Origin of the sequence: Mycetocola lacteus, assembly GCF_003667575.1 — a bacterium.
Taxonomy (GTDB): Bacteria; Actinomycetota; Actinomycetes; order Actinomycetales; family Microbacteriaceae; genus Mycetocola; species Mycetocola lacteus.
Window position 1 is genome coordinate 400,357 of sequence record NZ_RCUY01000009.1, and the last position, 114,002, is coordinate 514,358.

Sequence of the window (114,002 nt, forward strand, 5' to 3'; positions counted from 1 at the left end):
GCGATGCGGGTACCGGCCTGCTGCTGGTCAGCCACGATCTGGACGCGGTGCGCGGGATCGCCGACACGGTGGCGGTGATGTCGGAGGGGCGAATCATCGAGCGCGGTCCGGCCGCCCGGATCCTGGAACAGCCCGCCGAGGAATACACCCGGATCCTACTTGCGGCCTCTCCCGCGGGCGTGCCCCGGGGTGTGCCGCTGCTGGCAGCACCGGCTCCTGGATCAGCCCAGGCCCCGAACGACCTCACCCGACAGGCCGTCACCGCCACCGCCACCGCCACCGCCACCGCCACGCCGATCCTCGAGGCCCACGGCCTGTCCAAGACCTTCGGTACCCGAGGATTCCGGGTTCCCGCCGTAAGGGATGCCACGCTCACCTTGCTGCCGGGTGCCACGCTCGGCCTGATCGGCGAATCCGGCTCGGGCAAGAGCACCCTCGCGCGCCTGATCCTGGGACTGGAGACCCCGGATGCGGGCTCCGTCACCCTGGCGGGCGAGCCCTGGGTGCCCGCCCCCGAATCGACCCGGCGGGCGCGACGTCACCAGATCGGCGCGATCTTCCAGGATCCACTGGCCACCTTCGACCCCCGGCTCAGCGTCGATCAGATCCTCGCCGACGCACACTCGAACGGGCAGACCCTGCGTGCAGCCTCGTGGCAGCGCGCCATCACCGACTCGCTGGATGCGGTCGGCCTGCCCCGGACACTGGCCCGGCGCGGACCGCGGGAACTCTCCGGCGGTCAGCGACAACGGCTCTCGATCGCCCGCGCCCTGGCTCAAAACCCCGACATCCTGGTATGTGATGAACCGGTTTCGGCACTGGATCTCACCGTGCAGGCACGTGTACTCGATCTGCTGGATTCGCTTCAGCGCGAGCGCGGGCTCTCACTGCTCTTCATCTCCCACGACCTCGACGTGGTGCGCCATGTCTCCGACACGGTTGCGGTCATGAAGGACGGGGTGATCCGCGAGTCGGGTCCCGCCGAGCGGGTGTTCGGTGATCCACGGGATGAGTACACCCGGGCACTCCTGGCAGATACGGCGGCGCACCGCTAGCCGCGACGGCCGGCACGCCGCGGGCAGCATGCACTAGCGACGACGCGCGCCGATCAGGAGCGCAAGCCCCAACACCAGACACAGCGGACGATAAATCCTCGCATCCAGGCGACGAAACGTCTCGGCGGGCTCGGGGAGCCCGAGGAGCCTGCAGGCAAGGACTCCACCCGCGCCACCCCGGGCGAGGAGGCCGGCGGCGGCGAGGATGCGACCGGGTCGCACAATTCCGCGATCCCCCAGGGTGCCCGACACCACGGCCCCCGCGGCGAGCGCGCCCACCGCCACGATTCCCGAGGGAATCACACCGGGCATCTCCTCGGATCCCACCACGGCCCGGGCAAGCTCGGGCCGGGTTTTTGCGGGCCAGGAAGACCCTGTCGCCCACACCACGTGAACGGCACCAATCAGGCCGAGGCCCAGGCCGCCGGTGATCCGACCGATCCGGGTCATCGGGCGAGGGGATGCGGGAGTGTTCATACCGGTCACGCTAGCAGCCCGACACCGATCACACTCCGACCCGTCATATTCGGTACGCCCCTAGTCGCTCACGGTCCCATCCAGCGCCTCGCGGATGATGTCGGCGTGACCGTTGTGCTGCGCGGTCTCCTCGATCAGGTGCGCGATGATCCCGCGCAGGTTCCAGTAGGCACCAAACTGATCGGGCAACGCGGCGTGCGCATCGAAGTCCCCCTCGGAGAGTATGGTGCGGGAGCGTTCGATCGCCGCCAGATAGTCCGCGCGCAGCGTCTCCGCGGACAGTCCCGCGGCGGAGGTGAGTTCCCAGTCGGGGTCATCGGACCAGGGGGCACTCGCCCAGGGTTCGGGCATGTCCTCACCCTGGAATCGACGCACCATCCAGACGTCCTCCACGAAGGTGAGGTGACGCAGCAGGCCACCGAGGGTCAGCGTGGAGACGGTCGTGCGTTCGGCTAGCTGAGTGTCGTCAAGTCCCGCGGTTTTGTCGAGCAGGGTCGCGCGATGGTAGTCCAGCAGGCTCACCAGGATGGCGCGCTCGTCACCGGAGGGAAGCGGGTCGATTCGTTTCATCCACTCAGTTTGGCAGACCGGATTGACATCAAAAACTAATAGCGTTAGTTTTAAGTCATCGAAAGGATTTGAGATGACAAACAGCATCCAGTACCTCACCCGCCCCGAGGGGCGCATCGCCTTCGAGCGCACCGGAGAGGGCCCGCTCATTGTCTGCATTCCCGGGATGGGCGATCTGCGCACCTCCTACCGACACACCACCCCGGCCCTCGTGGCCGCCGGCTTCTCGGTGATCACGATGGACCTGCGTGGTCACGGCGACAGCGACAAGACCTTTACCAACTACGGCGATGCCGCAACCTCCACCGACATCATTGCCCTGCTCGACTTCCTGAACGAGGATGCGATTGTTGTGGGCAACTCGATGGCCGCCGGTGCCGCCGTGATGGCCGCCCGCGCGTCCACCCACGTTCGCGGCAACGTCCTGGTGGGACCCTTTGTCCGCAACCCCAGGGGCAACCTCGGCTGGATCCTCAACATCCTGCTGCAGCCACTCTGGGGCCGCGCGGTCTGGATGGGCTACCTCCCCAACCTCTATGCCGGCACCAAGCCCGCCGACCAGACCGAGTATCTGGCCAGCGTCCGCCAGGCGCTGCGCCCGGGCGATGCCTTCCACGCCTTCCGCCTCACCACCCGCGCAGACCACGCCCCGGCCGAGGCCGCCCTCACCACCAAGACCCCGACCCTCGTGGTCATGGGCGAGAAGGATCCCGATTTCACGGACGCTCGCGCCGAGGCACAGTGGATCGCTACTCAGACCGGTGGCCGCACACTCATGGTCCCCGAGGCAGGGCACTATCCGCAGTCCCAGCGTCCGGAGATCGTCGCTCCGGCGATCATCGAGTTTGCCCGGGCACAGCGTGGCTAGGGCGGGACTCACCCCCGACCGGGTGCGCGAGGCGGCCATCAAGCTGGTACGCGCCGAGGGGTTTGACGCGCTCTCCCTCGGCGCCCTTGCCCGCGAACTCGGCGTGCGGGTACCGAGTCTCTACAATCACGTCGATAATCTCGACACCCTGCGCGCCGCGGTGTCCGCCTCGGCGATCCTCTCGCTGGATGAGGCGCTGAGGGATGCACCCTCGCTGGAAACCATCGCCCATGCCTACCTCGCCTTCGCCCGCACCGAGCCCGGCCTCTACCGCGCCTCGCTGCGGGCCCCCAATCCCGAAAACACCCACCATGAGGCGGCGGCGCTACGGGTTCTCGAACGGATCGAGGAGGCGCTGGCGGAGTTCTCACTGGGACCAGACGAACGAATCGACGCGATTCGGGGTCTACGGGCACTGCTGCACGGTTTTGTGGAGCTCACCCTCGCCGGTGCGTTCGAGATGCCACGGAGCATCGAAACCTCCCTCGACTCGGTCCTGGCGACGTTTCGACGTGGACTGGAAGCCCCCACTCCCGGGTCTCGAACATAACCGGTAATCCGCTCTCCCGAGCGACTGTGCAAAATCGGTCCCCGAGCCCCGGAGGGATCACGCCCGGTGTTAGCGTGGTTGGGTTATCTGTTGGCCCGATCGAGGAGTGCCATGAGCTGGGATGCAACGCTGATTCGCCCCAATATGAACCGCTCAACCGAGCATGTGCTCGCGCTGGATCCGCTAGGTGACCCGGACGACCTCCAGGCACGCATTGCCGCCGTCTTTGCCGGAGCCGAATGGCTGAGCAGGACCGAGGGGCTCTGGGAGTCGGCAACCGGGCTCACCGAGATCTCCCTGACCTCGGCAGCGCCGGTGCTCGACACCCTGCGGGAGGGCGTGGCCGGTACGCTGCGGGCTCCCGACGGCCGTGATCTGCCCGCCACAACCCCCACGGACGGGCCCGTGGCCGTGCACTTTTGTGTCCGTGGCAACAACCTCGATATCGTGACCAGCATTCGCACCCTGGCCCGGAAGAATGGGTGGGTAGCCATCGACGATCAGACCGGGCAGGCACTCCCCGAGGGTGCCGATGTGCTGGACTCCTTCGCGGCCTGGGCCGAGGCCCGGGACCTGGCCTTCGCCCGCATCGAACGAGATTTTCACCGCGCCGAACACTAGCAGGTTGGTGTCCGCGCTCCGTGCCGTGACGCCTCACCGCGCAACCCGACGCAACACTCGGTCATCCATCATCATCGGGCGCAATGCGGAGTTGACCGGGTCGACCGGGCACGATTGGATAGCCCTACCGCCGATCATCCGCGCCCACCGTCCAGGTGCTGCCGCGACTCCGGGTGAGAGGCGAGCGTCCCGCCGCGTTACCCCGCCGCGGGTTCGTGTCCGATCGGTGTCTGGTTGGGGATCCCGACACCGATCGGACACGATGACACCACGGCGTGCGTCGCACCGCACATCGTTATCCGCCACCCTGGCTCAGGCGCCTCCGCCGCGTGACAGCATGTGTATCGGCTCGGATTCGGGCCGATACATCCAGGGGGCACCGTCATGATCATTTTTGGTTCACGCACCACCCAGCGCATCATTGCTGCGCTGTTTTTTGTCTGCACATTCTGCAACGCCGAGGCCGCCCAGCGTCTGGTCCGGGTTCGCTCGATGTTCACCCTCTTTTTCATCCCGGTGTTCCCGTTTGGGCACGGCCAATACATGATCTCCTGCGCCTACTGCGGCAACCAGACCGCACTCTCCCGTGCGTCCGCCGAGGAGTTCCAGCGCGACGCTGTCGAGCTTGAGGCGGCCCGAATGAACGCGGAGACTGCCGTCCCCGAGATCCCATCGGCCTAGCCTGGGCTCACCACGACGATCTAGGGCACCGGGGAACGCTCCACCACGCGCGTGTCCTCAATCACGAAGATCCGCTGGGCCAGGAGTTCCACATCTCGCGGATCATGGCTGGTAAATACAATCGTGACGCCGTCCGCCGCCAGACCTCTTAACCGTTCTCGAAGGTTCTGTGCCGAGATCTCATCAAGCGCGTTGAAGGGCTCGTCCAGGATAAGTACCCGGGGATCCTCCATAAATGCCTGGCAGAGTGCGAGCTTTTGTTTCATCCCCAACGAGTAGTGTCGAACGCGTCGTGAGTTCTCCGGGTCCAGACCAAATGAGCGCATGAGTGCCGCGAGTTCGGCGTTGCCGATGCGATGGCGGATCCGGGCCAGCGCCGTGAGATTGGCGATACCGCTGAGATGGGGCAGTGCGCCGGGACGATCAATGAGAACACCAAAACGATCCGGGAACACCCTGCGCCGGTCAAGGAACTGCGGGTCAATGACCACCTCCCCACTATCAGGCTTCAGCAGGCCGCAGAGCAGCCGAAGCAGGACCGATTTTCCCGAGCCGTTTGGCCCCACCAACGCATGGATGATGCCCGGTCTAATCTCCAGGTTTACTCGCTCGTACAGGGCCTGACCGCGAAAACGCTTGGCCAGCTCGGTGACGGTGATAATCATGAGGGTGCTCCTTCCAGAGCCGTGTGGAGCGGATACGGGATGTGCGTGCGTGCAAGAATCCCCAGGGCGAGTGCAAGACCTAACGCAGGGATGAGCGGACCGGCGAGATCGGGCCACAGGTGTGCGGAATGGCCCGGATCGATCCCCAGCGACATGAACGGGGCGATCGGTCCCAGCGAAACGATGGCCGGGTAACCGAGGACCACATATGTTCCCAGCGCCACCGGCCACGCGTATTCGATTGCCCGGACCCACCACAGCAGGAGTACCAGCAGAAGCAGCATGAGTGTGTGCGCACACAGGCCCAGGGCGACAATCGCGAGCACACCGAGGCCGCGGCTGCCCGCCTGAACAGGTTCGGCAGTGATCACACTCGGGGCTCGGATCAGGACAAGAATGAGGCCGACGCAGGCCGTGATCACGGCCAGGACGAGGAACCGCACCAGGGTGACACTCAGCCATCGGGTGTGGCTGCCTCGGCGAAGCACCTGCTGCAGGTGCCAGGCGGCCCCCGAGACCGACAGATAGTGCGCCACGAGTGTGGCCGCGACCAGGGGCAAAAGCAGTGTGCGAACATACCCGATCGGATCTCCAAACCTGCCGGGAAAGAGTGTTGCCACAATCTCATTCGGGGTGCCCGCCACGTCACCTGCACCCCACACGGTGATGATGCCTGCCGCAACCAGTACGCCCACGCTCAGCCACGGTCCGCTCTGGAGACGGCCTCCGTCACGATGCCACAGGACAAGCAACGAGGCGAGGGTGAGCAAGCCAAGGAGCGTCCATGCGCCCGGCCACGTTCCGGTATTCAGGGCATGACCGGGATCTACCAGGCTCGCCGGGTCAATGCTCCAGACGGGCGATACTGTCCCCATTGGGGCGGGCGGATCCGGCCAGGGCAGGGCACCAAATGCGGCCAGCGTGATCAGTGTTCCGGCGATCGGAACGATCACCCGTGCGGCCCTCGTGAGTCCGGCGGCGGCGAGCGCGAGAGCGATTGCCGTCAGCAGGGAGAGGGCGAGCATGACCCAAAGCAGGTGAAGCAACACCGCAGCGATTGGCAGATCAAGGTATTGGGCAAAACTGCTCGCGCCATCCTCCGCAGGCTCCGCCGAGGCGTGGCCGAGTACCTGACTGCTCCAGCCCACTCCCAGGCCGCGCGGTGCGGCGATCACCAGGGCGGCGGCACAGACCATCACCACGTGGACAAACGCCCTCCCCGTGAGTTCTCCCGTCACCTCCCCGACAGCGCGGGCTCGGGATCCGGAACGCATCAGGGTGTCCGGGTGGGCTACTCGGCTGAGCGCCCGCGCCACGGGAACTGCCCAAAGCAGAATCAGAAGCCCGCCAAATTGGGGATTCCCCACCACCACAAAATAGAGGTCCCATGCGTTTGTATCCGGGCTCGGAGGGCGTACCGTCGACGCCGCCAGGGCCAGCGCAACCATGAGCGCGATCATGACCGGTCCCGCGGGTAAGTGTAGCCCCTGGCCAAAGCCATGAAAAAGGGAGCGTCGCATGCCGGGAACCTATGCCAGTCTCGGCTGCGATCGGGAACGTGCCAGCACGATCACCAAGGCGAGAGCCACCAGAACCGCAAGGATCAGCCCCGGAGCGAGTGCGTCACCCAGCGTGAAGCGTTGCAGCCCACCCGGATAGACGGCACCAATGATAAAGGAGAGTTCCGGCCTGCTCCCAACCTGCGCGATCACGCTCTGAATCATGTACACAGCCAGCGGAAACAGCAGCGCCAGCACACGGCTCCGAATCAACAGGGCCGCAACAAAGCCCAGCGCGGCGAACACGGCCGCATGTAGGCCCAGCCACAGTGCAACACCGGCACCAAAGATCACTCCGCCACCGCGCAGCAGCACCACCAGCGGGCCGCCCAATTCGGCTGCCGTCTGCACGGCTTCGGCCGAGGGCCCAAACTCCTCGGGCACAATGGCGCGAGGAAACAGGGTGGGAACGATCGTGGCGGCGGTGATCCACCAGATCAGCCCGATTAGCGCAAACCCCACCCCCGAAACCGCGACCCCACGCCCCAGCAGTGTCACCAGATATCGACGAATATCGATTCGTGCCCGTACAAAGGGAATCCACCCCGCACGCAGCTCACGGGCGAGTCGACCGCCGCCCAGATATGCGGCCGCAAGCGGCAGCAACAGGCGAATGCCGCTGCCGGCGAAGGAGGCGTACACACCCTCGGGACCGCTTACGAGGCTGTGTGAGGAATCCCGCAAGCCGGTATACAGCCCGAGTATCAGCACGGCAAGAAGCACGGCGGAGGGAAACCCCCATGCCGGGACACTCCCCCGCCGGACTCTGCACATTCTGAACTTCCGATCTCATGCATGGCGACACCGAGTCGCCCGAATGGCCAGTCACACACTCGAGCTTGGGTAGCCGCTGGACGCTCAGAAGGGATTCGGCTTTTTTCGTCACATAGCGGCGATTCTCCCGGCGAACGAGCCGTGCGTGGCCGACGCGCGACTTCGACACGGCAGTTCGCCGCGCGGCCGGACGCCTCTCCGCTAAACTGGACGCTAGTCACCCATTAGGCACGTACACACCGTGCCGCCCATAACGAAACCGGAGCATGCGATGAGCACCCCCGTCCCCGACAAGCCCGCCCTCGAAGGCCTCGAAGCCAAGTGGGGCTCGGTCTGGGAAAACGCCGGAACCTACCGCTTCAACCGTGCCGCCGCCCTCGAGGCCGGTCACGACTGCGTGTACTCGATCGACACCCCGCCGCCCACCGCCTCCGGTTCGCTGCACATCGGTCACGTCTTCAGCTACACCCACACCGACGTGGTCGCCCGCTTCCAGCGGATGAACGGCAAGCAGGTCTTCTACCCGATGGGTTGGGATGACAACGGTCTGCCCACCGAGCGTCGCGTCCAGAACTACTATGGCGTGCGCTGCGACCCGACCCTGCCCTACGTGGCCGACTTCGTGCCGCCGCACGAGGGTGGCGACGGCAAGTCGAGCAAGGCCGCCGATCAGCTGCCCATCTCGCGTCGCAACTTCATCGAGCTGTGCGAGAAGCTGACCGTCGAGGACGAGAAGCAGTTCGAGTCCCTGTGGCGCGACCTCGGCCTCTCGGTCGACTGGGATCAGAGCTACCGCACCATCTCCCCCGAGGCGATCCGCACCAGCCAGCTGGCATTCCTGCGCAACCTCGAGCGTGGCGAGGCTTACCAGGCCCTCGCCCCGACGCTGTGGGACGTGACCTTCCGCACCGCCGTGGCCCAGGCCGAGCTGGAGGACAAGGACCAGCCCGGTGCCTACCACCGCCTGTCCTTCGCCAAGGCCGATGGCGGCACCATCGAGATCGAGACCACCCGTCCCGAGCTGCTCGCCGCCTGTGTTGCCCTGGTGGCGCACCCCGATGACGAGCGCTTTAAGGACCTCTTCGGCACCACCGTGACCACCCCGGTGTTCGGTGTTGAGGTGCCCGTGCTCGCGCACCACCTGGCCCAGCCCGACAAGGGCGCCGGTATCGCGATGATCTGTACCTTCGGTGACCTCACCGACGTCATCTGGTGGCGCGAGCTCGACCTCCCGAACCGCACGATCATCGGCAAGGACGGCCGCGTGATCGCCGAGGCTCCCGAGGCCATCACCTCCGAGGCCGGCAAGGCCGCCTTCGAGTCGCTCGTGGGCAAGACCGTGTTCAGCGCCAAGACCCGCGTGGTCGAGCTGCTGACCGAGGCCGGCGCGCTGATCGGCGAGCCCAAGAAGATCACCCACCCGGTGAAGTTCTTCGAAAAGGGTGACAAGCCGCTGGAGATCGTCTCGACCCGCCAGTGGTACATCCGCAACGGTGCCCGCGACGAGAAGCTGCGCGCCCGCCTGCTGGAGCTCGGCACCGAGCTGAACTGGCACCCCGACTTCATGCGCGTGCGCTACGAGAACTGGGTCAACGGACTCTCCGGTGACTGGCTGATCTCGCGTCAGCGCTTCTTCGGCGTGGCCCTGCCGCTGTGGTACCCGCTGGACGAAAACGGCGAGCCCAACTACGACGCCCCGATCGCCGCGACCGCCGAGTCGCTGCCGGTTGACCCCACCGCGGACCCCGCACCCGGCTACACCGAGGACCAGCGCGGCGTTGCCGGCGGCTTCATCGGTGAGGTTGACGTGATGGACACCTGGGCCACCTCCTCGCTGACCCCGCAGCTCGCGGGTGGCTGGGAGCGCGACCCCGAGCTGTGGAACCTCGTTGCCCCGTTCAGCCTGCGTCCGCAGGGTCAGGACATCATCCGCACCTGGCTGTTCTCGACCATGCTGCGCTCGACCCTTGAGGACGATCGCAAGCCGTGGAGCGACGCCGCGCTGTCCGGCTGGATCCTCGACCCCGACCGCAAGAAGATGTCGAAGTCGAAGGGTAACGTCGTCACCCCGGCGGACATCCTGGAAAAGCACGGTTCGGACGCCGTCCGCTACTGGGCCGCGACCAGCCGCCTGGGCACCGATGCCGGATTCGACCCGCAGAACCCGACGCAGATCAAGATCGGTCGCCGCCTGGCGATCAAGGTCCTGAACGCCACCAAGTTCATCCTCGGCTTCGAGGCCCCCGCGGGTGCCGCGGTCACCGAGCCGCTGGACCAGAGCCTGCTGACCACGCTGAACAAGGTGGTGGCCGACGCCACCGCCGCGTTTGCGAACTACGACCACGCCAAGGCACTGGAAATCGCCGAGTCCTTCTTCTGGGAGTTCTGCGACGACTACCTGGAGCTGGTCAAGGAGCGCGCCTACGGTGAGCCGGGCGACGCCCAGGCCAGCGCGGTTGCCGCGCTGCACCTCGCGCTCGACGTGCTGCTGCGTCTGTTCGCACCGTTCATTCCGTTCGCCACGGACGAGGCGTGGTCCTGGTTCCGCGAGGGCAGCATCCACTCGGCCACCTGGCCGAGCGCGGATGAGGTTCCCGCGACCGGTGACCCCGCACTCTTCTCGCTCGCGAGCGCCGCACTGATCGGTATTCGCCGCGCGAAGACCGACGCCAAGGCCTCGCAGAAGACCCCGGTGGACACCGCCACCATTGCCGGTTCGGCCGAGCAGATCGCCCTCCTGCAGGGTGCCCTGACCGACCTGCAGGGTGTGGGACGCATCGCCGAGCTGAAGACCGCGATCGGCGATGAGCTCGCCGTGACCGAGATCGTCTTCGCCGAGGTTCCCGAGGCCTAGCATGAGTGTCCGCCCCATCCGTGCCGACGAGTTCACCGACTGGCACCGCCTCTTCTCCGCCTACGCGGGGCTCTTCCGAGACGGTGTGAGCGAGGATCACGCGGCGCTGGTGTGGGGCTGGATCACCCGGGGCGAGCACCAGCTGCACGCCCTGGTGGTCACCGATGATTCGGATCGGCCGGTCGGTCTGGCGCATGTGCGCTGGATCGCCCGGCCGCTGGCCGGCGAGATGGGCCTCTATCTCGAAGACCTGGTGGTCGACCCCGCAGTGCGCGCACAGGGCCTCGGCCGTGAGCTGCTGGACGGGGTGGCCGAGTTTGCCCGCGCGGGTGGCGCATCCACGGTGCGCTGGATCACCGCACCGGACAACACCCGGGCACGTGCGCTCTACGCGCAGGTGGCCGAGGAGGCTCCGTACATTATCTACGATCGGTTTGTGGAGGTGGGCAACTAGCATGCAGCTGGGTACTCGATGGGCTTTCGGCGCGGCGCTGCCCGCCGCTCTGCCCACGCCGGCCGAGGTGCCGGTGCGCGAGGTTGAGGCTGTCCGCCAGCTGGCGGTCGCGGCAACGGAACTCGCAGGCTGGCGCTGGACCCTCACCTATCTGGAGGGCCGCCCGCACCTGGAACTGGAGGACGGCACCCTGCTGGTCCTGAACCCGGACGGCAGCGCCGCGAGCGTCACCGAGCCGGGCACCCCCGATCCCGACGACGACTGGTAAATCGGACGATCCTCGACCGATGCCGGGTCTCCCCGTGGCTCCGGAGCTGGTCTAGTGCCCGCATTCCCGCGAACCTCTGCCTGGCTACTCCCATCCCCGACCCGGACCAACACCCGATCCACCCCGCCCCTCCGCCTCCGCACCACCCCAAGGAGCCCCGTGATTCCGCAGCCGCTGCCCCACCGAGAGGATCCGGTTCCGGACACCCCGTTTGGTCTGGGCCTCCAGCACGTCCTGCTGGCGATGCCGCGCGGCGGCGAGGATGACGCCCGTGCGTTTTTTGGCGGCCTGCTCGGCCTCACCGAAATTCGCAAGCCCACGGTGCTGATCGCCCGCCGCGGCGTGTGGTTCCGCGGCGACGCCCTGGAAATCCACCTCGGTGTGGAAGACCCCTTCCGCCCGGCCCGCCGCGCCCGCCCCGGCATCATGACCCGGGACCTCGACCTGCTGTCGATCCGCCTGCGCGAGTACGGCCTCCCGGTGGAAATGGACGAGTTCTTCCCGCCGTACCGCCGCCTGATCTCCGAGGATCCGTTCGGAAACCTGCTGGAGTTCGTGACACCGCGGGTCTAGCGTGCAAGACAAACAGAACGCCCGTGGGATCCACCGATCCCCCGGGCGTTCTGCACCGGTTGCCTAGACGATCAACGTGCCGCCGTCCACAACCGAGACCGTCCCGGTGACGAAGTCCTGATCCATCAGGGCGAGGAAGGCCTTGGCCACGTCCTCGGGCTCGCCCACCCGGCCCATCGGCAGGCCCACGGCGGTGCCCGCATACATGGCCTCGCGATCCTGCTCACTCATACCGTTCCAGAGCGGCGAGCGGACCACGCCCGGCGCGACCGCGTTGACCCGCAGCGGGGCGAGTTCCACCGCGAGCGAGCGCACCGCGGAGATCGTGGCACCCGAGGCGGCGGATCCCAGCAACCAGCCAGGTCCGCCCCGGTAGGCAGCGGTTCCGCTGGTCAGCGTGATCGACCCTCCGGCCCGCAGGTGCGGGACCGCGAGGCGAACGGCGTCGAGGGCGTGGAACAGTCGCAGTCCGAAGAACGCGGCCGCCTTGTCCGGGGTGAAGTCACTGAGCGGAACCGCGGCGAGGTTTTCGGCGGCGGTGTACGCCAGGTGGTCAAATTCCCCCACCAGGTCGAAGAACGCGGAAACGCTCGCGGAGTCCGCCGCGTCCACCGCAGAGCCGGTCACCGATTCGGGAAGTTCGGCGAGGGCCCGGCGCACCGATTCGGGGTTGCGGGATCCGATGAAAACCTGCGCTCCGGCGAGCGCCGCGGCGCGAGCGGTGGCCAGGCCGAGGCCCGAGGTTCCGCCGAGGATAACAATCTTTGAGGTGTTGTTTACTGTCATGTTTCTATGCTCAATCCTGTGGGGTGTGGGCGTCCAAGACCCTTTATGCGTGTGTTGATACCTGGGCGGTATCGCTCGAGGTGGGGGCGGTCCGGGGCCGGTCGAACAGGCGCACGATGCCCGCGATTACGACGATCGCGATGCCCACGACCGCCACGCCCGCCCAGCCGTCGACGCCCCAGGCGAGGGTGGCCAGCGCGGTCCCGATGACTCCACCACCGAAGTATCCGGCCATGTACACACCGTTGGCGCGACCGCGCTCGCTCGGGGCGATCACCGCATAGATCACGTGTTGATTGGTGACGTGGATCCCCTGCACCGCCACATCCACCAGCAGGATGCCCACGATCAGCGCCGCCAGGTTGGTAGCTCCGGCGCTCAGGGCGACCGCCCCGATCAGCGCGACCAGGATCAGCAGCGCGGTCCGGGTTCCGGCCGAGAGTCCGCGGATGCGCCCCAGCAGGGTCGCGCACAGGGCACCGGCCACACCGAGCAGTCCAAACAGCCCGATCACCGCCTCGGAGTAACCATAGGGTGAGCGCTCCAGCAGCAGCGCGAGGGTGGACCAGAGCAGGCTGAACAGCGCAAACATCAGCGCACCGTAGAGCGAGCGGATGCGCAGCTCGGGATGGGCGCGGAAGATCCGCACGGTCCCGGCGAGGATCGCCGAGTAGCGGGTGCCGGGCGCGGCCGGCCGGGCGGCCCCGCCGAGGACGCGGAGCAGCACCGGGATCAGCGCCACCATCAGGATCGCCGCGCCGATAAAGACCGGCCGCCATCCCCACGGAGTCGCGATCAGCCCGGCCACGGTGCGGGCCAGCAGGATGCCGGTGAGCAGGCCACCGATCACCGTGCTGACCACCCGCGGGGCCGAACCGGGGGCCGCCAGGTTCGCGGCGGCGGGCACGATCACCTGGGCGCTGAGATTCGTGATGCCCACCACGGTGACGACGATCCCCAGCACCACCGCGTTAGTGGACAGGGCCAGGGTCACCAGCGCGAGCGCCTCGATGCTCAGCAGCACCGTAATCAGGGTGCGCGGGCGGATCAGGTCGCCAAGCGGCAGGATCAGCAGGATCCCCAGCGCAAACCCCAGTTGGCTCGCGGTGAGCAGCACCTGCACGGTGGATACCGCGATCCCCAGGTCGGCGGCAATGGTGGGAATCAGCGGCTGAATGTAGTAGAGGTTCGCGGCTATCAGGCCGGTGGATACCGCCAGCAGCGCGGTGCCGCGGGCGGTGAGAAAGGAGTGGGACACGGGGTGCCTTTCGGATGATCAGATTCGTTCATCCCCAAGATGCGCCCGGGCGCACCCGTCCGTCCAACACCCTTCTCCCTCGCTTCAATACCCTGCGGGTATGAGCGGCTAGGCGTCCATGACGGATACCCGCTCGGCGGTCAGTGTGCCCACCTCTCGCTCGGCGATCTCGCTCAGCGCGGTGAGCACCGGAGTCTGCCGATCTGCGGGGATCGCCAGCCCGACCCGGCCGGCCGGCAGGTCGCTCACCCCCCGACTCGCCACGTCTCCGCGGGTATAAAACGCCGCGGTGGACGCGGGCAAAATCACGATGCCTCGCCCGGCGGCCACGTACTCCAGTTTCTCCTCGACCGTGTTCACCACCGGCAGGCCGATCCGATCCAGCGAGAGCGCATTCGGACGCACGGTGAGTACCGCGTCGCGCCATTCGGGTACCGCGTCGGGATCCTGCAGGAGGTTCTCGGCGGTGAGCACGGCGAGGGTGATCTCCTCGAGCTCCAGCAGTGGATGTCCGGTCGGGAGGACCACCACGCGGGGTTCCTGCAACAGCTCGGTCACCTGTAGGCCACGACGCGGCACCGGCAGACGCACAAAGCTCGCGTCGATACCGCCGTCCAGCAGGGTCTCGACCTGGGTATCCCAGCCGGTGCGCTGCACGTCCACGGTGAGCCCGGGAAACCGCTCAACCAGGTCGCGCACCACCGAGGTGATAATCAGGCCCGGCATGAATCCGATGGTCAGGTGCGGTCCCTGCCGTCCCGCGGTGCGGGCCCGGCGCTGCAGCGCGGCCGCTCCGGCCAGCAGCGCGCGGGCGTCGTCCACCAGCGCGGTCCCGGTTTCGGTGAGCCGGGTGCCACGGCTCGACCGTTCAAACAGGGTGGCCCCCAGCTCCCCCTCAAGCGCGGTAATCTGCCGACTCAGCACGGGCTGCGCGATGTGTAGCTTTTCGGCCGCGCGCCCGTAGTTCAGCTCCTCGGCCACCACCAGAAAGTAGCGCAGCTTGCGCAGGTCCAGGTCACTCATGCTCGGAGTCTACTCCGGAGGAGAGCACACACCGGCGTGCGAGGTGCCCGGTTGAAAGACAGGGGTGATCGTGGAATTACCGGCCGCGACAGCACGGGTGAGGTCCGCCTTGTCCGCGCGGCGCGTGTTTGGTCGTCCGGCTGCGCCCTAATCAGAGTCGATCGGAAGACCGACTGGCGCTGTATTCCAGGGCGTTCGGCACGGTCTTGTGCCAGGTGGACTCGGAGCATCAGAAAAATAACACCCATCCGGCTAGAACTCCGCGGCGGCCCGCCGGTAACGTGCCCGACACGGGAGACACACGGTCCCCGAACCCAACGATTGGAGCAGGTCATGGAACTCAGTATTGAAGAGCCCCAGGAAGAACGGATCGATTTCGCCGTCCTCTACGGCGGCAAGACGTTCTAGCCCTACCCGAGGGGTATCGGATTCCTTCCGGTACCCCTCGCCCATCTCGAAAAAGGATTCTGAATGTTGACCGTAGCCCCCGTTCCGCACTCACCCATTTCATTTGGAGTGGTGAAAACAATCATCGAATATCTGGGTGTCTCTCCGGAGCATCACAACGACGTACTCACGCAGAGCCTTCGGATCCTCTACCCTTTGGATTCTGATCTTGAACGGGCCGCCCGTGCGCAGACGCAAAGCCTCACCGAATCGGCAACCACGGATGAGCAGATTCGGTTCTTTCAGCACCAGCGCGCCAGGCGCAGCTTCATCAGGGTGGCACACTCAATTGATGAAGAAGTGGGGCCCATTTCGATCCACGTTTCGAATGCGAATCTCCTCGATATCGCCAGCCGCGAGTTCCTGACGGTTGCCGTTCGAGTCTGCAACTGGTCGGTCACGATGGAGGATAGTACCTCACCACAGGCCTGCAGTTATACGCCCGGGGAATCGGAGCAGCATCTCCTAGACCTGTTAGAAACGCTCCCAAATGGCAAAGCTCAGGATGAGATCCTTTCGCTGGCATTCGAATACATCCATGTGGGAGATGCTTGGACGGCCATCGAACTGGGCCGATGGGTTCAGCGGTTCACGCACTCACCGAGGCTCTGGAACCTCCTTGCGCTGGCCCACGCGATGCTCGGCGAAACCATCGAGGCCGAGTTTTACTACGATAGATGGTCGGCAATGGGAGTCCCCATCGATGCGGCACGCGCGCTCTATGGGAAGGCCATGCTCGCTGTCCGCCATCATCCCGATGGACTGAGGGACATCGATCTTGGCGCGCATCTTTTGAACACGGCCCTCGAACTCATTCAGACTCTCCCCGCTGTCGATCGAAAGATGGACCTGGTCGTCTTCGATGAGGTGTTCAACCGCAATGGGTTTGCCCTCGTTATGTTTCGCCGCGGAGATGTGACGGGTGCAATCAGCCTCCTTCGATGGGGCATCGATGCGCTGACGTCCACATCTGAAAAGGTAGCTATTCACCGAAGCGTACTCCTCTACAACCTCGCCCAGTGCTATCAAAAGATGGGGGACCTGAACTCGGCAATTGACACGTTCCGCGATCTCATCTCGGTGGATCCGCACATGCCCGAGTACCACCTGGAAGCCGCCAAATGTTATGCCCTGAACGGGAACCTGGGTACCGCGTTAAAGGAGTGTAGACAGGCCATTCTCCTCGATGATGCGCTGGCGCAATCGTGGCATCTCGCGGGTGTTTACGAGGGCCTAAGCGGCAATCACGATGCCGCCACCGCCGCACATCGACAAGCGTTCCGCCTTGATCCCGATACCCCCGGATACCTGACCGATCTAGTTTATGGTCTGGTCTTAACGGGAGGATTCGACGAGGCGGCACGCTACTCAGACGGCTGGGTGGACTCGGGGGTATCGACACGGGAAATTGAGCGCAGGGCTTCGCTTTCGGCCGAGATAGCGTTGCGTTTGGGCCAGCCCGACCGGGCGCTGAATGCGCTAGATCACGCACTTGAGTTGCGCCCTCAGTCAACGCATCTGCGTGGTAACCGCGACCAGGTGCGCCGGCTGAACCGATGAAACTGGGCATCCGCGGGCAGCTTGGTATCTTCAGCGCATTGTTTGCGGCCGGCATGTGGATGTCCAAGATCGCTCAGCCCCTCTACTTTGAACAGCGCGGTGCCCTGGTCGCGTTTGGTATCGGCTATGCCGTGATGGCCGTGGCGGGCGGGTTTTCTTTCATCTGGGGTGTCACAGCCGATCGTATTGGCGGCCTCTGGTCGGTGCGCATCGGTACCGCACTTTACGGCATTGGAATCGCCGGCCGTATCTTCACCGATACCGTACCCGTGATTGTGTTCTCGGCAATTTCGGGCGTAGGTGCCTCAATGGCGATGGTCGCGATTCGCCCGTGGGTGCGGTCCACTGTGACCCAGCAGGAGATTCCGCGGGTCGTTGGCGCCAGAAACCTCGGTAATCAAACCGGGGTGCTTATCGGGACGGTCGGAGCCTCCGCCATTTTTGCCCTTTCCCTACGCGGGAGCGTCGAGCCTGCCGCCGCACTGATCATTGCCCCCGTCCTCATCGTGGCGGCCTTCATCTGGGTCTTGGTGTGCCCGGTGGTAACCTTACCGGGAGAACCCGTTGGCGCCTCGACCGGCCCTCACCAGGCACCTCCAGATCGTCGGGGCAGATATCTAGCGCTGCGACTCACAATGATTGGTCTGCTCTCGGGCTTCTACATCAGTTTGACGGTTCCGTATCTTCCGCTCGTATTCACCGATAGTGGGGCTTCGGCCTCCCAATCGGCGCTGGTGATCGGAATGATGAGCGTTGTACAGATGGGGATTTCCTGGATACTGGCACGTAGAAAAGCCGGTTTTCGCCCGCTTGCGCTCTTTATCGTGTCGGAAATCAGCACCGGATTGCTCACGCTTGCCGCCGTGCTTGCACTGGGTCTCGGACCGGGCCTCCTTGCCGTTATCTTTATCGCGCGCGCCGCCTTTGTGTCGTTGGCGGTGGTGGCCGAAGAGACAATCCAATACGCGGTCATGCCACGCGAATCCGCAGGTTTTATGTTTGGTATCTCCCAGACCGCTTTTCTCGTAGGGGACGCGCTCGGCGGAGCGGTCGGCGCTCCGCTCTGGATTGCTGGGGGAGCGGCCGGGCTCCTCACTACAGCCGGCATCATCACACTGGTAAACGCACTGGTGCTGCCTCTGCTGCTCAAACGCATGATTCCGAAACGTTAGCGGGGTGGCCGGCATGGCAATCACGTCAATCTTCGAGGAAGACTCGCTTGTCCCCATCGCGCTCACGTCCGATGCGCTCTACCTGTTTAGTCGTTTGCGGGGAGAGCTCTTCCGTACCACCAGCACAGGCGAACCAGCCGATGGACCTTATGAACACGTTTCCCTCGCACCACTCACCTCGCCGTTTAGCCTGCCTGGGCACGGGGCAACCTACGACATCGCACAGTCTCGGGGTGTCACGGCGGTCAGCGAGTATGTGTATTCCGATCGGGGATTGATTTTCACCCGAAAACGCTGGCATCGATCACCGTCTATCGAACACCATCGGTTTCTCGCACCGATACCTTCGCCGACTAAATCGGGGATGTACCTGCTGTATTCGCCCATTTCCGTTCCTGGACAATACCTACTCCTTGACGTGAGTAACGGTAATACGTTGGAGACTCCGTCCGCGATCGGTATACCCCGATTCGTATTTTCCGACGGATCCATTCTCACCGAGTCCGCTCGCGAGCGATGGTCTATTTACGACGCCGGGCTGGTAGTCCTGAGTGGAAAAGGGGCCCCTGTCTGCGCCGCAAGCGACTTCGCGATAGTGAGGCAGGCGAGCAAAGAGGGTGATGGGTTCGTCCTCGTGCGGCACTCGGGTCAAGTGCCGCTTCACATGGGCGGCGGGTGGGTTATTGTCTCGGCCGTGGCATCGAACTCGGTCGTCCTAGCCTATGCGGTTCATCCCATTCTGGGTCAGCGGGTTTTTCGTGCGAATCCCGACACCATGACATTTACGCCGTGGTTAAGCGGCGGTGGGACGTCCGAGCTGTTCTCGCTGGGCGCGCACTCCACTCCGATAATTCGATGCACGGGGGTTGCCAGTGGGTCGCGCTGGCGAACCCCGGATGTCGAATACACCGGTATTTTCGCGCCGCGTGAGGATCTTGAAATCCGCAACGTCATGGTTGAGGGAATGCCCTGCGTGACTCTGAGACACCGTACGGAGACCGCGACGAGGCTGGTTGTATCGCTTCACGGCGGACCCGACAGTCACGAGCTCGATGATCTTCGCTACGGAGGGATGTACCGCGATCTCCTGGACGTCGGATGCGAAATTCTGATCGTGAACTATCCGGGTTCAAAGTCCCTGGGAAGGGGGCTTCAGCGTGTCGCATGGAACAATTGGGAATCTTCCGCTCGGCGGGTCGCTCGTGCCGTGGCACGGCTCACCTCCGATCGCCACCATGTTCAGGTGTGGCTGTTTGGGACCAGCTTCGGTGCATGGATGGCGCTCCAAATTGCGTGCCACGTGGCGATTGACCAGATTATCGCTCTCTCCCCGGTTCTGAACGTCGTGGAGCACCTTGATCGGCACCGAGACACGGATCAGGATTTTCGAATCTGGGCGGAGCGGCGTTTTGGGGATCATTATCGAGATCGGGGTGAGGGACAAAACCAAGTTTTGGCTTGCCCCTCGCCCGTATGCGTCCTAGTCCCGGATTCCGATGAGATCGTTTCCCCGGACTCCACGATCGCTTCGGTTCGTTTAGCCCAGGACGCGGGAAGACGCTGGGATCTCTGGATGTTGCCCGGCACACATTACCCACGCCGCGCGGGGGACGCTACAATCCGTTGGGCTGCCCTGCGTCGCGCCTTTGACGTTCGGACTCGGGGAGCACAGGGTGATCAGGGACACCCGCGAGGGTGATTCCGTCGCCGGAGTCCGAACGGCTACGCGACCGCCAGGATCTCTCCGTGCGGCATCGCGTACCAGCCGGCCGGGTCGGCGACCCAGGCGGTCCAGGCGTCGGCGATCTGCTGGATCTGGGTTTCGGTCGCGATGCCCTGGCTGATTGCGTCCGGCCCCCAGTTGGAGGAGGACGCGCGCTCGGCCCAGGCACCGCCCCACCACTCGCGCTCATCGGATTCGGAAAAGCCCCACACCGATGCGGTCGCGCGCACCTCGGTGAAGCCTGCCTCCAACGCCCAGGCCTTGAGGAAGCGGCCACCGTTGGGCTCTCCCCCGCCGGAACGAGCGAGTTCCTGATAGACGCGCATCCACTCATCCAGGCCGGGCAGGAGTGGATACCAGGAGGCGGATCCGTAGACCACATCGCGCGCGGCGACGATGCCGCCGGGCTTGGTTACCCGGCGCATTTCCCGCAGCGCGGCAACCGGGTCACCGAGGTGCTGGAGTACCTGATGGGCGTGCACGATGTCGAAGGAGTTGTCCTCGAAGGGCAACTCGTACGCGCTTCCCGCGAGGAAGTGGGCGTTGTCGATGCCGAGTCCGGCCGCACGCTGGGTAGCCTGCTGGGTAACCGATTCGGAGGCGTCTAAACCAAAAACATCGCCCGGAAATACTCTCTGGGCGATGTCTGTGGTGATGGTTCCGGGGCCACTTCCTACATCGAGGACGCGACAGCCAGCAAGCAGATACGGGGAAAGATAGGCGGCCGAATTCTCGACCGTCCGCCACGAGTGAGTGCGAAGAACACTGGGGTGATGCCCCAGCGTGTACCGTTCCATACTTGCCATAGGGCCAGCCTAGGAGTCGAGGCTGAGGGCCCCTGACCGTGTGACGGAATCACGCCCGTTCTGCCGCGTGGCGCAATTACGACCATGATTCCAGACCCCTTTTATGACGTTTTGGATGTCATATTCATGGTTTCCCACGGCAAAACGAAACCTGGCGATACCCGGCGTCACACTTCGGTTTCTTTATCTGACTCCCAGGTTTCGGCGCGTACCGTGGCCGCCACCTCGCCCCACTCGGTGCGGGGTGATCACCACGAAGAAAGGAATTGCCATGAAAAAACTCCTCAGAAACGGCATCATTACGGGTTCCCTCGTGACCGGGCTGCTCCTCACGGGAGGCGCGCTCGCACCCGGAGCCTTCGCTGCCGGCACCAGCACGCCCGACGGCGGAGGGAATTCCACGCAGAGTAACGACAAACCGCTAAAGATCGAACACCCCGGCGGCGGAACGTGGAATTGGGGTGTCCTGTTGGGCGACAACTGGTCGTACTATCTACACGGGTCCAAGGTGCATTCCGCCGCAGTAGAGGGTGACAACGGTATCGAGCGATCGGGCTGGCAAGCATCAGGTAAGTGGGCGAAAGCGAACGCACCAGATAGCGACATTTTTCGTACTGACGGGGCTTGGTGGGACGTTCGGTGAGGTTTGACCTGCCGCAACGGGGGCTCCGACTGGGCTATTCACTCGCTCTGGTCGGAGCTCTTGCGGGAGTGTTCGCAACACTCGTCGTCATGGAGGATCGCACGGGATCTTTGGGCTGGGATTACGCCTTCAAAGTATCGTCAACTGACATCGGAGAGACTCCCACTCAATCCACCTACGACGAGCTGCGCAGGGCAACAGAGACGTACGGCGTGAACATTGGGAGGTTTCGGGTAGATACCGAACATCCCGCTAATGCTCGGGTGTTGGAGTTACTCATCGGAGACACGAACAGCGCGCAGGCGGAATGGATACGCGCTGGCTATCCTCAATTCGGCTTCGGAACGACGATCGCGATACGTGATTTTGATCCCGCGGCCATCCAGAACCTGGCGGGAGATTACATCCTCAGTGGTAATGAGGCTGGTCTCAAGGAGGTGCTCAATGTTTTCGAGGAAGCCGGATTTGTGACGCAGAGTTCCGATCTGTCTAACCCCGTTTCATTTGTGCTCTGGCTTTTGACCCAGGCGATGGCGCCCGGCCTCATCTCATTGGCCCTCCTGAGTGTTCTCCTTACTGTGCTTGGTGCGCTCTCCTCAGTCCGTCGTTACTCCATCAGCCGTTTACACGGCACCGCGATAGTTCGTCTCCTCGGACGAGATCTAACGGGTATATTTCTCGTTTTCTGGCCTGCATGGATAGTGGTAATTCTTTCCCTCACCGGAATGGTGATCTGGAGTAACCGCGGCAACCAGCTTGCGCTCTACATCGAGATATCCGCGAAATCGGTTCTTACCTCATGGGCAGTGCTCGTGTTTTGTCATGCTGTTGCTATTTTCATCGCCGCCCGAGTTCCGATTCATCGCGCAATCACCGGACGTTCCCTCGCCCGAGGTTCGTTACCAGTCCTCTCGGTAGTCCGAGTAGGTGCCCTGATCTTTGCTCTCCTTTTTACGTTCCCGCTCGTTGAGAATCAAGAAACTCAACGCGAACAGGACAGCGCTATCGATCAGTGGAAGCAATACCCCGATGCCAGCTTCATCAACATCAGCGCGACCCAATCGCCCAGAGAGTACGCCGCGTCAACTCTTGCGCTCGGAAAAACTCTGCGGGACATCGTCGACGACGGCGGAATGATACTCGCGACCCCCATAGAGCTAAGCCCGAATGCTCAGCCCACACGTGTTCTTCGTGTGAATCCGACTTTTCTCACTACTCAACGCATACTAGATGAATCAGATTCTACGGTGATCCCGGATCTCCAGCGGGCAACACTTCTCATCCCCGCAGACAGGTGGGCAGAACGTGAGAGCCTGCTTGTCGAGGCTCGGGCTGAAACCTCCGCAGACCACAATCCGCAAGCACCAGGCTCGGTGCCGCTCGCTAATTCCATAGATACCATCGCGGTGAAAACACAGCCAGGACAGTCTGTATTTACGTTCGCTTCGCGACCGAGCAACACATCTCCAGCAACTCTGGTCGATCCCATAATTCTGGTCACTCCGGTAGCGGCCGGTGCGCTCTCGTCCGACGACTATGCAGCCGTGGCCTCGCGCGGCGAAGTGTTGGCGCTCAATCGAGATGCGCTTCGCACAGTGCTCAATACGACGGAGGCCCGCGGCCTCATTCGCTCCTACGAACCGGCCGGCGAAACCGCGCGGGTGGAGCGTGAGCGTACCGCGCGTGACCTCACCGGGGCGGTGTTCGGGACGATCGCCGCGCTCCTGGTCCTGATCGGCGGGGCGCTGGGTACCGCCGAGTTCACCACGCGCAACCGCTCGACCGAACTTTTTGTCCAGTTTGCCTCGGGATGGCGGTTCACCAGACGGTTCCGGCGACTCCTCATCGGTGAGGTCATTCTTGCCGTGGCCGGGCTCGGGATCCTCGTGGCAGAGATCGCCCGGCGCTCACAGTATCGCAGCAGTGACCCAGTCGAACCCTCCATGCTCCCGATCTTCCTGGCCGGCGTCGCCGTGGTTATTCTCTCCTCCGGCGTCCTGATCGCCGGACTCCACCTGTTCCCCACCCGCAGTCGACGCACCGGAGGTTCCGATGACTAGCCCCGCATCACTCACCCTGCACGATCTGAGCAAGCGCTACGGCGAACGCGTGCTCTGGCATCAGCTCTCCGCCGAGGTTGTGCCCGGGGAGCTGGTCGCGGTGACCGGTCCCAGCGGCTCGGGCAAATCCACGCTCCTCAACGCGATCGGCCTGCTCGAACCCGCAAGCTCGGGACGGATCACCGTCGGCGAAGACGACCTCACCCGGTTCGGCCCCGGCCGCGCCCGCCGGTTTCGCCGAGACGTACTCGGCTACCTCTTTCAGAACTTCGCCCTGGTCGGCTCGGCCAGCGCCGCCGCCAACATCCGGCTCGGACTGGTGCGCTCCCCCGGCCGCAAAGTTCTCGCCGCGCGCACCGCCGCGGCGCTGGACCGGGTGGGGCTGGGCGGACGCGAGCGCACTCCCGTGTACCAGCTCAGTGGCGGGGAACAGCAACGGGTCGCACTCGCCCGGCTGATCGTCAAGGATCCGCGAATCATCCTCGCCGACGAACCCACCGCGTCCCTCGATGCGGGCAACGAGCGGATCGTCCTCGACGTTTTGCGCGAGCGGGCGGCGGCCGGCGGCATCGTGTTGATCGCCACCCACTCGACCGCGCTGGCGGCCGCCTGCGATCGCACCCTCGTTCTTACGCCGCCATAATCTGCGGGAAAACGCGCGGCGGGCGACCTACCGAAACCGGCAGGTCGCCCGCTCGCTCGGCCAACGGCCAGACGCCAGCAGCTAGACGCTAAAGGCTAGGGGCCGTAAGCCATTAGCCAACGCCAATAATCTCGCGTCTAGAGCCCCGCGCCCGAGGGCGAAACCAGGATCTTCACCGCGGTCTCGTTGCGGTTGATCAGGGTATCAAAGCCCTCATCGATCAGCTGATCCAGCCCAATCTTGCCGGTGATGAACGGCTTGAGGTCGATCTTGCCCGACTCCACCAGCGCGATCGTGTCCGGGTGGTTGCCCATGTAGCCGATCGTGCCACGCAGGTCGATCTCCTTGACCACGAGCTTCTGCAGGTCCACGGTCGCCAGCTTGCCCCAGATCGAGACCACCACGATCGTGCCGCCGGCCTTGATCGCATCCACCAGCGTGTCCAGGACCACGTTCACCGAGGTGCACTCGAACGCAACATCGGCACCGCGGCCGTCGGTAAGCGCCTTGACCTCCTCCACCACGTTGACCTTCGAAGGGTCAAACGCGTGGTCGGCAACCCCGGATTCCAGAGCCTTCTGACGGCGCAGCTCGCTCAGCTCGGAGATCACCACGGTCACCCCCTTGGCCTTGAGGACCGCGGCGGTGAGCAGACCAATCGGGCCGGCCCCGCCGATCAGCGCCACGTCGCCCTCCTGCGCACCGCTACGCACATAGGCGTGATATCCCACCGACAGCGGCTCGATCAGCGCGGCCTCATCCAGGGGCACGTTGTCGGCGATGGGGTGCACCCAACGACGCTCCACGGTGATCTTCTCTCCCAGCCCGCCGCCACGGCCGCCCAGGCCGATGAAGTTCATGTTCGGGGTCAGGTGGTAGTTGGTGCCCGGCTCGGTCGAGTACTGCGGGTCGATAATGTAGGGCTCCACCACAACCTTCTGGCCCACCTCGATATCGGTGACGCCCTCGCCCACCGCATACACCACACCGGACATTTCGTGACCGAGCGTGATCGGAGCCTCCTCGCCGGAGATCGGGTGCGGGTGACCCGCCGGCGGCACAAAGATCGGCCCATCCAGATATTCGTGCAGGTCGGAGCCGCAGATTCCACACCAGGCCACATCGATTCCGACGGTCCCGGCGGTCACCTCCGGTACTGCAATTTCGTCGATTCGAATGTCACCGCGGTCGTAGAAACGTGCTGCCTTCATGGGATGCTCCTCACTCGTAATCCGGATGGGAGGGATCGCCTCCCACCAATAACTTTACGCTCGTTATGTATTGAGTTCCAGGGCTCCCCCGGCGTGCCGAACAACCATTTTGAGCGCGCCGTAAACTTCCGGTGAACACGTCAAAAAGGCCCGTCACGCGCATGTCGTGACGGGCCTTTTCGGCGATGGCTCAAGCTGAACTATGCGGACTTCTCGCGCACGCGACGCTCGCGCACCACCAGGGTCGGGGCGGCATTTTCCACCACGGTGGCCTGGGTGATGATGACCTTGCCCACCTCGGTGGTGGAGGGTACCTCGAACATGATCGGCCCCAGCACCTCCTCCATGATGGCGCGCAATCCGCGTGCACCGGTCTTGCGCAGCACCGCGAGATCGGCGATGGCTTCCACCGCTTCGGGCTCAAATTCCAGCGCGACACCGTCGAGCGCAAACATGCGCTGATACTGCTTGACCAGGGCGTTCTTGGGGACCGTCAGAATCTCCACCAGCGCATGCTGGTCCAGTGGCGTGACCGCGGTGACCACGGGCAGACGACCGATGAACTCGGGAATCAAACCAAACTTGTGCAGGTCTTCGGGGAGCACCTCGGAGAACCAGTCGGTGCCATCGGAATCGGCGTGCAGCGGGGCACCAAAACCGATGCCCTTCTTGCCCGCGCGGGCCGAGATGATCTCCTCCAGCCCGGCAAACGCGCCGGCCACGATGAAGAGCACGTTGGTGGTGTCGATCTGAATGAATTCCTGGTTGGGGTGCTTACGTCCACCCTGCGGCGGCACCGAGGCGACGGTGCCCTCCAGGATCTTCAGCAGCGCCTGCTGTACACCCTCACCTGAAACATCGCGGGTGATCGAGGGGTTCTCGGCCTTGCGGGCGATCTTGTCGACCTCGTCCACGTAGATGATGCCGGTCTCGGCGCGCTTCACATCGAAGTCGGCGGCCTGAAGCAGCTTGAGCAGGATGTTCTCAACATCCTCACCCACATAACCCGCCTCGGTCAGCGCGGTGGCATCGGCCACGGCGAAGGGCACGTTGAGCTGCTTGGCCAGGGTCTGGGCCAGATAGGTTTTACCGCAACCAGTGGGGCCGATCATCAGGATGTTGCTCTTGGCGATCTCCACCTCATCGGCGCGATCCTCGGCGCTGGCCAGCGTGCCGCCGGCCTGAATGCGCTTGTAGTGGTTGTAGACGGCCACGGCGAGCGCCTTCTTGGCACCCTCCTGGCCGATGACGTACTCCTCAAGGAAGTCAAAGATTTCACGCGGCTTGGGCAGGTCAAACTCGGGAGTCTCCTCGGTGCCGGCCTCGGCCAAACGCTCCTCGATGATCTCGTTACACAGCTCGACGCACTCATCACAGATGTACACGCCGGGACCGGCGATCAGCTGCTGCACCTGCTTCTGGCTTTTGCCACAGAAGGAGCACTTGAGTAGATCAGCGCTTTCACCGATGCGTGCCATGATTCCTCCAGATCCGGGTTACCCCCAAGGTTACCGTCACCTTGAGCCTAGTCGAGGCCACCGACGTCGTGTGTCCGGCCCCGCCGCATTCCTTCACGACCGTTATGGTCGCGGAATGCACGCGAGGCGCGTGTTGAGAATCTCAGCACGCGCCTCGCGGGTAAAGCAGTTGCTACGCGGTAATCGCGAGCGGGTTCTTGCGGCTCTCCAGAATCTGGTCGATCAGACCATATTCCAGCGCCTCCTGAGCCGAGAGGATCTTGTCACGGTCGATGTCCTTGTGGACCTCTTCCACGGTGCGCTTGGTGTGACGGGCAAGGGTTTCCTCAAGCCACACCCGCATGCGGGCGATCTCGGCGGCCTGGATCTCGATGTCCGAAGCCTGTCCGCCACCCTGGCCCACGGCCGGCTGGTGGATGAGGATACGGGCGTTCGGGAGTGCCAGACGCTTGCCCGGGGTACCACCGGCGGTCAGCACGGCGGCGGCCGACGCGGCCTGGCCAAGCACCACGGTCTGCACGTGCGGACGGATGTACTGCATGGTGTCGTAGATCGCGGTCATCGCGGTGAAGGATCCACCGGGCGAGTTGATGTACATCATGATGTCGCGGTCGGGGTCCATCGACTCCAGCACCAGCAGCTGCGCCATGATGTCATCGGCCGAGGCGTCATCCACCTGCACGCCGAGGAAGATGATGCGGTCCTCGAAGAGCTTTGCGTACGGGTCCTGACGCTTATAACCGTAGGCGGTGCGCTCCTCGAAGCTCGGCAGAATGTAGCGCGAGCTCGGGCTCTGCAGCATCGAGCCGCCGGCCTGGAAAGTAGGGGTCTGCATATTCTCTATCCTGTCGTTTCGCGCCGGTTACTTGGATTCGGTTCCGCCGCCGCCGGTGACGTCGGTAGCCGAGGAACGAATGTGGTCCACAAAGCCGTACTCCAGAGCCTCTTCGGCGGTGAACCAGCGGTCGCGGTCACCATCCTCGTTGACCTGCTCGACGGTCTTACCGGTCTGGTCGGCGGTGATCTTCGCCAGGCGCTGCTTCATGTCGTTGATCAGGGCAGCCTGAGTCTGGATGTCGCTCGAGGTACCACCGAAGCCACCGTGGGGCTGGTGCAGCAGCACGCGTGCGTTCGGGGTGATGTAGCGCTTGCCCTTGGTGCCCGCGGTCAGCAGCAGCTGGCCCATCGAGGCGGCCATACCGATACCCACGGTCACGATGTCGTTGGGCACAAACTGCATGGTGTCGTAGATCGCCATGCCGGCGGTGATCGAACCACCCGGGGAGTTGATGTAGAGGAAAATGTCTGCTTCGGGGTCCTCGGCAGCAAGCAGCAGCAGCTTGGCTGCAATCTCGTTTGCATTGTCATCGCGGACCTCGGAGCCGAGCCAGATGATTCGGTCCTTCAGAAGACGGTCAAATACACCGGGCTGGGGTGTGATGTCGGCCATGTCGCGCTCCATTCGTTTTGTGCGTCGAATTGAATCTATCGCGCCCGAAGGCATCGCGCTGGCGTGTTCGCCCACGGCGTGCACCGTGGCGCGCATCTTGCTAAAACGTTCGCTCGGGGCAAACAATATGGCCGTCATTTCTGGGCACGCGGGCGAGGATTCACGCCAGGATAGAGGGGAGACGATCCCACCACCAACCGAAGGGTGCCCCGTGTCCGTTCTGTCGCACCGCTTTCAGCTGGTCGCCCGGCCCACCGGGCTGCCCGGGGCCGAGCACTTCGAGGTGGTGAGCGAAAAGCTCGACCTCGCCGCGCTCCCCCGGCTTGCCCCGCCGACGCTGCTGGTCCAAAACGTCCTGTTCTCGGTGGACCCCTACCATCGCGAAATGATGGACGGCGACTGGGCGCTGCACGCCCCGCTCGAAGGGCGCTCGGCCGGGCGAGTCCTGGCATCCACCTCGCCGGCGTTTCGTCCCGGCGACATTGTGCTGCACCGTCGCGGATACGCCACCCATGCCCTGGTTCCCGCCGCCGAGGCGCGAAAGATCACACCATTCAAGGGCGTCCCGCTCGAGGCCTACCTCAGTATCCTCGGTGGTGCCGGGCTGACCGCCTATGTGGGCCTCACCCGCATCGCCGAGCTGCACGGCGGACAGGCGATGCTGGTCACCGCGGCCGGCGGCGGAGTGGGCACAGCGGCGGCGAGGATCGCCCGACTGCTGGGCGCGAGTCCCATCGTGGGCATCACCAGCACCCCGGAGAAGGCCACACGGCTGCTCGCCAGCGGCGCCTTTGACCGGGTTATCGCCTCCCGGGATGCCGTGGCGCTGGCCCGAATGCGCGCCGAGGGTGCCGGTCGATTCGATGCCGTGCTGGAGGGTGGGGGCGGCGACCACCTGGCCCTGGCGATCGACCTGGTCAAACCGCGCGGACGCATCGCCTGGGTGGGGGCCATCGGCCATTACACCGCGACCGAGCCTCCCGTTGCCCCGCGCAACCTCTTCACCCTGGTCGACAAGCAGGTGCGCCTGGAGGGATACCTGGTGGCCTCCTATCGTGACCTGCAACAGGAGTTCGAGGACTTCCTGATCCCGCACATCCTCTCCGGTGACGTGCCCCTGGAGGTAACCGTGACACACGGATTCAACCAGACCATCGACGCCCTTCAGGGCCTGTTCACCGGAGCGAACCTCGGAAAGGCCCTGGTGCGTCTGATCCCCTCGGTCTAGCCGCTCCTAACCGCCGAAGGGCTGGATACTCGCCATCTGCATGATGGTGTGCTGAATGCGAGCGAGGGCGGCCGGATCGGTGACCGAGGATCCGGTCACCGCCTGCCACGACTCCACAATCAGGTCGCCATAGTTGTGGCCGTGACGCGCGGGCACCGACTCCCCCATCAGCATGTCGATGAGAACCTGGGCGGCCGTGACCACCGGGATCCAGCGCATATCCGGGCTGATCTGGTCGGAGCGCTGCCCCGGCGTTAGCCAGTCGGGTTCCTGCCAGAGCAGGTCCGGCCCCAGCCAGGTAACCGGGTCGCTGGCGTGCTGCAGGTAGGCCACCCGCGGATAGTCCCAGGCACCGGGCAGCAGGTCGAGGTCACCGGACTTGGCCATCCAGCGCACCTCCCGGCCCTCGCCCAGCACCGGCTGCCACTCGGGCGAGCCGGGGTCCCGCATGGCCTGAAGCTTCTGCCAGAGCGGCGTCCCGTTGGGCGATCCCACAAACAGCGCACCATCGGTTCGGGCGCGCACATCGGCGAGGGAGGTAAAGACGGCCTGGGCTCCCTGCGCCCCCAGGCTCAGACCGTAGCTGATGAGCTTGGGACGATGGGCTCCCTCGGGCATCGCGTGGATCGCCGCGCTGACCGCATCAAACAGGTCGCGGGCCGCGGCCACCGGGGCATCGGGATCAAAAACAAACGAGACCCAGCTCGGGGTGTAGGCATACTGCATCGAGACGATAGCGGTGTTACCGCCGTGCAGGTATTCCACCGCATCCACGGTCTGCGGTTCGAGCCAGCCCGACCCGGTCGCGGTTGCCACCACGAGCACGTCGCGCTCGAATGCATGCGTGCGCTCAAGTTCACGCACGGCCAGGGCCGCACGCTCCCGGGTTGTGGGGGCGGATTTCAGCCCCGCATATACGCGGATCGGCTCGATCGCCGGCTGCCCGGTGACATCGCGAATCTGCTGTGCGTCGGGCCCCTCGGACACAAACGCCGCACCGTGGCGGCCGAGTGTGTCCCAGGGGATCTCGGATCCTGGCCCACCCGAACGTTCGGAGGACGTCGGCGCGTGCAGGCCCTCGGCGGGTTCGGCGTTGGAGGCCGCGTAGATGCGGTCCACCCCGAACATCGCCCCGGAGACGATCACGGCGGCGGCCACGATCCCCACCAGGACCGAGATTCCCAGCGCAATCGGGGTTCCGCGACGGGCACGACTGCGACGATACAGGGTCGAGAATCCACGGCCGATCGCCAGGCCCAGCAGCGTAACGGGCAGCAGCCCGAGGATGAACAGTCCCGCATGCGGTGCGCCTCCGGGCGGCATCTCCACCAGCTCACGCACCTCGTTCTGCCAGGCGAGGGCCGCGGCCCCCAGGCCGGACAGGCCCATCGCGGTCACCACCAACACGCCAATCCACACGTTGCGCCGCACCCGCGCGGAAACCCGCCAGGGAAGCACGCGTCGCCCGATGGCCCACAGCAGACGGCCAAACGCATAACCCAGCAGGAAGATGACGGCGGTCATTACCCCCTGGAGAATCGCCGGACGCGGCAGCAGCGACGGCGTCAGCGAGAGGTACGCGGGAATCAACCCGAAGATCACACCCGCCACGTTGAGCCGCCACCAGGGGCCGGGCGTGCGCGGCGTCGTCCCCGCTCGCCCCGAGCCCTGGTCGAGGCTCTGGTCGAGGCCCTGGTCGAGGCCCTGGTCGGAGCCCTGGTCGAGGCTCTGGTCGGAGGACGGTTCGGCCGGTTCTAGCTGCGGGGAACGCGCAGGTTCCTCATCGCGGGATGCGTGGTGCACGCGCCCTCTTTCTCTGGGTCATGATGCTCGAGTGCACTCACGCGAGACGACAGTCATTTTCTCATGTCCGCCAAACCGATCCGAGGCACGCCGCGCGTCGCCGCGCCGGAGGGAACTCTCTCGGATCTAGAGGTTCCCGGTGAGTCTACGGCGCAGGTTTTCGCTGGGGGCATTCAACCCGCTCAGGCTCGTTCGAGTGCCGTGGCGTGCAAAACGTTCCTGAATGCTGTCGAGCGCGGCAACGCTGGACGCATCCCAAATGTGTGCGCCTGAAAAGTCGATGGTCACGTGCTCGGGATCGGCCGCATAGTCGAACTGGGTGACCAGGTCATTACTGGAGGCAAAAAACAGTGCCCCGCGGACGCGATAGAGCACATTCCCGTCCTCCGAGAACTCGCGAGTCACGGTGACAAGATGGGCAACGCGCCGGGCAAACACCACCATCGCGGCCAGGACCCCCACGATGACACCAATCGCCAGGTTTTCGGTTGCCACCACCACGACCACGGTGATGACCATGACCCCGGTTTCTCCCAGCGGCATGCGACGCAGGGTGGAGAGTCGAATGCTGTGCCAGTCGCAGGTTGCCACCGACACCATCAGCATCACCGCCACCAGTGCCGCCATCGGAATCATCGAGACCACCCCACCCAGGAACACCACCAGCGCCAGCAAAAACGTGCCTGCGGCAAAGGTGGAGATGCGTGTGCGTGCACCCGAGGACTTCACGTTGATCATCGTCTGGCCGATCATCGCGCACCCACCCATCCCGCCAAAGAAACCCGAAAGAATGTTGGACACCCCCTGTCCCCATGCCTCACGGGTCTTATTAGATCCGGTGTCGGTGATTTCGTCCACGAGTTTCGCGGTCATCAGTGATTCGAGCAGCCCAACAATCGCCATCGCCAGCGCAAACGGACCGATAATGCCCAGCGTCTCCCAGGTGAGTGGCACCCGAGGCACAAACAGCTCGGGCAGACTCTTGGGCAGCGCACCCTGGTCTCCCACATTGGGCACCTGCGCCCCCATAACCACCACGATCACGGTCACCGTGACGATGGCCACCAGTGGCGCAGGAACCGCACGGGTGATGCGGGGCAGGAACACCAGGATCAGGATCGCCAGCACCACCAGTGGATACACCAACCAGGGCACGGCGATCAGGTGTGGCAGCTGTGCCAGGGCCACCAGAATTGCCAGCGCATTCACGAACCCGATCATCACAGAGCGTGGGATAAAGCGCAGCAGCTTGGTTACGCCTAACAGGCTCAGGATGATTTGGAGAGTGCCGGCAAGAATCACCGTGGCAATGAAGTAGTCAATCCCATGCTCGCGCACAACCGGGGCGATCACCAGCGCGACCGCACCGGTTGCGGCGCTGATCATGGCCGGGCGTCCCCCGACGATCGCAATCGAGACCGCCATGATGAAGGAGGAAAACAAGCCATAGCGCGGGTCGACTCCCGCGATGATCGAGAATGAGATGGCCTCGGGGATGAGGGCCATCGCGACCACGAGCCCCGCGAGCAGCTCGCGAGAGAGCAGCCGCGGGCTGCGCAGAGCGGAGACAACGGTGATGGGCGCGGATATCGCGAGCATGGAAACTCCGGTCACAACGGGCACGGCGATGGTGCCGACGACGGAGGGTGACGGGGCAGGGCGACGTGAAAGAATGGGTGATGGTTGCCGAATCGGCAACGTGTTCAACTCTACCCTAACGTAAGGGTAGGTTTGCGAAAGGCATGTGATGTCCTCTACCCCGGCCACGATGCACATCGGCGAGTTCGCCGAGCGTACGGGCATGTCCCTGCGCACCATCCGCCACTACGACGATGTGGGCCTGGTGACCGCGTCGTTTCGGACCGACGGAGGCTTCCGTCTCTACACCGAAGCCGATTTTGAACGAATGATCCTGATTCGCCGCATGAAACCCCTGGGATTTACCCTCGACGAGATGGCAGAACTCCTCGCCATTATCGACGAGGGCCGAGCCACCGAGGATTCGTCTGGAACAGACCCACGACTCACCGAGTTCATTCGAGAGGCCACCGAACGTCGCGAAAAACTGCGCACCCAGCTCGCCATGGCCGACGAATTTGTGGAGCTCCTGGAGCACCAGGCCCGCTAGCGGCGCCGTCGCTACGCGCACCACTCGCCATAGGTGCCTCGATTCCGCGTAGGCTGTCCGCATGACAGCGCTAGGTTTACCGGGCACAATCACGTCTCTCACCGCCACACGGAGTGAATCTGTCTGGGCTCTCTTAGACAGCGGGGTGGTGTGCGAGATCAATCCGGTCGCCGAAACGGCTCTCGAACGCGTGAGCATTCAACTCCCCCGCACCGGCGCAGACGCCTCCAACGGCCGCCCCGCCCCGCGGGACGAGCACCCACGCCTGCTGGTATCGGATCAACAGGACCTCCTCGCCGTCGTCATCGACTATGGACGGTACGGCCGCGTATATCGCGCAGATACCGGGGAGTGTATCCAGGAACTTGACTGCGGGGACTACTACTCGTCGATGACACCCTTTGGGGCGGAATTCACCACGGTTCACGGTGCGACCACACTCATCCATCGCACCGACTGGAACAGACTCGACGCCACCGTTTACGATCCCGATCCACGGCCACTCACGGCGCGGGCGGACCCCGTGGAGAGCGCCGCCTCCGCGGACACACGATTCCAGGACTATTTTGTGGGGAATATAGCCCTCAACACCGACCACACTCGTGTCCTCACCGATGGATGGATTTGGACTCCGGTCGGCGCTCAGCGCGCTTTTTCTCTCCCCGCGTGGCTGATCGACAATCCGTGGGAATCTGAGGATGGTGCCTCGCTGTGGCGGCGAAACGACCCCACCGAGGACTGGGACTATCCACTGTGCTGGATCGATGCCGATTCCTATGCAACGATGGGCCGCCCCAGCGACATTTTCCGTGAGGAGGACGAGCCTCAGCCGGCGGACACCGTATCAATCGTCAATATCAGCACCGGGGTCGAGGCCACATTTTTGGGACCGGAGCCCCTGCGCATACCGGGCCGTCGCACCCTGTTTCATGCCCGTGGACACCTCCTGAGCGTGGAACCTGACGGCCTGAGCATCTGGAGACTCAGCGACGGATCCCTAGCCCACCACCTACCGGGGCTCAACCCCGAGCTGGTTCTTGGCGGAGCGAACCGCATCGTTTCGCCCTCCGGGGACACGTGCATCATCCTCCCGCTGCCCGAACTCTAACCGCATACAAAAACCGCCCCCGATTGCTCGGGGGCGGTTTTTAGTGAATCGGAGAATTACTTCTCGTCAGCAGCCTCAACCTCGGCGGCCTCTTCCTCTTCCGAGGGGATGAAGCCCGAGAGGTCAACGTCGGCGCCGTTGGCGTCAACAACCTTGACCTTGCCCAGGACGATTGCGAGGGCCTTGTTGCGGGCAACCTCGCCGACCATGGCGGGGATCTGACCGTTCTGGTCCAGAACCTGGATGAACTCGCCCGGCTCCATGCCGTACTGAGCGGCACCCTGGATCAGGTACTGGGTCAGCTCTTCCTGGCTGACCTGAACCTTCTCGGTCTCGGCGATCACGTCGAGCAGGATCTGGGTGCGGAAGGTCTTCTCGGAAGACTCCTTGACCTCGGCGCGGTGAGCGTCGTCCTCGAGACGGTTCTCGTTCTCCAGGTGACGGTGCACCTCGTCCTCAACGAGCTTCTCCGGAACGGCAACCTCAACGGTCTCCAGGAGGTGCTCGATCAGCTTCTCGCGAGCGGCAGCGCCCTGACCGAAGGTCTTCTTGCTGGCGGCCTGCTCCTTGAGCGACTCGGTCAGCTCGGCGATGGTGTCGAACTCCGAAGCGATCTGAGCGAACTCGTCGTCGGCCTCGGGCAGCTCGCGCTCCTTGACGGCGGTCAGGGTCACGGTGATTTCCGCGTCCTTGCCGGCGTGCTCGCCACCGAGCAGCGGGGCGGTGAAGGTGGTGGTCTCACCGGCGGTGAGGGTGTCCAGGGCCTCGTCGATGCCCTCGATCAGCTCGCCCGAGCCAACCTCGTAGGAGATGCCGGAGGCGTTGTCGACCTCGTTGCCCTCGATGGTGGCGATCAGGTCGATCTGAGCGAAGTCACCGGTCTTGACCGGACGGTCTACGGTGACGAGGGTGCCGAAGCGGGTACGCAGCGACTCGAGTTCCTCGGCCACATCGGCGTCGGTAACCTCGGCGGCCTCAACCTCAAGCTTGATGCCGTCGTAGGCGGGCAGGGTGACCTCGGGGCGAACGTCAACCTCGATGGTGACCTTCAGGTCGCCGGAGAAGTCCTTCTCGTTGGGCCACTCGGTGATGTCTGCCTCGGGGCGACCCAGAACACGCACACCGTGCTCCTCGACGGCTGCGCGGTAGAAACCGTCCAGACCCTCGTTGGCTGCCTGCTCGATGACAGCACCCTTACCGACGCGCTGGTCGATGATGGCTGCGGGCACCTTGCCCTTACGGAAACCAGGCACGTTGATCTGCTCTGCGATCTGTGCGTAGGCGCGCTTGATGGCGGGCTGCAGGTCCTCCGGGGTCACCTCAATGTTGAGCTTGACGCGGGTGGGGCTGAGCTGTTCGACCGTCGACTTCACGATGATGTGTTCTCCTGATTGTTGGAAATTCGTCCTCGGGTGAGGAGTGGGCCTCGTCGGGGCGACAGGATTTGAACCTGCGACCTCCCGCTCCCAAAGCGGGCGCTCTACCAAGCTGAGCTACGCCCCGGCTAGTAAAGCCGGTTTTAGTCAATTCCGCGCATGCACGGCAGGCTAATTGACCTCCGCAAGTCTAGCTGACAAAAACACCCGTCCCGACACCAATTCAAAACCCGGGGTGTCGGAGGCGCCCCAATTTGTCGCGCCGCGCCCGGGTTGCACCGCGAAGTGCGCAACCAAGCTCAACGTGTACTACGATGAAATCACACCCCGGAAGTCACCTTCCGGAGTGGGGATGTAGCTTAGTGGTAAAGCCTTAGTCTTCCAAACTAATGATGCGGGTTCGATTCCCGTCATCCCCTCCAGATAAAAGCCCGGCTCTCGGAAACGAGTGCCGGGCTTTTTTGTGTGATGCGGAGAGCGCTCGCACCACGCCGGGATGCGACACACACAGCATTCCTACGGTCTTTCCACGGCAACCGCTCACAACGGCGATCTAGCGTGGAGCTATGAAGCAGTTGTGGGCCCGATTTATCTCGCACATCGTCCAGGATGATGATGCAGAGCTGTCACGCCTTGATGTTCTGGATGGGCTGCGCCCCTCCGATGCCGCGCCGATCCGCCTCGTCGACGCACCCGAGAAAGTCGACGCACCCGAGGAAACGGTGCGCGGGCAGCGCCACTAGTCTTCCTGCGCGAGCTGCGCACAGGGGTCGCGGGCGGTCCACACCTCTTTAAAGAAGTCGGCGTCCACGTGGCGCGCCTCATCCCGGAAACCCAGTCGCGCGAACAGTGCGACAGCTCCCCTGTTGCGCGCGTCGCACTGCGCGATCAACCGATGTGCGCCGCGCTGGTCATACAGGGTAGCCGTCAACACGCGTAACGCTTCGCTGGCGATGACCGCGCCCTACGTCGGATCTTCCAGATTAATCCCGGGCTAATAGGTGTCGGGCTGGTCTTCATGAGTGCGGATGGCAACATCCTCCTGTAAGACCCCGGTCTCGCGCTCCCGGATCTCAAAAGAAATCCGGGCCTATTGTTATGCCCTGCCGCGCACGAGGCCCGCTGAAAACGAAATTCGGAGCCGAACCGAATTCGCGGGCCCCGTGAGCACTAGTAAATGTATGCGTCGCTCACGACGGGTGCCGTATCGGATCCACCCACATAGCACTCAAACATCGCATGCTTGATTTTTGTGCCGTATTCGTTCTTCGGCTGAGCCTCGACCTTGAAGAACCACTGATCATCGACAATCTGTGCCGGATAGGCGCCCAGAATCCAGCGGATTTTACCTCCATAGGTCAGCAACTTGTCTCCGGCAGACATGCATGCCTCACGAGCGTTAGACTCCGACAGCCCGCCAGAAGTGGCAACCTTTTGAGCCGGTGCCGGCGCCTGTGCTGCTGGCTGAGGTGCCTCGTTCTCCTCAGTAATGGCGACTTCTTCCTCAACCGCAGCCTCAGCGGTCACGGCAGGTTCAGCCTTCGGTGCTACAGCCAACGCAGACGGCGCCGAACCTACCTCGGCGGAGCTGCCATTTTTAGGATTAATGAGGGCACCTAGAATCGCGAGCCCTGCGACTCCGATCACAACCCAGGCCCAAACTGGGATTTTCTTCGATGTTTTCTGAGCATTTTCTGCAGTCATGAGCGAGAGCCTAGCTTCAGGACAGGAATCAATACACCGCCCAGTTCGGAGGGCAAATTCGATACAAAGATGCGTGCTCGCCACCGTTTGACACGGGTCGGGCACCGATCGCGTTCCGGCTAAAAGAAACGATGGCCGTTCAATCGTCGGGGCAATGTGAGGTCACCGCGAGTCCCGATGACGCCATCAGAGGGTTGGAACCCGATCTGGCATCACGCTAGCGCTCCCAGAGGTACGGAGTGGTCTGGGTCACGCGGATCAGCCCCGAGCGTTCCAGGATCGGGCGGGAGAACTCGGTGGAATCCGAGTGGACAAATCGTTTCCCTGAGGCAAGTGCAGATCGAGCACGGGCCGCGGTGAGTGCCCGGTAGATCCCGCGGCCGCGATACGCGTGCAGCGTTGATCCACCCCAGATGCCCACAAAATCGGTGCCGGGCACCGGCTCGAGTCGCCCGGCGCTGACGATGCGCTGAGCCGCCTGCGCCACCCAAAACTCGGTGCCGTTCTCGATGGCGAGTTCACTCAGCAGCTCCCCGAGCTTGTCCGAGTCTTCCTCTTCACCAAATGCCTCAGCGGACATGGCACTCATCGCCCGGACCTCGGCCTCGGTGGTGATCCGGCGCACGGTGATCCCCTCCCGAGCAAGCGCCTGCGTGGGATCGTTCACCAACAGGTCTTCAAGGGCCCCAATCATCACCGACTCGGATTCCTGGGCCACAAATCCCGCGCGCGTCAGTGCCGTGTGAAGGCCGGGCGCGTCATCGTGGGCGCGGGTTTTCCACTCCACATCCACGATCTCCGGATACGTGGCGAAGTAGGCCAGCGCGGTGTTCACGTTCTGGGCGATCGATCCCGTCGGCGTTGCGTCGAGTTTCGCATAGGTCACAAAACCGTGGCCGCCGGGGAAGATAGCCAGGGTGAGCCCACCCAGCATGAACACGGATTCGGCCGTGCGCACCTCGACCGTGGTGCGTAGCTGCTGATCATAGGCACGGAGATAGTCGGTGTGGAGAGTCATCGCGGCCAGCGTATCAGCGGGCGGATCGGCTCGAACCTCAGCAGAGCGCCCAACCGCAGCGCCCAGGCGCGCGTGGCGAAAAAAGCGGGCGATAATGGAAGGGTCCCCAATGCGCGTTCAAAGGTAGTGTGCCCGTGTCCGAAACCCCGTCCGAGTACCCGGTCAGCCCCGAGGCAGCGAAGCAGTCCCCCGCAGTTACGCAGGATGCCCAGGCGGAGCGCGAATCCCACGCCGACTCCGCGGCGGCGGATCAGGCGCCCGCCGACGCCTGGGAGGCACCGCAGCAGAGTGTGCGCCCCGATCCCGTCCGCGCCCCGCACGCGGGAGTGTTTGGATATGTGGCCGCGGTCGTCGGTATCGCGGTGGCGCTCTGGATCGTCGCCGGACGCACCCTGGTGGGAATCGACGGCGACCTCGTGCGCTGGTTTGCCTACAGCCTGGGGCCGGTCTATGCAATCCTCAACATCTTTGTTGCCCGCAACATCATCCTCACCGCAAAACGCGGATACAACCTGCGCCCCTCGGCCGTGGCTACCCTGATCATCTCGTGGGTCTGCGGCATTGGCTTCGGATTCCTGGTGCCCGACATCACCGAACACGGCCTGGTGTCGATGGTGTCCCTCAGCGGTGGAGAGGTTGCCCAGGAGATCGGGATCGGCGTGGCCAACCCGTTGGCGACCGTCAGCGTTGCCCTGACCATCTTCGCCCTGGTGCTCAGCGGACTCTCGGCGCGCGGCCCCAAGCCGCCCGTCGACGAGGACGATTACTAAACACCTGTTCGAACCTAACGATCAGGTCACAGCCCACCCAAAACGGCCGGATGCCCACGCCCGCATGTGCCAGACTGGCGCACAGGGTACGGGGCAATGGCGCCCCGCACTCGCCTACTTCCCGCAGAAAGACGGCCCCTCAGCCATGAAACTCCGCTCGCTCGCCGCCGTCTACACCCTGGTGGGTGCCGTGGTTTTTCTGATCGGCGGCATCCTGCTCGGGCTTGGACGATTCGGTCCCGGGGTCCTCATGATGATCGTCTGCATCATCTTCCTCGCCGCCAGCGGTCGCGCCCAGCGCAAATCCAAGCGCTAGGTCCGAAACGACCCCTCCCTACAGGGCCGAGTATCGTGCCGCATTCGCGCGGTAGCGAGCGGCATTCTCTCGAATCCCGGCGATCTCCTCGGCTGTCAACGCGCGCCGCACCTTGCCCGGGACGCCGGCGACCAGCGATCCCGCGGGAATCTGCGCCCCCTCGAGCACGACCGCACCGCCGGCGATCAGCGAGTTCTCGCCGATCACCGCGCCGTTGAGTATCACCGCGCCCATCCCCACCAGCACACCATCCCCGATCGTGGAGCCGTGAACCACCGCGTTGTGTCCCACCGAGACGTCTCGACCGATCAGCACCGGGGACCCGGGATCCGCATGGACAGCGACGCCGTCCTGCAGGTTGCTCCCCGCGCCCAGCACTATCGACGCACTGTCCCCACGCAGCACCGCATTGAACCAGACGCTTGCCCGCGGGCCCAGAGTCACATCCCCCACGATGCGGGCACCGGGGGCCACATACGCGTCCGCGGCGATGCGCGGAGCGGGCAGATCAGGCAGGGCAAGGATCAAAAACTCCGGGGTCTCAGACATGGTTTCAGCCTAGTCTCGAACCTTTTTTGATGAATTTTCGATGCTGGACACCGGCTGGGAGATTCTTGGATTTAGATCTAAAACACGCGTCATCACGCGGGTTGGAGGCCCCGCTTCGGGGGCCCAAAAACCGCCGAAACACAGCGTAAGACGAGCCTAATCTTGCTTGCGGAATGTTTTTATCCGCGTACCGTTGTATCTAACACCGAGGAAAGAAGGAAAAAATGACCAACATCCAGACCGTCGCCACCAGTTCCGTCAGCGCAGAGGTTGCCGCCGGAGTTGCCCAGTTCCTCAGCCCGGTCGTTCTCGACCTCCAGGCACTTGTCATCAACGGCAAGCAGGCCCACTGGCACGTCCGCGGAGCCAACTTCGTCGGCGTCCACGAACTCTTCGACACCGTCGTGGAGCACGCCCAGGACTGGTCCGACCTCGCCGCCGAGCGAATCGTTGCACTCGGCCTCCCGGTCGACGCTCGCCTCGCCACCGTCGCCGCCAAGACCACCACGGGTGAGCTGACCGCCGGATTCGTGCAGTCCGACCAGTCCATCGCCGAGGTCATCGCCCAGATCGACGCCGCCCTGGTCTCGGTCAACACCGCGATCGACGAGCTCGCCGAGCTCGACGCCACCAGCCAGGACGTTGCGATCGAGATCGCTCGTGGCCTGGACAAGGACCGCTGGTTCCTGGTCGCTCACCTCAGCAAGTAATTCCCCGGGTTTTCGCCGCGCTCTCGCCTTCGGGCGGGGGCGCGGCGCTGGTTAACGGAGTATCGCCCCCGCGCGTAGAAGGCACGCGGGGGCGATACGTCTGAAATCAGCACCCACCTGAGCAAGGGCTCAGCGCGCGGGGGCGCTTGTCGCGGCGGCTAGCGCGCGGGCATCTGAGCGGTTTCCACCTCGGACTGTGCGGCGACGTCACCGTGTCCGTCGGCGGTCATGGTCGATTCGTCAAAGGGCAACTCCCCCGCCAGCACGCTGCGAGCACGGGCCCGGTCGATCTGACCGGTCCAGGTGCCGATCAGGAAGGTCGCGACCGCGTTACCGGTGAAGTTGGTCAGCGCACGCCCCTCGGACATGAACCGGTCGATCCCCACGATGACTCCCACGCCATCCACCAGATCCGGACGGTAAGCCTGCAGGCCGCCGGCCAGGGTCGCCAGTCCCGCCCCGGTCACCCCGGCAGCGCCCTTGGATGCGATGATCATGAACACCAGCAGACCGATCTGCTCGCCGATACTCATCGGCTGCCCCATCCCGGTCGCGATAAACAGCGAGGCCATGGTCAGATAAATCGCGGTCCCATCCAGGTTAAAGGAGTAGCCCGTGGGCACCGTGATGCCCACCACAGGCTTCGAAACCCCGGCGTGTTCCAACTTGGCGATCAGCCGCGGCAACGCCGACTCGGACGAGGAGGTGCCCACGATCAGCAGGTACTCGCGGCCAAAGTACTTGAGCATCTTGAAGATGTTCAGCCCGGTCACAAAGTACAGCAGCGAGCCCAGCACCCCGACGATGAACAGCACACAGGTGATGTAGAAGGCGATCATCAGGATCCCCAGGCCCCAGATCGCCGCGGCACCGGTCTTGCCCACCACCGCGGCAATCGCGCCGAAGGCACCGATCGGGGCCAGCCAGAGGATCATGCTGAGGATGCGGAACACCAGGGTCTGCAGCTGCTTGATCGCGCCGATAATGGGCTCGCCGCGCGTGCCCAGCCCCTGCAGGGCGAAGCCGGTGAGCAGCGCAATAAAGAGGACCTGCAGAACGCTCTCCCCGGTGAAGGCCGAGAAGAAGGTTGGCGGGATGATCTGCAAGATGAAGTCCACGGTTCCCGCGGCCTCCCCCTTGGTTTCATAGTGGGCACCGCGCATGTCCAGGCCTTCGCCCGGGTGGATCAGGTTTCCCACCACCAGGCCGATGGCCAGCGCAAAGGTCGACATGATCAGGAAGTAGATCAGCGCCAGACCACCGATCTTGCCGACGGTTGCGGCCTTGGCGATCGACCCGACCCCGATCACGATGGTGCAGAAAATAATCGGAGCGATCATCATCTTGATCAGGGAGACAAACGCCTTCCCCAGGGGTTCGAGTGCGATGGCCACGTCCGGGACGATGAGCCCCAGCAGAGCGCCGGCAACCACGGCGATAATCACCGATACATACAGCCAGGTGTGTCGATCCCACGAGCGCCGCGGCCGGCGCGGGACGGTGCAATGTACAACGTTTTGTGCCACGAGTTCCTCCTGAAACGTCTCTGTTCGGATGCGGTGCGGGCAGGGCACCAGATCAATTTCCCTCACGCTACGACCGCACCCAGTGCACCCCGGAGTTTTGGTCGTATTGGTCGCGACAAAACGCCGCGTGCGCCGGCCGCGTGGCACAATGACGGAATGGTCCAAAAACGTACCCGCAGCGCATCGTCGAGCGTGTTTCTGGCGCTCATCCTGATCGCCGTGATCCTCGGCCTTGCCGTGGGTGGGCTGCTGATTTGGGATCGTCAGCGCGCCGGGGAACACGAGGCCGAGCGGGCAACCGAGGCCATCGCCACAACCCTCGCGCTCTCCCCTACCACCCGCCAGGCACTGGCCGCGGTGGAGTCGGGCCCGGCCCAGCGGGCCGAGGCTACTGCGACCCTCCAGCCGATCACGCGCACGCTCATTGACCGGGCGGGCATCACCTATGTGACCATCATGACCACCGACGGCATCCGACTCACCCATCGGGAGGAGTCCCAGATCGGTGGCTTCTACCTGGGCACCATCCCGGGCACCCCCACCGAACTAACCGAGGTCTTTGACGGCACGCTCGGTCCCTCGATCCGCACGATCGTCCCGGTATTCGCCCCGGGCGGCACCGAGCTGGTGGGATGGGTATCGGCCGGGGTCACGCTGGGCACGGTTGGCGCATCGATTCGGGATGAGCTGCCGCTGATCCTCACCCTCACCGCCGGCCTCCTGGCAGCCGGAGTGGTGGGCGCGCTACTGGGAAGGCACTACACTCGCCGCCTGGCCGGTGACCTCAGCGCCGCGGATGTGCGCGATGCCACCACCTCATTTGAATCGCTGCGCACCCTGGGGGCGGCCCTGCGCGCCCAGAACCACGAACACGGTAACCGTCTGCACACGGCCGTGGCGATGCTCGAACTGGGTCGCACCCGGGAGGCCATCACCCTGCTGACCGAAACCGCCGATCACAACCAGGAGCTCGTGGATAGCCTGGCCGTACCCGCAACCTCCGAGTCCACGATGAACGCGCTTCTCCTCGGGAAAACCGCTCAGGCGGCGGAGCGCGGACTCGATTTCGAGACCGTGATCGATCCCGAAGCCCCCGCACTCGCGCTGAGCCCCATCGATGCGATCGCCGTCGTGGGCAACCTGATTGACAATGCGTTTGACGCCGCGGCGTCCGGCGAATGGCCACACACCGTGCACCTGGAAATTCGCGCCGCCGGTGCCGAGACCGTGGAGATTTCGGTGACCGATAGCGGGGCGGGATTCAGCGAGGAATCCCGAGCACGGATGTTCGATCACGGCTACTCGACCAAGGCAGCCCCCTCGGCCACCCGGGGAATCGGGCTTGCCCTGGTCCGGGACATTGTCACCCGGGCGGGCGGGCACATCGCGGTGGATGAGCATCCCACCACACTCCGGGTTTCACTCCCCGCCGCCACGGGAAAGGATGCACGGTGACCGAACCGGAAAATATTCGGGTCCTGATTGTGGATGATGACCCCCTCATCGTGGAACTGCACCGTTCATTTGTGGAGCGGGTACCCGGTTTTGTGGTGGTCGCCGAGGCCGTGGGGGCGTATCAGGCGGTGGCGATTCTGCGTGATGATGCCCGCCCGATTGATCTCATCCTGTTGGACATCACGATGCCCGACGGTAGCGGCCTCGACGTGCTTCGACACATCCGCGCCCGCGGGACCGACACCCATGCGATCGTGATCAGTGGGGTGCGGGAGGCGGAGAGTGTGCGCCGCACGCTGGCCCTGGGCGTGGCTCAGTATCTAATCAAGCCCTTCATGTTTGCGACCTTCTTTGAGCGGATGGCCCAGTTTCGGGATTTCCACAGCCGGGATCTCTGCGCGAGCGGCCAATCCACCCAGCAGGAGGTGGATTCGCTGTTCTCGGCGCTCCGCCCTCCAACCCGGGTGGCACCGGCCAAGGGCATCGCCCCCGACACGCTACAGCTGGTCACCGATGCGCTGCGCACACACGGCGCGTGTTCGGCCGCCGAGATCGCCGAAGAGGTGGGGATGTCTCGGGTTGTAGCGCGTCGCTACCTGGAGTATTTAACCGCAAGCGGCAGCGTGGAGCGTGCTCCTCGGCTGGGCACCCCGGGACGGCCGCAGAGCGAGTACCGCTGGCGTTCCGCGATGTCCGCCGAATAGCACCACTATCCGAGCAGCGACGTTACCAACGGCGCAGCCCAAACCCCACACGCAAGTCCCCCAAATGGTGGACAATCAGGGGTTTTTTTTGATCGATGCGACGAGATTGCTGCGGACTTACGGCAATTCGTGTTCAATTTGGCACCTTCCGCTCCACTTTTCCGTAGTCTGCCAGGCAGGCGGAACTCTTGCTGCCTCGGTACCAAAGGACAAGATGACCCTCACTCGATACCCCGCGTGGCCCTCCGATATCGCCCAGTTGCGTGATTCTCGGATCTGCCCCTCGTGCTTTGGGATCCCGGCGATTGGCATCTGTGGGCGGTGCGACCTCGACATCCGCACCAGCGTTGCCTGTTTGATCCGCCTCCGCAGCCAGGCACTGGACGCTGCGCTGCTCGAGCGTGCCGGACTGATCGCTGCGATGCGGTCCCGGCAGAGCCTTCCCGCAGGCACGGCGGACACACTGGCCTGGCCGCCGACCGCGCTGGCGCTGATGGATCCCTCACGCTGCCCGGGGTGCTTTGCGGAGCTGTCGGGCGTACGCTGCGCATCGTGTGGGCTCGCGCTGAATCACGATGGCGCGGTGGAGCTTGCCCAGGTGAGCCGAGCCGCCGGGGATCTGGCCGAGGAGCGCCGCCGGGCCATCCTGGCCCTACCGATCGCGGCACCGTATGCGGCGCCCGCGGCGCCCCCGATCACACCGGAGCCCGCGGCCGAGGTCTCGGAGGTCCTCACGGGCGACGAGTCTCCGGTGCCGGAACCCGAGTGGGTGGCTCCCGTGGCCGCGATGTCCGCACAGGATATCCCCGTCGCCCCGCAGTCGCAGCCCGCTGCCCCCGCTCCCCGGGTTACCCCGGTTCCCCCAGTCCCCCCGGTAGCCACCGTTTCCCCGGCAACCCCGGTTGCTCCGGCGCCTGTGGCTGCCCCTGCTTCACCCGCTACCCCGGCACCTGTGGCTGCCCCTGCTCTCCCGATTCCCCCTGCCCCTCCGGGACGCCCCGCCGATACGCAGGTGGACGACGAACGCGCCCCGCGCCGCTCCAGCATCCAAACCACGCTGCTGACCCTGGGTGTGGTGCTGCTGGTAGCCGCTGCCCTGTTCTTTGCGACCCTCGCCTATCTGGGCACGACCCCGCCGGTGCGCGCGGTGATCCTGCTGGGTGTCGCCGCCGCGACCGCAGCGGTGTCCGGATTCCTCGTGAAGCGTCTGCCCTCCACCGCTCATGCGCTGGCAATCCTCAGCACGATCCTCGCGCTGATTGATGCCGGCCTGGTGCGTGCGTTCGACGTGGCCGGCATCTCGGGCCTCGATCCGATCTTCTCGGCCGGACTCGGCCTGGGCATCGTGGGTGCGCTAGCGGTCCTCGCCGAGCGACTCACCCACGTGCGCAGCTACGCATTCATCGCCGCCCTTCTGCTCCCGCTGGCCGCATTTGGGCTGGCCGGATCGATCGGCGCGACCGCCTCCCAGACAGTCTGGCTGGGAGCGCTCGCAGCCTTCGTCATCGCGGTCGCCGGATCCCGGTTCCTGCGCTCACGCGCCCGCCGCGCCCCCGAACGGATACTTCTGGAATCGCTCGGGCTGGGCTTCGTGATCGTCGCCACCGGTAGCGTGCCGGGAGTTGCCCAGGGCGGAGACATCCTGCTCGTGTTCCTGCTGGGAGCAACCGCGCTGGCCTGGCTAGGCTTTGCGATCCTGACCACCTCGCCGGCGCTGCGCATAGTCGGGCGCACGGGAGCCGCACTGCTGGGAGCGCTGACCCCGCTGGGACTGCTGGGGACCACAATCGCCGGGGCTGCTCAGGCGTTCTCGCCGCCCACACTACCCGCGCTGTGCACGGTGGTTCTCTCCACCGCGGTCACCGCCGCGGGCATCTGGCTCCTCACCCGCCACGGGAAGGAACCCTCCCTGGCCACGCTGCTGCCCGGCTGGACCGGCTGGATCGTCTCGGCCGTGGTGACCCTGAACGCCCTGGGCTGGTACGTATCCGAACGGGCCGCCGAATCGGCGTCGCCGCACACGGCCGACTTCCTCAGCGTTGCCCTTCCCGGGCTGGCCATACTGCTGGTCGCCCTCGTTCCGCTGGGATATGCCGCCCACCGTCTCCGCGCGCTGCGTGATGTGCTCCCGTGGCTCCTCGCCGCGACCACCCTGGCGGCCACCGTCAGCGTGTTCACGCTCGAGTCGCGGTTCGCCCAGTCCGCGCTCATCCTGGTGATTGTCCTGCTACTGGCCGAAACATCCATCCGTCTGCCGCGACGCCTCCCCGGGGTGACCTTCTGGCTGGTCCCGGCCGCGCTCGCCGGCGCGAGCATACTGCTGGCCCTGGTGCGGTCCCCCTCCGAGCCGATCGCCAACATCGGGATCCTGGCGTTGACGCTGGCCGTGGTTGCCCTCTGGCGAATCCGTGCCGAACAGGATCCGCAGGATGCCACCCCGATCCACCAGCGCTGGATCCTGTCCCTCGGGGCCTTCGTGCTCGGGCTCGCTCTGGTGTGGCGCATCGTTCTGGCACAGGCCCCGGCAACCCTCACGATCGTGGCGGGCTGGGAGATGGTGTATGCCACTGCTATCGCGATCCTGCTCAGCGTGATTCCCCCGCTCTCGCGCCGCTTCCGGGTCAGTTCCGCCGGGGCCTCCGAGGCGCGTCTCGCCGGAGTGGGTGCCGCGTTCCTCCTGATCGTGGCGGGCATGTTTTATGCGGCCGGACTGATCATTGAACCTCGCCCCGATCTGCTGCGCGCGCTGCTCCCGGTGGTGGGTATTTTCGGCGCGTTACTGCCGGTGCTGCGTCCCGCCCGCATTCACACCGGGATTCGGCAACTCCTCATCGGCGCCACGATCCTGCTCACCGCGCTGGCGGTGGCCGCGCTATCGCTCTATGCCGGTGTGCAGGTGACCATTCCGCTGGCGATCCTGGTGCTGCTGCTCTCGGCGGCGGGAAACACTCCGCTGCGCGAGCGTCTCCTGGGCGGTCCCACCGCTACGGTGCGCCGCCTGGCGCACCCCCTCACATCCGGTTCGACCCGGCTGAGTGAGATCCCCTGGGTCCGGGTCATCACCGATGTTTCGCTCCTGGTCATCGCCCTCCCGGTCTTCCTTGCCGGGCTGAACCTCCCAGACGCCTGGGCCGCGCTGCCGATTCTGGCGGTCGCCGCGGGAATATCCGCCGGTGCCCACGGAAATCCGCTGCTGCAGACCAGCGGGCCACGGCGCTTTCAGCTGGTCCTTGCGCTGGGAATCGCCAGCTGTGCGCTCTGGGTCGCCCTGGGCCGGGCCCAGATCGAGACGGCCAGCGCCTATGCGGTCCCCTCGGCGGCACTGTTTGCCCTGCTGATTCTGCTGACCATCGCGCACAACCCGATCCACCCCAAGCCCTCGGGCGCGGCCCTGGGCCTCGGTGTCGTGGCCGGTGGCGCGGCCCTCAGCGTGGCGGTCGACGGTATCCGGTTTGGGGATGTCAACGCCCTGATCATCGGTCTGGTTGCGCTGCTCCTAGCCGGAGCCGCACGGTTCCTCCCCACCGAGTGGCGCAACCTGCCGGTGCGCATGCTGACGCTCTGGCCGACGGCGGGCACCCTGCTGGTTGTCGCGAGCATCCGAGCCCTGTTCCTGACCGGTCCAGGGCGCTCGGCCTTCCCTAGCCCCGAGGAACTCTGGACGTGCATGCTCGTGGCGCTGGTCCTGATCTTCCTGCCCAGAATGCGGCGCGAATCCTTCGGGATCGTCGACTCGGCGATCGGCCTGATCGGATTTGCCGCGCTTCTCGTGGTGAGTGTGATGAGCGTTGTCGGGACCGATCACCAGCGCGCCACGCTGCTGCTCCTGGCTGTCCTCTTTGCCCTCATCGCGGTGGCCGGCTATGCGCTCTCCCGTTGGGGCGGGGCATTCTGGATCACCGCATTAACGATCTCCGGTGTGTATGGAATCCTGGCCGGACTGCTGGCTCACGCCGCGCCCGAGCTCGGGGTCGCACCCGCGATCGTCGCCGCCCTCGGAATCGGAGTCCTGGTGCTCCGCCGCACGCCGGGCCGGCGCAGCATGCCCGTGCTCGGGCTTCCGCTCGCGCTGGGTACCGTGATTTCCCTGATCGCCGGCTGGGTGGATCCGCACCCTACCCGCCTGGTGGGGCTGGGCGTGGTGTGCATCGCCCTGGTGCTCTGGGGTGTCCTGGGCAAACTCCAGGCACCCTTTGTGATCGGCACGATCGTGCTTCTGGCCCACGTCATCGTGCAGGCGTTCCCGCTGATTCGTGCCATCACCGACACCCTCTCCTGGGCGGTGTGGGCGGGGCTTGGCGGAGTCCTCCTGCTGGTGGTGGGTGCGACCTACGAGGCCCGACTGCGTCAAGCTAAAAACCTGGTGCACGCGATCTCCGCGCTGCGCTAGAGGGTTTCAGTCCCACCCAAAAACAAACCCCGGTCCGACTGGACCGGGGTTTGTCTTGTGGCTAGAGCTGGCAGCCGGGGCACCAGTAGAGTTTGCGGGCCTGCATCACCTCGAGGGCGATGTTGGTCCCGCAGCGCCGACACGGCAGACCGGCCCGGCGGTAGACCCAGTGCCGGTCGGCGAGGTTCCCCATCGCCGCCACATAAGCTTCGGGATCCAGGTCGTCCATGGTCATCATCTGACCGGTTTCCACGCCGATCCGCAGCAGCACACCCCAGTCTCGCCAGAGCCCACGCACCACATCCTCGGGGACCTGCTTGCCCGGCGTGTGCGGGTTCAGCGCGGCCCGGAAGAGCATTTCGGCGCGATAGACGTTGCCGATCCCGGCGACCACCGACTGGTCCATCAGCAGCTGCCCGATGGCCACCTGCCGCTTGCGTACGGCAGCCACAAACTTCTCCTCGGCCGCGGCTGAGTCATCGGTCAGAGGATCCGGACCCAGGGAGTCGATCTTCGCCTGAACCGCATCCGGAGTCATGACCTCACACGCGGTCGGGCCGCGCAGGTCCGCGACCGCGGTCTCGGTGAGCAGGCGCAGGCGCACCTGACCCACCGGAGCCGGCGGGAAGGTTTCATCCTCGGCCCCGGCCAGCGCCTTGGTCTGCTCGGACATGCGCATCCGGGCATTGCGCGGAGCACCGATCGAAGAAATCGAGTCCTCCCCGCCGCGATCGATCAGCAGGCCCGGATCCAGCGCGGTTCCGCGCTGGTTGGTCTGCCCCATCCGCCCCGACGCGCTGGCAATCGTGGGATCGGTGGAGATGCTCCCGGCAAAATCCCACGCCCCGTAGAGCCCGAGGTGCACCCGCAGCCAGAGGTCCCCATCAAACTCGGCAAACATCTGCTTTCCGACCGCGTCCACCCGCAGCAGTTCGTGGCCGCTGAGTACCTCGGCACCCTCGGCAAAGCGCCCCTGCGGGCTCGAGGCGAACACGGGGGTGTTCAGAAAGTTGCGTTCAAACTGCCGCGCGATGCGGTGTACGGAGTGTCCCTCGGGCACGGTCGACTAGCCGCGCGAAACCGGGCGCTCGACACCCTTACCGGCGATATCGCCGGTGGTCTCATACTCGGCCAGCTGTGCGATGCGACGTACGTGACGCTCATCCTGCGAGAAGGGCTCGGCGATGAAGGCCTCCACAAAGGCCAGCACCTCGGACTCCTCGTGCTGGCGGGCACCGATCGAGATGACATTGGCATCGTTGTGATCGCGAGCCAGCGTGGCGGTGGAGTGGTTCCACACCAGCGCAGCGCGCACACCCTCAACCTTGTTGGCGGCGATGGCCTCGCCGTTACCGGAACCACCAAACACCACACCGAGCGCCTGAACGCCGGCGCGCTGGTCGGCCACGGTTGCGGCGGCCGCATTGATGCAGAAGGCCGGGTAGTCATCCAGGGCGTCGTAGGAGGTGGGACCGTGGTCCACCACCTCGTGGCCCAGGCTCACCAGGTGGTCCTGCAGCGCGCGACTAAATTCGAGGCCGGCGTGATCGGTGGCGACGTGAATACGCATGATTCGTGAAAATCCTTTAGTTGAAGATGGGGCCGACGGTGCGCGAGCGCTTGAGCTCAAAGAAGCCCGGGTACGAGGATACCGCGAGCACTCCGTCCCAGAGACGCAGGGCTTCCTCGCCGGACGGCGCCGGGGAGATGACCGGACCGAAGAAGGCGGTGCCGTTGACGGCGATGATCGGGGTGCCCACATCCTGACCCACCAGCGCGATTCCACTGCCGTGGCTCTCGCGCAGCGCGACATCGTGAGCCTCGGAATCGGCGAGGGCAGCCAGGCCGGCATCCAGACCCACCTCGGCGAGCGCCTCGGCGATGATCGCATCCTGATCGGTGCGTCCGCCCGGGTGAATACGGGTGCCCAGGGCGTCGTACAGCGGCTTGATGTGCTCGGGGCCCACCTCTTCGGCCACACCGGTCACCAGGCGGTTGTACCGCAGCACCTTGGCCAGGCCCGCACGACGCTCGTCGGTGAGGTCGGCGTTGTTTTCGTTGAGCACGGCGAGGCTCATCGGGTGCCAGGTGACATTCAGCTCACGCTGCGCGGACACATTATCGACCCAGCGGGAGGTCATCCAGGCCCAGGGGCACGACGGGTCAAACCAGAAATCTACGGTATCCATGTCCCTATTCAATCGCATTCGTGAACGCCACGCATGCGCAATCGGCAAGGCTGGGAATTTGCGCAGCAGCGGAGGGGAATTTACGCGGATTCGATCCGCGCCGCACGCAGTTTGGGGATGAGTCGACGCACCCGCGCCGCACTGACGCTGGCGAGGATGCACCAGAGCGCCCCGGAGATCAGGATCGGAAGCACCGAGTTGGCCCAGGTTTGACCCTCAAGGTTTTGCTGCAGCACGGTGATCGAGAGCAGGATCACCACGCCGGCACCGGAAATCGCCGTGCCGATCCCCTGCTGGACGGCAATCGTGTTGGCCGGGGTCTCCCCGCGGATCACCCAGAACGCCGGCACCGCGATAATCAGCGTGATCAGCAGGGCGAACAGCAGCGGGAACACGATCGTCCAACCCAGTGCAATGGTGCTGTCGGCCTCGCCCGTGATCATCGACCACTGGGTGACCACCTGCGCGGGCAGCCTCGGTGCCCAGAGCGCGAGCATCAGGGTTCCGATCAGCCCGGGGATCATCGGCGGGACCAGAAAGAGGAGGCGCGCCCGGGTGCGCATTCGCGGCACCGTCGAAGTGGCTGCGTTTTCTGCGCTCATCACGGGCTCCTTGCTCGGTGGGTGTTCCGAGCCTAGCGGGAATACACCGGTGGCGAGAAGGGGGTTCAATCGCCACCGGTGTGGATGAATTCGGCCTGCAGGTGGCGCGAATCATCGGGGTGAACCCGATTGTCACAGGTGAGTGTCGGGTTCCCCCTCACCGTAGCCCTCGGGTCTGCGCCGAGCATGGTCCGCGTCGCATAATGGCGCATTGGCCGCGCAGAGTTAGCCCGCGGCAGAACCGGAATGGCGCAGTGGCCGCGCAGAGCTAGCCCGCGGCAGAACCGGAATGGCGCAGTGGCCGCGCGGGGCTAGTCCGCGGCAGATGTGGGCCGCTCGCCTCGCTGCACCAGGGTGTTCAGCAGAGCCGCGGGAGTCTGCGGGTCGGCCAGGGTGATAACCAGGCGCCGCCCGTCCCGCCGCTCTACCTCAAGGGCGGGGCCGGAACGCAGGATGATACCCAGTCGTCTGTTTGCGCCCACGCGCCATCCCCATCCGCCGAAGTCGGCGACCGGGTTGACCTCTACCACGTGTGCGCCCACGATCTCGTCGAGTGGAATCTCCACCCGAGGCCAGCCGAGGGTCGCGTGCGCGCGGAAGCCCGCCCGATCGGCCCGCAACCGCCACGAGAACATCGAGAGGACCGAGACCAGCACCACCACGATGACCGCGGTGATGATCGCGGCGACCGGGTTGAATTCGGAATCCACCAGCAGCTGCCAGAGCAGCAGCGTGATCAGGCCGAGCAGGACCACGCCGAGTACCACCCGCATCAGGGTGCCGATGGAGGCGGAGGCGATCCACACCGCACGAGCATCGGCGGGAAGGTTCAGGGTCGGAGTGTTCACCGCGCTTTCGGGCGTCGCGACATCGGCGGGGAGCGCGCGCCGAATGAGGATGGTTCCCAGCACGCTGAGCGCTACCCAGGCGACGGCCACCACAAAAAATGGAATCAGCACCGACGGATCATCCTGGCCCGGTCCCGTGCGTTGACGGATCACGGTCGCGGGAAGGAGGGTGGCCAGGAGCCCACCAAACAGGCAGGAAAACCCCGAGAGCAGGGCGATGCCCAGGCGTCCACCGCGCGCGGCGCCGGGAAGCAGAATCAGCAGGCCCAGAAGCAGCGCGACCCCGAGTATCGGGAGTCCCACCACCACGGGGAGCCAGGCGGTCGAGGTCCAGCCATTTGCCTCGCCGGCGAGACCCCAGTGGGTGATCACCTCGGCGGGCAGGTCGGCGCGCCAGGTGCGAATCAGCCCCGCCGCGGCGAGACCGGCCAGGGCGGGAAGGATCAGGGCAAACAGTGCCACCAGCCGGGTCTGGGCCGCGGTGCGAGTGGGGGTGACGGTGAGGTTCATCGGGGGCCTTCCTGGGTGGTTTGGGTGGATGATAAGCGGGCGCGAACAAGCGAGATAAGGGTGTCGGGGCCGATTCTGGCGGCGCTCGCGGCGCCGATCAGGGCGTCCAGCGCCGCCGTCACCTCGGCCAGGTCTCGGCTGGGCGCGGTGATGACGGCGCCGCGGCCACGGCGCAGATCGAGCAGCCCCTCCTCGCGCAGAGCCTGGTACGCACGCAGCACCGTATGCACGTTCAGGTCGAGCGATCCGGCGAGTTCGCGGGCACTGGGGAGGCGCTCCCCGTTGGCAATGCTCCCGTCCAGGATGCCCGCCCGGATGCTCGCCGCGAGCTGCTCATAGAGCAACACGGTCGACTGTGGGTCCACGCTGAGTAACATTAAACCTCCACTTGTTCTACTTCAACTAGAACAATACCCGGCGTGTCTTTCCTCCACAAGTCGTCACACACCGCGGGCTTTCCACAACCCCGGTATTCCGGGCCGATCACGCGGTACGCTGAATGTTGGACACAATCCCATCCACTGCAAGGAGTGAAATTGCCCGGAGAAAACCTGACCCGGACCGAGGCCGCCGAGCGCGCCTCCATCGTCTCGGTCGAGTCCTACGACATCAACATTGACCTCACCACCGGTGACGAGGTCTTCCGCACCGTGAGCACCGTGACGTTCACCGCGACCCCGGGCAGCTCGACCTTCATCGACGCCGTGACCCGCACCGTACACTCGGTTACCCTCAACGGCACCGCGCTGGACGTGGCCGCCATCAACGATGACAGCCGCATCGCACTGTCCGGCCTGGCCGAGCACAACGTGCTGGTGGTCGACGCCGACCACGCCTACACCAACACCGGTCAGGGCCTGCACCGCTTCGTGGACCCCGCCGACAACGAGGTTTACCTCTACAGCCAGTTCGAGGTTCCGGACTCCCGCCAGGTCTATGCGGTCTTCGAGCAGCCCGACCTCAAGGCTGCCTTCACCTTCACCGTGACCGCGCCGCTGGCCTGGCAGGTCATCTCCAACTCCCCCACCCCCGAACCCGTGGACAACGGCAACGGGTCGGGCACCTGGAGCTTTGAGCCCACCCCGCGCATCTCCTCGTACATCACCGCCCTGGTGGCCGGCCCGTACCAGGTCTGGCGCTCGGAGCTCACCTCGAGCGATGGCCGCGTCATCCCGCTGGGTGTCTTCGCCCGTGCCTCGATGGCCGAGTACATGGACGCCGACTACATCTTCGACAAGACCCGCGAGGGCTTCACCTTCTTCGAAGACAAGTTCGACGTGCCCTACCCCTTCGCCAAGTACGACCAGATGTTTGTGCCCGAGTACAACATGGGTGCCATGGAGAACGCCGGTGCGGTCACCTTCACCGAGACCTACGTCTTCCGTTCCAAGGTCACCGACGCCATCAAGGAGCGTCGCGTGGTCACCGTGCTGCACGAGCTGGCCCACATGTGGTTCGGTGACCTCGTGACCATGCGCTGGTGGAACGACCTGTGGCTCAACGAGTCCTTCGCCGAGTGGGCATCAACCATCGCCACCGCCGAGGCCACCGAGTGGACCGAGGCCTGGACCACCTTCGCCGCCATGGAGAAGGCCTGGGCGTACCGTCAGGACCAGCTGCCCTCGACCCACCCGATCGTCGCCGAGATCAACGACCTCAACGATGTGCTGGTGAACTTCGACGGCATCACCTACGCCAAGGGTGGATCGGTGCTCAAGCAGCTCGCCGCCTGGGTCGGCATCGACGCGTTCTACGCCGGTGTCTCCGCGTACTTCAAGAAGCACGCCTTCGGCAACACCGTCCTCGCCGACCTGCTGGTTGAGCTGGAGAAGGCCTCGGGCCGCGACCTCTCCGAGTGGTCGACCCTGTGGCTGGAAACCGCCGGCGTCAACACGCTGCGTCCCGAGATCGAGGTGGACGAGGCCGGTGTGATCACCTCGTTCGCGATCCTGCAGAGCGCCGCGGCCGACTACCCCACCATCCGTCCGCACCGCCTGGCCATCGGGTTCTACAACCTGGTCGACGGCAAGCTGATCCGCGAGAACCGTCTGGAACTCGACGTGGATGGCGAACGCACCGAGGTGGCCGAACTGATCGGTCGCACCCGCCCGGACCTCGTCCTGCTGAACGACGACGACCTGGCCTACGCCAAGATTCGTCTGGATGCCGCCTCCCTTGAGGTTGCTACACAGCACCTCGCCGACATCAGCGACCCGCTGGCCCGCGCCCTGGTGTGGAGCAGCGCCTGGGACGCCACCCGCGACGCCGAGACCCCGGCCCGCGACTACGTCGACCTGGTGCTGAACCACATCGCCACCGAGACCGAGTCCACCACCCTGCGCACCACCCTGAACCAGCTGCTGCTCGCGGCCGAGGCCTATGTGGCCGAGGACATCCGCGAGGAGACCCTGGCCAAGGTGGGCGACGGCCTGCTGGCTCTGGCCCGCGGTGCCGAGGCCGGCAGCGATGCCCAGTTCCAGTTCGTGAAGTTCTTTGCCGCGATCTCCAACACTGACGCCCACCTCGACGTGGTCGCCGCCCTGCTGGACGGCAGCGAGACCCTCGCCGAGCTGACCGTAGACACCGACCTGCGTTGGGAGCTGCTGAGCGCCCTGGCAACCGGTGGTCGCGTGGGTGACGCCGAGATCGACGCCGCACTGGCCGCCGACAACACCGCCGGTGGTGCCAAGGCCGCCGCTCAGGCTCGCGCCGCCCTGCCGGGTGTCGCCGCCAAGCAGCGCGCCTGGGACAGCGTGGTGGTGGATGACTCCGCCGCCAACGCCATCGTCTCGGCCACCACGCTGGGCTTCCAGCGCCTGCACGATGCCGCCGATCAGGAGCCCTTCCGCACCCTGTACTTCGACGTCATCGCCGACCTGTGGGAAAAGCGTGCCTACCACGTGGCCGAGCCGCTGATCTCGGGCCTGTACCCGTCGTCGCTGATCGACACCGATCTGCGCGACGCCGCACACACCTGGCTCGCGGAAAACGCCGAGCGCCCCGCCGCACTGCGCCGGATCGTCCTCGAGGCCGTCGCCGGCACCGAGCGCGCCCTGGCGGCACGCGAGCGCGACGCGCAGCGCTAGTTCGAACACCGGGCTAGCCCGAACACCGAGCTAGCCCGAACACCGAGCTAGTTCGAACACCGAGCTAGCCCGAAACGCCGGTACTTCCGGCGGTCGCCACGCGCGACACCACCCGTTAGCGGCGGGCATCCAGGATCTCCCGGGTGCCCGCCGCTACACTTTCAGGCATGGCAACCACACCGGACACCCCCACCACCCCGGACGTCGTCGTGCAGAACATCTGGGACACCATCGGCGCCTTCATGCTGAGCCCGCTGGGCAAGCTGGTCCAGGTAGCACTGATCATTGCCGGTGCGATCATCGCATCCTGGATCCTGCGCCTGTTCATTCGCCGGGTGGTCAGCCAGATCGTCAACGGCGTCAAAAAGAATCAGGGTGCCGAGGACACGCAGGCGCTGAGCGTGTCCCCGCTCGCCGCGGTCCGCCTGGTGCAGCGCACCCGTACCCTGGGTACCGTGATGAGCAACATCGTCAACGTGGTCGTGGTGATTATCGCGATCGTGATGATCGTCAACGTGATCGACGACAAGCTCATCGGTTCGCTCTCCCTGCTCACCGCGGCACTCGGTGCCGGCCTCGGTTTTGGTGCCCAGAACATCGTCAAGGACGTCTTCAACGGCCTGTTCATGGTGATGGAGGATCAGCTGGGTGTGGGTGACGTGGTGGAGCTTGGCGGCGCCACCACCCTCGCCACCGGCGTGGTGGAGCGGGTGGGAATCCGGGTCACCCAGATTCGCGACGTCAACGGCACGCTCTGGTTTGTCCGCAACGGCGAGGTACTGCGAGTGGGAAACACCTCTCAGGGATGGTCCCGGGTGATCGTGGACCTCGCGGTGCCGTACACCTCGGATGTGGTCCACGCCCAGGAGCTGGCGCTGGAAACCGCAAACACGCTCGCCCACACGCCGAAGTGGCGCTCGCGCATCATCGATCGCCCCGAGGTCTGGGGCATCGAGTCGGTGTCCGCCGACGCGCTGGTGGTACGCGTGGTGGTCAAAACCCGCACCGCCGCCAAGGATGATGTCTCCCGCGAGCTGCGCACCCGCCTGTTCCAGGACTTCCGCGAGCAGGACGTGCCGCTCACCTCGCTCGAGGCCGTAGTCCTGTCCGGCTTCGACAGTGCCGGCAGCGTGCTCGGGGCCAAGCCTCCGCGTACCCGCCCGATCGGCACCGTCAACCAGAGCCTCACCAAGCCGCCGGCGGAGGACAAGCCCGCCTCCAAGCGTGCGCCGCGACGCAAGTCCACCGGGGAGAACCCGGCGGGGCAGACTCCGCCCACCGAGTAGGCTGGAAGGGCACCCAGGTGCCCGGCCGGACACGTGCCGGAGGATTGAGAAGGAGCGTTATGTCCACCCCCGAGGGTCAGTATCCCAAGAATCTGCTCGGTCGCACCGACTATGAGCGCTTTGGTGGCCGTCCGGCCTTCGAGATCCTGGTGAACGAGTTCTATCGCGGCATCGCCGATGACCCGATCCTTCGCCCGATGTACCCCGAGGAAGATCTGGGGCCGGCGACCGAGCGCATGCTGATGTTCCTGGAGCAGTACTGGGGTGGACCCACCACCTACTCCGAGCAGCGCGGTCACCCCCGCCTGCGCATGCGTCACAATGCGTTCAAGGTGAATCCCGCCGCCCGCGACCGCTGGCTGATCCACATGCGCGCCGGGGTCGACAAGATGAACCTCTCCCCCGCCGATGACGCGATCCTCTGGGACTACCTCTCCCGCGCGGCCACTGCGATGGTCAACACGTTTGAGGAGTAACCAGGACGCGGCACCCTGCGCGCGGCGAAGCACATGTAGGTGACTCGTGGCAATGCGTGGTGCCGCGCGATCCCGCGTGGTGGGGGTAGGGGTAGGGACACCATGGCGTTTTGACATGTCAATGACGTGTCAAAACAGGCCTGACTCAGAAAACCTATGGGCCTCGCCGCCAGACTCGTGCTGTACACCCGCCCTCGCCTCGCCGCCTGCCTCCGCCGCATCAACAGCCCTGCCCCGCCTCGTCACCCACCTCGCGCGGCGGCACTAGCTGCTATGCCCAGCGACCGGGACTAGCGGGCGGAGCGTCCAGCTCGCACGGCGAAGCGGGTGTAGGTGTCGAGTAGCTCGGGGGTCCGCGCGTCGGCTACCGCGGTGTCGGTGCGTTCGAAGCCGGCGCGGCGAGCCACCGCTGCCGAAGCTAGATTGAGTGGATCGATGCGCAGGTACACCTCATCCAGACCCACCAGGCCCAGCGCGTACTCGCTGAGCGCGATTACCGCAGCGGCAGCATAACCGTGGCCGCGCTTCCCCGCCGCAAGCCAGTATCCGATCTCGGCGGCTCGATGGTCGGCGCGGATACTCACAAACCCAAACGAGCCAAACGGAACGTCCTCCCGCGGATCCACCAGCGCCAGCGAACCGCCGGCCCCCGAGGCCCAATCGCTCGCGGTAGTCTCCAGGAAAAACTCGGCGTTCTCCCGCGTATACGGGGTGGGGATTGTGGTCCAGCGCTGAATTTCGGGATCCTGGCACTCGGCCGTAATCACATCCTCGTCGCCGACACGCCACGGGCGAAGCCGCAGGTCTTCCCGGATCGGAATGGTCGGAGCGCTGGGCGGCAGGGGCAGGTCCATCACCCTATTATCCGAGCAGGCCCGGTGACGAGCAAGCCTCGGGCGGAGAAGAGCCGAGGACGTGTCCCACCGCGACTCGTCACAGCGTGTCGATACCGGCCGCGACACTAGTTCACCAGCAGGCCGCCGCCCGAGCGACGCACCAGGACGTGACCGCGCAGGCTGGTGATTCGAGTCCAGGACCCGGAGGTGAAAATCGCAAGTTCCTCGGCGTCATCGGGTCCCAGGAACCCCAGCGCATCGGCGGCGAAGGCCACGCCGCCGGGAAGGCCCGGTGCATCCTCAAGGTCGCGACCCCAGACGCCCATGCGCACGCCGGCCACGATGGGATCCCCGGCATTCGCGGGCAGCGCGGCGGCAATCTCGGTGACGCCGGCGCGGGCGCCGGCCCGCAGCACCCCCGCGCTCACGCTTCCGGTGCGCTCCCAGCCCCCGCGCGGCGCGGCGATTCCCGACCAGGAGGCACGCACCTCGGCGGGAGGCAGGCGCACCTCGTGCAGCGCGGTCCCCAGGGCATCGAGCCGGGCCAATCGCTCCAGAACCGATGCGGGAGCCACCACGGTGTCAAAGGAGGCATCAGCGGCCAGCGCAAAGGTGCGCAGCCCGAGGATCGTGGGCCCACTAGACAGAATGCCGCGCGGCACCAAAACCGGGCTGGATACCGCGAGCACTCCCCCGGCACCCACCAGGCGCACGGCCTCCCGATCCACCCGTCCGGCGCGTTGCACAAACACGGTCAGATCGGATCGAGTCTCGGAATCGGCCAGGGTAAAGGAGGTATCCATCACAGATCTAAACTATCCGGGACTCCCCGGCATTCCCAACCCGGCGTCGCGAGGCGGCCTAAACTAGACCCCGTAGGTTTTACCAACAAGGAGTTCTATGTCTGCCCCTCTCGACTCGCTGCTGCACGCGCTGGATCTGACCGATACCGGTGCTCGGACCAGCGAGGACATCTTCACCGGCCCCTCCGAATGGGCCCCCGGGGGACGCGTCTTTGGTGGACAGGTGCTCGCACAGTCGGTGGTGGCCGCCGCCCGCACCGTGGCAGACGACCGCTTTGTCCACTCGATGCACGGCTACTTCCTCCGCCCCGGCAACGTGGATCTGCCGATCACCTTCTCGGTGGACCGCATCCACGACGGCCGATCCTTCAGCACCCGTCGCACCCAGGCCTATCAGGATGGCCGCCCGATCTTTTCGATGATCGCCTCGTTCCAGGATGAGGACCCGGGCCTCGAACATCAGGATGAGATGCCCGCCGGTATTCCCGATCCCGAAACACTGCCCAGCGCAGCCGATATGCTCGCCGGCATCGACAATCCCGTGGCCAAGCAGTGGGCCACCGGCCGCGCCTTTGATATTCGGCACATCCCCACGCCGATCTACTTCCAGGTGCCCGAAAAGACCTCGCATCAGGCAGTCTGGATGCGCGTGCTGGGTGACATGCCGGACAACGATCTGCTGCACCGCGCCGCCATCGCCTATGCCAGTGACTATACGATTCTGGAGCCGATCCTGCGTGCCCACGGCATCCCCTGGGTGACCCCGGGCCTCAAGATCGCCAGCCTGGACCACGCAATGTGGTGGCACCGTCCGGCCCGCGCCGACGAATGGCTGCTCTACGTACAGGAGTCAATTTCGGCCCGCGGCGGCCGCGGGCTGTCCCGCGGGAAAATCTTTGACCGCGCCGGAAACCTGGTTGCCAGCATCGCCCAGGAGGGCATGGTCCGGGTCCCCGACGCGCGCGACTAAGCTCAACAACCAGAAACGGCCCCGAATAATCGGGGCCGTTTCTGGTTGTGGCTAGCGTTCGCGGAAGACCACCGGGTCCTCCAGCAGCGGCGTCCACGCCTCGCGCTGCTCGGCCGGCACCCGCATCGGGCGGCCCGAGGCGGCATCCACCAGGACCATCGTGGTCGAGGCGATCGCAAACACAGTGGCGTCCGCGTCGGCACTGTCCCGCACCTCGTAGTGCACCTCCATCGAGGCACCACCCAGACGCGCGATCCACAGGCGGATGATGATGGGCTTCTGGCGGTAGGACAGCGGTGCCAAATACTCAATCCGCTGCGATCCGATCAGGGTCATGATGCCCGAGCCGGCCTCGGCCGAGATGACCGCCAGATCGGCGGGCAGATCGGACTCCCCGGGCTGCCGGGTCCAGAACACCCGCACGCGGGCCTCCTCCAGCAGGCGGAAAAACTCCACGTTATTGACGTGGTTGTAGGCGTCCAGGTCCGACCAGCGCAGGGGCAGCGGCACATCAATCTTCATAACAGAACCTCCATCGGGGAATGAAAAACGGCGGCCTGGGCGGGTTTCCCCGCCGCAGACCGCCGAGAATCAGCTAGTCGCGGGTGAGCTTGCGGTACGAGGCGCGCGACGGCTTCGCGGCGTCGGGGCCGAGACGCTCGATCTTGTTCTCCTCGTAGGATTCGAAGTTACCCTCGAACCAGTACCAGGAGGCCGGGTTCTCCTCGGTGCCCTCATACGCGAGAATGTGGGTCGCGATGCGGTCCAGGAACCACCGGTCGTGGGTGATGACCACGGCGCAACCGGGGAACTCCAGCAGGGCATTCTCGAGGCTGGAGAGGGTTTCCACGTCGAGGTCGTTGGTGGGCTCATCGAGCAGCAGGAGGTTTCCACCCTGCTTCAGGGTCAGCGCCAGGTTCAGACGGTTGCGCTCACCACCGGAGAGCACACCGGCCTTCTTCTGCTGGTCCGGACCCTTGAATCCGAAGGTCGAGACATAGGCGCGCGAGGGGATCTCGACGTTGCCCACCTGGATGTAGTCGAGCCCGTCGGACACAACCTCCCACAGGGTCTTCTCCGGGTCGATGCCGCCACGGGACTGGTCCACGTAGCTCAGCTTGACGGTCTCGCCAACCTTGAGCTCGCCGCCATCCAGCGGCTCGATGCCCACGATGGTCTTGAACAGCGTGGTCTTACCCACACCGTTGGGGCCGATGATTCCGACGATACCGTTACGCGGCAGCGAGAAGCTCAGACCGTCGATCAGGGTGCGGTCGCCGAAGCCCTTGTTCAGGTTCTTCGCCTCCAGCACCACCGAGCCCAGACGCGGACCCGCGGGGATCTGAATCTCCTCGAAGTCCAACTTCCGGGTCCGCTCGGCCTCGGCCGCCATCTCCTCGTAGCGAGCCAGACGAGCCTTCGACTTGGTCTGACGACCCTTGGCGTTCGAGCGCACCCACTCGAGTTCCTCGGTCAGGCGCTTGGCCAGCTTGGCGTCCTTCTTGCCCTGGACCTGCAGACGCTCGGCCTTCTTCTCCAGGTAGGTCGAGTAGTTACCCTCGTAGGGGTACAGGCGACCGCGGTCGACCTCACAGATCCAGCCGGCCACGTGGTCGAGGAAGTAACGGTCGTGGGTCACGGCCATGACCGCACCGGGGTACTTGGACAGGTGCTGCTCAAGCCACAGCACGCTCTCGGCGTCCAGGTGGTTGGTGGGCTCATCGAGCAGCAGCAGGTCGGGCTTCTGCAGTAGGAGCTTACAGAGCGCAACGCGGCGCTTCTCACCACCGGAGAGGTTGGAGATCTCGGCGTCGCCGGGCGGGCAGCGCAGGGCATCCATGGCCTGCTCCAGCTGGGAGTCGAGGTCCCAGGCGTCGGCGGCGTCGATGGCCTCCTGCAGCTTGCCCATCTCCTCCAGCAGCGCGTCGAAGTCGGCGTCGGGCTCGGCCATCTCGGCGGAGATCGCGTTGAAGCGGTCTACCTGAACCTTGATCTCGCCGAGGCCGTCCTGCACGTTCTGCAGCACGGTCTTGGTTTCATCCAGTTCGGGCTCCTGCATGAGGATGCCCACGGTGAAACCGGGGGTGAGCTTTGCGTCACCGTTGCTGGGGGTGTCGAGGCCCGCCATGATCTTCAGGATCGTGGACTTACCGGCACCGTTCGGACCAACCACACCAATCTTCGCTCCGGGGAGGAACGCCATGGTGACGTCGTCGAGAATAACCTTGTCGCCAACCGCCTTGCGGGCGCGGACCATCGAGTAAATGTATTCAGCCATATCGACACCAGTCTAGTGGGGATCGGCGTCCACGTCAGCCCGAAACGACGGCGGGCCGCGCAGGCTTTCCCGGTTCGTCACCCGCCGGCAACGATTCGGAGTGTTACCAGTCGATCGTGCGGGTCTTGCCGATGAGGCAGCCGCCATTGTCCAGCTTGGGCTGCACCGTGGAGTGATAGCCCTGCACCGTGGGACCAAACTGACCCACCAGGCACTGATCCTTCCAGAGGACCGCAAACTCGATGGCATCCACCGGACGACCCAGCGTGGTCTTATCCTCGGATACCTGCATCGCCGCCTTATCAAATCCGGCGGCGACCAGACCGTCGATCAGGTCTTTGCCCACGGCCTCGGGTTTGGCCGCGACGGTGGCACGATTCACCTGGTCGAAGAAGGGCAGGTTTTCCTCGGCGGTCCCGTCGGGCTTGAGTTCGGCGGGCACCGCGGGGGCGTTACTTGCGGAGGCACTCGAAGTGTCCGAAGGCTTGGGACTCGGCGAAGCCGTACAGCCGGCCAGGGTGAGTGCGGCTGCCAGTACCACTCCAACGCGCACGCTCCGGGTCATCTTCACGGGCCACCATCTCTCTCTTGGGAAATCCACACGGCTCCCTAGGCTACTTCCCGGGCCGCGTGCCTCCGATTGTACGCATGAACCATGAAGACGGAGGCGCACCGGGCCGCTACTGTGCGACCCCACGGTCATTTGGATGCCCCCGCGAGACCAGGTGTGTGCCGGATGGATGGGGAGCCCCGCGGGAGCAACCGTCTTCAGTCTTGACGGAGCAGTGACAAAAACCCACGGCGCGGCCACGGTTGGGGATAACCCCGATCGTGGCCGCGCCTGGGGATAACCCCGGTGGCTCGCTAACGAACGATGTACTCTGCGAAGCGGCGACGCACCTTATTGACCTTGGGTACGGCCACCGCCAGGCAGTAGCCCTGGCCCGGGTTCTTGGCGAAGAAGTCCTGGTGGTAGTCCTCGGCGTCGAAGAACTCCCCCAGCGGCGAAATCTCGGTCACCACCTCACCGTCCCAAATATCGGCGGCACGTTCCCGGGCGGCCTCAAACAGCTCGCGCTGGGCCTCATCGGTGTAGAACATTGCCGAGCGATACTGGGTGCCCACATCGTTGCCCTGACGGTTGAGCTGACGCGGGTCGTGCAGGGTGAAGAACGCATCCAGGATGATGTCCGCGGGAATCACACTCTCGTCAAACACCACCCGAACCACCTCGGCGTGACCGGTGTGCCCGGTGCAGACGGCCTCATAGCTGGGGTTGGGGGTGGTGCCACCGGTGTATCCGGACACAACCTCGCTGACGCCATCCAGGGTGCGATAGACCGCGTCCAGACACCAGAAGCATCCGCCGGCCAAAACAAAACTTGTGGTCATGATTTCAGTCCTTTCCCTACCCGCCCGCGGGGCACGTATTCTCTGCGACTATAACCCGCACCGAGCCCCGCGCATTCCGGACGCGATGCATTCACGGCCTTTCTCCGGATTCGCGCCCAGGGTTCGGGCGTGTCCCGGTGTCGGTGGGTGGACGTACCGTCATTCACATGACAACTCCGACGCTCATCCAGGCCCACGGTGGCCTGCGCCTGCACCCGGTACGCCCCGCCCTGTGGCGCGTCATCGCGCGCGATGACCGCATCGTGGGCCATCTTGAAGCCCGGGACACCCCCGAGGGCGAGGTCTTTGTGGCCAAACGCTTCAGCGCCCTGGCGGGGTCCTTCACTCCGCTCGGGGAGTTCTGGTCCGCGGATGACGCGGTCGACTGCCTGCGCTGCGCCTAACAAACGGCCCCGACGCGTGCTTGGGTGGGAAATTCCCGCAAAATTTCGCGACACGGTGGCCGCGGCACGGCCCGAGCGACAAGATCGCGGGTAGGGTGCGAACTATGGACACCTGGCACGACTTTATCTCCTGGATTGGCTCGGACGCAGCCCACCCGACCCTGTTCTCCGCCGCCGTCACCGCGGTCGCCATTCTGGTGTCGGTGATTGTCTCCGGCCTGATCGTGCGCGGGGCCATCCGTGCGCTGATCAATCGCCGCGACCGTGACGCAAAAACCGCGGCCATCGCGGCTCTGGTGGATGCCTCCACCGAGGCCGCCGTGTGGGCTTCGCTCACCCCGCAGGAACAGGTCCTCGCCGACCGTGCCGTGGGTCAGGCAGACATCACCCTGCGCCTGCTTCCCGTCTACGGGTCGGCCCTGGCGGCCAACTGGTCCGCACATCAGCTGGCCGAACTCAAGCGCAACTCCTCGGCCTTCGGCTTCCAGCTGGATCCGGTGGTGGCCGAGTTCCGTGACCGCCTGATCGAGTGGCAGAACAAGCCGCGTCGCGCCAAGAAGGTCTTCGAGGAAGACCTGCTGCGCTGGCGCACCGACGTCACCGAAAACCCGCGGGTTTCCCCCGCCTCCGATGCCTGGGTCGCGGCGCCCGAGAGCGCGGCTTCCGGGGGTGCGGCGCTCGGTGCCGACACCCGCACCCAGCAGCTGATCGACGATGTTGCGGCTATCGATCCCTCGGCACGCGCCGCCGGGGCCGACCCCGAGCGCAATACCCCGCACCCGCTCTAATCCGCTCGGAGTAGGCTAGGCGCACATCCCGCGAAAGGCCTCCGATGAGTTTTGATTCTCGAGAAGAACTCCTTCAGCTGCTGCGCAGCGAGGGAACCGTTCGCGCACTTGAGATTCTGGACGAACATATTGCGACCGCCTCGCTGAGCGCGGCGGGTTCGGCCGAGGCCACCCGTGCGTTGGCGGCAAAGGCCGCTCTGCTCTATATGATCGACCGCGATGGTGAAGCCGCCGATCTGTGGGCACAGGTTTCCCGGCAGTGGAGCGTGCTCAATGGTGCCGACTCCGCCGAATCCCTGGGCGCCCGGGTCGAATGGGTCCTGGCGACCGCCTTTTCGGGCGAGCAGGACGCAGCCCTCACCGAGAGCACCCGTCTGCTTGCGGATATCGAAGCGGTCGCCGGTGAGGATGCGGTTGAGGCATTCCGGGTGCGCGAAATTCGGGTGCGGCTGACCGCCGATCTCAACCGCTATCCGCAGGCCCTGGAGATGGCCCACGATCTACGTGATCGGCGCCTCGCGGCCCTGGGACCCCTGCATCCAGATACCGTTCGTTCGCACCGCATCGTGGCCGGAATCGCCAGCACCTCGGGCGACTATGAGGCAGCCCTGGAGTCCTATCGCGCGGCTCTGATCGCACTGGAACAGTCCGATGGACCCCGGGCGGTCACAACCCTGGACCTCCGCGAGGATGTGGCGTATCTGCTCGGCCTGCTGGGGCGCTATGGAGACGCCGAGATCGCCTATACCGACCTGCTGGATGATCTCCGCACCCACCCGCATCCCGACCTACTGGGCACGATCCTGCGTCGACGCATCGTGATCACCGAACGTGGCGAGATGGAGGGTGCCCTCTCGGGTGACACTCTGGATGAGGTCTTCACCTCCTCGATCGCACGGCTCACCGCGGAGGCGGGTGCGGGCGATGAGGCCGTCATCCTGATGCGGCAACGCTGGGCCGCACGCCTGATCGACACGCTGCGTCACGCGCGCGCCCTCGAGGAGTATCGACGCCTGGACGACCTGATTTCCCAGGAGGGCACCCCCGACGACATCCTGGAAAATCGCGACCGGATTGCCTTCACCCTGCGCACGCTCGGTGCCACCGATGAGGCGATCGCCACGTTCCAGGCGGCACTGGATATCCCGGAAATCACCCCGGCATCTCGCGACGTGGTGCGTCGCCGACTCGCCATGACCCTGACCGACGTGGGCCGGGATGACGAGGCCATCGCGATTCTGCGTGAGTTGAGTACCCCGGAGGATGCGGCCAGCCAGAATGATCTGGCGGTCGCCTATATTCGCGCGGATCGCTACGTTGAGGCGCAGCGTCTCCTGGAACCGCTGCGTGCCCAGGCACTGACCGAAAACACTCCGGGAAATCGACGGGTGCTGGGGAACCTGGCCCTCATCGCCTGCGAACTGGATCAGCATGATCGCGCCCGAAACGAGTGGATCCAACTGCTGCGTAGCCAGATGGCAGACATCGATGTAACCGACGAGGCGCGCCGCCAACGCACGGCCGATGCGGACCCCGATATTCTGACCACCCGCCACAACCTGGCTCGCGAACACGAACACCTCGGTGACTACGATCTGGCCATCGCCGAGCTCGACCGGGTGATCGAGGCCCGGATCGCCGCGCAGGGGCCCGACAGCACCGAGGCGCTCTCCTCGCGCAGCGCCCGTGCCTGGACGGCGTATCGGGCCGGGCATCTGGAGGATGCGGCCGCACGCTTCCGCGCCCTCCTGGCCGACCGCACCCGCGTGTTCGGCCCCGAAGACCCGCGCACCCTGGATACGGTGGACAATCTGGCCGATGTGGAGCGGGCACGGGGCAACACCGAAGCCTCCAGCGCGGTGGTCGCCGAGTCGCTTGCCTCGCTGGGTGAGGGGGCTGCCGGACTCTCTGGTGCCCGGGTTTCGCTGCGGCGGGCGATCCTGCTGGCCGATCAGCGTCGCTTTGCCGACGCCCTGCTCGCCTTCCGTCAGGCAGCCGACACCTTCAGTGAGGTGGCGGGGCCCACCCATCCGGAAACCCTACAGGCGCGCCGCGGCGTGGCCGATGCCGTGTTCCGTATCGGCTCCCCCGCCGAGTCCGTGGCCGCCTATCGTGAGGTGATGCCGTACCTGGATCCCGATGCCGACCCGCTCGGATTTGCGATGCTGCAGGGCCGCCTCGCCCAGGGTCTCTTCCAGAATGGAGACATCGAGCAGAGCATGGTCGAGCAGCGGGCGGCGATCGCCCGGGCGACCGCGTTTGCGCCCGATTCTGCCGATGCGCTGGGACTGCGCTCAAGGCTTGGACGCCGACTCACGATTCTGGGTCGGCACGAGGAGGCCGAGGCGATCTACCGTGCGGTGGCGCGAGATCGCGCGCGTGTGCTGGGGCCCACCCACCGCGACACCCTGGATTCGCGCAGCGATGTGGCCGAGGCGCTGCTCGCGCGCAAACGGTACTGGGCTGCCAGTCGAGCGTTCAAGACTCTGGTGCCGGTCATGCAGCGCGAGCTGGGAGTCGACGACCGCGACACCAGGCGAGCACGCAGCAAGCATGCCGAGGCGCTTAAACCCCTGACTCGACGCGTGATTGGCGTCCTGATCCTGGTGGCCCTGGTGTCACTACTGATTCTGGTTGCCCTCTTCCCCTGGGGAAACCTCGCGGCCGAGACGCAGACGATGGCCCCCGCGAGCATGCTCGCGGAGGCCATCGGAGACGTGGGTTTCGGGGGTTAGCCGGCGACCCACCAGGTGTCATCCGGGGTGACCGGAAGCGCACGCTTGTGACGGGTCAGCAGGAAGCGCGCTTCGAGGGCTGCGGCCACATCGGCGTCCACCTCGTGGCCCTCCAGATAGTCGTCAATCTCGGTGTAGCGCACGCCGAGGCTGGACTCGTCGGTCTGTCCGGGGACCTCGTCCAGGAGATCGGCGGTGGGTGCCTTTTCGTAGAGGCGAGCCGGGGCGTCCAGCTCGCGCAGCAGGGCCGCACCCTGACGCTTGCTCAGGCCCGAGAGCGGCAGTACATCGGCCCCGCCGTCACCGAACTTGGTGTAGAAACCGGTGATGGCCTCGGCCGCATGGTCGGTGCCCACCACCAGGTACCCATCGGCGCCGCCCACGGCGTACTGGGCGATCATGCGGACACGGGCCTTAATGTTGCCCTTATTGAAATCGGAGAGCGGTTCCTCGGTGCCCTCGCGGAAGGCATCGGCGACGCCGTCCACTCCCCCACGAATGTTCAGGACCACCGAACGGTCGGGACGGATGAACTCCAGCGCGAGCTGCGCATCATCCTCATCGTGCTGCACACCGTAGGGCAGACGCATCGCGGTGAAGTGGGCATCCACTCCCTCGGCCCGCAGTTTTTCTACGGCCAGCTGGGACAGGCGACCGGCGAGGGAGGAATCCTGCCCGCCGCTGATGCCCAGCACGAGGCCACGAGCCCCGGTACTGCGCAGGTAGTTGGCGAGGAAATCCACCCGACGGGTGATTTCTTCGGCCGCATTGATTGTGGGCCGAACCCCAAGTTCGGAGATGATCTGTTGCTGTAGCTCACTCATGGTTCTAATCTACCCCCGGTTGGGCTCGCCACGGTCATCAATGTTTCGTGGCGTGAAATCCTCGTGACTGGCGACCCTTGATGAGTGCGCACTGGCAAGCGCTGCTCGCACCCACACATCGATATAGACAGGTAAACTTGCAAGATTGCCTGTCGAAGTCTAGGCTGAAACCATGGCCCCCACGATGAACACCCCCGATCCCGATCCGCAGTCCCTGGAAACCGCCCAGCGATTCCGGCTCAATGTCGACCGTCTGCGCCGCACCCTGCGCCGAATCGAAACGGTCGAGGGTCTGGGACGCACGCACGAGGCAGTCCTGAGCCTGCTCTTTCGGCACGGCCCGCTGAGCATCGCCGACCTGGCTCGGCGCGAGCAGATGCGCCCACAGTCAATGGGCAGCGTGGTGGGCGACCTGGTGACCCGCGAGCTGGTCGACAAGGCCCCCGATCCCACCGACGGCCGCCGCGACCTGATCCGGTTGACCGAGGCCGGGCAGCGTGTCCTGGACACCGTCAACCGGGTGCGCGATCGTGATCTGGCCCTGCTCATGGATACCGACCTGAGCGCCGAGGAACGTCAAACCCTGCGCGCCGGCGTCGAGCTGATGGAACGGGTTGCCTTTGGTCTTGATCGCAAATGAGCGCGGTCATCACTCGGGCCGAATCCATCGGGTTTGGCCCCAAATTTGCGATCCCGATTCTGATCGGCCCCGCCCTCAACCCGATTAACACCACGATGATCGCGGTCGCGCTGACCCCGATCGCCCACGCGGTAAACGTCTCGGCAGCCACGGTGATCTGGCTGGTAGCCGGGCTCTACCTGGTGAGCGCCGTGAGCCAGCCGGCGATGGGTAAGCTGGCCGACACGTTTGGGCCGCGTCGGGTGTATCTCACCGGACTGGCAATCGTCGCGGCCGCGGGCATTATCCCGACCCTGCTGCCCACCTTCGGCGGCGTCCTGCTGGCGCGGCTGCTACTCGGACTGGGCACCTCGGCCGCGTATCCCTCGGCGATGACGCTGATCTCCGATCAGTCGGCCCGACTCGACAAACCCACCCCGCAGGTGCTGCTTTCGGGGCTGTCGATTTCCAGCCTGGTGACCTCCTCGATCGGCCCGGTGCTGGGTGGGGTGCTCATCCATGCGTTCGGCTGGCAGTCCATCTTCCTGGTGAACATTCCGCTCGCGCTGATCGCGTTTGTGCTGGCCTGGCTGTGGCTCCCCGGCGACAAGACCCGGGTGCGCGGTGCCCGCACGGTGTCGGCCTGGAAGGCGATTGACCCGCCGGGACTGCTGCTCTTTGCCATCACCGTGGTCGCACTGCTGATGTTCCTGCTGGATCTCAGCTCGGGACTCTACTGGCTCCTGCCGATCGCTGCGGTGGCGCTGGGCACTCTGATCTGGTGGGAGTACCGCGCGCAGGTTCCCTTTATCGACGTGCGCATGCTGGTCCACAACGGCCCGCTGGCCCGGACCTACCTGCGCCTGATGCTGGTGTTCACCGGCTCCTACCTGGTGGTGTACGCGATGAGCCAGTGGCTGCAGACGGATGTCGGACTGGCACCCTCGACCGCGGGACTCTATCAGATCCCCACCGCGATTGTTGCGGGCATCTGCTCGGTTCTGGTCGCCCGCGCCAAGCGCATCCGGGGCCCGCTGATCATTGCCGCCGCCGCACCGATGGTGGGTGGGCTGCTGCTCTCCAGCATTTCCTCGAGTGATCCCACCATCTACATCCTGGTGGTGCTTGCGGTGTTTGGTCTGCCGCAGGGTCTCGCCTCGATTTCCAACCAGGCAGCGCTCTATCGCCAGGCACCCGAGGGACAGATCGGTGTGGCCGCCGGGCTGTCCCGGACATCGGTTCAGCTGGGCGCGATTGTCGCCTCAAGCATCATCGGCATCGTCTACGGACAGGCCCCGAGCGATGCGGGCCTCAACACCATCGGGTGGATCGTGGCCGGGTTGACTGCCTGTGCGCTGGTCCTCACCATCCTGGATCGCTCGCTGCGCTCCCCCAAGAAGTAGGTTGCCGGGACGCGCCGGGTCCGCCACGCAGACGAAACCGCAGCACTTCCGACTCGTTACCCTGGCTTCGCCGCGACGCCTCCAACCTGACGCTCAGACGCAACCGCGGCACGCCCGGCTCGTCGCGCCTGCCTCGCCGCTGGGCGAGGCAGGCGCGTCTAGACGCGAGACCTAAACGCACCTCGGTAGGCGGCCGGCGAGGTGTGCAGGCGCTCGGCGAAGGCCTGACGCAGGCTGGTCGCCGTGCCGAAGCCGCTCTGCCGGGCCACCTCGTCGATGCCCAGATCGGTCTCCTCGAGCAGCTGCTGGGCGCGGCGCACACGCTCCAATCGCAGCCAGTGACTGGGGGTCAGCGCATACTCGCGGTCGAAGCGACGAATCAGGGTGCGCACACTCACGTGCGCGCGGTCGGCAAGGTCGCCGACGCCGATGCGACGGTCCAGGTTGGTGCGCGCCCACTCGATCACCGGCCACAGGCTCTCGTCACTGCACTCGGGGACCGGGATCGGCACAAACTGTGCCTGGTCGGCGGCCCGATGCGGGTTCATCACCAGTGTCCGGGCCAGCTCATTGGCAACCGTGCCGCCGTGATCCCGGCGCACAATCTCGATGCACAGGTCGATCGCGGCGGCCGTCCCTGCCGAGGTGAAGACGCGATCGTGGGACGTATAGAGCACCGCCGGGTCCACACTCACCCGCGGGTACCGCTGGCTCAACGCATCGGCGTAGCGCCAGTGGGTGGTGGCGATCTGATCATCCAGGAGTCCGGCCGCCGCCAGGGTGAATGCCCCGGTGCAGAGCCCCACAATCCGCGCACCGCGGGCATGGGCGCGACGAATGGCATCGATGAGGGCCGCCGGCGGCGGCTCCTCCAGATTTTCACCGGCGGGGATAACCAGCGTATCCGAGCCCTCAAAGCCCGCCACATCCCCGTGTCCGGGGAGAAACAGACCGCCGGCCACCTCGACGCCCGCCTCGTGGCCAAACGCGTAGGCGGTCACCACATAGGGCGCCTCACCGTTCACCCGCACCTCGCCAAACACCTCGTCGGGGATCGCCAGATCAAACAGCGCCACCCCCGGCGGCACCGCCACCGCAACCCGATGGGGTGCGGTGGCGGTGCCGAGTTCGCGTGCGGGGTTCTCGGGGGTGCGCACTAGCCGAGCGCCGCGTGGGCGGTGGCCGAACCCACCTCAACCAGGACCACGCCGCCGATAATCAGCACAATGCCCAGCGACATCAGCGCGGTCAGTGGCTCCTTGAACAGGTACTTGGCAAGCACCGCGGTGATCGCCACACCGCTGGCGGCCCAGATTCCATACCCGACGCCGAGCGGCATGCCCGAGCTCAGCGAACCGGCGAACAGGGAGAAGGCGGCGAGGTATCCGCCGACGGTCAGGATGTACCAGCGACGACTCCCGCCCACGGCCGCGCGCAGCGACGCGGTGGCCGCCACCTCGCTACCCACGGCGAGCGCCAGCAGGATCGCGGCGATCATGCGGGGGCCTCGGTGGGGGCCTCAGCGGAGGTTGTTGCGGCAGCGGCGGTTGTTGTGGCGGCAACGGCTGTTGCGGCGGCGGATGCAGGAGCGGCGGCGGCCCGCTCGGCGGCACCGTGGGCGCGCTGGGACCCCAGCTCCACCACCAGGACACCGGCGATGATGAGGATCAGCCCGCCGATCATCAGCGGGGTCAGTGGTTCGCCAAAGAACAGCACGGAGGCCAGCGCGGTCAGCGCGACGCCGGTGGCACCCCAGATGCCATAGGCCACACCGAGGCCCAGGCCCAGGCGCAGCACGCGGGAGAGAAGGTAGAAGGATGCGACGTATCCGAGGACCACGAGCGGGTACCAGATCGGATGCGTTTGAGCGGCTTTGAGGCTGACCGAGGCGGTGACCTCGGTCAAGATTGCGGCCAGAAGCAGCAGCCAGGTTTTCATATGTGTGTGACTCCGTGAATAGGCGTTCGGCCACATGCCGAACATCCCTAGTTCACCGTACCTCCCGCACCCCCACAATTGGCACGCGTGTCACGATACGAAAGATTCACGCCACCGCCGCGTGTGCGTCATCTGGGACGGCGCTACATCCACTTTTTGTACTTGAATACCCCGTACAGCGCCAGGCCAAACACCACCATTGATCCCAGCGCCAACGGGTATCCAAACGCCCAGTGCAGCTCGGGCATATGGTCAAAGTTCATGCCGTAGATCGCCCCGATCAGGGTGGGGGCGAAGAGGATGGCTGCCCAGCCCGAGATCTTTTTCATGTCCTCGTTTTGCCGCTGAGCCACCAGGGTCGAGTTGACGCTGAGAATCTGCGACAGCGCGTCGCGCAACTCGGACACCCGGGTGCTGGCGTGGGCGAGGTGGTCGGAGACATCCTGAAGGTAAGCCTGGAGCGGACCGGGCACCTCGTAGCGGTCAAACCCCTGACGCAGTGCGACCAGCACGTCCGCCATCGAGGAGGTGGTGTGCTGCAGGTCGATGACCTCCTGGCTCAGCCGGTAGATGCGTTCGGCCACGGCCGGGTCGCCGCTAAACACCTGACGCTCGATCTGCTCCTTATCGATCAGCAGGCCGCGCAGCACCGGCGTATACCCGTCCACGATCGCATCCAGCAGGCGGTAGGCCACGGCCTCGGGCCCGAGGTTCAGCAGGTGCTCATCATCCAGCAGGGTGCGGCCACCACGATCGGCAATGTCCGCGGGATCTCCGGCGATCGTGGCCTCATCGGTGCCGTCGATCCAGCGGCGATCCTGGCAGAGCACGGCGATCGCGTGCGGACGCACCAGCACGTGGAACTCGGAGAAATCCACGTCCTCGGCGGCGTCGTCATAGCGGGCCGAGCGCAGCACCATAAACAGGACGTTCCCGTAGCGCTCCAGCTTGGGACGCTGCTTGGCGTGCTGCAGATCCTCGACCAGCAGCGGGTGCAGGTCCCAGGCGGCCGCCAGCTCCTCCACGTCCTCGGGGGTGGGGGCGGGGAACAGGCTCAGTGCGATCCGGTTCGGGGCCGCATCGGCGAACTCCAGCGACTCGGCCACCGAGACGTTTTCCGGCGAGGGACGCAGACTCCCATCGATCACATACCGGGTGCGCAGGGTCGAGCCGCCGCTCGCCGATGGAGACGGTGAGGCAGTCTCCCGACGGTGAAAGAGGGGGTTTCTGCGCCGTACGGGCTCGTCATGATCGCGTTTGGGCATCCGCTTTTCCTCGTCGTCGCAGTGGTCTTGGGGGCTCTGTTCAGCTTAGCCGGGCAGGATCTGGCGGCAGCGGATAGCGTAGTCCCGAACCCCAGCCGATCTCCCACCCCAGGGTGTCATCAAAGTAGTCGGCGTAGCCGATGGGCACGCTGATTTCGCGCTGGCACAGGTTTTGCAGGCCCGCAAACCAGGCGGCATACTCGGCGTCATCCCGCAGCGGCCGAACGTGTGGGAGCGCCGCGATAATACGATCGGCGAGCACGTCGGGATCCGCGAGTGGAGGCACCTGGGTGTCCAAAAAGTTTGGCCCCATCCCGTCGGTGTAGCGCAGGACATATCCATCGGGATTAGCCGGGATGAAGCCCGTACCCGAGGAATCATCCCAGATGGTCACACGCCAGTTCGAGCCGGAAGCGTTCATCCCACAGGACACCCGCACCCGGTGATAGCCGCGGGCGTGAACCACTCGGACGGCATCGAGAATACTCAGCCCGGTGCGACGCGCAAGCACACCGTTGATGCCGTCGATGGTGTGCGAATCGGGGCTCACCAGGATCGCCTCCTGTACGCCGGTATCGAGCGCCAGGATCGTGTCGATGGCGTCGATCACCGCCCAGGTGAGCGGCCAGCCCGACGCTCCGGCCCCGATCACCGGCAGGCTCAGCGTTCGCACGCCGAGACTATCGGCAACCGCAAAAATGCGGCGATATCCGGCTACCAGATAGGCGCGGTCCTTCTGAGCCGTGGCAAACGGTGGCACGGTCACGTGAATCACCCAGCGGGCCGGCAACTTCCCGGCGATACTCCAGACCGCGTTTTCGCCCCCCATCCCCTCGGGGAATCGTTCGCGAACGTTTGCCCGGAACGACGCGCCACCCGCACGATGGATGGCCGCATCCACCCCGCCGGCACCAAGCATGGCCGGCGAGGTGGGATTGACGATTGCGTCGGCGTGGACGGCCGTAATGTTCCCCAGCTGTGCGCGAATCTTGATCACCGTTTACCCCCGTGCGTTGTGTGTCCCCTCCACGCTACCCGGGATCGCGCAGTTGCCGGGCACCCGGCCCTAGACCGTGGCGCGGAATTTTGGATGGATGAGCACAAACACCAGCACCGCGCTGCACACCAGGGCGCTGACAATCAGCGGGAGCGGCGGCCACCAGGTGTAGAACAGGGTCGCCAGGGTGGGGGTCAGGACAAAGGTGAGCGCGTTGTTGGCGGCGATCAGCCCGGCGATGCCGCCCTGTTCCTCGGCGCTCATCAGGAGCGAGGGCCCCGCGGTGTAGCCGGGCATGGCCAACCCGAGGCCCAGGCCAATCAGGAACAGCGCGATCACCAGCGGCGGAATGCCGGCGTTGGGGATCAGGACCAGGAATCCGGCGAGCGAGACGGCCGCGCCCACGCGCAGCAGCGTGCCGGGCCGCCATCCCAGCCGAGGAACCAGGACCGCCTGGGCGATCACCATTCCCGCCCCGGCCGCCAGGAGCGCCGCACCGGTGATCCCGGCCGCGGCCCCCGCGTTCAGAGCAAAGCGGTCCTGGACGATGAAGCCGGTGATGATCTGCACAAACCCCAGCCCGGTGAACAGCCCGAAGCCGGCCAGCAGGAACGGCCAGGCGCGCGGATCCCAGGGGCTTACCTTCGGCGGGTTTTCGATCAGCTCGTGGCGCTGTTCGCGGCGCAGGAACAGCATCACCGCGATCAGCCCGATCCCGATCATCACCGGCACACACAGCAGCGGGACCATCAGCCCGAAGCCTGCCAGCGCGCCGCCCACCACCGCACCGCCGATCATCGCCAGGCCCTGAACGGCGCCCACCCCGGCCATGCCCCGCACCCGGGATTCGGTGGTGGTGGTCACATCGGCGATATAGGCCTGAGCGGTGGGCGGAACCGCGGCGATGGCCAGCCCAAACAGCAGCCCGCGGGTGATCAGGAGCAGGATAAACAGTGCGGTGCCGCGCAGGGTCCCCTGCATCCCCAGCTGGGCGAGGAGGGCGAAGAGCGCCATCGCGCCCACCGCGGTGCCCATGGCCGCGACCAGCACGGGTTTGCGTCCACGGGAGAGCGAGGCGCGACCCCAGAACTGACTGCTGAGGACCACGCAGACCGCGGCCAGGCTGATCATCACGCCCACCTGCCATTCGGCCAGCCCCACCTCGCGGGAGAGCGGGGCGATGATCGGGTTGAGGGTCATCTGGCCGAGGTAGACCAGGAAAACTGCGCTCAGAACCAGCGGGATCTGAGGCTTGGTTGCGGTGGACGGGGTGTCCGAAACCTGGGGCTGCATGGGTGCCTTTCCATTGTGTGTTCTGCTGGGTACGCTAGGTCCGCGGCACACAGTTTCGCAATGGCGTTCTCGTTATTAACCGATTGGACAGCATGCCCGACACTTCTCCCCCACGAAAGCCCGGTCGTCCGGTCGAGTTCAACCGCAACCGGGTCCTCGACACCGCCGGATTAATGCTGATGAACGGCGGAATCGAGGGCCTGACGATGCGCCGGCTGGCGAGCGGATCGGGCACCACTCTGGCGGCGATCTATCGCCACCTGGGCGATAAGGAGGGTGTGCTGAGCGCGGTGCTCGACCGCTTCTCCGAGGACATTCCCCGCACTCCGACCCACGGCACCCCGCAGGATCGGATGCTGGCGATCGGACACGGGATGTACGCGGTCCTGGTGACCCGCCCGTGGATCGTCGATATCCTCCGCCGTGGCGGCAGCACCGGCACCGGCGCGCTGTGGTTCGCCGAGGAGTTCATCGCCGCCGCCGAGGAACTGGGGGCCACCCCGGTGGACGCCCTCAACACCTACCGGGCACTCTGGAACTATGTGCTCGGCGCACTCCTCACCCGGGTGGAACCCGAACGCACCCTGGAGGCGGACACCCCGCTGGCCCGGAAAATCCTCGCCGCCGCCGAGCGCGACAAACTCCCCCGCGTGCGCGCCTACGTGGGCGGCCCGATGGGTACCTCCGAACGCCTGTTCCGCCGCGGCCTGCTTGCGGTGGTCGCGGGGCTGGCGGCGCAGTGCCGGGCGGCGTGAACACAAAAACGACCCCGCGCGCACCGAAATACGGTGAGCGCGGGGCCGTTTTGACGTGGTGCCCCCGACAGGAATCGAACCTGCGACCAAGAGATTAGAAGGCTCCTGCTCTATCCTCTGAGCTACGGAGGCGGACGAAACAAGTGTAGCGCGAACGTCGGGTGCGGCGATTCAGGCGCGGGAATGCGCCGCCCGCGGCGGACCCGCCGGGCGCGTCGGATTCCGGGTGCGAGGCGACAGCGCAACGGTCAAAAACCGCGCGACAGCATCGCCACGTCACATCCCCCGCCCGGTACATACACCGCGGGCCACGTCGGCCCCGCACGTAGATCGCTAGAGGAAGAAGCCCAGCACACCCGCGACCGCGGAGGCGGCGGCAATGACTAGGGCGATTGCGATCAGGATCGCGTGCACCCGCAGGAACGCGGTGGCCTTGCCCTCGGCGTCGCGAGCGCGGGGATCGTTTTTCACGCGGGTCCAGAAGCGCGGCCAGACAATCACGTTGTAGGCGGCGTTGATCAGAAGCAGGATACATAGGAGCGGAGTCACCCGCTCATTCTAGGCGAGAATCCGCCATCTGTCGGCGGGGCGGGCTAACATGAGGGCATGGCAAATCTGGCGGACCGACTGGTCTGGATCGACTGTGAAATGACCGGACTCGACCTGGCGGTCGACGAACTCGTAGAGATCGCGGTGGTGATTACCGACTTCGACCTCAAACCGGTCGCACCCGGAATCGACCTCGTGATCAAGCCCAGCGCCCAGGCGTTGGAGCAGATGGGCGAGTTTGTCACCAACATGCACACCACCTCGGGGCTCATCACCGAGCTCGACGACGGGCTCTCGCTCGAGGAGGCCGAGCGTCAGGTCTTGGAATACGTGCGCACGTATGTACCCGAGGCCAAGAAGGCGCCGCTGGCCGGAAACTCGATCGGCACGGACCGTTCATTCCTTGCCAAGTACATGCCCGAGCTCGACGGACACCTGCACTATCGCAACATCGATGTGTCCTCGATCAAGGAGCTTGCCCACCGCTGGTACCCGCGGGTGTACTTCCGCTCCCCCGAGAAGGACGGCGGCCACCGCGCCCTGGCCGACATCCTCGAGTCAATTCGCGAACTGGCGTACTACCGTGCGGCCGCTTTTGTGGCCGAGCCCGGACCCACCTCGGAGGAGGCCAAGGCCATCGCCGAGGACGTGGTGTCAAAATACGCTCCGGAGATGTAATAGACTAATCATGTTGCACCGCACGACACGAAGACTTCGATTCGCAGCCAGCGAAAAGAAGCGCTAGTATCGAGTAGTGACATGGTGGGTATAGCTCAGCTGGTAGAGCGCCTGATTGTGGTTCAGGAGGTCGCGGGTTCAAGCCCCGTTACTCACCCCAAGTAAATATGAAAAGAGGAGCATATATATGCTCCTCTTTTTGTTTTAACCGGAGAAAACGGGCATCGAACGACACGCCCGAGGCGATGAAAACCCATTCTCGCGGCATCAAATTTTGGCTTTCCCTCCCCCGAAACGACACGCCGACACCGGGCCAGCGCCACGCCCGAGATCCTCACATCGGCCGAGATTCTCGATAGGATTTTTCTCGTGATGGAAATGGATCCGGATACCTTCGACACGCTCGTCAACGACGTCTTTGAGGCGCTGCCCGAGGAGGTCACCGAGGGGCTGGAGAACGTGGCCATCGCGATCGAAGATCTCCCCGAGGACGGCAGCCTCGACCTGCTCGGTCTCTACCACGGCGTGGACCTCACCGAACGCGGGCAGTACGGCTTTGGCGAGATGCCCGATCTGATCAGTCTCTACCGTCTCCCGCTCTTGAACTACTGCGAGGACGAGGACGATCTGCGCGAGCAGGTCCGCATCACCCTGGTCCACGAGATCGGCCACTACTACGGCATCGACGACGAGGAACTGCACCGTCTGGGCTGGGGATAGTCCCCGTTGCCGTCAAATCGCCGCATTTTCGGCCGCGCCGCCCACCCGGGCCGAACGCCTCGATTACGCTGACTACATCGCGGTACGCACACCCCGGACGCGGCAGAGACCCCGATCGACGAAGGGAACGTCATGGCCAAACGTGGCATCAGCATCACCCTGGGCACGCTGGTGCTGATCGGTGTGGTCGGGTACGGTCCCGCGGTGCTGCTGGGCCCCCTTCCCGAACCCGATGTCACGGTTGCCGCGGCTCCCGCTTCGGCCGCCCCCGTGCATCCTCCGGTACTGCCCGAAACCGGTGCCACCGCGGTTGCCCAGCAGACCACGGTTCTCGCCCATGCCGGCGATGCCTCGGCTCTGCCCATTTCCGGTGCCGCGCGCCTGGTGACCGCCCTGGTGGTTGCCCAGCGGTATCCCCTCACCGAGGGTCCGGGGCAGAACATCACCATCAGCGAGGACAACTACAACGACTTTGTGGCGCGTGCGGGGGCCGGGGCCTCCACGGTGTCCTTCTATCCGGGGGATGTCTGGACCCAGCATTCGATGCTGCAGGCCATGCTCCTGGGCGGCAGCACCAACCACGCCGATGCCCTGGCCACCTGGGCCTACGGCTCGCGGGAGGGCTTTCTGGAGGCTGTCAAAGCCTGGGCGTCCAAGGAGGGCCTGACCAGCCTGGTCATCACCGATGCCGGCGGCGTTGACCTCGGCAACGTGGCCTCGGCTTCGGACCTGGCTCGGATTTCCGCGCTGGCGGCCGCGGATCCGGGGATTACCGCCGCACTCACCGAGGCGCCCGATCCGCTGGCCCTTCAGCGCGGCATGTCGGTACCTTCCGCCTATCTGCCCGATGCACACATCCAGGTTCTCTATCGCGGCTACACGGATCAGACCGGCATCATCCTGCTGTTTGCCCGCACCATGAAAACCGATGCCGGGGACTTCACCTTCGGGTCGGCCTCGCTGCGATCGGCCACCTGGAAAACCCTGGAAGCGGAAACGCTCGCCCTGCTGGCCAGCGCCGATGCCGGAGTCACAGCCGCCCCGGACCTGGCCGCGGGCACGCCCCTGCTGAGTGTCTCCACCGCGTGGGAGCAAAAGGCCCGCGGGCTCTCGGGGGAAACCCCGGCCCGGCCGCACTGGGCTCAGACCGCTCCGAAACTCGATGTTTCACCCGGGAAGATTCCGGTACCCGTGGCCTCCGGGACACCGGTGGGAACCGTCAACGTGGAATCCAGCGATCCAGAGATCGCCGAGCAGAAGATCCCGGTGCTGCTGGATACCGAACTCACCGAACCGGACGTGCTGTGGCGACTGAGCCATCCGCTGCCGATGATCCAGGCGCTCTGGACGAAGTACGTGAAGTAGCGGGAACGGTAGCGGCGCGATCGGGCGAGCGGCGTCAGATGCGCGAAGCCGGCGGCGAAACGGGCGAGTCAGCCTCCGAGTCCGGCGGCACCACCCGATCCGGTTCGGCCCGCAGCAGCAGGCCAGCTCGGGCGCGCGGATTCCAGCGCGCCACATAGGTGTCAAAATCCGCCTGCCAGGCATCCCAGTGGGGAACGTATCCCTCCCCGTCGCGGGCGAGGGCGCGTGCCTTGCGGAAGGTGTCCTCGGCGTCGATCCAGATGCCCAGGTCGGCCAGGTCCCCGGCGGGCCCCAGCGTGCCGCAGCCCTCGATGACCAGCGGATTCCCGGGCTCGACCCGGGTCGCCGCGGTCACCACACCGCGTTCCCAGTCATAGCCGTGCCAGAAGCCGGGTTCGCCGCGCCGCAGCGGGGCCACCAGGTCCCGAGCCAGCGCCTCGGCGGCGGGGTCCAGGCCGTCCCAGCCGGGATACATCCAGTCCATTCGGATCAGGGTGGGCGTCCCCGATGCCGGCCAGTGCGCGATCAGCTCGTCGGCGAAGGTGGACTTCCCCGCACCACTGGGCCCGTCAATCAGCACAATCGGGTTCACACACCCGTCCAGGAGCGTGCGAGCCCGATCAATCGCCTGCGGGGAGGCGGCCGCCGCCCTATCCAAAGAGGAAGTTCCAGTGGCCGGTCGCCACGCTTGTCCACACCACGATCACGCTGACCAGGATACCAATCGCAAACAGCGCGAGGTCGATGCGACCGAGGCGAGACTCCCGCGCCCAGGTGCGGGTGGTGGCGCCACCAAACCCGCGGGCCTCCATCGCGGTGGCCAGCTTGGTACCGCGACGGATCGAAAGCACCAGCATCGCCAACGCCATGCCGGCAAAGCGACGGATCTTGCCCCGGTCGGCCACGCCGCGGGCGCGACGGGCGAGTTCCAGCGCACGCCAATCGTCCAGGAACAGACCGATCATCCGAATCCCCGCCAGCGCCCCCAGCACAAAGCGGGCGGGCAGCCTGAGGATCTGCGCCAGTCCGTCGGCCAGGTCCGTGGGGTCCACGGTCACAAACAGCACCACCGCGGGCAGCGCGATCGCCAGCACCCGTAGCACGGTGGCGATCGCAATCGTGATCGAGCCGTCGCTGATCTGCGCCAGCCCAAACTCCCAGTACACGGTCCCATCGGGCCGGCCGTAGAGCAGCATCGTGATGCCGGTCAACGGCGCCGCGATCCACACCGGGAGCGTGCGCAGCCAAAACTGGCGCGGCGTCAACCCGGCAAAGGGCAGCAGAATCGCCAGCGCGGCCAGCGCCGTGGCCGCCGAGACCCAGTCCAGGGTCAGCAGCAGCACGATGGTCAGTGGAACCGGCACGATCAGCCGGGTCACCGCATTGGTCCGGTGGATCACCGCGGTACTGCGCGCGGTGATCGCGGGGGCGGTTCCGGCGAGCGCGCTCATGACACCACCTCCGACACGATTCTCACGGTGATTCCCAGGGTACTCATGCGGCCACCTCTGCGGATCCCGCCGTCAGGGTGAGGGTGCGATCGGCCAGGGCCGCCACAAACTCGGCGTCGTGACTGACGGTGATAATCGCCGAGCCCTCGGCGCGCAGCGCGCCGATCAGCTCGACCAGCCGCGCCCACGTTCCGGCATCCTGCCCAAAGGTGGGCTCATCCAGCACCAGAATGCTCGGTCGAGACACCAGTGCGGTCGCCACGGACAGCCGGCGCTTCTCGCCTCCGGACAGGGTAAAGGGATGCGCGCGATCCAGCGCGCTCAGGCCCAGCCGGTCCAGGACGTCATTGACGCGTGCGTCCACCTCGGCCGGATCGAGCCCCAGAGCGCGCGGCCCGACCTCGAGCTCCCGGCGCACGGTGGTGGCCAAAAACTGGTGTTCGGGATCCTGGAACACGGTTCCGATGCGTTCGAGGAGCTGTGTGGACTTCCAGGCAATGGGTGAATCGCCGAGCCCGCGGTTCAGCTCCGCGGTGGCCCGTAGCTCACCGCCCTCGGGGCGCAGCAGACCCGCGAGGGTCAGCGCCAGGGTGGACTTACCGGCACCGTTTTCCCCGGTGATGGCTAGCACTTCCCCCGCACGCACGTTGGTGGTCACCGGGGATCCCACCGGAATCCCGCGCACCCGAGCGGTGCCCAGGTCCCGGGTATCCAGGAGATCGACCCCCGCGGGCTGCGCGGCGGGCAGCGAGACACGGGGCGGATGGCCGGGAACCCAGACGCCCTCGCGCGAGAGTTCGGCACCGCGCTCGGAGAGCACGACATCAGGGTGTCCATCGGCGATCACCGCGCCCCCGGCACCCAACACCACCACGCGATCTACCAGCGGCAGCCAGGTATCCACCCGGTGCTCGATCACCACGAAGGTGGCACCGGTCTGGTCAAGGACACGGCCCACGGCATCGCGCACCTCGGCGACGCCAACCGGATCCAGGTTTGCGGTGGGCTCATCCAACAGCAGTAGCCCCGGACGCATCGCAATCACCCCGGCAAGGGCCAGGCGCTGTTTCTGCCCGCCCGAGAGTGCCTGGGTTGAGCGATCGAGTGGAACATCCAGCCCCACCGCGTCGAGAGCCTCACGCACACGAACCCAGATTTCCTCGCGGGGAACCCCGAGGTTTTCGCAGCCAAAGGCCACATCGTCGCCCACCCGGGCGAGGATCATCTGCGAGTCGGGATCCTGCAGCAGCAGGCCGCTGCGGCCACGCTGATGCGCGGGGTCCTGCCCATCCACGGTCAGGCTGCCCTGCGTATCACCCTCATCGTCTCCGCCGAGGACACCCGCGAGCGCCTGCAGCAGGGTCGATTTTCCCGCACCCGAGGGGCCCAGAATCAGCACCCGCTCCCCCGGACCAATGTCCAGGGTCACGTTCTCAAGTGCCCACGCGAGTCGGGAGGCGTGCCGCCAGCCCCAGTTCTGGATGCTGACGGCCGCCGGTACCACCGAAGTTGCCGAGGTCACGCTAAACCCGAACCCCCAGGCTGCGCCCCACCGCAAACCGGTTGAGCGCCCCGGTGGCCGCGAGGCTCTTGACCGCAAACCACACCAGCAGTCCCGCGATCAGCGCACCACCAATGATCTGAGCGCCCACATAGACGGTGATGAAACCCCAGCTGGCGCCCGGGCTCCAGAAGATGATCGAGTTGACAGCGCCGAAGATTCCCGCGGTGGCCCCGGCCAGCAGCGTAACCGGCAGGTTCCATACCCGGTAGGCGAAGAGCAGGAAGATGATTTCGGCACCGAGGCCCTGAACCAGGCCCGCCTCAATCGTGGAGAAACCACCCCACTGGTTTCCGACCAGCGCCGAGACCAGTGCGGCGACGGTTTCCACATAGATGGCCGCGCCGGGCTTACGAATGACCAGCGCACCCAGCACACCACCGATGTACCAAACGGGTTCCAGGAGACCCTGGAATCCGGGAAGCAAAGCCTCAAACGGCGCCTTGATCCCGCTCCAGCCGAGGTTGAACGCCACAAAAATCAGGGCGACGGCAACACCCAGGACGCTGGCCACAACGATGTCGACAACCCGCCAGCGGAAATTCAGACGCGGCGGAACCACTGCATTTTCTTTAATAGACACTGTGAACGTGCCCCTTTCTAATGAGAAATGGAGGCACGGGTTAGAGAAACTTATCCTCCCTGCGCTGGCATGATCCAGATCAGGTTTGACGGTCGAAGGTACGTACCTTCCTCTCAGCCCAGTGGATCCCGGACTCCCGTGTTACCCCGAGTATAGCGCGCGCCCGGCCCCACGCGGGGACCGGGCGTCACACGATATTTCGGGACAGGCTACTTCTTGAGCACCTTGATCAGCCGGGTGAGGATACGACCAGCCACCCAGACTAGCGGGACCGAGACCACGATGGTCGCGAGCAGGTTGGGCTCAAAGCGCCAGCCGTTGCCACTGCGCACGTACACACCCACGGGAACGGAGAGTCCGCCTCCGCCGCCCCCGCTGCCGGCCGGTTCCCCCGTGGCACCCTCGGCGAATTCGCCCTCTCCGGCGCCAAAACCAAAGCCGGTGAGCGCGACCGGGATCAGGGTTGCCCCCTCGACGGTGACCGGGTCACCATAGGAGGTCTGCACGCCCAGCTTCTGAAAACGGTCTGCGAGGTCCAACGCGATTTTCGTCATGCCCCCACGCTAGCGTGCTCGGCCGGATACGGATACCCCGATGCCGGTCTGTGTGGGTACATGACACGCGAAACCCCCACACCTGCCGAGGTGTGGGGGTTTCGATTCCGGATGCTAGTTGTTGTCCAGCGGGAGTCCCGGCGGGTTCACCAGCGACTTCTTCACGGCCTCGTTTTTCAGGCCCCAGGCATCCAGCCACTGGCCGTACTGGCCGTTGTCGATCAGGTAGTTGATCGCGTCGGCGATGGGCTGAGCCAGTCCCGAATCCTTCTTCACGGTCGCGGCGATCAGGCCCTCCAGGGTCTCCCCCGCACCCGAGAAGATGCCGGCCGTACGGGTGGGGTTGGCGCTACCCTCGGTGAGCTTATTGCCGTAGGCGATGCCCGGGTTCGGGCCGAAGTAGGCGTCGATCTTGCCCGAGTTCAGCGCCAGGGTGGTGGCGTTATTGTCGGGGAAGTAGGTGACCGTGAGGGTCTTGCCCTCGGCCTCCAGTTTGGTCTTCCACTCCAGCAGAATCTTCTCCTGGTTGGTGCCGGATCCCACGGCCACATTCAGGCCGTTGAGGTTTTCGAAGTTGTTATCGAACTCCCACTTATTGGAGGCCTTCACCTGGAACGCCAGGTTATCGCCGCGGTAGGAGGCGAAGTCGTACTTCTCCTTACGCTTTTCGGTGTCGGTGATGTTGGAGAATCCCACGTCGGTGGCACCGGTGTCGATGCCCACAAACAGGTTGTCCCAGGTGGCGTTTTTCACCTCGGGCTTGAGCCCGAAGACGCCGGCAACCAGGCGCCCCAGGTCAGGTTCGGCACCGGTCAGGGTTTCGTTATCGTCGCCGGTAAACGCCAGCGGCGGGAAGCCCGAGGGCAGTGCACCAATACCGATGGTGAGCTTGCCCGAGTCGAGTACCTTCTTGGGCAGGGTCTTACGGATCTCCTCGATGGCCGAAACCTTGATTTTGGTCTCGGTGCCGGCACCGTTGGAGAACGCGGCAACCGTCACGGTTCCGGTGTCGGCGGGGGCGGCTTCGGTGCTGCTGGAGCAGGCGGCAAGCCCGGCAACCAGGGCGGCCGCGGCGGCGAGCGCACCGAGGGTCTGGAGCCGCTTGGGGGTGATGATGGTCATGATGGTTCCTCTGTGATGGGTTCGGGTTAGTGGGGGTTCGGGTTAGTACGGGTGGGCGGTCAGGCAAGAACCTTGCTCAGGAAGTCCTGGGTTCGGGAGTGTGCGGGGGCGGTCAGTACCTGCTCCGGGGAGCCCTCCTCGACGATGGCCCCCTCGTCCATGAAGACCACCCGGTCGGCCACCTCGCGGGCAAACCCGATCTCGTGGGTTACCACGATCAGGGTCTTGCCGCTGCCGGCCAGGGTGCGAATGACCGCAAGTACCTCACCCACCAGCTCGGGATCCAGCGCCGAGGTCGGTTCGTCAAACAGGATCACATCGGGATCCAGGGCCAGCGCCCGGGCGATGGCCACCCGCTGTTGCTGTCCGCCGGAGAGCTGCCGTGGATAGCTGGCCTCCTTATCGGAGAGACCCACCCGGGCCAGCAGCGCACGGGCGGTTTTGCGCGCCTCGGCGGTCTTAATCCCGTGCGAGATCGGTGCCTCGCTGACGTTTTCCAGGATGGTGAGGTGGGGAAACAGGTTGAAGTTTTGGAAAACAAAGCCGATCTTGGCGCGCTGGCGCAGGATCTCGCGAGGACGCAGCTCCTTGAGCCGCTCCCCCTTGACCCGCACGCCGATCAGCTCTCCGTTGAGGGAGACAAATCCCTCGTCGAGCTTTTCCAGGTGGTTGATCGCCCGCAGCAGGGTGGACTTGCCGGATCCGGACGGGCCGAGGATCACGGTCACGGTGCCGGCTTCGACACTGAAATCCACACCTCGCAGCACGGTTTTGTCCCCGTAGGACTTGGTGGCATTGTGCACGGCGATGGCCTGAGTCATGCCACACCCGCCGTCGCTCGGCGCGAGCCAAAGGCCCGGCGCACCCGCTGCAGCGGCGTCGGCGGGAGAACCCGCACCGTTCCGCGAGCGTAGAAGCGCTCGATGTAGTACTGCACCACGGCGATCACGCTGGTCAGGATCAGATACCAGATCGTGGCCACCACGAGCAGTGGAATGACGTCGGTGGGATAGGTGCTGCCGAGGTTCTGGGCGATCCCAAACAGGTCCAGTAGCGAGACGTAGTACAGCAGCGAGCTGGCCTTAATCAGCCCGATGATCTGATTGACGTAGGCGGGCACGATCGAACGCAGCGCCTGCGGCAGCACGATCCGGGTGAACTGGCGACGCTTGGGGATACCCAGCGCGTCGGCGGCCTCATGCTGCCCCTGGTCCACGGCGAGCAGCCCCGAACGCACCACCTCGGCGCTGTAAGCAATTTCGGACAGGCTGAGTCCGATCACACCGAGCGCCAGCGGGGTCAGGGTCGCGACCGTGTTGACGGTGAACTGGGGTCCGAAGGGGATGCCCACGCCGATCTCGGGATAGAGGTTCCCGAGGTTGAAGAGGAAAACGAGCACCAGCAGCAGCGGCACCGAGCGGAATAGCCAGATGTAAAACGAGCTCAGGGTGCTGAGCACCGGGTTACCCGAGAGCCGGGCGACGGCCACAACGATGCCGCCGAAGAAACTCACCACGGCACTGATCGCGGTGGCCACGATGGTGAGCTGGAGACCCTTCAGGATGGGTGGGCTAAAAAACCACTTCCCCACCTTTTCCCATTCCCAGGACGGGTTGGTGAACAGGGTCTGGGTGAAGTTCAGCAGCAGAACCAGGACCAGCGCGGTGATCACCCAGCGCAATGGATGCCGCAGCGGGAGCACTCGACGTTCGGCCAGACGGTGGGCATCGATTCCCGCGGGGGCGGGATCGGAGGGGGGTGAGTCGGTGGGCCGCTGGGCGAGTGCGGTCATGAGGAGGCTCCATTCGAGGAGGGTGAGGGGGTGGGGGAAGCGTGCTCGGCCTCATGCCGGGCGCGAATGTCCGCGATGTCTAGCGGCTCGGGGGTCAGCGACTTGGCGAACCCGTGAATGCCGATGCGCTCGGGTGGCAGATCCTCGTCAAAGAGCGGGGTCCAGCCGGCCGAGCGATAGAGGCGGACCGCCTCGGGCTGGCGCGGGCCGGTGGTCAGATAGGAGCGGGTGAATCCGCGGCGACGCGATTCGTCCTCGAGTTCGAGCACCACCCGACGGGCGAGGCCCCGCCGTCGATGCTCGGTGGCGGTCCAGATTCGTTTGAGTTCGGTGGTGTGCTCATCCAGGGTCTTGAAGGCACCCCCGGCAACCGCGATTCCGTTCTGCAGGAGGAGAACAAACGCGCCTCGCGGTGCACTGAATTCGGCGGCCGGATACCGGTTGATCTCGACCGAGGCCGGTTCCTCGAACACGTCGCCGTAGCGGGCGTCGTATTCCCGCTCCAGATCGGTCAGCAGTGGAAGCACCCGCGGGTCGTCGGGGCTCACATAGACAAAAATCTCATCGTTCGCGGAGGCGGCATCCGGGGTCGGGTTGTGATCAAGCAGCGTCACGGGATCTCTCCTGCGCACTCTGTGCGGCGGCGTCCCGGCGAGCCACCTCATCCCGGACCAGCGGGATCACGTACCGACCGAAGTCGATGGTGTCATCCACGTAGTCGTAGCCGCGGGCGGAGATGATGTCGACGCCGAGGTCCACATAGTCAAGCAGCGCCGCCGCCACGGTTTCGGGGGTCCCCACCAGCGCATTGGAGTTTCCGCGGCCGCCGGTGGCGGCGGCCACCTTGGTCCACAGCGCACGGTCGAAGCGGTCCCCCTGGTCCGCAATCGAGAGCAGCCGCTGCGAACCGGCGTTCTCGGGATTGCGCAGGTCCCCCACAAACGAGGAGGGCAGCGCGCTGGTGCGCCGCTCGATCTGCCCGAGGATGCGCTCGGCCTTCTCCCAGGCCAGTTCCTCAGTTGCTCCGAGAATCGGCCGAAATGCCACCTGGATCCGCGGACGCTCGGTGCGTCCGGCCGCGATCGACAGGTCGGTAATGGTCTTGATCTGCTCGGCGGTGTTCGCCAGCGGCTCTCCCCACAGCGCGTAGATATCGCTCTGCGCGGCACCGATCTCATACGCCGCCGCCGAGGATCCGCCAAACGAGATCTTCGGCCCGCCGGGCTGAGCGGCCCAGATGTCGCTGACGAAGTTTTCGATCCGATAGTGAGCGCCGTCGAAGCTGAAGGGTTCGTGGCTGGTCCACGCCTGCTTGAGGATGCTGATGTACTCGCCCGTGCGGGCGTAGCGCTCATCCTTGGAGAGGAAATCCCCCTCGGCTGCCTGGTCGGCGGTGGAACCACCGGTGATGATGTGCAGGTTCAGGCGTCCGTCGCTGATCTGATCCAGGGTTGCCACGACCTTGGCCGCATAGGTCGGGGCCGAGACGTTGGGGCGGTGGGCCAGCAGCAGCTTCAGGTGGTCCAGCTTCGAAGCCACATACGCGGCGATGGTTGCGGGGTCCGGGGAACCCGAGTGGTAGGCGAAGAGGATGCGGTCCCAGCCGTTATCCTCGTGGGCACGGGCCAGACGCAGGGTGTAGTCCTTGTCGAAGCTGGAACCGCTGCGTGCACGGGTCTCGCTTCCATCGTTGAGAGCGGCGATGCCGAGAAATTCGATGGGCACGGTGTTTCCTTTCCAAATCGGTAGAGTCGGTGCGTCGAGAGGGCTGGCGCTATCCGGTTGCGAGACGCTAACACCGTGGCAACGGGCCCGACAATGGTGGTGATTCACAGTTCGTCATGAGTGTGCACTCGGTGTCACACAACGCTCATCGGGGGTTTTAGTGCTTAGCCTGCAGACATGTCAGTCCCCACTTTTTCCTCCCAGCCCGCGCCCGCGCCGTCCCTCGTTGTGCTCGGCGCGGGACCGCGGGCGGTGGGCGTGCTTGAGCGTCTCGCCGCAAATGCTGCCGAGCTCTGGCCCGCCGGCACGCCCCTCACCGTGCACCTGGTGGATCCGCATCCGGCGGGTCCCGGCCGGATCTGGCGTCATGACCAGTCGCCGCTCCTCAAGCTCAACTCGATGGCCGCGGATGTGACGATGTTCACCGATGAGACCTCGGTTATCGAGGGTCCGATCCGGCCCGGTCCCTCGCTGGTGGAGTGGGCCGAGCGGGTGCGCACGGGCGAGATCGTTCTGCCCGTGGACGAGAAGCGCGGCGTGGCGGACGCGGCGGGGAACACAACTCGCGGGCCCGGGGATACGGGGTCCGGTGTGGACGATGCGCTCCGGGAGGAGCTGAACGACCTCGGGCCGGCATCCTTCCCCACCCGGCGCCTGCAGAGCCTCTACCTGCGCTGGTTCTATGCCGAGACCGTGCGGAAGCTCGGCCCCGGCGTGCGGGTCATCGAGCATCGTGCCCTCGCCCGGTCGGTGCGCGAAACCGCGGACGGATCGCGACGGGTGCACCTGGATAACGGTGACGTCCTCGACGCCGACCTGGTGCTCTATTCCCTCGGCCACACCGGAGTGGACCCGGCGCCGGAGCATGCGCGGCTGCAGACCTTCGCCAACGATCACGGCCTGTTTTATCTGCCCCCGGCCTTCACCGCGGATGCCGATACCCGGGCACTCCGGCCCGGCGAAAACGTCCTGGTTCGTGGGTTTGGACTCGCCGCCGTGGACCTGATCGTGTTGCTCACCGAGGGGCGTGGCGGCCGATTTGAGCGTCCGCTTCCCGGCGGCCCGCTGCGCTATGTCCCCTCGGGACGGGAACCCCGGATTTTGGTCGGATCCCGGCGCGGCGTCCCCTACCACTCGAAGATCGGCTCGGCGCTCGCCGGGGAGGCCCCGTCCCCGAGATTTTTCACCGCCGAAGTGGCGGCCCGGCTGGAGGCCGAGCGAGACTCGCTGGATTTTGCCGATGATGTCTGGCCGCTGATCGCCAAGGAGATGCTCTGGGGCTACTACCGAGAACTCTTCACCGGCCACCCCGAGCGGGTGAGCTCCACGTGGGAGACGTTCTCTCGGGCCTTCGAGCCGATCGATCCGCGGGCGGTGCTGATCGCCACTGCGGCGGGCGAACCTGTCACCGTGGGTCAGGACACGACGCCCGCGGACTCAGCGCCCTCCGTGACCGCGCGCTCAGACACAACCTCCACGACGCGGCCAGACGCGTCCGTGTCCGCGGGATCCCAGGGGTATCCACTCCCCCGAATTCGCGACGACCGGGATCGGGCCACGGTGGACGCCGATGCCCGGACACTGTCCGCTCTGATTGAAGCGTCGGTCCCCGACCCCCTGGATCGCCTGTTCCTACCCGATCTTGATCGCCCGCTCGCCGGTGCCCAGTTCGACCGGGTTGAGGATCTGCAGCGGGCGGTGCGCTCCTACATCGAAGACGACCTGCGCCTACGCACCCGCCCCGAACACAGCGCGACGCTGGGACTGTTCCTCTCGATCCTCACCTCGATGTTCACCTTTGCCGAGCTGGTGGCCTCGCCCAAGTGGACGGCTCGCTCCCGCGTCGCGGATATCAACGGCTGGTGGCAGGGCTACTTCAGTTTCATCGCCAGCGGTCCCCCGGCACACCGCCTAGAGGAGCTGCTGGCCCTGTCGGCCGCGGGCATTGTGGACTTCCTCGGTGGGGACATCCGGGTTGATACCGACAACAAGACCGGCGTGTTCCGCGCCCGGGGGTCGAATCACGACCGCACGGTGTCTGCCCGCGCGCTGGTGGATGCCCGCCTGCCCGACGCAAACATCGCCCGCAGTGATAGTCCGCTGCTGCGCAGCCTGATCGACACGGGAGACGGGGTTGAGGAAATCGCCCGGGATCCGCACACGTCGGGGCGAACCGAACTCACCGCCCCCACCGGGAAGCTCACGGTCCGACCCGAGGATCGCCGAGTGGTGCACATCGGGGGTGACCCCGCCCCACGCAGTTTCGCAATCGGCCCCTATACCAACTCCCCGTTCGTCGGGGCATTTTCCCGGCCCCGGACCAACGCCGTCTCCTTCCGTGAAAACGATCGGGTTGCGCGGGCCCTGCTGATCCGCCTGGCCGAGATCACCGAGCACCGGGTAGCATCGGACACAGCCGGTCCCACGCCAAGCGATGTCTCGAATTCTCGGGCCTCCGCACCCGACGTCAGGGACCGGACGGCTCAGGAATTTCTTGCGGAGGCTCGATGACCAATTCTGTGGACACCCTCGTGATCGGCGGCGGTGCCATGGGCTCGGCCGCGGCCCGGGAACTTGCCCGCCGCGGGACCGATGTGGCCCTGTTTGAGCGCTTCACCCCGGGGCACACCCAGGGTGCCTCGCACGGGGCCTCGCGCAATTTCAATCTCTCTTATGCCGAGCCGGTGTACCTGCGCATGCTCGCCGCCGCGCTTCCGGCCTGGCGCGAGCTTGAGGCCGAGACCGGGACCGCGCTGCTCGACCAGGTGGGTATCGTGAATCACGGCGCAAACCCGGCCTTTGACGCGGTGGCGCGGCTGCTACCCGAGTTCGGTTTCACGGCCGAGTTCCTCGACCCGGCCGTCGCCGGAAGGCGCTGGCCGGGAATTCGGTTTGATACCCGGGTATTGGCCACCCCGCAGGCCGGCCGGCTCAACGCCGATGCCGCGGTCACCGCGCTCCAGGAATCGGCGCGCGCGCACGGGGCGCACATCCGCCACGGCGCACGGGTGACGCGAGTACAGGTCCTCGGAGAGAATCGAGTCCGGATCACGGTGGTGCCCCAGAACGCGGACGGATCCGCCCGGGGTGATGCCGAATTCTGGGAGGCTCGGCGGGCCGTGGTCACCCTGGGGGCATGGACCACCGCGCTCCTGGGACCGGACATCGTCCTGCCCCGGCTCACCGTCACGCAGGAACAGCCCGCTCACTTTGCCGAACGCGAACCGGGACTGATCTGGCCCGGATTCAACCACACGCCGGACCCGCGGGATCAACGCTTTGGCTACTGGCGCTCACCGGTTTATGGCATGCAAACCCCGGGTGAGGGGATCAAGGCGGGATGGCACGGCGTGGGCCCGGTCACCGATCCCGACGCCCGCACCTTCCGCAGCGAACCGACCCAGCTGCGTGACCTCCGGCGTTATGTCAGCGACTGGCTGCCCGGTGCCGACCCCGACTCCTTCGGCGAGATCAGCTGCACCTACACCACCACCGAGGATTCACACTTTGTGCTCGACCGGGTGGGCCCAATCGTGGTGGGTGCGGGCTTCTCCGGGCACGGATTCAAATTCACGCCGGTGGTGGGAACGTACCTGGCCGATCTGGTGCAGGGCCGCGGCGCACCCAGGCTGTTTTCGCTCCGGGCGGCACGCGGCCCCGTCCTCGTCTAGGCCGCGTCGGTGTGCGCCTTGTCTGCGGCGGTCACGTCGGCTGAGTTTGGCGCGTCGGCTGCCTCCGCAGACCCGGCCCCGCCTGCCGGGTCGGCTGCCTCAGCCTGCAGCTCGGGGAGGAACTCGGCGCGCTCGGCGTCGTAGCGAGCCTGGATCTCACGCGCGTCCAGGTCCTCGCTGGTCAGGGACTTCGCGAACCCATAGATACCGATCTGCTCGGGCGTCCCCTCGGGATCGAACAGGGGTGTCCACCCGGTGCCGAGGTACAGGCGAACAGCCTCGGGTTGACGCGGCCCGGTGGTCAGGTAGGCGCGGGTGAAGCCGCGACGCCGGGACTCGTCTTCCAGCTCGGCCAGCACGCGCTTAGCGAGACCCTGTCGGCGCTGCTGGGAAGACACCCAGATGCGTTTGAATTCGGTGGTGTGCTGATCGAAGCGTTTGAACGCGCCGCCGGCCACCGCGACGCCGTCGCGCATCAGCAGGGCGAAGGCCCCGATCGGAGGCAGGAAGTTCTCGGCCGGATAGCGATACAGTTCGGCGGAGGCGGGCTCCCCGAAGAGGTCACCGTAACGGTGGTCATACTCGGCGGCAAGCTCGCGAATCAGCGGTTCTACACGCGGGTCCTCGGGGGATACATACACAAACTCCTCGTGCGGAACGCTCGAAGCTGCGGAACCGGCGGCGGCGTGTGTGTCGGTGGGGGTCTGATCGGTGTCTGTCACGGCGATTCTCCAGGGTGACGTGGGCGCGCGGGCTTGCGGAAAAGCGGGCGGTGCGGGGATGGGGAGCGCTCACGGGAGAGGTAATTCTCACGGAACACTCGAACGTAACACGAGCAGTGTAGTCCTGATTCCCGACCGCACTCCTCGGCCTGTCGGAACCAGTCGCACTGCCTCAATGATCGTAGGGCTCGATGTGGTCTCGGACGATGCCGCGGGCCCAAGCCTAGTGATCGTACGGCTCGATGTGGTCCCTGACGATGCCGTGAGGCGGGACCGAGGGCGCCGGTGCCGCCCGATCCAGCAGCGCGGCGGACATGATCGCCCCGGCCCCGAAGCGCGCACGCAGCGTATCGATCGCGGATTCGGCCTCGCGCCAGTCCTCATCGGGGTCCCAGAGTGCGGCGCGCGGATCGGTTCCGGTCTGCAGCTGTTCCCCGCGGACGCCGATCAGCCGAACCGGACGCCCGGCAATCTCCAGCGCGTCCACCAGGTCGGCGGCCTCCTCAAAGATTCGCCGGGCCACGTGGGTGGGCTCGGCGAGGGTGCGCGAGCGAGACAGCGTGGTGAAATCGTCAAAGCGCACCTTGATCGCGACCGTCTTGGCCGACATGTCCGCGGCCCGCAGCCGCGCGGCAACCCGGTCGCTCAGTCCTAGCAGCTCGCGGCGAATTGCCCGCGGGTCGGCGATCGAGTGTTCGAAGGTCACCTCGTGTCCGATGCTCTTTTCGGCGGCGACCGCCGGCTCCACCCGGCGGGCATCCTGGCCGCGGGCGAGCAGTTGCAGCTTGAGCGCGGTGGCCGGACCAACCGCACGCACCAGGAGTCGTTCGGGGGCATCGGCCACGTCGGCCACCGTGCGCAGCGCGATTCGTTCGAGTGACTCGGCGGTTTTCGCGCCCACACCCCAGAGTGCGTGGATTGGGAGCGGACGCAAGAACGCCACGGTTTGGGCCTTGGGGATGACCAGCAGGCCGTCGGGCTTGCCCTTACCGGAGGCGATTTTGGCCACAAACTTGGTGGCGGCGATGCCCACGGTGCAGGCCAGACCGGTCTGCTCCCGTACCCGGCGACGAATCTCGTGCCCGATCTGGCTGGGGCTGCCCAGCAGTCGGCGAGCGCCGGACACGTCGAGGAATGCCTCGTCGATACCCAGCACCTCCACCATCGGAGTCATCTCACGGAAGATATTCATCACGATGCCCGAGTAGTGCCGGTAGGCGGCGAAGTCTGGCTCGATCACCAGCAGCGAGGGACACAGCTGGAGTGCGCGGGCCATCGGCATCGCCGCGTTGACTCCGTAGCGCCGTGCCGCATAGTTCGCGGTGGACACCACGCTGCGTCCCGAACGGTGGCCGATGGCCACCGGCCGATGCGCGTCTTCGGGGCGATCCAGCAGCGACACCGACGCAAAAAACGAGTCCATGTCCACGTGCAGGATCGGGGTCTCACTGTCGTCGGCGTTTGCCGCCGACACCAGTCTCTCGCGCCCGTCCTGCTTACTCACTCCCCCATTGTCCCACCGACCCCCGACATCGGCGAGGGCAGAGTCTATGCCGGATTCGCTTCCCGGTGTCCGGCACCGAGCGCGTCACGGATACTCTGCGCCGTAAACGCCTGCTTGGGGTGCCGCCGCTCGGTTTCATCGGTCAGGGCGAGAATCGAATCAACCAGGGCGGGCGTGCGGGAATTGGGGCACAGCAGGATCGCGAGTTCTAACTGTCCCAGCAGGGCAGAGCGTCGCGGCACGATTTCAAGGTAGGCCTCCCACCCGCGCGGATCGCCGGTCAGTGCCAGCAGATAGGCGGCCTCGCACCGCGTGGGCAGATCCGCGTTGTCAACAAACGTCTCGCCCGTGGAGTGCAGCCACTCCTCCCACCACGAACCGTGATCCTCGCTGCGGAGGTCTCCCCACATGGGGTGCACGATATAGCGTTCGTAGGCGTTTCGCACCGTGTTGAGGAGGATCGCACGGGTTCGGTCATCGGCGGCGCGCAGGGCCGGATCCACGATGTCTCGGAAATCCGCGGAACGGAAGTGGTTTCTCACGGGGAGAAGCATCCAGCTAAGCTCGGCACGGGCCAGCCGGTTCAGCGCTCGTGCCGACTGCAGGCGGGTCTCGGCGCTGGTTGACCCTAGATCCTCGGTGATCCGTGCCAGCTCGGCCTCCAGCGCCGCGGCCTTCCGGGCGTATTTATCGGATTGCAATAGCGAGATGATGTGCGGCTCCATGCTCGCTAGGGTAGCCGGAATCGCCCGTGCATCGCTGCACCCTGGCTTCACTTGGCGAACAAAAACGGCGGCCCGCTCTCCCCGAAGGGAGTGCGGGCCGCCGTGGAGCGAGACGTGAACTATGCCTGCGCGGCACGCTCCAGCAGGAGCTCGCGCACGCGGGCGGCGTCGGCCTGGCCCTTCATGGCCTTCATGACGGCACCGATGACGGCACCGGCGGCCTGGACCTTGCCCTCGCGGAGCTTTTCCAGGATGTCGGGCTGGGCGGCGAGAGCCTCGTCGATTGCGGCGATCAGCGCACCGTCGTCGCTCACCACGGCGAGGCCGCGAGCGTCCACAACCTCCTGCGGCGAACCCTCACCGGCGATAACACCCTCGATAACCTGGCGGGCCAGCTTATCGGTCAGGGTGCCGGCCTCGACCAGCTTGGCGGTCGCGGCGACGTTCTCCGGGGAGATCAGCGACGCGGCATCCACACCCTGGGTGTTGGCGATACGCGAGATCTCGCCGGTCCACCACTTGCGAGCGGCCTGCGCGGTGGCCCCGGCGGCGACGGTAGCGCTGATCTCGGCCAGCAGACCACCGTTCACGACGTCCTGGAACTCCAGGTCGGTGAAGCCCCACTCGCCCTTGAGGCGACGGTTGCGGGCGGCGGGGGCCTCAGGCAGCTCGGAACGCAGCTGCTCGATCAGCTCGCGGCCCGGAACAACGGGCAGCAGGTCGGGCTCGGGGAAGTAGCGGTAGTCATCCGCGTCCGACTTCGGACGGCCGGCGCTGGTGGTGCCGGTGTCCTCGTGCCAGTGACGGGTCTCCTGGGTGATGGTGCCACCGGCCTCGAGGATCGCAGCCTGACGCTGGATCTCGTAGCGCACCGCACGCTCAACCGAACGCAGCGAGTTGACGTTCTTGGTCTCGGTGCGGGTACCCAGCTTCTCCTGGCCGCGGGGGCGCAGCGAGACGTTGGCGTCACAGCGCAGGTTACCGCGCTCCATGCGAGCCTCGGAGATGCCCAGCGAGATCGCGATCTCACGAACCACGGCCACATAGGCCTTAGCCAGCTCGGGGGCGTTGTGCTCGGCACCAAAGATGGGCCGGGTCACGATCTCCACCAGCGGCACACCCGCGCGGTTGTAGTCCACCAGCGAGGCGGACGCACCCTGGATGCGACCGGCCGAACCACCGACGTGGGTGAGCTTTCCGGCGTCCTCCTCCATGTGGGCACGCTCGATCGGCACGTGGTAGATCGAACCGTCGGCCAGCTCAACCTCAACCGAACCGTCATAGGCGATCGGCTGGTCGGACTGGGTGATCTGGTAGTTCTTGGTCATGTCCGGGTAGAAGTAGTTCTTCCGGGCAAAGCTCGAGGTCTCGGCGATCTCACAACCGAGCGCGAGGCCCAGGCTGATCGAGTAGCGCACGGCCTGCTCGTTGACCACCGGCAGGGTGCCCGGCAGGCCGAGGTCCACCGGGGTGATGTTGGTGTTGGGCTCGGAACCGAACTCGTTCGGTGCCGACGAGAACATCTTCGTCTTGGTACCGAGCTCGATGTGAACCTCGAAGCCGAGTACGGGCTCGTACAGTTCGAGCGCACGCTCGAAGGAGAGGATCTTGTCCTTGGCCATGTTTACTTTCCTCCCAGGGCGGGTGCCTGCGAAATGAGGGTGTGTCCCCAGCCCTCTTCGAGGCGAGCCTCGATGGCGGCGGCGACGCGGTACAGACGGTCATCGGCGCGAACCGGAGCCATCAGCTGCAGACCGGTGGGCAGACCGTCCTCGGGTGCGAGACCCATGGGGATGCTGATTCCGGGCACACCCGCGAGGTTTGCGGGAATGGTTGTGATGTCGTTGAGGTACATCGCCAGCGGGTCGTTGACGCGCTCTCCGATCTTGAAGGCGGTGGTCGGGGCCGACGGCGAGGCAATGACGTCCACCTGGTCGAACGCGGCGTTGAAATCGCGCTGAATCAGCGTGCGGACCTTCTGCGCGCTGCCGTAGTAGGCGTCGTAGTACCCCGAGCTGAGGGCGTAGGTACCGAGGATGATGCGGCGCTTCACCTCGGGACCGAAGCCGGCCTCGCGGGTCGCGGCCATGACGTCCTCAACGGTGCCGCCACCCTGCGGGTGCACGCGCAGACCGAAGCGTACAGAGTCGTAGCGGGCCAGGTTGGAGGAGGCCTCGGCGGGCAGGATCAGGTAGTACGCGGCAACGGCGTACTCGAAGTGCGGGGCGTCGATCTCCACGATCTCGGCACCGGCACCCTGCAACAGGGTCAGGGTCTCGGCAAAGCGCTGCTCAACACCGGCCTGGAAACCCTCACCGGAGAACTGCTTGACCACGCCGACGCGCAGGCCCGTGAGGACCTCGCCCGACTGACCCTCGCGGGCAGCGGCGGCCATCGACACCCAGGACTCGGGGATCGAGGTGGAGTCGCGGGCATCGTGCCCACCGATGACGTCGTGCAGCAGCGCGGCGTCGAGGACGGTCCGGGTGACCGGGCCAATCTGGTCCAGCGAGGAGGCCAGCGCGATCGAACCGTAGCGGCTCACACCACCGTAGGTGGGCTTCACGCCGACGGTACCGGTGACGTGGGCGGGCTGGCGGATCGATCCACCGGTGTCCGAACCCAGTGCCAGCGGTGCCTCGAAGGCGGCCACGGCCGCGGCCGAGCCACCACCGGAACCACCGGGGATGCGGGTGAGGTCCCACGGGTTGTGGGTGGGGCCGTAAGCCGAGTGCTCGGTGGAGGAACCCATCGCGAACTCGTCCATGTTGGTCTTACCGATGGCGATCAGGCCGGCGGCGCGGGCGCGCTCCACCACGGTCGCGTCAAACGGGGACATGTAGCCCTCGAGGATCTTCGATCCCGAAGTGGACGGCATATCCGTGGTGACCAGGACGTCCTTGACCGCGAGCGGCACACCGGCCAGCTCGTGGAGTTCCTCACCGGCGGCACGACGCTCGTCGATACCGCGGGCGGTCTCCAGCGCCGAGTCAGAGACGTGCAGGAACGCGTGGACGTCGCCATCAACGGCGGCGATGCGGTCCAGGTGAGCCTGGGTGGCCTCCACTGCGGAGACCTCACCGGCGGAAAGCTTGGCGGCCAGCTCGGCCGCGGACAGGCGAATCAGGTCGCTCATTACTGCTCCTCCCCGAGGATCGCGGTGACCACAAACTTGCCGTCCTGCTGCTCGGGCGCATTCTGGAGCACCTGCTCCTGGGTGAGGGTCTCCCCCACCACGTCGGCGCGCAGCGCATTGGTCAGCGGGATCGGGTGGCTCGTGGCGGGCACGTCAGCGGTGGCCACCTCCGAAACCTTCGCGATGCTGTCGACGATCTGACCCAGCTCGGTGGTGAGGCTGGCGATTTCGTCCGGGCTGAGGTCGATCCGGGAGAGCGACGCGAGGTGCGTCACGAGCTCCGGGGTAATTTCCGACATGTAGCTCCATCTCAGAGGGCGGGAAGAATCTCCTCAGTCTATCGTGGGGCGCGCTCCCCTCGCCTCCCGCCACCGCAAAAGTGCGGTGACGGCGGGGTAAACCGTACGCCAACCACGCACCACGCCCCGGGTTTCGCCCGGAATCAGCGGCTGTCTGCGTAGTATGGTGCCCGTGAATACCTCGTCTTTCGCATCCGAAACCCGTCCCTGGCTGGCCAGCTACGCCGAAAACGTCCCCGAGGACATTGCCGTCCCCTCGGGCAACCTGGGTGCCCTGGTCCAGGGCTCGGCCGAGAAATATCCGAACGCCGTGGCGCTGGAGTTCTTTGGTGCCACCACCACCTATGCACAGTTGCAGGATCAGATTGAGCGTGTGGCCGAGGGCCTGCGCCGCCTCGGTGTGCGCCGCGGCGACACGGTCGCGCTGGTGCTGCCCAACTGCCCGCAGCACATCGTCGCGTTCTACGCGGTGCTGCGCCTGGGCGCGATCGTGATCGAGCACAACCCGCTCTACACCCCGCGTGAGCTGCGTCACCAGTTTGAGGACCACCGCGCGCAGACCGCGATCGTCTGGGACAAGGTGGCCGAAACCGTACAGGACTTCCCGGTTGACCTCGGTGTCCGCTCCCTGGTCTCGGTGAATGTGACCACCGCGATGCCGCGGGCCATGCGCGCCGCGCTGCACCTGCCGATCGCCTCGGCTCGTGCCTCCCGCAAGCAGCTGACCACCCAGGTGGAAAACACCATCCGCTGGGAGAAGCTGCTCAAAAACGACCGGATTTCGGCCGAGGTTCCCGAGCCCGAAACCTCCGAGACCGCGGTCATTCAGTACACCTCGGGCACCACCGGCAGCCCCAAGGGTGCGGTGCTCAGTCATGCCAACCTGCTGGCCAACGCGATGCAGGCGCAGGCCTGGACCCCCACCATTACGCGCGGCGGGTGCGTGGTCTACGCGGTCCTGCCGATGTTCCACGCCTACGGGCTCACCCTGTGCCTGACCTTCGCGATGAGCATGGGTGCACGCCTGGTTCTGTTCCCCAAGTTTGATCCCGACCTGGTGCTCAAGGTCATGAAGAAGCACCCGCCGACCTTCTTCCCCGCGGTCCCGCCGATCGCCGAGCGACTGATGCAGCGTGCGGTGGAGCGCGGCATCTCGCTCGAGGGGATCGAGATCGCGATCTCCGGGGCGATGCCGCTGCTGACCGAGCTGGTCGAGCCCTGGGAGAAGCTGAGCCGCGGCTACCTCGTCGAAGGCTTCGGGCTGAGCGAGTGCTCCCCCGTCCTGATGGCCAATCCGGTGGCCGAAAACCGCAAGGCCGGCACCGTGGGTCTGCCGATGCCCGGGACCCTGCTCAAGGTGGTGGACCCCGAAAACCCCACCGTCGAGCTGCCGCTGGGTGAGCCCGGCGAGCTGCTGGTCAAGGGCCCGCAGGTGTTCTCGGGCTATTACCGCAAGCCCGAGGAAACCGCCGAGGTGTTTGTGGACGGATGGTTCCGCACCGGCGATATCGTCACCATCGACGAGGACGGCTTCACCCGCATCGTTGACCGGATCAAGGAACTCATCATCACCGGCGGCTTCAACGTCTCGCCCTCCGAGGTCGAAGCCACGATGAAAACCCACCCCGCCATCGCCGACGTCGCGGTGGTAGGTCTGCCCTCGACTCACTCGGGTGAGGACGTGGTGGCCGGCGTTATCGTTGAGGCCGGACAGAGCCTCAACGAGGAGGAGGTGCGCACCTGGCTGCGCGAACGCCTCACCCCCTATAAGGTTCCGCGCCGGATCGTTGTGCTGGATGAACTGCCCCGCTCGCTGATCGGCAAGGTGCTGCGCCGCGAGGTGCGCACCAAGATTCAGGAGCTCGACGCCGCCTAGGGCGCCCCACGCGCACAACGCCCCTCCTCACTCCCGGTTACGGGAGGACGGAGGGGCGTTCTGCCGCGCCGGTCGAGACCGCGGTCACTCCCGATTCCGGGAGGACGGACGGCCGTTCTGCCGCGCCGGAGGAGACCGCAGTCATCCCCAGTGGAGGTGGCCGGTGCCCCGTGGGGTTAGGCGTCGCGACGTCGCGTACGGATCCAGACGCCGGCAATCAGGAGCAGCATCGCGGCTCCCGCGAGCAGCGGAACCCCGGCCGAACCGGTGCCGGGCAGGCCACCGTGGCCTCCCGGATCGGTGCTCGGTGTACCCGATGAGGTCGGACCGGCCGACGGCAGGACCGGACCCGCGGTCTCGGTGGGTGTGGGATCCGTCGGCGTCGGGGTCGGGTCGGTCGGGCTCGGGGTGGGTGTCGGGCTCGGGTCCGTCGGCGTGGGTGTTGGGGTCGGCTCGGTCGGCGTCGGAGTGGGCGTCGGCTCGATCACCACCTCGGGCACCGCGGCTGCGGTCGCCGGATCCCCGCTGCCAGCCTCGCTGAACGCCCGCACTCGGAACTGCGTTTCGGTCCCCGGAGCCAGGCCGGTGATCACCCGCGTGGTGGCGGTGGAACGGGCCTCCTGTGGCATGGTGACCCAGGTGGCACCGCCGTCAGTCGAACGCTCCACCACGTAGTCGAGTACGTCCGCCTGACCGTGCCCCACGGCCGAGGCAGCCCAGTTCAGGGTGACCGACTCGGGTCCCGGCGTGGCCGTCAGCCCGGTCAGTGGCGAAGGCGTGAGCGCAAAAATCTGCACGATGGAACGGGTGTTACTCGCGCTGGTGTTCTGCTGGGTCGTGGCATACACAAATCCCCGTGCATCCACCGCCATTCCGCGGACGGTCCCAGTGCGCCCCTCATCGTGCACGTTCCCGGAGACGGATCCAATCGTGGTGATATTCGCACCCGCCGAGGTGCGCCGGGCGATTCCCCCGGAGCCAAGTACGCTCAGGACGTCGCCGTTAGCCTGGTCGACCTGCAGGCTCATGACCGAGCTAAACGGCCCGGCGTTCACGGCACCGCCGGTGCCGAAGGAGGTGTCTACACTCCATGCCCAGCCGTTGGGGTTTTCGGGGGTCGCGGGCAGTCCCGCGGCCTTGTTCACCCGCAGCTTGTGAATTTTGCCCTGACGTCCACCCGCATAAATATCGCCCACGTAGATGCCACCGCCGGTGCGGTCGATCGCAATGGACTGCGGACTGTTGAGGCGCCCGGGAGCGGTGATCGGCTGATCGGGGGTGACTGCGCCGAGGTAGCGTCCGCGCAGGTTCCCCGAGGAGTCGAAGACCACGACGGCCGCATATCCCTCGGCGGTCACATAGATGTCCCCATCGGCATCCACCGCGATCCCCACCGGCCACGTCATCCGAGCCGGATCCGAGGAGACCCCCGGGGCACCCCAGCGGGCCAGCTCAACGCCGGCGGGTGAGTACTTCTTGATGAACGGAGCCGAGTTGGAGGTCACCACATACACGTTTCCGTCGGCATCGGTGGCCACACCCCGGTGCCCGCGCACCTCGGGGTCCCCGGCCAGAATCAGATCCGATCGCACCAGGTCTTGCGGGTTGGGTTCGGTCTGATGGGTTTTCACCGTCCACTCGCCGTTGGTGGTGTACGCGATACCGTCGAGTCCCGGCTTGCCGGTCAGGGTAAACGCCTGCAGGCTGTGTCCGGCATCCTGAGAACCCACCTCGCGCGGGGCGAGACCCGAGTCGGCCACATAGATCTTGTCCCCGGCAACCGAGATGCCGTAGGGGAAGTAGAAGTCGAAGGGCGCGGGCGTGCTGACCGCATTATTCACCCCGAACTGGCCGATATAGCCGTACCCGCCGCTGCCAATAGTGCGGCCGGGATACTCGGTGGAGTGGACCGCGGCAGCCACCGCGGGTCTGGAATCGGGGACGACGATCACGGCCGCAACCGCGAGGGTGGTCGCGGCGATCAGCGCACCATGACGAACGTTGGGATTCCGCAATACAGTCATACATACTTTTTATTGGATTTCCGACTAAATGCGAATGCCCAGTGGAAATTGGAGTCCGGTATATTCACCCCAGTTCGGGGCGAACGACTGCTATTCGGTCAAAAAACCCGGTCCCTCAACCACCAGCCGCGCAAACTGCGCCGCATCCAACACCGGCACACCCAGCGCCTCGGCCTTGGCCAGCTTTGAGCCGGCTCCGGGCCCGGCAGCCACATAGTCGGTCTTCTTGGACACGCTCGAGGCGGATTTTCCGCCGGCGGAAATGATCGCCTCGGCGGCACCCTCCCGGGTGAAGCCCTCCAGCGATCCGGTTGCCACAATCGTCAGTCCGGTCAACACACCGTCGGCCGCGGCCGAGGCACCGGGACCGGGGTGGCCCGGGGTGGCCCACTGCACGCCGGCCGCGCGCCAGGCGGTCAGAATCTCCTCATGCCAGTCGATCGGGAACCACTCCAGCAGCGAGTCGGCGATGGTGGGGCCCACCCCCTCAACCTCGGCCAGTTCCTCCCGGGTGGCCGAGCGGATCGCATCCAGCGAGCCAAAGTAATCGGCCAGGGCTCGCGCGGCAACCGGTCCCACGTGACGAATGTTCAGCGAGACCAGCAACCGCCACAGCGGCTTGGTCTTGGCGATCTCCAGGTTGCGCAGCAGCTCCTCAGCGTTCTTGGAGGGCACCCAGTCGGCGTCCCCGAAGAACTCGCCCTCGGGGTCAAACTCGGGATCACGCTTGCTGCGCTTTCGACGGAACGGGTTGAGCCGCTTGGGCTCGCCGGTCTTTTCATCGATGCGCGGTTCGCCGGTTTCGCCGTCCCGCACCTCGACCACGATCGGGAAGATGTCTTCCAGGCGCAGCGCAAACAGCCCCGCCTCGGTCACCAGCGGCGGAACCTCGGGGAACACCGGCTGGGTCAGTGCGGCCGCGGCCACCTCGCCGAGTGCCTCGATATCGAGGCCCCCACGCGAACCGATGTGCTCAACCCGGCCTCGCACCTGGGCGGGGCAGGAGCGGGCGTTGGGGCAGCGGAGGTCGATATCGCCCTCCTTCATGGCCCGCAGCTCGGTCCCACACTCGGGACAGCCGACGGGCATCACAAACTCGCGTTCGGAACCATCACGCAGGTCCACAACCGGCCCCAGCACCTCGGGGATCACGTCTCCGGCCTTGCGCAGCACAACCATGTCACCGATCAGGACACCCTTGGCCTTGACCACGTCGCGGTTGTGCAGGGTGGCCTGGGCGACCTCGCTGCCGGCCACCCGCACCTTTTCCATCACCGCGTACGGGGTTGCCCGACCGGTCCGCCCCACGCTCACCACGATGTCCAGCAGTCGGGTGTGCACCTCCTCGGGCGGATACTTATAGGCGGTCGCCCAGCGCGGCGCCCGGCTGGTGGCACCCATTTCGGCGTGCAGGGCCAACTCATCCACCTTGACCACGATGCCGTCAATCTCGTGGGTAAAGGACCCGCGATGGGCCCCCACAAATTCGATCCGCTCGGCCACCTCATCGATCGAGGCAAACACCTTGGAGTTGGGCGAGGTGGGCAGTCCCCATCCGGCCAACAGATCGTAAACCTCGGACTGCGCCGAAACCGGCGGGTTTTCCCAGGCGCCGATGCCGTGCACGTACATCGCCAGCTTGCTCAGACGCAGCTTCATCGCGGCAAGCTGGGCGGGAGTCTTGCGGTCAGGCTTTTGCCGCAGCGATCCGCTGGCCGCGTTCCGCGGGTTCGCAAAGACCTTCTCGCCCACCTCCTGCTGGGTGCGGTTGATCTCATCGAAGTTCTCCACCGGGAAGAAGATCTCCCCGCGCACCTCGACCAGCGCGGGCAGATTGTCGCCGTGCAGGCGGTCCGGGATGCCCGGAATCAGCGCGACGTTCTCGGTCACGTCCTCCCCCACCACGCCGTCGCCACGGGTGGCGGCGCTCACCAGGACCCCGTCCCGGTAGCGCAGGTTGATGGCCAGACCGTCGATCTTAAGCTCGGTCAGGAACCTCACCTCACGGCCCGCCAGGGCACGCGCCTTCTCGGCCCACTCCCGCAGCTCGTCCAAGCTAAACACGTTGTCGAGGCTCAGCATGCGCTCGGCATGGGTGACCTCGGAGAACAGCGTGTTCTTCGCCGCGCCGACCGTCAGGGTGGGGCTGTCCTGGGACTGTAATTCGGGGAAGAGCCGTTCGAGCTCGGCTAGGCGATGCTGGAGCGCATCGTATTCGGCATCGGTGACCGGGGCGGCATCGCCCCCATAGTAGGCATCGCGCAGGGAGAGGATGCGCTCGGTCAGCTCGGCCACCTCGGCTGCCGCGGCCTGGCGCTCCGGCTCGGCGGCTTCGGGCACAGCGGCTTCGGGCACAGCGGCTTCCGGCACCGCTGCGGGCGCGGAGAAAGCGGACTGGGGAGCGTCGGAACCTGCGTTGTTAGTCACAGATCCATTGTACGAAGGGACCCCCGACAACGGCTATCCGCCCCGCCAACACACATTTGTCGTATATTCACCGTGAATTTTGGATACAAAACGGTCTCGGTTTCCGTGTTTTGCACAAACGTGCTTATGGTGTGAGACGTACTAATTCGATCTATGGCTGCTCCGGGGGCAGCCGTAGGCCGAGCCCGGACGCCATAAGTGACCGGACGCGGGTAAGTTCCCCGAACGAGAAAAGAGAATTCGTGTCCGAATCTAGGGGGCCGCACTCTACTGCGGAACAGAAAAAGCTACATCGGCGCGTGGTGGGGGTTGCCGCGGCCGCAGCAGTCGGAGGATTTCTTTTCGGCTTCGACTCCTCCGTTGTTAACGGCGCCGTCGATGCGATGCAGAAGCACTTCGCACTCTCCGACGCACTGATCGGCTTCGCGGTTGCCTCCGCGCTGCTGGGCTGTGCGATCGGTGCCTACTTTGCCGGTCGGATCGCGGATAGCCGCGGCCGAATCTTCACCATGCTGCTGGGCTCGGCCCTCTTCCTGGTCTCCTCCTTCGGTGCGGCCTTCGCGTTTGCCCCCTGGGATCTGATCATCTGGCGCGTCGTGGGAGGCCTGGGAATCGGTATCGCCTCGGTGGTGGCTCCGGCCTATATCGCCGAGGTTGCCCCCAAGTATGAGCGTGGCCGTCTGGCCTCGCTGCAGCAGCTGGCGATCACCCTGGGTATCTTTGCCGCCCTGCTCTCCGATGCTTCCTTTGCCGGGGCTGCCGGATCTGCCGAGTCGGATTTCTGGTTTGGCATCGAGGCCTGGCGCTGGATGTTCCTCGCCTGCGCCGTCCCGGCCGTCGTCTACGGCATCCTGGCCCTGCGCCTGCCCGAGTCTCCGCGCTACCTGCTGATGCACGGTCGTGAGCCCGAGGCCCGCAAGATCTTCGCCACCATGTGGAAGGCCGAGGACATTGAGGCCGCCGTGGGCGAGGCCAACCGCGCCATCGAGGAGGATAAGACCACCAAGAAGGCCTCGCTGTTTGAGGGCCGTCGCCTGCTGCCGATCGTCTGGATCGGTATCATCCTGTCGGTGTTCCAGCAGTTCGTGGGCATCAACGTGATCTTCTACTACTCCACCACCCTGTGGAAGGCCGTCGGGTTCGACGAGAGCAACTCGCTGCTGATCGGTGTGATCACCTCGGTGATCAACGTGGTCGCAACCCTGGTGGCCATCGCCCTGGTGGACCGGATCGGCCGTCGTCCAATCCTGCTCACCGGTTCGCTCGGCATGGGTGTGTCCCTGGCCGCGATGGCGATCTCCTTCGCCAACGCCACCGTGGTCAACGGCGAACCGCACCTGCCCGGTGCCTGGGGAACCGTCGCGCTGATCGCCGCCAACCTGTTTGTGGTTTGCTTCGCGGCCAGCTGGGGCCCGCTGGTCTGGGTGCTGCTGGGCGAGATCTTCCCGGGTCGTATCCGCGGTAAGGCGCTCGGTGTGGCCGCCATGGCCCAGTGGATTGCCAACTTCCTGATCACCGTGAGCTTCCCGGTCATGGCCGCGGCCTCGCTCCCGCTGACCTACGGCATGTACGCGCTGTTTGCGTTCGCCTCGCTGGTCTTTGTCTGGTTCAAGATTCCCGAGACCAACGGCCTGAGCCTCGAGCAGGCGGAGACCCTCTTCACCCGCAAGAACGTGGCGAAGAAGGACTAACAGTCCCACACAAAAGGCGGCGACCGGAATTCCGGTCGCCGCCTTTTTGGTTTCGGGATTTAGCCCAGCGCACCCGCGGGCACGGCCGAAACGGTGCGATCGATCGTGCACTGCCCCAGCACCCGGGTGCCCACGTAGATCACCGCGGTCTGGCCGGGGGCGACGCCATCCAGCGGGGTCTCGGGGATGATGTGCAGCTCGGTTCCATCCGCGGTCTCCGCCACGCGGGCAACCGCGGGCACCGGATCGGCGTGGGCGCGAATCTGCACCTCACAGTCGAAGGTCTCGGTGGGGTTTTCGGGGGCAAGCCCCGCCCAGGTGTAGCGGGATCCGGCGATCTCGGCGGTCGCCAGAGCCTCCTTCGGTCCGACGATGACCTCGTTGGTCTTCGGACGCACCTCGAGCACAAAGCGCGGGCGGCCATCAGGTGCCGGGGTACCCAGGTGCAGGCCGCGACGCTGACCCACGGTGTAGGCGTGCGCACCCTCGTGGCTGCCCACGACGTTGCCGGCGCGGTCAACGATCTCGCCGGTCTGCGTCCCCACCCGCTCGGCCAGCCAGCCGCGGGTATCACCGTCGGGGATGAAACAGATGTCGTGGCTGTCGGGCTTATTGGCCACGCTCAGTCCGCGCTCCTCGGCCTCGGCCCGAACCAGCGCCTTGGTCGGGGTGTCGGCCAGCGGGAAGTAGCAGTGCTTGAGCTGCTCGGCGGTCAGCACACCGAGCACATAGGACTGGTCCTTGGCCCAGGCGCTCGCCCGGTGCAGCTCGATGTTGCCCTCGGCATCGGTGACGATGCCCGCATAGTGGCCTGTGCACACGGCGTCGAAGCCGAGGTCCAGGGCCTTTTCCAGTAGCGCGGCGAACTTGATCTTCTCGTTGCAGCGCATGCACGGGTTCGGGGTACGACCGGCCGAATACTCGGCGATGAAGTCGTCCACCACATCGAGTTTGAAGCGTTCGGAGAAGTCCCACACGTAGTAGGGAATGCCGATGATGTTGGCCGCACGCTGGGCATCCATCGAATCCTCGATGGTGCAGCAGCCTCGGCTGCCCGTGCGGAGGGTTCCGGGCATCCGGCTGAGCGCCAGGTGCACCCCCACGACCTCATGCCCGGCTTCGACCGCCCGGGCCGCGGCGACGGCGGAGTCCACTCCACCGCTCATTGCTGCAAGAACCTTCATCCCACAAGTCTACGCGCCGAAGGGAAATCCCCACATTCGAGCAAGAAACCCGTTTCGCGGCGGCGCGGCGGGATCGCTCAAACCCTCCGTGCACGCCTGTTCGTCCGGGCTGCGTCGTTAGACGGATCGGCTGGAGAGCCCCGCGCGTGCGGCCGACGCATAGGCGGCCGGAAGCGCGGCGATACACGCGTCCACCTCGGCCTCGGTGCTGGTGTGCCCGAGGGTGAAACGCAGCACGCTGCGTGCCGCGTCCTCATCTCGGCCCATCGCCAGCAGCACGTGGGAGGGCTCGGGAATGCCCGCCTGGCAGGCAGACCCGGTGGACACCGCGAGGCCCGCCATGTCCAGCAGGAAGAGCAGAGAGTCGCCCTGCGCGCCGGGGAAGGCCACGTGCACGTTGTTATCCAGGCGCTCCTCCCCGGCGAGACCGGACAGGGTGGCGGCGGGATTGGCCGCGAGGATCCCGGAAATCAGCCGGTCCCGAAGCGTGATCAGTCTGGCGTGCTCCTCGGCACGGGTTGCTTCGGAAACCGTCGCGGCCGCCGCGAAGGCCACAGCCGCGGGCACATCCTGGGTACCCGAACGCACCTGGCGCTGCTGGCCACCCCCGTGCAGCAGCGGTTCGATCGCCGCGCTCCGGGCCAGCACCAGCGCACCGATGCCGATCGGACCGCCGATCTTATGTGCCGAGACGCTGATCGCAACCGGTCCGGCATTTCCACCGGATCTGGATTCGGTGCGAAGCGCATGGAGGTCAATGTCGGCGTGCCCATAGGCCGCAACCGCATCCAGGTGCAGCGGCACCCCTGCCTCGGTGGCAAGCCGCGACAGCTCGGCCACCGGCTGGATCGTCCCGACCTCGTTGTTCGCCCAAATCGCGGTGGCACACGCCACCGCGTCACCGTACTCGGCCAGGGCCGCGGCAAACGCGTCGGTGCGGATCCGACCGGTCGCATCCAGGGGAATCGCCACGATGGTGGCGCGCTCATGGGTCGCCAACCACTCCGCCGTGTCGATGGTCGCGTGGTGTTCCCCGTCGGGCACCAGAATCACCGGGCGTGCCGCGCCGGTATTGCGCTGCCAATACAGGCCCTTGAGCGCCAGGTTGATCGACTCGGTTCCGCCGGAGGTGAATACCACCTCGATCGGATCGGCCCCCACGGTGCCCGCAACGCGCTCCCGCGCCTCTTCCAACACCGCGCGGGCTGCCTGCCCGGGGCCGTGAATCGAGGCGGGATTACCCACCCGCGCATGCGCGGCCACCAGCGCCTCCAGCGCCTCGGGGCGCATCGGGGTGGTGGCCGCGTGATCGAGATAAATCGACATCGAACCCGGAGCTTAGAAGAGCAGGTCGGAGAGTGCGCGACGTGCGGTGCGCACGCGCGGGTCCTCGGCCCCCACCACGTCGAAGTATTCCACCAGGCGCTCGCGCAGGCGTCCACGGTCCTCGGCGGAGGCTGCCGGGAACAGCTCAAGCAGACGCGCGAAGGCATCCTCGATGTGGCCACCGGAGAGGTCCAGGTCGGCCACCGCGAGCTGCGCGGTCACATCGGTGGGGCCCTCGGCCGCGGCGCGGCGAATCTCGTCCAGGGTGCCGTGGCTCAGGCGCTCCAGCAGGCGCACCTGGGACAGGCCGGCACGGGAGAGCTCATCGCGCGGGTTCAGCTCGAGTGCCTCCGAGTAGGCCACGATTGCGGCCGGGAAGTCGCCCGCCTCGATCGCGTCATAGGCTGCCTGCTGCTGCTTGGTGAGCGGTTCGGGCTGGGGCTCGACGGCCGCGTCGGTGGCCTGGGCGATGCCGGTGACACCGTTCTGGCCCGCCAGCTCGATCAGCTGGGCAAAAACCGCCTGGATCTGCGCATCGGGCTGGTCGCCCTCAAACATCGGGACCGGACGTCCGCCGATCAGACCGGCCACGGTCGGCACGGCCTGCGCCTGGAAGGCACCCACCAGCTGCGGGTTGGCGTCGCCATCCACCGTTGCCAGGACCAGTCGTCCACCAAAGGCCTCCACCAGCGTGCCCAGACGCACACGCATCGCGTCGCTCTCGGGGCTGCGCGGAGACCAGATCAACAGGGCGACGGGCACCTTGGCCGACAGCTCGGCCACGACGCTCACGGTCGCGTCGGTCGCGGTCAGTACCAGGCTGGCTACCTGGACCACCTCGGTACCCGCGGGAACCTGGGCGGGGGCGGCGGGAGCCTGCTCGCCGGGCACGCCAAACGCGCTCTGGGCGGGGGCGGCCGGGGCCGGACGGCCCAGGCTGGACAGGTCTGCGGCTCCGCGCAGTCCTGCGGGGATGGACTCGTTTACGGTCACTGTACTTCCTCGGCTTTAATCAGGGCCTGGCTGAAGCCCAGAAGGGTGATCTTCTGGTTGCTATCCTTCGCCGGCACATAAAACAGTAGCTGCTCTTCGTAGGTGGTCTGCAGCGGTTTGGTGGTTTCCGCGGCACCCAGCAGGGCCGCCACGGCCTCACCGCTGGGCTTCACCTTGGCGTCGGCGCTGGTGGGCGACACCTTCACAATATCGTGCAGACTCACCGAGACGATCGCACCGGAGTCGTTGGTAGCCAGCGCCAGCGGCTTACCCGTTCCAGGTTCGGTGCGGAATTCCGCGGTTGCAGCCTTATCGGCCAGACTCGCGGTCACATCGTCACGGAACTTCTTAATCTGGGTACGCAGCGAGTCGCCATCGGCGGCAAACTTGCCGTAGCTTTCGCTCTGCTCGCCGTTGGTGAGGATGTCACCATAGGCGGCGGCCAGCTGATCCGGAGCCATGGCCAGGAATGCGGAGTCTGCCGGCACCGAGGCGGCACCCACGGTGACCGAGGCAACATCGGGAATCGTGACCTTGGGCTCGAGGCGGGTCGCATAGTGCACCACGTAGTTGGCGCGCGGGCTGTCCTGCACAAGCATCAGCGCGGTCGGGGCCAGCGTGGGATCGTCCTTATCGGCGACCACGGTCAGCAGCGTGCGCGGCCAGCCGTCGGTGGCCTGGGGCAGGGTCAGACGCAGCGGCGATCCGGGGACCGGGGTCAGCGGCGCCAGCTGGGCATTAACACCCTGAATCTTGTAGCCGATTTCGCGCTCGGTCAGCGCGGGTCCGGCAAAACGGGTCTTGGCGAGGTCGAGGTTTTTAGCCTGATCTGCCTCATGCGTGGTTACCGAGATGCGCTGGATGATGCGTTTGGCCTGCGGCTCGGTGACAACCGGATTGGGCAGCGCATCGGCGTCGGAGGTGGCGCTTGGGCTGGCCGAGGGGTCCGTCGGGTTCAGCGGGGCGACCGAGGCCGCGTTGCCCTCGGGGCTCTGGGTTGCGCCGCCGGGCCAGTACGCGGCCGAACAGCCGGAGAGAGCCAGCACGGTGGCCAGTCCCAGCGGAACCACGACCAGACTCCGCTTCCCAAAGCGCGGGCCGGTGGCCCCGCCCTCGGGACGATACTTGCGTGCGCGTGGCAGCTTCACCTTGGATCCCTCCTCGGGCAGCGGTGCCAGGCTCTTTCGACGCGGTCCACGCGACTTACGCATGTGACGCACACCCAGCAGGTACAGAATGATACCCAGCAGCAGGAAGGCCAGGCCGGCCACGATCAGCGGACCCGCCCAGGGGGTGCTGTTATCCAGGGGCCAGCTGACGGTGATGTTCTTGGGGGCCGGCTTGGTGCCGTCCGAGGCGATAATGACCGAAACGTCTTCGGGAACCGAGATCGGGGCGATCACCGCGGTGTCCTCGGAGGTCTCCCACAGCCACATGTCCGATCCGGCAGGGTTATCCCAGGTCGCCGGGCTCACACCCTCGGGTGCGGTGCTGGCCGGAATGGTGGAGCTCACCTCGGGGGTCTTGACCCGATCCACGAGCTGCGTGCCATCCTTGTTCAGGGCGAGCTGGTTGTACTTGGACTGGCCGAGCCACGCCTCGACGTTGCTCGTGCGACCGTAGGCCACAAAGACCTTCTCGCCGTCATCGCCGGTCACCGAAACCGACTGGGTACCCTCGTGTGAGGTCAGCACGGATCCACCAATCACGGTGTAGGGCTCGGAGGAGGAAACCTTGGTTTCCAGCTCCACCTTATCCGGGCCCAGGAACACGGTTCGCTGGGCGATCCCGAGCACAATCAGGACGGCGGCAAGCACGAGTGAGGCAATGGCCAAAACAAAACGCACGGATTTTCTCCTTCTGTGTCACCGCAAATCGGGCTACCAGGTCATCATCTTTTCGGTACGCGGTCACACACACAGACTCCTCAGGATAACCGACTTGGCACACGGGTGCCCAGATTGATCCGGAAATTCTCAGCGTCCAGCGTTGGCTCGCCGCCATTTTGGCAGCCTCGGGTCCCCCGTTCGGGCTAAGCTCGGGGCAGTAATGATGGCTGAAGGGAGCCACTCGGTGCAGATCAAAAACGCGTTCCGCCTTGGCCTGGTCGGAACGCTCGGGGTGGGGCTGGGAATTCTCATCCTGATGTCGGTGGTTTCCCTCCAAACCATCCTTGTCTACGTGGGTGCGGCCCTCTTCCTGGCTCTCGGACTGGACCCGATCGTGGGCTGGCTGGAAAAGAAACGTTTCCCCCGCTGGACCGCCGTTCTCACGGTGGTGCTCGCCGCGCTGGGTGTCCTGGCCGGGCTGGCCGGCATGGTGGTCCCGATCGTGGTGGAGCAGATCAGCCGGTTGATCGCGATGGCACCCGACATTCAGCGCCAGCTCACCAACACCGACATCGTCGACTATCTGGAAACCCAGTTCCCGGCACTGAACATTCCGCAGCTGCTGGATCAGGTGTCCAATTTCCTGCTCGCAAATATTTCGAATATCGGTAGCCAGGCCATTCAGATCGCCTTCGGGTTTGGAACGTTCCTGTTCGGTGCCCTGGTGGTCACCATCCTCACCATCTACTTCACCGCCTCGATGCCGGCGATGAAGCGCGGCATGTACCTGCTGGTGCCCGCGAGCAAGCGGGTGCGCTTTGCCGAACTGTCCGAGCAGATTACCGACTCGGTGGGACGCTATGTGATCGGTCAGATCGCGACAGCCTCCTGTAACGGCATCCTCTCCTTTATCTTCCTCTCGATCATCGGTGCCCCCTTCCCCCAGGTGCTGGCCTCAATCGCGTTCTTCTTCTCCCTGATCCCGCTGGTGGGTACGCTGAGCGCCGCGGTGGTCATCTCGCTGATCTGCCTGATCCCCGGCCTCGGCTCCCCCGGAATCGCCCTGGCTGCGGCCATCTACTACCTCATCTACATGCAGATCGAGGCGTATGTCATTTCACCGCGCATCATGAGCCGCGCGGTGGCGGTACCCGGTGCCGTGGTTGTGATTGCCGCGCTGAGTG

Annotated in this window: 105 protein-coding genes, 4 tRNA genes and 1 riboswitch (2 of these 110 only partly in view); of the genes, 44 read left to right on the top strand and 65 right to left on the bottom strand. The window is 65.6% G+C overall.

The features are described 5' to 3' along the window. On the top strand, positions 1 to 1,055 hold the 3' portion of the coding sequence (locus D9V34_RS11055; RefSeq protein WP_121688851.1) for an ATP-binding cassette domain-containing protein. The gene continues 604 nt to the left of window position 1, outside the view; 1,055 of the gene's 1,659 nt are visible here — the last part of the coding sequence; the start codon falls outside the window, past its left edge; the stop codon is at positions 1,053 to 1,055. Positions 1,056 to 1,088: 33 nt separating this feature from the next. Here the strand turns inward: D9V34_RS11055 and D9V34_RS11060 are convergent, their stop codons facing one another. Beyond that, complete coding sequence (locus D9V34_RS11060; RefSeq protein WP_121688852.1) at positions 1,089 to 1,532, bottom strand: DUF3995 domain-containing protein; 444 nt, start codon at positions 1,530 to 1,532, stop codon at positions 1,089 to 1,091. A gap of 60 nt (positions 1,533 to 1,592) precedes the next feature. Continuing rightward, the gene (locus D9V34_RS11065; protein ID WP_183091955.1) at positions 1,593 to 2,102 is read right to left on the bottom strand and encodes a DinB family protein; all 510 of its coding nucleotides are present in this window, start codon (positions 2,100 to 2,102) and stop codon (positions 1,593 to 1,595) included. A 73-nt stretch (positions 2,103 to 2,175) separates the two neighbouring features. Here D9V34_RS11065 and D9V34_RS11070 point away from each other — a divergent pair, with 73 nt between their 5' ends. From D9V34_RS11070 to D9V34_RS11085, 4 genes are all read left to right on the top strand, one after another. After that, on the top strand, positions 2,176 to 2,970 hold the full coding sequence (locus tag D9V34_RS11070) for an alpha/beta fold hydrolase (protein WP_121688854.1): 795 nt from the start codon (positions 2,176 to 2,178) through the stop codon (positions 2,968 to 2,970). Beyond that, positions 2,963 to 3,520 (top strand): TetR/AcrR family transcriptional regulator, encoded by a 558-nt coding sequence (locus D9V34_RS11075; RefSeq protein ID WP_183091956.1) that lies wholly within the window; start codon positions 2,963 to 2,965, stop codon positions 3,518 to 3,520. Before D9V34_RS11070 ends, D9V34_RS11075 begins: the two co-directional genes overlap by 8 nt. Before the next feature lie 111 nt (positions 3,521 to 3,631). After that, on the top strand, positions 3,632 to 4,141 hold the full coding sequence (locus D9V34_RS11080; protein WP_121688856.1) for a hypothetical protein: 510 nt from the start codon (positions 3,632 to 3,634) through the stop codon (positions 4,139 to 4,141). Between the two features lie 384 nt (positions 4,142 to 4,525). After that, positions 4,526 to 4,822: a zinc-ribbon domain-containing protein gene (locus D9V34_RS11085; protein WP_121688857.1), complete on the top strand. Its 297-nt coding sequence runs from the start codon at positions 4,526 to 4,528 to the stop codon at positions 4,820 to 4,822. Positions 4,823 to 4,842: 20 nt separating this feature from the next. Here the strand turns inward: D9V34_RS11085 and D9V34_RS11090 are convergent, their stop codons facing one another. From D9V34_RS11090 to D9V34_RS11100, 3 genes are read right to left on the bottom strand one after another with little or no spacing between them, the layout of a single operon-like run. After that, positions 4,843 to 5,487, bottom strand: a complete 645-nt coding sequence (locus tag D9V34_RS11090) for an ATP-binding cassette domain-containing protein (RefSeq protein ID WP_121688858.1) — start codon at positions 5,485 to 5,487, stop codon at positions 4,843 to 4,845. Next, the gene (locus tag D9V34_RS11095; protein ID WP_147441686.1) at positions 5,484 to 7,007 is read right to left on the bottom strand and encodes a hypothetical protein; all 1,524 of its coding nucleotides are present in this window, start codon (positions 7,005 to 7,007) and stop codon (positions 5,484 to 5,486) included. Before D9V34_RS11095 ends, D9V34_RS11090 begins: the two co-directional genes overlap by 4 nt. A gap of 9 nt (positions 7,008 to 7,016) precedes the next feature. Next, positions 7,017 to 7,769 (bottom strand): hypothetical protein, encoded by a 753-nt coding sequence (locus D9V34_RS11100; RefSeq protein WP_147441687.1) that lies wholly within the window; start codon positions 7,767 to 7,769, stop codon positions 7,017 to 7,019. Positions 7,770 to 8,091: 322 nt separating this feature from the next. Between D9V34_RS11100 and valS the strand changes: the two genes are divergently transcribed. The 4 genes from valS to D9V34_RS11120 all read left to right on the top strand — a co-directional run bounded on the left by valS (position 8,092) and on the right by D9V34_RS11120 (position 11,969). Next, the gene (gene valS, locus D9V34_RS11105) at positions 8,092 to 10,674 is read left to right on the top strand and encodes a valine--tRNA ligase (RefSeq protein ID WP_121688861.1); all 2,583 of its coding nucleotides are present in this window, start codon (positions 8,092 to 8,094) and stop codon (positions 10,672 to 10,674) included. Position 10,675: 1 nt separating this feature from the next. Next, positions 10,676 to 11,128 (top strand): GNAT family N-acetyltransferase, encoded by a 453-nt coding sequence (locus tag D9V34_RS11110; RefSeq protein ID WP_121688862.1) that lies wholly within the window; start codon positions 10,676 to 10,678, stop codon positions 11,126 to 11,128. Between the two features lies 1 nt (position 11,129). Beyond that, complete coding sequence (locus tag D9V34_RS11115) at positions 11,130 to 11,396, top strand: hypothetical protein (protein WP_121688863.1); 267 nt, start codon at positions 11,130 to 11,132, stop codon at positions 11,394 to 11,396. 159 nt (positions 11,397 to 11,555) lie between these two features. Continuing rightward, complete coding sequence (locus D9V34_RS11120; protein WP_245601221.1) at positions 11,556 to 11,969, top strand: VOC family protein; 414 nt, start codon at positions 11,556 to 11,558, stop codon at positions 11,967 to 11,969. Positions 11,970 to 12,032: 63 nt separating this feature from the next. Here the strand turns inward: D9V34_RS11120 and D9V34_RS11125 are convergent, their stop codons facing one another. From D9V34_RS11125 to D9V34_RS11135, 3 genes are all read right to left on the bottom strand, one after another. Beyond that, positions 12,033 to 12,755 carry an SDR family oxidoreductase gene (locus tag D9V34_RS11125; RefSeq protein WP_121688864.1) on the bottom strand — a complete coding sequence of 241 codons (723 nt, stop codon included), beginning with the start codon at positions 12,753 to 12,755 and terminating at the stop codon, positions 12,033 to 12,035. 43 nt (positions 12,756 to 12,798) lie between these two features. Continuing rightward, complete coding sequence (locus D9V34_RS11130) at positions 12,799 to 14,013, bottom strand: MFS transporter (protein WP_121688865.1); 1,215 nt, start codon at positions 14,011 to 14,013, stop codon at positions 12,799 to 12,801. A 108-nt stretch (positions 14,014 to 14,121) separates the two neighbouring features. After that, on the bottom strand, positions 14,122 to 15,036 hold the full coding sequence (locus D9V34_RS11135) for a LysR family transcriptional regulator (RefSeq protein WP_121688866.1): 915 nt from the start codon (positions 15,034 to 15,036) through the stop codon (positions 14,122 to 14,124). Positions 15,037 to 15,507: 471 nt separating this feature from the next. Between D9V34_RS11135 and D9V34_RS11145 the strand changes: the two genes are divergently transcribed. Both D9V34_RS11145 and D9V34_RS11150 read left to right on the top strand, forming a co-directional pair. Further along, positions 15,508 to 17,043 carry a tetratricopeptide repeat protein gene (locus tag D9V34_RS11145; RefSeq protein WP_121688868.1) on the top strand — a complete coding sequence of 512 codons (1,536 nt, stop codon included), beginning with the start codon at positions 15,508 to 15,510 and terminating at the stop codon, positions 17,041 to 17,043. Then, the gene (locus D9V34_RS11150) at positions 17,040 to 18,215 is read left to right on the top strand and encodes an MFS transporter (protein WP_121688869.1); all 1,176 of its coding nucleotides are present in this window, start codon (positions 17,040 to 17,042) and stop codon (positions 18,213 to 18,215) included. Before D9V34_RS11145 ends, D9V34_RS11150 begins: the two co-directional genes overlap by 4 nt. 1,722 nt (positions 18,216 to 19,937) lie before the next feature. Here the strand turns inward: D9V34_RS11150 and D9V34_RS11160 are convergent. Further along, on the bottom strand, positions 19,938 to 20,744 hold the full coding sequence (locus tag D9V34_RS11160) for a class I SAM-dependent methyltransferase (RefSeq protein ID WP_220700582.1): 807 nt from the start codon (positions 20,742 to 20,744) through the stop codon (positions 19,938 to 19,940). 244 nt (positions 20,745 to 20,988) lie between these two features. Between D9V34_RS11160 and D9V34_RS11165 the strand changes: the two genes are divergently transcribed. The 3 genes from D9V34_RS11165 (at position 20,989) to D9V34_RS11175 (ending at position 24,090) form a co-directional block, all read left to right on the top strand. After that, the gene (locus D9V34_RS11165) at positions 20,989 to 21,387 is read left to right on the top strand and encodes a lactococcin 972 family bacteriocin (RefSeq protein ID WP_183091957.1); all 399 of its coding nucleotides are present in this window, start codon (positions 20,989 to 20,991) and stop codon (positions 21,385 to 21,387) included. An 89-nt stretch (positions 21,388 to 21,476) separates the two neighbouring features. Continuing rightward, complete coding sequence (locus tag D9V34_RS17575) at positions 21,477 to 23,447, top strand: hypothetical protein (RefSeq protein WP_147441689.1); 1,971 nt, start codon at positions 21,477 to 21,479, stop codon at positions 23,445 to 23,447. After that, entirely contained in the window at positions 23,440 to 24,090 is a 651-nt protein-coding gene (locus tag D9V34_RS11175; RefSeq protein WP_121688874.1) for an ABC transporter ATP-binding protein, read from the top strand. Before D9V34_RS17575 ends, D9V34_RS11175 begins: the two co-directional genes overlap by 8 nt. Before the next feature lie 137 nt (positions 24,091 to 24,227). Here D9V34_RS11175 and D9V34_RS11180 read toward each other — a convergent pair whose 3' ends face one another. The 4 genes from D9V34_RS11180 to D9V34_RS11195 form a co-directional block, all read right to left on the bottom strand. Then, positions 24,228 to 25,301 carry a 2,3-butanediol dehydrogenase gene (locus tag D9V34_RS11180; protein ID WP_121688875.1) on the bottom strand — a complete coding sequence of 358 codons (1,074 nt, stop codon included), beginning with the start codon at positions 25,299 to 25,301 and terminating at the stop codon, positions 24,228 to 24,230. 200 nt (positions 25,302 to 25,501) lie between these two features. Then, the gene (gene clpX / locus D9V34_RS11185; protein ID WP_121688876.1) at positions 25,502 to 26,779 is read right to left on the bottom strand and encodes an ATP-dependent Clp protease ATP-binding subunit ClpX; all 1,278 of its coding nucleotides are present in this window, start codon (positions 26,777 to 26,779) and stop codon (positions 25,502 to 25,504) included. 172 nt (positions 26,780 to 26,951) lie between these two features. After that, positions 26,952 to 27,614 (bottom strand): ATP-dependent Clp protease proteolytic subunit, encoded by a 663-nt coding sequence (locus D9V34_RS11190; RefSeq protein WP_030143854.1) that lies wholly within the window; start codon positions 27,612 to 27,614, stop codon positions 26,952 to 26,954. A gap of 27 nt (positions 27,615 to 27,641) precedes the next feature. Next, positions 27,642 to 28,241 carry an ATP-dependent Clp protease proteolytic subunit gene (locus tag D9V34_RS11195; RefSeq protein WP_255505794.1) on the bottom strand — a complete coding sequence of 200 codons (600 nt, stop codon included), beginning with the start codon at positions 28,239 to 28,241 and terminating at the stop codon, positions 27,642 to 27,644. Positions 28,242 to 28,440: 199 nt separating this feature from the next. Here D9V34_RS11195 and D9V34_RS11200 point away from each other — a divergent pair, with 199 nt between their 5' ends. After that, complete coding sequence (locus tag D9V34_RS11200) at positions 28,441 to 29,457, top strand: MDR family NADP-dependent oxidoreductase (protein ID WP_220700583.1); 1,017 nt, start codon at positions 28,441 to 28,443, stop codon at positions 29,455 to 29,457. 6 nt (positions 29,458 to 29,463) lie between these two features. Here D9V34_RS11200 and D9V34_RS11205 read toward each other — a convergent pair whose 3' ends face one another. Further along, on the bottom strand, positions 29,464 to 31,260 hold the full coding sequence (locus D9V34_RS11205; RefSeq protein ID WP_121688878.1) for an alpha/beta hydrolase: 1,797 nt from the start codon (positions 31,258 to 31,260) through the stop codon (positions 29,464 to 29,466). Positions 31,261 to 31,386: 126 nt separating this feature from the next. Beyond that, positions 31,387 to 32,859, bottom strand: a complete 1,473-nt coding sequence (locus D9V34_RS11210; RefSeq protein WP_121688879.1) for a SulP family inorganic anion transporter — start codon at positions 32,857 to 32,859, stop codon at positions 31,387 to 31,389. Between the two features lie 148 nt (positions 32,860 to 33,007). On the opposite strand from D9V34_RS11210, the gene D9V34_RS11215 reads away from it, so the two are divergent. Both D9V34_RS11215 and D9V34_RS11220 read left to right on the top strand, forming a co-directional pair. Further along, positions 33,008 to 33,388: a MerR family transcriptional regulator gene (locus D9V34_RS11215; RefSeq protein ID WP_245992003.1), complete on the top strand. Its 381-nt coding sequence runs from the start codon at positions 33,008 to 33,010 to the stop codon at positions 33,386 to 33,388. Positions 33,389 to 33,578: 190 nt separating this feature from the next. Then, positions 33,579 to 34,496, top strand: coding sequence for a hypothetical protein (locus D9V34_RS11220; protein ID WP_147441690.1), 918 nt, complete (start codon positions 33,579 to 33,581; stop codon positions 34,494 to 34,496). A gap of 56 nt (positions 34,497 to 34,552) precedes the next feature. Here the strand turns inward: D9V34_RS11220 and tig are convergent, their stop codons facing one another. Beyond that, positions 34,553 to 35,869, bottom strand: coding sequence for a trigger factor (gene tig / locus D9V34_RS11225; RefSeq protein ID WP_183091958.1), 1,317 nt, complete (start codon positions 35,867 to 35,869; stop codon positions 34,553 to 34,555). A gap of 56 nt (positions 35,870 to 35,925) precedes the next feature. Beyond that, positions 35,926 to 35,999: transfer RNA gene (locus tag D9V34_RS11230), tRNA-Pro, on the bottom strand. Positions 36,000 to 36,220: 221 nt separating this feature from the next. Here D9V34_RS11230 and D9V34_RS11235 point away from each other — a divergent pair. Both D9V34_RS11235 and D9V34_RS17820 read left to right on the top strand, forming a co-directional pair. After that, positions 36,221 to 36,294: transfer RNA gene (locus D9V34_RS11235), tRNA-Gly, on the top strand. Positions 36,295 to 36,438: 144 nt separating this feature from the next. Next, a complete protein-coding gene (locus D9V34_RS17820; RefSeq protein ID WP_183091959.1) occupies positions 36,439 to 36,615 on the top strand; it encodes a hypothetical protein in 177 nt (58 codons plus the stop codon). Here D9V34_RS17820 and D9V34_RS11240 read toward each other — a convergent pair. From D9V34_RS11240 to D9V34_RS11250, 3 genes are all read right to left on the bottom strand, one after another. After that, positions 36,612 to 36,827: a GNAT family N-acetyltransferase gene (locus D9V34_RS11240; RefSeq protein ID WP_121688882.1), complete on the bottom strand. Its 216-nt coding sequence runs from the start codon at positions 36,825 to 36,827 to the stop codon at positions 36,612 to 36,614. The genes D9V34_RS17820 and D9V34_RS11240 overlap by 4 nt on opposite strands. 215 nt (positions 36,828 to 37,042) lie before the next feature. After that, positions 37,043 to 37,576, bottom strand: coding sequence for a YPYG domain-containing protein (locus D9V34_RS17580; protein ID WP_147441691.1), 534 nt, complete (start codon positions 37,574 to 37,576; stop codon positions 37,043 to 37,045). Positions 37,577 to 37,793: 217 nt separating this feature from the next. Further along, on the bottom strand, positions 37,794 to 38,594 hold the full coding sequence (locus D9V34_RS11250) for a GNAT family N-acetyltransferase (RefSeq protein WP_121688884.1): 801 nt from the start codon (positions 38,592 to 38,594) through the stop codon (positions 37,794 to 37,796). Positions 38,595 to 38,728: 134 nt separating this feature from the next. Here D9V34_RS11250 and D9V34_RS11255 point away from each other — a divergent pair, with 134 nt between their 5' ends. Next, positions 38,729 to 39,364, top strand: a complete 636-nt coding sequence (locus tag D9V34_RS11255) for a hypothetical protein (RefSeq protein ID WP_121688885.1) — start codon at positions 38,729 to 38,731, stop codon at positions 39,362 to 39,364. Positions 39,365 to 39,509: 145 nt separating this feature from the next. Beyond that, complete coding sequence (locus tag D9V34_RS17825; RefSeq protein WP_183091961.1) at positions 39,510 to 39,680, top strand: hypothetical protein; 171 nt, start codon at positions 39,510 to 39,512, stop codon at positions 39,678 to 39,680. Positions 39,681 to 39,698: 18 nt separating this feature from the next. On the opposite strand, the gene D9V34_RS11260 is transcribed toward D9V34_RS17825, so the two are convergent. Next, positions 39,699 to 40,229 (bottom strand): gamma carbonic anhydrase family protein, encoded by a 531-nt coding sequence (locus tag D9V34_RS11260; protein ID WP_121688886.1) that lies wholly within the window; start codon positions 40,227 to 40,229, stop codon positions 39,699 to 39,701. Positions 40,230 to 40,453: 224 nt separating this feature from the next. On the opposite strand from D9V34_RS11260, the gene D9V34_RS11265 reads away from it, so the two are divergent. Continuing rightward, entirely contained in the window at positions 40,454 to 40,939 is a 486-nt protein-coding gene (locus D9V34_RS11265; protein WP_121688887.1) for a Dps family protein, read from the top strand. A 158-nt stretch (positions 40,940 to 41,097) separates the two neighbouring features. Here D9V34_RS11265 and D9V34_RS11270 read toward each other — a convergent pair whose 3' ends face one another. Beyond that, positions 41,098 to 42,465, bottom strand: coding sequence for a cation:dicarboxylate symporter family transporter (locus D9V34_RS11270; RefSeq protein WP_121688888.1), 1,368 nt, complete (start codon positions 42,463 to 42,465; stop codon positions 41,098 to 41,100). Between the two features lie 156 nt (positions 42,466 to 42,621). On the opposite strand from D9V34_RS11270, the gene D9V34_RS11275 reads away from it, so the two are divergent. From D9V34_RS11275 to D9V34_RS11285, 3 genes are all read left to right on the top strand, one after another. Next, on the top strand, positions 42,622 to 43,920 hold the full coding sequence (locus D9V34_RS11275) for an ATP-binding protein (RefSeq protein WP_121688889.1): 1,299 nt from the start codon (positions 42,622 to 42,624) through the stop codon (positions 43,918 to 43,920). Continuing rightward, the gene (locus D9V34_RS11280) at positions 43,917 to 44,624 is read left to right on the top strand and encodes a response regulator (protein ID WP_121688890.1); all 708 of its coding nucleotides are present in this window, start codon (positions 43,917 to 43,919) and stop codon (positions 44,622 to 44,624) included. Before D9V34_RS11275 ends, D9V34_RS11280 begins: the two co-directional genes overlap by 4 nt. A gap of 355 nt (positions 44,625 to 44,979) precedes the next feature. After that, a complete protein-coding gene (locus tag D9V34_RS11285) occupies positions 44,980 to 49,014 on the top strand; it encodes an SCO7613 C-terminal domain-containing membrane protein (protein WP_183091962.1) in 4,035 nt (1,344 codons plus the stop codon). Between the two features lie 61 nt (positions 49,015 to 49,075). Here D9V34_RS11285 and D9V34_RS11290 read toward each other — a convergent pair whose 3' ends face one another. The 6 genes from D9V34_RS11290 to D9V34_RS11315 form a co-directional block, all read right to left on the bottom strand. Next, a complete protein-coding gene (locus D9V34_RS11290; RefSeq protein ID WP_121688892.1) occupies positions 49,076 to 50,074 on the bottom strand; it encodes an Fpg/Nei family DNA glycosylase in 999 nt (332 codons plus the stop codon). 6 nt (positions 50,075 to 50,080) lie between these two features. After that, positions 50,081 to 50,584, bottom strand: a complete 504-nt coding sequence (locus D9V34_RS11295; RefSeq protein ID WP_030148811.1) for a ribose-5-phosphate isomerase — start codon at positions 50,582 to 50,584, stop codon at positions 50,081 to 50,083. A 16-nt stretch (positions 50,585 to 50,600) separates the two neighbouring features. Continuing rightward, complete coding sequence (locus D9V34_RS11300) at positions 50,601 to 51,203, bottom strand: mycothiol-dependent nitroreductase Rv2466c family protein (protein WP_121688893.1); 603 nt, start codon at positions 51,201 to 51,203, stop codon at positions 50,601 to 50,603. A gap of 80 nt (positions 51,204 to 51,283) precedes the next feature. Continuing rightward, positions 51,284 to 51,805: a hypothetical protein gene (locus tag D9V34_RS11305; RefSeq protein ID WP_121688894.1), complete on the bottom strand. Its 522-nt coding sequence runs from the start codon at positions 51,803 to 51,805 to the stop codon at positions 51,284 to 51,286. A gap of 311 nt (positions 51,806 to 52,116) precedes the next feature. Next, positions 52,117 to 53,163 carry a DUF1648 domain-containing protein gene (locus D9V34_RS11310; protein ID WP_121688895.1) on the bottom strand — a complete coding sequence of 349 codons (1,047 nt, stop codon included), beginning with the start codon at positions 53,161 to 53,163 and terminating at the stop codon, positions 52,117 to 52,119. Next, positions 53,160 to 53,540: a GntR family transcriptional regulator gene (locus D9V34_RS11315; RefSeq protein ID WP_121688896.1), complete on the bottom strand. Its 381-nt coding sequence runs from the start codon at positions 53,538 to 53,540 to the stop codon at positions 53,160 to 53,162. The genes D9V34_RS11310 and D9V34_RS11315 overlap by 4 nt, the downstream gene beginning before the upstream one ends. A gap of 159 nt (positions 53,541 to 53,699) precedes the next feature. On the opposite strand from D9V34_RS11315, the gene pepN reads away from it, so the two are divergent. The 3 genes from pepN to D9V34_RS11330 all read left to right on the top strand — a co-directional run bounded on the left by pepN (position 53,700) and on the right by D9V34_RS11330 (position 58,011). Then, positions 53,700 to 56,249, top strand: coding sequence for an aminopeptidase N (gene pepN, locus D9V34_RS11320; RefSeq protein WP_121688897.1), 2,550 nt, complete (start codon positions 53,700 to 53,702; stop codon positions 56,247 to 56,249). Between the two features lie 167 nt (positions 56,250 to 56,416). Continuing rightward, a complete protein-coding gene (locus D9V34_RS11325) occupies positions 56,417 to 57,535 on the top strand; it encodes a mechanosensitive ion channel family protein (RefSeq protein WP_183091963.1) in 1,119 nt (372 codons plus the stop codon). A 59-nt stretch (positions 57,536 to 57,594) separates the two neighbouring features. Continuing rightward, entirely contained in the window at positions 57,595 to 58,011 is a 417-nt protein-coding gene (locus D9V34_RS11330) for a globin (RefSeq protein ID WP_121688898.1), read from the top strand. A 290-nt stretch (positions 58,012 to 58,301) separates the two neighbouring features. Here the strand turns inward: D9V34_RS11330 and D9V34_RS11335 are convergent, their stop codons facing one another. Then, complete coding sequence (locus D9V34_RS11335) at positions 58,302 to 58,865, bottom strand: GNAT family N-acetyltransferase (protein WP_121688899.1); 564 nt, start codon at positions 58,863 to 58,865, stop codon at positions 58,302 to 58,304. 107 nt (positions 58,866 to 58,972) lie between these two features. Then, on the bottom strand, positions 58,973 to 59,650 hold the full coding sequence (locus tag D9V34_RS11340) for a DUF8185 domain-containing protein (RefSeq protein ID WP_121688900.1): 678 nt from the start codon (positions 59,648 to 59,650) through the stop codon (positions 58,973 to 58,975). Positions 59,651 to 59,747: 97 nt separating this feature from the next. Between D9V34_RS11340 and D9V34_RS11345 the strand changes: the two genes are divergently transcribed. Beyond that, the gene (locus D9V34_RS11345) at positions 59,748 to 60,620 is read left to right on the top strand and encodes an acyl-CoA thioesterase (RefSeq protein ID WP_121688901.1); all 873 of its coding nucleotides are present in this window, start codon (positions 59,748 to 59,750) and stop codon (positions 60,618 to 60,620) included. 51 nt (positions 60,621 to 60,671) lie between these two features. Here the strand turns inward: D9V34_RS11345 and D9V34_RS11350 are convergent, their stop codons facing one another. The 4 genes from D9V34_RS11350 to msrA form a co-directional block, all read right to left on the bottom strand. Further along, positions 60,672 to 61,142 (bottom strand): acyl-CoA thioesterase, encoded by a 471-nt coding sequence (locus D9V34_RS11350; protein WP_121688902.1) that lies wholly within the window; start codon positions 61,140 to 61,142, stop codon positions 60,672 to 60,674. 73 nt (positions 61,143 to 61,215) lie between these two features. After that, complete coding sequence (gene ettA, locus D9V34_RS11355) at positions 61,216 to 62,898, bottom strand: energy-dependent translational throttle protein EttA (protein ID WP_121688903.1); 1,683 nt, start codon at positions 62,896 to 62,898, stop codon at positions 61,216 to 61,218. A 103-nt stretch (positions 62,899 to 63,001) separates the two neighbouring features. Further along, entirely contained in the window at positions 63,002 to 63,451 is a 450-nt protein-coding gene (locus D9V34_RS11360) for a DUF6993 domain-containing protein (RefSeq protein ID WP_245992004.1), read from the bottom strand. A 311-nt stretch (positions 63,452 to 63,762) separates the two neighbouring features. Next, positions 63,763 to 64,290: a peptide-methionine (S)-S-oxide reductase MsrA gene (msrA, locus tag D9V34_RS11365; protein WP_121688905.1), complete on the bottom strand. Its 528-nt coding sequence runs from the start codon at positions 64,288 to 64,290 to the stop codon at positions 63,763 to 63,765. A 167-nt stretch (positions 64,291 to 64,457) separates the two neighbouring features. Here msrA and D9V34_RS11370 point away from each other — a divergent pair, with 167 nt between their 5' ends. The 3 genes from D9V34_RS11370 to D9V34_RS11380 all read left to right on the top strand — a co-directional run bounded on the left by D9V34_RS11370 (position 64,458) and on the right by D9V34_RS11380 (position 68,217). Further along, on the top strand, positions 64,458 to 64,694 hold the full coding sequence (locus D9V34_RS11370; protein ID WP_147441692.1) for a hypothetical protein: 237 nt from the start codon (positions 64,458 to 64,460) through the stop codon (positions 64,692 to 64,694). Between the two features lie 104 nt (positions 64,695 to 64,798). Next, positions 64,799 to 65,482 carry a hypothetical protein gene (locus D9V34_RS11375; RefSeq protein ID WP_121688907.1) on the top strand — a complete coding sequence of 228 codons (684 nt, stop codon included), beginning with the start codon at positions 64,799 to 64,801 and terminating at the stop codon, positions 65,480 to 65,482. A 44-nt stretch (positions 65,483 to 65,526) separates the two neighbouring features. Beyond that, positions 65,527 to 68,217 carry a tetratricopeptide repeat protein gene (locus D9V34_RS11380; protein WP_121688908.1) on the top strand — a complete coding sequence of 897 codons (2,691 nt, stop codon included), beginning with the start codon at positions 65,527 to 65,529 and terminating at the stop codon, positions 68,215 to 68,217. Here D9V34_RS11380 and nadE read toward each other — a convergent pair. Further along, positions 68,214 to 69,041: an ammonia-dependent NAD(+) synthetase gene (gene nadE / locus D9V34_RS11385; protein WP_121688909.1), complete on the bottom strand. Its 828-nt coding sequence runs from the start codon at positions 69,039 to 69,041 to the stop codon at positions 68,214 to 68,216. The genes D9V34_RS11380 and nadE overlap by 4 nt on opposite strands. 172 nt (positions 69,042 to 69,213) lie before the next feature. On the opposite strand from nadE, the gene D9V34_RS11390 reads away from it, so the two are divergent. Together D9V34_RS11390 and D9V34_RS11395 are read left to right on the top strand one after the other, a co-directional pair. Beyond that, positions 69,214 to 69,681, top strand: a complete 468-nt coding sequence (locus D9V34_RS11390) for a MarR family winged helix-turn-helix transcriptional regulator (RefSeq protein WP_121688910.1) — start codon at positions 69,214 to 69,216, stop codon at positions 69,679 to 69,681. Beyond that, a complete protein-coding gene (locus D9V34_RS11395; RefSeq protein ID WP_121688911.1) occupies positions 69,678 to 71,063 on the top strand; it encodes an MFS transporter in 1,386 nt (461 codons plus the stop codon). The genes D9V34_RS11390 and D9V34_RS11395 overlap by 4 nt, the downstream gene beginning before the upstream one ends. A gap of 158 nt (positions 71,064 to 71,221) precedes the next feature. Here D9V34_RS11395 and D9V34_RS11400 read toward each other — a convergent pair whose 3' ends face one another. The 6 genes from D9V34_RS11400 to D9V34_RS11425 all read right to left on the bottom strand — a co-directional run bounded on the left by D9V34_RS11400 (position 71,222) and on the right by D9V34_RS11425 (position 76,556). Beyond that, on the bottom strand, positions 71,222 to 72,220 hold the full coding sequence (locus D9V34_RS11400) for a GlxA family transcriptional regulator (RefSeq protein ID WP_121688912.1): 999 nt from the start codon (positions 72,218 to 72,220) through the stop codon (positions 71,222 to 71,224). After that, entirely contained in the window at positions 72,220 to 72,561 is a 342-nt protein-coding gene (locus tag D9V34_RS11405; protein WP_342773003.1) for a DMT family transporter, read from the bottom strand. Before D9V34_RS11405 ends, D9V34_RS11400 begins: the two co-directional genes overlap by 1 nt. Continuing rightward, positions 72,558 to 73,001: a DMT family transporter gene (locus D9V34_RS11410; RefSeq protein ID WP_121688913.1), complete on the bottom strand. Its 444-nt coding sequence runs from the start codon at positions 72,999 to 73,001 to the stop codon at positions 72,558 to 72,560. Before D9V34_RS11410 ends, D9V34_RS11405 begins: the two co-directional genes overlap by 4 nt. Before the next feature lie 143 nt (positions 73,002 to 73,144). Then, on the bottom strand, positions 73,145 to 74,266 hold the full coding sequence (locus tag D9V34_RS11415; RefSeq protein WP_121688914.1) for a magnesium and cobalt transport protein CorA: 1,122 nt from the start codon (positions 74,264 to 74,266) through the stop codon (positions 73,145 to 73,147). 40 nt (positions 74,267 to 74,306) lie between these two features. Then, complete coding sequence (locus D9V34_RS11420; RefSeq protein ID WP_220700584.1) at positions 74,307 to 75,263, bottom strand: macro domain-containing protein; 957 nt, start codon at positions 75,261 to 75,263, stop codon at positions 74,307 to 74,309. Positions 75,264 to 75,332: 69 nt separating this feature from the next. Then, complete coding sequence (locus tag D9V34_RS11425; RefSeq protein ID WP_121688915.1) at positions 75,333 to 76,556, bottom strand: MFS transporter; 1,224 nt, start codon at positions 76,554 to 76,556, stop codon at positions 75,333 to 75,335. A gap of 92 nt (positions 76,557 to 76,648) precedes the next feature. On the opposite strand from D9V34_RS11425, the gene D9V34_RS11430 reads away from it, so the two are divergent. Continuing rightward, positions 76,649 to 77,311: a TetR/AcrR family transcriptional regulator gene (locus D9V34_RS11430; protein WP_121688916.1), complete on the top strand. Its 663-nt coding sequence runs from the start codon at positions 76,649 to 76,651 to the stop codon at positions 77,309 to 77,311. A gap of 56 nt (positions 77,312 to 77,367) precedes the next feature. On the opposite strand, the gene D9V34_RS11435 is transcribed toward D9V34_RS11430, so the two are convergent. Then, positions 77,368 to 77,443 (bottom strand) — tRNA-Arg (locus D9V34_RS11435). Positions 77,444 to 77,644: 201 nt separating this feature from the next. Then, positions 77,645 to 77,860, bottom strand: a complete 216-nt coding sequence (locus D9V34_RS11440) for an SCO4848 family membrane protein (RefSeq protein ID WP_030148782.1) — start codon at positions 77,858 to 77,860, stop codon at positions 77,645 to 77,647. Positions 77,861 to 77,917: 57 nt separating this feature from the next. Here D9V34_RS11440 and orn point away from each other — a divergent pair, with 57 nt between their 5' ends. The 4 genes from orn (at position 77,918) to D9V34_RS11460 (ending at position 80,623) form a co-directional block, all read left to right on the top strand. Then, on the top strand, positions 77,918 to 78,538 hold the full coding sequence (gene orn / locus D9V34_RS11445) for an oligoribonuclease (RefSeq protein ID WP_121688917.1): 621 nt from the start codon (positions 77,918 to 77,920) through the stop codon (positions 78,536 to 78,538). 84 nt (positions 78,539 to 78,622) lie between these two features. Next, positions 78,623 to 78,698 (top strand) — tRNA-His (locus D9V34_RS11450). 212 nt (positions 78,699 to 78,910) lie between these two features. Continuing rightward, on the top strand, positions 78,911 to 79,258 hold the full coding sequence (locus D9V34_RS11455) for a metallopeptidase family protein (protein WP_121688918.1): 348 nt from the start codon (positions 78,911 to 78,913) through the stop codon (positions 79,256 to 79,258). A gap of 132 nt (positions 79,259 to 79,390) precedes the next feature. Continuing rightward, positions 79,391 to 80,623: a serine hydrolase family protein gene (locus D9V34_RS11460; RefSeq protein WP_121688919.1), complete on the top strand. Its 1,233-nt coding sequence runs from the start codon at positions 79,391 to 79,393 to the stop codon at positions 80,621 to 80,623. A 34-nt stretch (positions 80,624 to 80,657) separates the two neighbouring features. On the opposite strand, the gene D9V34_RS11465 is transcribed toward D9V34_RS11460, so the two are convergent. The 10 genes from D9V34_RS11465 to D9V34_RS11510 all read right to left on the bottom strand — a co-directional run bounded on the left by D9V34_RS11465 (position 80,658) and on the right by D9V34_RS11510 (position 89,411). Further along, positions 80,658 to 81,281: a nucleoside/nucleotide kinase family protein gene (locus tag D9V34_RS11465; RefSeq protein ID WP_183091964.1), complete on the bottom strand. Its 624-nt coding sequence runs from the start codon at positions 81,279 to 81,281 to the stop codon at positions 80,658 to 80,660. After that, positions 81,274 to 82,074: an energy-coupling factor transporter transmembrane component T family protein gene (locus D9V34_RS11470; RefSeq protein WP_121688920.1), complete on the bottom strand. Its 801-nt coding sequence runs from the start codon at positions 82,072 to 82,074 to the stop codon at positions 81,274 to 81,276. The genes D9V34_RS11465 and D9V34_RS11470 overlap by 8 nt, the downstream gene beginning before the upstream one ends. Before the next feature lie 43 nt (positions 82,075 to 82,117). Further along, complete coding sequence (locus tag D9V34_RS11475) at positions 82,118 to 83,596, bottom strand: ABC transporter ATP-binding protein (protein WP_183091965.1); 1,479 nt, start codon at positions 83,594 to 83,596, stop codon at positions 82,118 to 82,120. A gap of 1 nt (position 83,597) precedes the next feature. After that, positions 83,598 to 84,218 (bottom strand): ECF transporter S component, encoded by a 621-nt coding sequence (locus D9V34_RS11480; protein ID WP_121688921.1) that lies wholly within the window; start codon positions 84,216 to 84,218, stop codon positions 83,598 to 83,600. 38 nt (positions 84,219 to 84,256) lie between these two features. After that, a riboswitch (TPP riboswitch) is annotated at positions 84,257 to 84,368 on the bottom strand. Between the two features lie 59 nt (positions 84,369 to 84,427). Further along, entirely contained in the window at positions 84,428 to 84,772 is a 345-nt protein-coding gene (locus D9V34_RS11485) for a spore germination protein GerW family protein (RefSeq protein WP_121688922.1), read from the bottom strand. Positions 84,773 to 84,886: 114 nt separating this feature from the next. Next, positions 84,887 to 85,894 (bottom strand): transporter substrate-binding domain-containing protein, encoded by a 1,008-nt coding sequence (locus D9V34_RS11490; protein WP_121688923.1) that lies wholly within the window; start codon positions 85,892 to 85,894, stop codon positions 84,887 to 84,889. Between the two features lie 59 nt (positions 85,895 to 85,953). Beyond that, a complete protein-coding gene (locus D9V34_RS11495; protein WP_121688924.1) occupies positions 85,954 to 86,715 on the bottom strand; it encodes an amino acid ABC transporter ATP-binding protein in 762 nt (253 codons plus the stop codon). Beyond that, entirely contained in the window at positions 86,712 to 87,686 is a 975-nt protein-coding gene (locus tag D9V34_RS11500; protein ID WP_121688925.1) for an amino acid ABC transporter permease, read from the bottom strand. The genes D9V34_RS11495 and D9V34_RS11500 overlap by 4 nt, the downstream gene beginning before the upstream one ends. Further along, positions 87,683 to 88,300 (bottom strand): GNAT family N-acetyltransferase, encoded by a 618-nt coding sequence (locus D9V34_RS11505; protein ID WP_245992005.1) that lies wholly within the window; start codon positions 88,298 to 88,300, stop codon positions 87,683 to 87,685. Before D9V34_RS11505 ends, D9V34_RS11500 begins: the two co-directional genes overlap by 4 nt. After that, positions 88,287 to 89,411, bottom strand: coding sequence for an LLM class flavin-dependent oxidoreductase (locus D9V34_RS11510; RefSeq protein ID WP_121688927.1), 1,125 nt, complete (start codon positions 89,409 to 89,411; stop codon positions 88,287 to 88,289). Before D9V34_RS11510 ends, D9V34_RS11505 begins: the two co-directional genes overlap by 14 nt. Positions 89,412 to 89,588: 177 nt before the next feature. On the opposite strand from D9V34_RS11510, the gene D9V34_RS11515 reads away from it, so the two are divergent. Then, positions 89,589 to 91,922: an FAD/NAD(P)-binding protein gene (locus tag D9V34_RS11515; protein ID WP_121688928.1), complete on the top strand. Its 2,334-nt coding sequence runs from the start codon at positions 89,589 to 89,591 to the stop codon at positions 91,920 to 91,922. Further along, positions 91,919 to 93,082, top strand: a complete 1,164-nt coding sequence (locus D9V34_RS11520) for an FAD-dependent oxidoreductase (RefSeq protein ID WP_121688929.1) — start codon at positions 91,919 to 91,921, stop codon at positions 93,080 to 93,082. The genes D9V34_RS11515 and D9V34_RS11520 overlap by 4 nt, the downstream gene beginning before the upstream one ends. Here the strand turns inward: D9V34_RS11520 and D9V34_RS11525 are convergent. The 6 genes from D9V34_RS11525 to gatC all read right to left on the bottom strand — a co-directional run bounded on the left by D9V34_RS11525 (position 93,079) and on the right by gatC (position 99,468). After that, positions 93,079 to 93,804: a GNAT family N-acetyltransferase gene (locus D9V34_RS11525; protein ID WP_121688930.1), complete on the bottom strand. Its 726-nt coding sequence runs from the start codon at positions 93,802 to 93,804 to the stop codon at positions 93,079 to 93,081. The two genes, D9V34_RS11520 and D9V34_RS11525, sit on opposite strands and share 4 nt — an antisense overlap. A gap of 223 nt (positions 93,805 to 94,027) precedes the next feature. Further along, positions 94,028 to 95,308 (bottom strand): DNA polymerase IV, encoded by a 1,281-nt coding sequence (gene dinB, locus D9V34_RS11530; protein WP_121688931.1) that lies wholly within the window; start codon positions 95,306 to 95,308, stop codon positions 94,028 to 94,030. A gap of 44 nt (positions 95,309 to 95,352) precedes the next feature. Further along, positions 95,353 to 96,033 carry a hypothetical protein gene (locus tag D9V34_RS11535; RefSeq protein ID WP_121688932.1) on the bottom strand — a complete coding sequence of 227 codons (681 nt, stop codon included), beginning with the start codon at positions 96,031 to 96,033 and terminating at the stop codon, positions 95,353 to 95,355. A gap of 119 nt (positions 96,034 to 96,152) precedes the next feature. Beyond that, complete coding sequence (gatB, locus tag D9V34_RS11540) at positions 96,153 to 97,655, bottom strand: Asp-tRNA(Asn)/Glu-tRNA(Gln) amidotransferase subunit GatB (RefSeq protein WP_121688933.1); 1,503 nt, start codon at positions 97,653 to 97,655, stop codon at positions 96,153 to 96,155. A gap of 2 nt (positions 97,656 to 97,657) precedes the next feature. Next, complete coding sequence (gatA, locus tag D9V34_RS11545) at positions 97,658 to 99,169, bottom strand: Asp-tRNA(Asn)/Glu-tRNA(Gln) amidotransferase subunit GatA (protein ID WP_121688934.1); 1,512 nt, start codon at positions 99,167 to 99,169, stop codon at positions 97,658 to 97,660. Further along, the gene (gene gatC, locus D9V34_RS11550) at positions 99,169 to 99,468 is read right to left on the bottom strand and encodes an Asp-tRNA(Asn)/Glu-tRNA(Gln) amidotransferase subunit GatC (RefSeq protein WP_121649015.1); all 300 of its coding nucleotides are present in this window, start codon (positions 99,466 to 99,468) and stop codon (positions 99,169 to 99,171) included. The genes gatA and gatC overlap by 1 nt, the downstream gene beginning before the upstream one ends. Positions 99,469 to 99,631: 163 nt before the next feature. Here gatC and D9V34_RS11555 point away from each other — a divergent pair, with 163 nt between their 5' ends. Further along, entirely contained in the window at positions 99,632 to 101,344 is a 1,713-nt protein-coding gene (locus D9V34_RS11555; protein ID WP_121688935.1) for a long-chain-fatty-acid--CoA ligase, read from the top strand. A gap of 176 nt (positions 101,345 to 101,520) precedes the next feature. Here D9V34_RS11555 and D9V34_RS11560 read toward each other — a convergent pair whose 3' ends face one another. Beyond that, positions 101,521 to 103,368: a fibronectin type III domain-containing protein gene (locus D9V34_RS11560; RefSeq protein ID WP_121688936.1), complete on the bottom strand. Its 1,848-nt coding sequence runs from the start codon at positions 103,366 to 103,368 to the stop codon at positions 101,521 to 101,523. A 90-nt stretch (positions 103,369 to 103,458) separates the two neighbouring features. After that, positions 103,459 to 105,723, bottom strand: coding sequence for an NAD-dependent DNA ligase LigA (ligA, locus tag D9V34_RS11565; protein ID WP_220700591.1), 2,265 nt, complete (start codon positions 105,721 to 105,723; stop codon positions 103,459 to 103,461). 314 nt (positions 105,724 to 106,037) lie between these two features. On the opposite strand from ligA, the gene D9V34_RS11570 reads away from it, so the two are divergent. Then, positions 106,038 to 107,486, top strand: a complete 1,449-nt coding sequence (locus D9V34_RS11570; RefSeq protein WP_121688938.1) for a sugar porter family MFS transporter — start codon at positions 106,038 to 106,040, stop codon at positions 107,484 to 107,486. 59 nt (positions 107,487 to 107,545) lie between these two features. On the opposite strand, the gene mnmA is transcribed toward D9V34_RS11570, so the two are convergent. From mnmA to D9V34_RS11590, 4 genes are all read right to left on the bottom strand, one after another. Further along, positions 107,546 to 108,670 carry a tRNA 2-thiouridine(34) synthase MnmA gene (mnmA, locus tag D9V34_RS11575; protein ID WP_121688939.1) on the bottom strand — a complete coding sequence of 375 codons (1,125 nt, stop codon included), beginning with the start codon at positions 108,668 to 108,670 and terminating at the stop codon, positions 107,546 to 107,548. Between the two features lie 117 nt (positions 108,671 to 108,787). After that, positions 108,788 to 109,996, bottom strand: coding sequence for a cysteine desulfurase family protein (locus tag D9V34_RS11580; RefSeq protein ID WP_121688940.1), 1,209 nt, complete (start codon positions 109,994 to 109,996; stop codon positions 108,788 to 108,790). A gap of 12 nt (positions 109,997 to 110,008) precedes the next feature. Beyond that, positions 110,009 to 110,989 (bottom strand): tetratricopeptide repeat protein, encoded by a 981-nt coding sequence (locus tag D9V34_RS11585; protein ID WP_183091966.1) that lies wholly within the window; start codon positions 110,987 to 110,989, stop codon positions 110,009 to 110,011. Continuing rightward, on the bottom strand, positions 110,986 to 112,836 hold the full coding sequence (locus D9V34_RS11590; protein WP_121688941.1) for a DUF8094 domain-containing protein: 1,851 nt from the start codon (positions 112,834 to 112,836) through the stop codon (positions 110,986 to 110,988). The genes D9V34_RS11585 and D9V34_RS11590 overlap by 4 nt, the downstream gene beginning before the upstream one ends. A 226-nt stretch (positions 112,837 to 113,062) precedes the next feature. Between D9V34_RS11590 and D9V34_RS11595 the strand changes: the two genes are divergently transcribed. Then, on the top strand, positions 113,063 to 114,002 hold the 5' portion of the coding sequence (locus D9V34_RS11595) for an AI-2E family transporter (RefSeq protein ID WP_121688942.1). Its footprint extends 107 nt past the window's final position; the window shows 940 of its 1,047 coding nt (coding positions 1-940); the start codon lies at positions 113,063 to 113,065; the stop codon falls past the right edge of the window.

Bases quoted from the DNA above. Each gene is read 5' to 3' on its own strand.
- nadE (WP_121688909.1), bottom strand. From the start codon at position 69,041: ATGAGTGAGCTACAGCAACAGATCATCTCCGAACTTGGGGTTCGGCCC.
- D9V34_RS11340 (WP_121688900.1), bottom strand. From the start codon at position 59,650: ATGGATACCTCCTTTACCCTGGCCGATTCCGAGACTCGATCCGATCTG.
- ettA (WP_121688903.1), bottom strand. From the start codon at position 62,898: ATGGCTGAATACATTTACTCGATGGTCCGCGCCCGCAAGGCGGTTGGC.
- D9V34_RS11430 (WP_121688916.1), top strand. From the start codon at position 76,649: ATGCCCGACACTTCTCCCCCACGAAAGCCCGGTCGTCCGGTCGAGTTC.
- D9V34_RS11490 (WP_121688923.1), bottom strand. From the start codon at position 85,894: ATGACCATCATCACCCCCAAGCGGCTCCAGACCCTCGGTGCGCTCGCC.
- D9V34_RS17580 (WP_147441691.1), bottom strand. From the start codon at position 37,576: ATGACTGCAGAAAATGCTCAGAAAACATCGAAGAAAATCCCAGTTTGG.
- D9V34_RS11260 (WP_121688886.1), bottom strand. From the start codon at position 40,229: ATGTCTGAGACCCCGGAGTTTTTGATCCTTGCCCTGCCTGATCTGCCC.
- D9V34_RS11555 (WP_121688935.1), top strand. From the start codon at position 99,632: ATGGTGCCCGTGAATACCTCGTCTTTCGCATCCGAAACCCGTCCCTGG.
- D9V34_RS11210 (WP_121688879.1), bottom strand. From the start codon at position 32,859: ATGCTCGCGATATCCGCGCCCATCACCGTTGTCTCCGCTCTGCGCAGC.
- D9V34_RS11520 (WP_121688929.1), top strand. From the start codon at position 91,919: ATGACCAATTCTGTGGACACCCTCGTGATCGGCGGCGGTGCCATGGGC.
- D9V34_RS11410 (WP_121688913.1), bottom strand. From the start codon at position 73,001: ATGAAAACCTGGCTGCTGCTTCTGGCCGCAATCTTGACCGAGGTCACC.
- D9V34_RS11110 (WP_121688862.1), top strand. From the start codon at position 10,676: ATGAGTGTCCGCCCCATCCGTGCCGACGAGTTCACCGACTGGCACCGC.
- gatC (WP_121649015.1), bottom strand. From the start codon at position 99,468: ATGTCGGAAATTACCCCGGAGCTCGTGACGCACCTCGCGTCGCTCTCC.
- D9V34_RS11405 (WP_342773003.1), bottom strand. From the start codon at position 72,561: ATGATCGCCGCGATCCTGCTGGCGCTCGCCGTGGGTAGCGAGGTGGCG.
- D9V34_RS11295 (WP_030148811.1), bottom strand. From the start codon at position 50,584: ATGCGTATTCACGTCGCCACCGATCACGCCGGCCTCGAATTTAGTCGC.
- D9V34_RS11080 (WP_121688856.1), top strand. From the start codon at position 3,632: ATGAGCTGGGATGCAACGCTGATTCGCCCCAATATGAACCGCTCAACC.
- D9V34_RS11250 (WP_121688884.1), bottom strand. From the start codon at position 38,594: ATGACTCTCCACACCGACTATCTCCGTGCCTATGATCAGCAGCTACGC.
- D9V34_RS11190 (WP_030143854.1), bottom strand. From the start codon at position 27,614: ATGCAGACCCCTACTTTCCAGGCCGGCGGCTCGATGCTGCAGAGCCCG.
- D9V34_RS11160 (WP_220700582.1), bottom strand. From the start codon at position 20,744: ATGGCAAGTATGGAACGGTACACGCTGGGGCATCACCCCAGTGTTCTT.
- D9V34_RS11150 (WP_121688869.1), top strand. From the start codon at position 17,040: ATGAAACTGGGCATCCGCGGGCAGCTTGGTATCTTCAGCGCATTGTTT.
- D9V34_RS11370 (WP_147441692.1), top strand. From the start codon at position 64,458: ATGACAACTCCGACGCTCATCCAGGCCCACGGTGGCCTGCGCCTGCAC.
- D9V34_RS11560 (WP_121688936.1), bottom strand. From the start codon at position 103,368: ATGACTGTATTGCGGAATCCCAACGTTCGTCATGGTGCGCTGATCGCC.
- D9V34_RS11195 (WP_255505794.1), bottom strand. From the start codon at position 28,241: ATGGAGCGCGACATGGCCGACATCACACCCCAGCCCGGTGTATTTGAC.
- D9V34_RS11425 (WP_121688915.1), bottom strand. From the start codon at position 76,556: ATGCAGCCCCAGGTTTCGGACACCCCGTCCACCGCAACCAAGCCTCAG.
- D9V34_RS11455 (WP_121688918.1), top strand. From the start codon at position 78,911: ATGGAAATGGATCCGGATACCTTCGACACGCTCGTCAACGACGTCTTT.
- D9V34_RS11060 (WP_121688852.1), bottom strand. From the start codon at position 1,532: ATGAACACTCCCGCATCCCCTCGCCCGATGACCCGGATCGGTCGGATC.
- D9V34_RS11335 (WP_121688899.1), bottom strand. From the start codon at position 58,865: ATGGACCTGCCCCTGCCGCCCAGCGCTCCGACCATTCCGATCCGGGAA.
- D9V34_RS11095 (WP_147441686.1), bottom strand. From the start codon at position 7,007: ATGCGACGCTCCCTTTTTCATGGCTTTGGCCAGGGGCTACACTTACCC.
- D9V34_RS11485 (WP_121688922.1), bottom strand. From the start codon at position 84,772: ATGACGAAAATCGCGTTGGACCTCGCAGACCGTTTTCAGAAGCTGGGC.
- D9V34_RS11180 (WP_121688875.1), bottom strand. From the start codon at position 25,301: ATGAAGGCAGCACGTTTCTACGACCGCGGTGACATTCGAATCGACGAA.
- D9V34_RS17825 (WP_183091961.1), top strand. From the start codon at position 39,510: ATGAAACTCCGCTCGCTCGCCGCCGTCTACACCCTGGTGGGTGCCGTG.
- D9V34_RS17575 (WP_147441689.1), top strand. From the start codon at position 21,477: ATGGAGGATCGCACGGGATCTTTGGGCTGGGATTACGCCTTCAAAGTA.
- D9V34_RS11515 (WP_121688928.1), top strand. From the start codon at position 89,589: ATGTCAGTCCCCACTTTTTCCTCCCAGCCCGCGCCCGCGCCGTCCCTC.
- D9V34_RS11265 (WP_121688887.1), top strand. From the start codon at position 40,454: ATGACCAACATCCAGACCGTCGCCACCAGTTCCGTCAGCGCAGAGGTT.
- D9V34_RS11390 (WP_121688910.1), top strand. From the start codon at position 69,214: ATGGCCCCCACGATGAACACCCCCGATCCCGATCCGCAGTCCCTGGAA.
- D9V34_RS11470 (WP_121688920.1), bottom strand. From the start codon at position 82,074: ATGAGCGCGCTCGCCGGAACCGCCCCCGCGATCACCGCGCGCAGTACC.
- D9V34_RS11305 (WP_121688894.1), bottom strand. From the start codon at position 51,805: ATGAGCGCAGAAAACGCAGCCACTTCGACGGTGCCGCGAATGCGCACC.
- D9V34_RS11325 (WP_183091963.1), top strand. From the start codon at position 56,417: ATGGCAACCACACCGGACACCCCCACCACCCCGGACGTCGTCGTGCAG.
- D9V34_RS17820 (WP_183091959.1), top strand. From the start codon at position 36,439: ATGAAGCAGTTGTGGGCCCGATTTATCTCGCACATCGTCCAGGATGAT.
- D9V34_RS11310 (WP_121688895.1), bottom strand. From the start codon at position 53,163: ATGAACCTCACCGTCACCCCCACTCGCACCGCGGCCCAGACCCGGCTG.
- D9V34_RS11345 (WP_121688901.1), top strand. From the start codon at position 59,748: ATGTCTGCCCCTCTCGACTCGCTGCTGCACGCGCTGGATCTGACCGAT.
- mnmA (WP_121688939.1), bottom strand. From the start codon at position 108,670: ATGAAGGTTCTTGCAGCAATGAGCGGTGGAGTGGACTCCGCCGTCGCC.
- gatA (WP_121688934.1), bottom strand. From the start codon at position 99,169: ATGAGCGACCTGATTCGCCTGTCCGCGGCCGAGCTGGCCGCCAAGCTT.
- D9V34_RS11380 (WP_121688908.1), top strand. From the start codon at position 65,527: ATGAGTTTTGATTCTCGAGAAGAACTCCTTCAGCTGCTGCGCAGCGAG.
- D9V34_RS11085 (WP_121688857.1), top strand. From the start codon at position 4,526: ATGATCATTTTTGGTTCACGCACCACCCAGCGCATCATTGCTGCGCTG.
- D9V34_RS11350 (WP_121688902.1), bottom strand. From the start codon at position 61,142: ATGAAGATTGATGTGCCGCTGCCCCTGCGCTGGTCGGACCTGGACGCC.
- gatB (WP_121688933.1), bottom strand. From the start codon at position 97,655: ATGGCCAAGGACAAGATCCTCTCCTTCGAGCGTGCGCTCGAACTGTAC.
- D9V34_RS11495 (WP_121688924.1), bottom strand. From the start codon at position 86,715: ATGACTCAGGCCATCGCCGTGCACAATGCCACCAAGTCCTACGGGGAC.
- D9V34_RS11395 (WP_121688911.1), top strand. From the start codon at position 69,678: ATGAGCGCGGTCATCACTCGGGCCGAATCCATCGGGTTTGGCCCCAAA.
- D9V34_RS11065 (WP_183091955.1), bottom strand. From the start codon at position 2,102: ATGAAACGAATCGACCCGCTTCCCTCCGGTGACGAGCGCGCCATCCTG.
- D9V34_RS11500 (WP_121688925.1), bottom strand. From the start codon at position 87,686: ATGACCGCACTCGCCCAGCGGCCCACCGACTCACCCCCCTCCGATCCC.
- D9V34_RS11535 (WP_121688932.1), bottom strand. From the start codon at position 96,033: ATGGAGCCGCACATCATCTCGCTATTGCAATCCGATAAATACGCCCGG.
- D9V34_RS11580 (WP_121688940.1), bottom strand. From the start codon at position 109,996: ATGTCGATTTATCTCGATCACGCGGCCACCACCCCGATGCGCCCCGAG.
- D9V34_RS11415 (WP_121688914.1), bottom strand. From the start codon at position 74,266: ATGCCCAAACGCGATCATGACGAGCCCGTACGGCGCAGAAACCCCCTC.
- orn (WP_121688917.1), top strand. From the start codon at position 77,918: ATGGCAAATCTGGCGGACCGACTGGTCTGGATCGACTGTGAAATGACC.
- D9V34_RS11215 (WP_245992003.1), top strand. From the start codon at position 33,008: ATGTCCTCTACCCCGGCCACGATGCACATCGGCGAGTTCGCCGAGCGT.
- D9V34_RS11135 (WP_121688866.1), bottom strand. From the start codon at position 15,036: ATGAGTGACCTGGACCTGCGCAAGCTGCGCTACTTTCTGGTGGTGGCC.
- D9V34_RS11175 (WP_121688874.1), top strand. From the start codon at position 23,440: ATGACTAGCCCCGCATCACTCACCCTGCACGATCTGAGCAAGCGCTAC.
- D9V34_RS11145 (WP_121688868.1), top strand. From the start codon at position 15,508: ATGTTGACCGTAGCCCCCGTTCCGCACTCACCCATTTCATTTGGAGTG.
- D9V34_RS11275 (WP_121688889.1), top strand. From the start codon at position 42,622: ATGGTCCAAAAACGTACCCGCAGCGCATCGTCGAGCGTGTTTCTGGCG.
- D9V34_RS11090 (WP_121688858.1), bottom strand. From the start codon at position 5,487: ATGATTATCACCGTCACCGAGCTGGCCAAGCGTTTTCGCGGTCAGGCC.
- D9V34_RS11375 (WP_121688907.1), top strand. From the start codon at position 64,799: ATGGACACCTGGCACGACTTTATCTCCTGGATTGGCTCGGACGCAGCC.
- D9V34_RS11125 (WP_121688864.1), bottom strand. From the start codon at position 12,755: ATGACAGTAAACAACACCTCAAAGATTGTTATCCTCGGCGGAACCTCG.
- D9V34_RS11315 (WP_121688896.1), bottom strand. From the start codon at position 53,540: ATGTTACTCAGCGTGGACCCACAGTCGACCGTGTTGCTCTATGAGCAG.
- D9V34_RS11460 (WP_121688919.1), top strand. From the start codon at position 79,391: ATGGCCAAACGTGGCATCAGCATCACCCTGGGCACGCTGGTGCTGATC.
- clpX (WP_121688876.1), bottom strand. From the start codon at position 26,779: ATGGCACGCATCGGTGAAAGCGCTGATCTACTCAAGTGCTCCTTCTGT.
- D9V34_RS11070 (WP_121688854.1), top strand. From the start codon at position 2,176: ATGACAAACAGCATCCAGTACCTCACCCGCCCCGAGGGGCGCATCGCC.
- D9V34_RS11115 (WP_121688863.1), top strand. From the start codon at position 11,130: ATGCAGCTGGGTACTCGATGGGCTTTCGGCGCGGCGCTGCCCGCCGCT.
- D9V34_RS11330 (WP_121688898.1), top strand. From the start codon at position 57,595: ATGTCCACCCCCGAGGGTCAGTATCCCAAGAATCTGCTCGGTCGCACC.
- valS (WP_121688861.1), top strand. From the start codon at position 8,092: ATGAGCACCCCCGTCCCCGACAAGCCCGCCCTCGAAGGCCTCGAAGCC.
- msrA (WP_121688905.1), bottom strand. From the start codon at position 64,290: ATGACCACAAGTTTTGTTTTGGCCGGCGGATGCTTCTGGTGTCTGGAC.
- D9V34_RS11300 (WP_121688893.1), bottom strand. From the start codon at position 51,203: ATGGATACCGTAGATTTCTGGTTTGACCCGTCGTGCCCCTGGGCCTGG.